The organism is Ruminococcus sp. RTP21204st1_B2_RTP21204_210225 (assembly GCF_040914135.1).
In the GTDB taxonomy this organism is placed as follows: domain Bacteria; phylum Bacillota; class Clostridia; order Oscillospirales; family Ruminococcaceae; genus Hominimerdicola; species Hominimerdicola aceti.
In genome coordinates, this window is sequence record NZ_JBCPGA010000004.1 from 1 (window position 1) to 115,343 (window position 115,343).

Sequence of the window (115,343 nt, forward strand, 5' to 3'; positions counted from 1 at the left end):
TCTTTGACATAAAATAACCCCCTTTAGAGTTACACCATTTTATTATTTCATGTGTCTACTCTAAGGGGATTATATCATTAAACATATCGTCCATTTTTTATGTGATATTCTATTTTTAACACTCCATATCATGGATAAGTCCGCAGTTTCGCATGGAGATAGTTCCGTTATTGCCTGTTATATAATGGTCAAGAACTGTCACACCTAAACATCTCATATATCTCATGACCTCACGGGTGAGAGTAACGTCCTCCTGAGAGGGGGTGTTGGGTGAGTCAGGGTGATTGTGGGCAAGGATAACAATATCAGTGCCGCTGTTGAGAACGGCTTTTGTAAGCTCACGAAAATCAACAGGGGTAAATCTCGCACCGCCTGCGGATATGTCTGTTACACTCTTTATGTGAAAGCCAGAGTCGATACAAATTACCTTGAACTTCTCCTGCTTTTCGTTTCTGAAACAGTTGTTTACAAAACTCAGCGCCGCAGATATGTTTCTAATGTCTATCCTGCTGTCTGTGACAGTGGAGCAGTAGTTTATAAGCTCTCTGAAAAATAAAAGTGAGTTTGCAGAGCTTTCGCCCATGTCCTTTACCGAAGAAAGCTCCTCCACAGAAGCGTTAAGAACGCTGTTTAAGCTTCCGAACTTTTTTATAAGCTCGTGCGCAATATCATTGGTGTTCTTTCTCGGCACAATGTAAAATAAAAGCATTTCAAGTATCTCATGCTCGGAAAAGCCCTTGAAATTTCCCGATTCTTTGAAACGCTTCCTCATTCTCTCTCTGTGACCACCATGGTCTGCTTGACTGCTCATTTTATCACCTCTTATACAAGTATAAAATATCCGCACTTTTTTGTCAATAAAAAACCATTGTGACTTTATTCTTTACAGATAATTTCAGCAAGAGGGTAAGCTAATAATATTTAGAAAATTTTATTAATAAATCACAAATAGCGTAAAATGCTAAAAAAACCTTCAGAAATATCAAAAGTGTCTGTGCGAAATGACGTTGAAAAAGGTTGTTTTTTTATGATATAATGAAATGGTAACTATTATATTATGGAGATGTTTTTATGACAGACCTGACGGTGGGAAAACCGTGGACAGTGCTGTGGAAATTTTCCCTGCCTATGTTCGTGAGCGTGATATTTCAGCAGATGTATTCCATTTTTGACAGTATCATAGCAGGAAAATTCGCAGGCGAGGACGCTCTTGCGGCAGTTGGTGCGTCTTATCCTATAACAATGATATTTATGGCGTTTGCAGTGGGAAGCAATGTTGGCTGTTGTGTGGTGATATCTCAATTCTTTGGTGGAAAAGAGTTCTCAAAGGTAAAAACTGCGTCAACTACTACTATAATTTCATGTACGATACTTGCGACAGTTCTGACAGTTTTTGGACTTGCGTTCTCTACTCCTCTTATGAGAATGATAAACACGCCTGATAACATTTTCCGTGACGGTGAGCTTTATCTGAAGATCTATATCGCAGGTCTTATCTTCCTGTTTCTTTATAACGTGGGTACAGGTATTTATAACGCAATGGGCGACTCGAAAACACCATTGTATCTCCTTATCGGCTCATCAGTTGGAAACGTTGTTCTCGACTATGTGTTCGTGAAGTTCTTTAAATGGGGTGTGGCAGGCGTTGCATGGGCTACTTTTATCGCTCAGGGAGTGGCTTGCGTGTTCTCACTGCTTATTTTGGTGAAGAAAACCGCAGAAATTAAAACAGAGGATAAACCACTGCTGTTTTCAGGAAAAATACTTAAAAAGATAACCCTTTATTCTATACCTAGTATTTTACAGCAGAGTTTTATCTCAGTGGGAAATATCTTTGTGCAGTATCTTGTAAACAGCTTCGGCTCGTCTTGTATCGCAGGATATTCTTCTGCAATAAAGCTAAATACCTTTGCTATAACAAGCTTTACAACGCTTTCAAACGGGCTTTCAAGCTTTGTTGCACAGAATTACGGTGCAGGCAGGAACGATAGGATAAAAAGCGGATATAAAGCAGGACTTGTTATCTCAGCTATCGTGGCAGTGCCTTTTATACTCTGCTTTTTCTGTATGCCAAAAACCATGATAAATCTGTTTCTTGACGACGGCGGAACAAAAGCCGTTGAGATAGGCACAACATTTTTGAGAATAATATCGCCTTTCTATGTGTTTGTGGGCATAAAAATAATGTCAGACGGAGCATTGAGAGGTAAGGGTGCAATGCAGTATTTTATGATATCAACTTTTACGGACTTGATACTCAGAGTAGTGCTTGCGTTCGTGTTGGCAAGACCATATGGGTCAACGGGAATATGGCTGTCATGGCCGATAGGTTGGCTTGTGTCAACAGTGCTGTCAGTGGTGTTTGCGAGAGTGAAAGTGATGAAAAACGAATTGAATGAGGAATGAGGAGTGAGGAATTGGCAAAGCCAACCTAACAAATCACAAGTAATAAGTAAAATAAAGAGTCGAGCGCAGTGATTCTGCGGCATAACAAACCATGGCGTAAACCTTGGCTAAAACAACGTAACTTCGATTAGCAAAGACTAAATTAAAAAAAAGTTCTCAATAATGATGTTGACAAGTTTAATTAAATGTTGTATGATTATAAGAATAATAAATTAAGAATTCAAAATGTTTGCGGGAGGTTAATTTATGCTGGATACTAATGTAAACAATAAGTTTGGTAAAGAGGGTCTTACCTTTGATGACGTTCTCCTTATCCCAGGCGAGTCGGATTGTACACCTGATATGGTGGATATCCATACACACCTTACTAAGGATATAGTCCTCAATACACCTATAATGACATCTGCTATGGATACAGTCACAGAGTCAAAAATGGCTATCGCTATCGCAAGAGAGGGCGGTATCGGTATTATCCATAAGAATATGACTATTGCTCAGCAGGCAGAAGAGGTGGATAAGGTAAAGCGTTCTGAAAACGGCGTTATCGTTAATCCTTTCTCTCTTACAGCCGATAAAACTGTTGCTGAAGCTGATAAGCTCATGGGCAAGTATAAGATCTCCGGCGTGCCTATAGTCGATGAGGAAGGCAAGCTCGAGGGTATCCTCACTAACAGAGATCTTAGATTTATCACTGATTTTGAAAATATCAAGATCGGTGACGTTATGACTAAGGAAAACCTCGTTACTGCTCCTGTTGATACGGATCTTGAAGGCGCTCAGAAGATACTTATGAAGCATAAGATCGAGAAGCTTCCTCTTGTTGATGCAAACGGCGTTCTTAAGGGTCTTATCACTATCAAGGATATTGAAAAGGCTGTTCAGTATCCAAATTCCGCAAGAGATAAAAAGGGCAGACTTCTTTGCGGTGCTACTATCGGCATGACTAACGATATTCTTGAAAGAGTTGCCGCTCTCGTTGAAGCTCAGGTAGACGTCCTCGTTCTTGACTCTGCTCACGGCCATTCTATGAACGTTATAAATTGTCTTAAAAAAGTTAAGGCCGCTTTCCCTGATACACCGGTTATTGCAGGTAATATCGCTACTGCTGAAGCCGCCAGAGCGCTCTGCGAAGCAGGTGCTGACGCTATAAAGGTCGGTATCGGCCCTGGTTCTATCTGTACTACCCGTGTAGTCGCTGGTATAGGTGTTCCTCAGGTCACTGCAGTTTATGACGCTGCTTGCGCTGCTGCTGAGTATGGCATTCCTGTTATTGCTGACGGCGGTATCAAGTATTCAGGCGATATCGTTAAGGCTCTTGCTGCCGGTGCAAACGTTGTAATGCTTGGTTCACTCCTCGCAGGCTGTGACGAAGCTCCAGGCGAAACTGAGATCTATCAGGGCAGACAGTTCAAGGTATACAGAGGCATGGGTTCTCTTGCCGCTATGAATAAAGGCTCAAAGGACAGATATTTCCAGACAAACTCAAAGAAGCTCGTTCCAGAGGGCGTTGAGGGTCGTGTGGCTTATAAGGGTCCAGTTTCAGATACTATCTTCCAGCTCGTTGGCGGTATCCGTTCAGGTATGGGCTATTGCGGTTGTCATACTATTGCAGAGCTTGGCGAAAAGGCTAAGTTCATCAGGATAACAGGCGCAGGTCTTAAGGAGTCACACCCACACGATATTTATATCACAAAGGAAGCTCCAAACTATTCCGCAGGTATCTAATAGAATTTATATACAAAAAAAGAGCAGAGATCTCGTTTCTCTGCTCTTTTTGTATTATTTTGTATGGGAAAACAGCGTTCGCCCACAGTTTCAAGTTTTTTTCTGAAAAAACTACTCCATAAATTCTCCCAAAAGACCACTTGCAATTGCTACAGTTTCAGGACATGGACGCTTCTGATAGTATTCTTTTGTGCGCTTTGCAGGGTCAGGGTCACTAGGTCCGCTCAGACCGAGAAGCTCACGGCAGATGATAGTGTCAGAGCCAAGCTCTTCCTTGAAACGCTTTGCAAAAAGCTGAACACGCTCATAATCCTTGCCCTTTGCAGCCCTGTCACTGCCTATGGTGTTGCCAAATTTCAATCCAAGCACCATGACTGCACCTGTAAATGCTCCGCAGACCTCTCTCATTCTGCCTATTCCGCCGCCAAAGCCCGAAGCTATCTTGTATGCAGTTTCGCTGTCAAGGCCGATATCCTCAGCCCATGCGCCTACTACCGCCTGTGAACAGTTGTAGCCCTCCATGAAAAGAGCTTTTGCTGCCGCTGCTTTTTCCTTATTCATTTAAAAAGAACTCCTTTTTTGTCATATATTGATCTTCATTATAGCACAGCTTTAAGTTTTTTTCAAGACGTATTATTGGTTAGTATAGTCTACGTCAAATTGCATAAAATTTTGCCATAAAATTTTGCAATATTTTTATATTGTTAGACAAAACTAACCTATTGACAAATGTACACTAATGTGGTATACTTTAATCACAGCAAGGGAAAAGCTGCAAAGAATAACGCAGATAAGCGAAAACGCTGGTCTGTGGAAAAGTAAAAAATGATATTAAAATAAGGAGGACAAAGATTATGTCAAAGTTTGTATGTTCAGTATGCGGTTACGTTTATGAGGGCGAGGCTGCTCCAAAGGAGTGTCCTATCTGCCACGCACCAGCAGAAAAGTTCAATAAAGTAGAAGAAACAGCTATCACATGGGCTGACGAGCATAAGGTAGGCGTTGCAGAGGGTCTTGATGAGGAAGTTGTTGCAGGTCTTAGAGAGAACTTCAACGGCGAGTGCTCTGAGGTAGGTATGTATCTTGCAATGGCAAGAGTTGCTTACAGAGAAGGCTATCCTGAGGTAGGTATGTACTATGAGAAGGCAGCTTACGAAGAGGCTGAGCACGCTGCTAAGTTCGCAGAGCTTCTGGGCGAGGTAGTAACACCTTCTACAAAGAAAAATCTCGAGATGAGATATATGGCTGAGAATGGTGCTTGTGAGGGCAAGATGAAGCTTGCTAAGAGAGCAAAGGAACTTGGCTATGACGCTATCCATGACACAGTTCATGAAATGGCTAAGGACGAAGCAAGACATGGATGCGGCTTCAAGGGTCTGCTTGACAGATATTTCGCTAACAAGTAATTTATCTTAAAATAGTATAAATTAAAGATTACGACGAATTTTTCCCGAAAAAGGCGGAGGTATTTGAAAAAATACTTCTGTCTTTTTGTTTTATAAAGCCGTTATAAAAGCTCAAATCTATTGCAAATGACGTAAAACTGTGGTATAATATTTTAGTATGATAAAATAATGCTTTAGGAGATGATAGTGTGATAGAAACACTGGCGGCGGAAACTGCGACCTTGCAGAACGTTTATGCCCCCTTGCCTTTCAAGGTGCATATGATATTCTGCGTTATCGCTACGCTTTTATATATAACTCAGTTCATAAGGAAAGGCTCTTATCATTATCTTACATTAATGATAGCTATCGACCTTACTATAGTTACTCAGTTTACCACAAAAAGCTTTGTTATCGGTATGCTTTTCGGTGCAGAGGTAGCGCTTCTTGCGGCAACAGCTTTTATTTCCCATAGGTTTGCTAAAAAGCAGAAAGCTTTGGAGAATGCCGGGGAAAAGTCGGAAACTGCTCAAAAGGAAGATGAAGAATGAAAATAGTTATACTTGACTCTGAAACAGTTTCAAGAAACGATGTGTCACTGGAGGGTATAACAGTCCTTGGTGAAAGCATTGTTTATGGTTTTACACCAAATGAACAGGTCGCAGAAAAGATAGGCGACGCTGACGCTGTTATATGTAACAAGTGCCTCATAACAGAGGCGGTATTCTCAAAGTGCAAAAACCTGAAATACGTCGGTCTTTTTGCAACGGGATATAATAATGTTGACCTCTCCGCCGCAGACAGGCATGACGCGGTGGTCTGCAATGTGCCTGCATATTCTACAAACGCAGTTGCTCAGCATACTTTTGCACTTATCCTCAACTATTTCAGCAAGATAAGAGAATATGCCGAGAAAGTTGATGAGGGCGGCTGGGTGAATTATAAGCTGTTTTCATATTTTGGTATCCCTACCTATGAGCTTGCAGGAAAAACCATTGGTATAGTAGGCTATGGCGACATAGGAAAGAAAGTTGCTGAGATAGCAAGAGCGTTCGGCATGAAGGTCATCACCTTTACACGCTCACCACAGAAAATAACTGACGGCACGCCTGCGGTAAGCCTTGAAGAACTTCTAAAGAACTCTGATATAGTGACGCTCCATTGTCCTCTTACAAAGGATAATGAGAAAATGATAAATGCCGAAAGCCTTGGCATGATGAAAAAGTCAGCATTTTTCGTCAACACTGCAAGAGGCGGTCTTGTGGACGAAAAGGCTCTTGCTGAGGCTCTTGAAAATGGCGATATCGCAGGGGCAGGAATTGATGTTCTCACAAACGAGCCAATGGATGAAGACTGCCCTCTCAGAAACGCAAAGAACTGCACTGTTACCCCACATATAGCGTGGGCGCCAAAGCAGACGAGAGAAAGGCTTCTTGAAACTGTTGCGCAGAACTTGAAAATGTGGATAGAGGGTACGCCACAGAATGTTGTCAACGGAAAATAACAATAAGGACATGATGAAAATGATAGATATGACAAAAAAGAAAAGAGTTGTGGTAAAGGTAGGAACTTCTACTCTTACTCACAGCACAGGGCTTTTGAACATACGCCGTGTGGAACAGCTCGTTAAAACTCTTGCCGATCTGCAAAATGCAGGACATGAGATAATCCTTGTATCAAGCGGTGCGGTGGGCCTTGGCAGAGCAAAGCTTGGCATAAAGGAAAGACCCAAGGACACTCCCACAAGACAGGCTTGTGCGGCGGTGGGTCAGTGTGAGCTTATGTATCTTTACGATAATCTTTTCTCTGAATACAGCCTTAATGTGGCTCAGCTTCTGCTTACAAAGTATATTCTTCTTGAGGACAGACGCATAAATGTGCAGAACGCCCTTAACCGCATTATAGAGCTTGGTTCTATCCCTATTGTGAACGAGAACGATACGGTGTCTATTGATGAGCTGGAGCTTGAAATGGGCGAGAACGATTCTCTTGCGGCAAATGTTGCGGTGCTTGCTAATGCAGATCTGCTTATAATAATGTCTGATATCGAGGGACTTTTTGACAAAGACCCTCATAAGTATGATGACGCTGAGCTTATTCCTGTTGTGCCTGAGATAACGGAGGAGATAAAGGCTATTGCAGGGGGTGCAGGTTCTTCACTTGGCACAGGCGGAATGGCGACAAAGATAAAAGCCGCTGAGATATGCAAAAATGGCGGAATAGATCTTATAATAATGAATGGCAGAGATCCAAGACATTTGTATAAGGTATTTGAAAATAAACCTATAGGAACACTTTTTACAGCTAACGGGGAGGTATAGTAAAAATGAGTTACATCGATATTTTGGGACAGAAAGCAAAAGCTTGCAAAAAGGATATCGCCTTCGCTTCAACAACACAGAAAAATGATGCACTTCTTGAGATCGCACATATCCTGAGAGTTTGCAAGGACGATATTATCGAAGCAAACAAGGTTGACCTTGAAAACGGCAGAATGAGAAAAATGTCTGAGGCTATGCTTGACAGACTTGCACTCAATGACAGCCGTATAGAGGGCATGGCAAAGGCTTGCGAAGAGCTTGCACAGCTTGACGACCCTGTGGGCGAGGTAGTTTCAGGCTCAACAAGACCTAACGGCATGAAGATCGAGAAAGTAAGAGTGCCAATGGGCGTTATAGGCATTATTTTTGAAGCCAGACCTAACGTTACTGTAGACGGCGCTATACTTTGCCTTAAAAGTGGAAACGCTGTTATACTCAGGGGCGGAAAGGAAGCAATAAACTCAAACAAAATGCTTGCCGACCTAATGAGAAAGGCTGTCGAAAGGGCAGGCTTCAGTCCTGATATCATTCAGCTTGTGGAGGATACTGACAGAGGCATCGCTCTTGATATGATGAAAGCTAATGATTATATTGATGTCCTTATCCCAAGGGGAGGCGCACAGCTTATAAAGGCTGTTGTACAGTCTGCCACTGTGCCTGTTATCGAGACCGGCACAGGAAACTGTCACGTTTATGTTGACGCAAGTGCGGATATAAAAATGGCTGTGAACATTGTTGATAACGGCAAGACCTCACGTCCGTCTGTATGCAACGCAGTTGAAAGCTGTCTTGTTCACAGGGATATCGCAGAGGATTTTCTCCCGAAGCTTAAAGAAAGACTTGACAAGCACCACGTTGAGATAAGAGGCTGTGAGCTTACAAGGCAGATACTTGGTCCTGAAAACGTTACTCCTGCTGATGATGACGATTATGCAACAGAGTTTCTTGACTATATAATCTCTATCAAGGTCGTTGACGACATGGCGGAAGCCCTTGAACATATCGACAGATTTTCTACAGGACATTCTGAGTGTATCGTAACAGAAAGCCTTTTTGCCGCACAGGAATTTCAAAAGCGTGTTGACTCAGCGGCAGTATATGTAAACTGCTCAACAAGATTTACAGACGGCGGAATGTTCGGTCTTGGTGCTGAGATAGGCATTTCCACTCAGAAGCTTCATGCAAGAGGTCCTATGGGTCTTAGAGAAATGACCACCACAAAGTATCTTATCTCAGGCAACGGACAGATAAGAGAATAGATATTAGTGAGGAATGAGGAGTGGGGAATGAAGGTATCGCCTGCGGCGATGATTTCTCTGTAGGGGCGACCTTTGGTCGCCTGTCTGCTCTGATACTTTGATATATTATAAAAAAAGAGGTAATTATAATGATAAAAGCTATGAATATTTCTTATGAGATAGGCGATAAGCTTTATCTCAACATCACAAACAAGTGCCCATGCAACTGCACATTCTGTATTCGTCACAACGGTGATGGTGCTTATGGCTCTGACCCACTGTGGCTGGAACATCAGCCTACTGCCGAAGAGGTAATAGACAACATCAAAAAGCGTGACCTTGACAGCTACAAGGAAATTATTTTCTGCGGTTATGGCGAGCCTACCTGTGAGCTTGAAATACTCAAAGAAACTGCAAAGTATATAAAATCTGTTACAAAGACACCTATAAGGATCAACACAAATGGTCTTAGCGACCTTATCAACAAGCGTGAAACTCCTGCTGAGTTCAAGGGACTTGTTGATATAATCTCAATAAGTCTTAACGCTTCTGACGCAAAGGCTTATGACGAGATAACAAGACCCTCATTCAAGGGCGTGAACTGCTTTGAAGAAATGCTCTCTTTTGCAAAGAGAGTGAAAGAGTTCGTGCCGGAGGTAATGCTCACTGTGGTTGATATAATCGGCGAAGAGGAGATAAAAAAATCTCAGGCAGTTGCTGACAGCGTGGGTATACATCTCAGAGTCAGAGAATATGTTGATTAATATTTTGTAAACAATATATTAAGTTTTATATTTGCTCAATATTCCGTTTTCAGCAAACATCTAAGTGATGTCGGAACAATAACCGAGTGCTGAAAACGGATATTTTTGTTCGATAATAAAAAGAAAGCTTGGTAGAAAAAATGGAAAAGGAAAAGATAAGACGTCTTGTTTTGCAGGCAGGACAGGGTGACAGAGCAGCTTTCGGCGAGCTTTACGAAGAAACGGGCAGGTCGGTATATTTTAACTGCCTGAAGCTTCTTGGAAATGCTCAGCAGGCGGAGGATATAACTCAGGACACTTTCATGAAAGCTCTTGTAAAGCTTGACAGCCTTAAAGAGCCTGAGAATTTCTCAGCGTGGGTAAACCGCATTGCCATAAACAACTGCAAAATGTATTTCAGGAAAAATCCCCGCACTGCGGAGGAGGAGTCGGAAAAGATAATCGACGATACGCCCGACAGCGAGCTTATCCCTGACGATTATGCCGACAGCGAAGAAAAACGCAGGATAATAATGAACATTATCGACACCGCTCTCACTGACGAACAGCGTCAGACAATAATACTTTACTATTTTGATATGATGAGCGTGGCTGAGATAGCAGAGATAATGGAATGTTCTGTTGGCACTGTCACTTCCCGTCTTAGCGCTGCAAGAAAGAAGATAAGGGAGGCGGTGCTTATTTACGAAAAGAAAAACAATGACAGGCTTCATGCTGTTATGCCTATACCTGTTCTGTCAAAGATATTTATGCAGGAATGTCAGCATTTGAAGCTGCCTGAATTATCCGTTTTCAGCAACACGGCAGCCGCCGAGGATATTGTTCCCGATAAAAATACTACAATAAGTAAATCGGGAGGAAAAGGTATGTTTTCAACAGTAAAAGCAAAAGTAATAGCAGGAGTAGTCGCATTGGCAGTAGTTGGCGGAGGTATCACAGGGGTGGTGCTTGCAAACAGAGATAAGACATCAGATGCTGATAAGCCAAACACAGCCGTTCAGACAGACGCACAGGGGGAAGTGAACGAGCAGGAGATAGAGGACAATCTAAACGAACTTGATGAAAATGCTGATAATGAAGATGATGCAAGCGGTACAAATTCAAACAGTGAGCTTGAAATGGCGGTTTACACTGTTTCTGACGAGATAAAAAATGCTGATCTTTCGTCAGGTCTTGTTCAGCTCAACGGTGACATCATGCAGGTGGGCGGATATATAAAGACATCTGATTTCTATGCAAAATATGCTGACGAATACAGTTTTGTATACTGCGACGGAGGTCACTATGAGGATAAAAAGGGCGAAATGCTCAATTATCGTGTAGGTGCAGACAACTATTTCGGCGGTGAATGGTGGGATAGCTATTACATGACCCTTATCCCAAAGGTCGAGCCGCAGGGGGATGAGATAACGGTATATGTTGCAAATCTCACAAACCCTGACGGACAGGTATCTCTTGCAGACAGCTATGTGGTATGGGCAGAGGAAACGCCTATGTCAAACGATATTTACACTCCTGCTTGGATACCGACCGGTATGCCAACAAGGCTTTGCTATGATGTCACAAGCACAAAGAAGCTCGATGAGATATATGACAACATAGATGATTATTCAGCACAATCAGTACAGGATATGCTTGCTTCTCAGGGCATCTCAAAGGGTGAGAACAGCATTTCAGGCAACTATCTTTCCTATGTTTACTCACAGGGCGATATGTCAATGAGCGGAACATACTGTGTGAACAGCGACACTGACCCTGACGTTTTCGTTGCATATGTTGCAGGTGAGAAAAATGCCGCAGGGCTTACACCTCTCTACAGATATCATTTTGCCTTCGATACAAATTCAAAAAAGCTTTATGAAAGCAGAATGTATCTTGCAGGTATGTTCTGAAAAACCTATCCCTCACATTTGTGGGGGATATTTTTTGCTCGTTGACAGGCATTTTGTTATGTGATATAATTATTTCGGCAATATTATAATAATAAGTATTAATTATATGTAAACTATATATGAAAATTTTGAATTTGCTCAACAAATCGTCTGCGTTTTGCATCTAACTAATGTCGGGACTGATAAAACAGCGGACGAGAAAACGGCAATTCGGAAAGAAAGAGCAGGTCAAAAACATGGAAAAAGATGATATCAAAAAGCTTGTATTGCAGGCGGCACAGGGAAACAAGGCGGCGTTCGGTGCGCTTTATGAAGAAACGGGCAGAACAGTGTATTTTAGCTGCCTGAAGCTTCTTGGCGACCCACAGCTTGCAGAGGATATCACTCAGGAAACTTATATTACAGCCCTTCAAAAGCTTGGCACTCTTGCACAGCCTGAGAATTTTCCAGCATGGGTAAACAGGATAGGGATAAATCTCTGCAAAATGCACTTTAGAAACAATTCCGCCCCTGAGGACAACTCAGAGGAGATAATAGAGGAGATCCCTGACGAGGGGCTTATCCCGGAGGAATATGTGAGCAATGACGCTAAAAGAAAGATAATAATGGATATTATCGACACTGTTCTCACAGAAGAGCAAAGGCGTTCGGTGATACTGTATTATTTCGATATGCTCACAGTGCCTGAGATAGCAGAGGTAATGAACTGCACCACAGGTACAGTAACTTCTCGCCTTAGTGCCGCAAGAAAAAAGATAAAGGAGGCGGTGCTTATATACGAGGAAAACAACAACGACAGACTTCATGCTGTCGTGCCTGTATTTATTCTTTCAAAGCTTCTTAATAAAGAGGCTTCAAACACCGTTCTTCCGAAACTTACCGTTTTCACAGGCTCAGCCTCAGCCGCTAATGCAGTTCCCGATAGCGTAACATCAACAAAAACTATATCGGGAGGAAAAGGAATGTTTTCAACAGTAAAAGCAAAGGTAATAGCAGGTGTGGTCGCAGTGGCAGTTGTGGGTGGAGGTATCACAGCGGCGGTAATGCTCAGTTCAAATAATAGTGATGACGATGATAATAATGATATTGTTGTTGCTTCTTCACAAAATGACAGCACAGCTTCAAAGGGCGATGAAGACGTGTCTGATACCGCTAACGATAACAAAGACAACAATCTATATTGGATAGACGGATTTAATGGCGGTACGCCGTCAGATACTTTGCCGCAGGATATTTTCGGCAGCAAAATATCAGTGCCTGTTGACCTTAGTGCCATAGACGGCGGCAATGCCAATATGAAAATGTACGGCGACGATATTGGCAGATCTAGTGATATTATGAGCGTTGATAAAATGATAGGTGAAAACAGTGACGTTGAGATAACCTTCGTTTCATCAGATGAGAGCCAAACAAACTACGACCTTACCAGTGCAAACCCATTTGACCGTGACGCAAGTGTGGCTGACATTCTCAAGGAAAACAGCTGGAGCATTACCATACCTTTAGAAGAGGCTGTGGATACCTCCGACTGGGAGTATGAAAGCTACGGCAACTACAGCAATAAAGAAGATCTTGATAAAATAATCGACAAAATGGGCTGCCCTACAAGCATTTATATGAACAGCGAATATGACGGCATGGACGATTATAAATGCTATACAATGTATTGGGAGAACGTTGACTATACAATTTCACTCGGCGTGGTGGAAACATATAGTAATTACGAAGAGTATGACGTAGTGCTTGATTACTTCTCGGTTTCCGATTTCACATACTACAGCAAAAACTATCCGCAGGAAGAAATACACGAAAAAGACGGAGAGGCTGTTTTCACATCTGAGTATACAGGCATAACAACACCGGGCGAGAGCACTGTAAACACTGATGAGAACAGAGTAAAGGTATATGATGACCTCAAGACCCTCGACCTTACTTCAGACGCTGCTCTGCCTAAGGATATAAGCGTTAGCTATAAGGGCATAGACCACGTTTTCACAGGCAATGAGCTTATTGATGATGTAAGAGCAGAAATGGCGGATACACCTGACGATGAATACGATTCTGCTCTTTGCTACGGAAAAACAAGCTCGACTGTGGATAATATCATCATCTTCGACTTCTGGCTCAACAGCGATCATACCCTCCATAAGATAAGAATGAGTTTCACCACCGAAAGCGACTGCTCAATATTCGGTATAACAAAAAATTCAACTCCTGAGGAGATGGCTGCGATTCTCGGCACACCTGAGGTCAGCGACAGAAACGGCAAAGATCAGTTTCTTGATTGGAAGAGCGATTCCATGAGCGTGAACGCATATTACTATGACGGCGTTTTGCAGTCTATACAGGCTTACTTTGAAAACTAGGCGGCTTTTATTTGACAACATAAGCGGTATGTGCTATAATATTTTATATTAATGCTTTACTATGATAAAATATAGAGAGGATAATGTAAAATGAGCGAAAAGCTTTGGAGAAAAAACCTTATAAATATAGAGCCATACGTTGCAGGGGAACAGCCTAAAAACGATAAGATAATAAAGCTCAATGCAAATGAAAACCCTTATCCGCCGTCACCAAAGGTAAAGGCAATATTGGAGGGGAAAACTATTGCAGAGCTTAGAAAATACCCTAGTGCTGATGCTTCTGCACTGAGAACGGCGCTTGCGGAGCGTGTGGGACTGAATAGCGAAAATGTTTTCTGCGGAAACGGTTCAGACGATGTGCTTGCCACAGCTTTCAGAGCATTTTTCAACTCTGATAAGCCTATACTTTATCCTGATATAACTTATTCGTTCTATCCTGTGTGGTGTGAGCTTCTGAAGATACCATACAAGACTAAGAGCGTTGACGATGATTTTGTAATAAATATCGAGGATTTCAAAGAGCCTAACGGTGGCGTTGTTATACCAAACCCTAATGCTCCGACAAGCCTTGGTGTGGGTGAGAAATTTATAAGAGAACTTCTTGAAAACAATCAGGACAGCATTGTTATAATCGACGAGGCATATGTGGATTTCGGCAGATATTCCTGCGTGGAGCTTGTGAAAGAGTACGATAATCTCGTTGTAACACAGACTTTCTCAAAGTCACGTTCCCTTGCAGGCATGAGAGTGGGCATGGCTTTTGCAAGTGCTGAGCTTATCAGCTATATGCGGGCTGTAAAGGACTCATACAATTCCTATCCTCTCGACCAGATAGCCATAGAAACTGCCGTTGCAAGCCTTTCTGACGAGGATTATTTCAAGGCGACAGTTGAAAAGGTCAAGGCAACAAGGGATAGAACAGCGGAAAAAATGCGTGAAATGGGCTTCAACGTCCTTGACAGCGAAACGAATTTTCTCTTTGCACAGCATGAAAAGCTCTCTGCAAAGGAGATCTTCACATACCTCCGTGAAAATGGTATCTTCGTGAGATATTTCAACAAGCCGAGAATAGATAACTTCCTGAGAATTACTATCGGCACAGACGAGGAAATGGATCTTATGCTTGAAAAGCTTTCGGAGATATGCAAATAATATAGTTATCACAAAAGCTTATGGATATATCTATTCAGTGTAGGGGCAAACAGTGTTCGCACCTTAGTTTCTGATTTTTTTGAAAGACTTTTGTTCGGGCGGCTCTGACCGCCCTTTTTTGTGCCTTATCCCTTAAAATCAGAGCATAAAGGTATTGAAAATCAGAAAATGTTGTGATATAATTATCATAAGTAATTATTGCCTGAAGAAAGGATATGTATATATGTTGATAAATTCACTGGCGGCGCTTGCGCTTGGCTTTGCGCTGGATATGCTCCTTGGCGACCCTGAAGTAGTGGTCTATCCTCAGTATTTTATAAAAAAGCTTGTGGCAAAACTTGATAAGTCTTTCAGAAACAGCTATAAAAACACCCCCGAAGCACAGCGTATGGCAGGTCTTATGATGACTGTGATAGTGCTTCTTATAGTTGCCGCTGTGGCATTGCTTCTTCTATTCGTGGGCTATAAGCTAAATGCCGCACTTGGCATCTTCCTCGAGGGCATAATGTGCTGGTCAGCGCTTTCTGTAAAGTCCCTTAAAACTGCAGCAGGGGGCGTAATGCGTGCGGCAAGGGCAGGCAATCTTTCTTCGGCACAGCGTAAAGTAAAAAAAGTCACATTCCGTGACACCGACGATATGAACATTGACGCTGTTATAAAAAGTACGGTGGAGTCGGTTGCAGAGAACACCACAGATTGGGCGGTCGCACCTATTTTCTGGTCTGCGATATTCGGTGGTCTGGGCGGAATACTCTACAGAACAGTGAATATTATCGACAACACAGTGGGCTATAAAACAGACACATACATAAACTTCGGCAAATTTCCTGCAAAGCTGGACGACGTTCTCAGCTTTATACCTGCAAGAATAGCCGCTCTGCTTATGAAAATGAACGTTTCTTATCTTCACCTTGACAGCAAGAACGCTTCTCAGGTATACAAAAAAGACAGAAGAAAATCCCCTAGTCCTAATTCAGCGCAAACTCAGTCGGTGTGTGCAGGTGCATTGGGTATCCAGCTTGGCAGTGATGAGTATTACGGCGGACAGCTTGTAAGAAAGCCTGTTATAGGCAGAAATCTAAAGCCATGCGAGCCTAATGATATATTCTGGGCAAATCAGCTTTTGCTTGGAACATCGTTCTATGCTATGCTTTTTACAGCAGTTATAAGAACGGCACTGTTCTTTGTGATATGATATAAAATAACAATAGCCGAGAGGTAAACGCCCCTCGGCTTTGTTTTTATAGTGTAGAGGCGACCTTGGGTCGCCCGCTTATCGTTAGTTTCTGTGCAAAAAAAAGACCTCCCACCAAGAGAGGTCTTTTGTGTTATCAGTGGTTTCTGTACCAATCACGAATGAACTTGCCGCTTGCTGTGAGCTGTGAAGTGCCGCTCTTTATAGCTTTGAGGTTCGTACCGCTATTGAATGCGGAAGCCGTTTCGCTCTTTCCGCAGGCTGACCAGTTTATGTAGCCTACATTCAGTGAATCGAGAAGCTTGAGCCATTTTGTGCTTTCTGTTGAGTTATATCCGCCGTTTCCGCTTGCGTCGCAAGTTCCGAACTCAGATACAAGAACAGGAAGTCCCTTGTTGTAGCAGTTCTGAAGTCTGTTTCTCAGCCAATCTCTGTGAGTATCAGCATAGAAGTGAAGAGCGTAAACGCAGTTTTTGTCAGAAAGCTTGTTGCCAAGCACCTGATCTATGTCCTGACTCCATGTGCCTGTGCCGCAGATTATGATAGCGTCACTGTCGTATTTTCTGATAGCGCTTACAACGCTCTGACAATAACTCTTTATTCCGCCTGTCCATGTGATTCCGCCGTTAGGCTCGTTGCAGATCTCGTAAATAACGTTATTGTAGTCCTTGTAGGTCTTAGCCATTTCTGTGAAGAACTTGATAGCGTCATTTTTGTGGTTGTTAGGGTTTTGGTCATTGAGAACGTGCCAGTCGATTATAGCATACATTCCAAGAGACTTTGCGTTCTCAACGCCTGTCTTGACTTTCTGCTTTGCCTGCGCCTGATACTTGCCGTTCTCGGTGCAGTAGCCGCCCCATTCATAAGTATACATTGCGATTCTTATGGTGTTGACCTTCCAGTCATCTCTGAGAACTTTAAGTGAGTCCTTTGTAAGGATATCGGAAAAATCCTCCCACATGATGCCGTGAGTTGACATACCCTTTATCTTGAATACCTTGCCGTTCTTGTCAACAATGTTCGCACCCTTTACAGAAAGCTGACCATGCTGTGAAACAGGTGTCACAACAGCAGGAGCTTTAGATGTAGTAGCGGATACCTCTGCGGAATATTTTCCGTAGTGGTTGGCTTTCTTGTCGTCTGTCTTGCAGGCTCTTATCTTGAACTTGTATGTGGTCTTCTGGCTGAGATTTTTTACAGTGTAGCTTGTGTCTGTGGTCTTTGCGATCTCTTTCCACTGACCATTTTTAAGCTGAAATATTCTGTAATTTGTGCATCCTATCTTTGTCCATGAAAGCTTTACGCTGTTATAGGAAACGCTTGATACTTTAAGACCCTTTGCAGGCTGTGGGTTCGTGGCGGTGTTCCAGTTGTCGGAATATGCGCCGTATACCTTTTTTCCTTTCACGGTCTTGTAGGCTCTTACCTTGAAGTTTTCACGGGTAGCATTTGGCAGATTTTTTACAGTGTATGTGAGGGTCGAGCCACTTTTTACGTCTGCGATCTGCGGATATTTACCGTTTTTTCTCATACAAACTGAGTATCCCGAAGCTCCGCTGACTTTTTTCCAGCTAAGCTTTATCTCGCTGTTGCTAAGTGTTTTTGAAGTAAGCCCTGTGACTTTTCCGACGCTTGCCGCCTCAACAGTTATCGCCGTCTGCGAAAGAAGCGGTGTTTCGTCCACAGCAGGCAATGCCGCCGCAGCCGACATGAGTGTTACCGAAGTCAGCAGCACAGCGGCGGCTTTTTTCAGACTGGTTAATTTTCCCATAATTTTTCCTCCAATAATGAATATTGTAACTTTTCATTCATATTTATTATAAGTTTAACATATTTTCATTCATTTGTAAACAGCAAAAGCCTATTTTAAAACTTAAATACTTCACAAATTTTAAATTCGTTCATTGGTGAAAATGTAATAAATCCTCCCTATTTACTATAGAAGTACGAAAAATGAATAAATTACAAATGATTAAAAAACGGTAACAAGAGCTTTTTTGGACAGTTGAAAACTACAGTTGAAAACTTTTGAAAATGTTGAAAACTATGTTGAAAATGTTTAAAACTCATGCTATAACAGCAATTTGGTGTTGAAAATTATAAAGTTTTCAACAATCGTCCGTTTTTTTACCCTTGTCTGTAACCAAAATGTAATCAAATCATTACATTGTGATATCCAAAAAAACGTACTTGAAAGAGTTGAAAATGTACAGAATATTATTTGATTTGTAATCATTATGTAACGTGGTTTACTTTATCTCGCAAAGTAAGTGAATTTTATATTCTAACGCATAAATAATAAAAATCATTCCTGTTTTGGTGAAAACCGCTATTGACATCGTGCCATAGACAGTGTATACTATTAGTAAATCATATTTACATAACAGTACATGACAAATGTCAATTGACAGTTGGAACGTGGTGTGCTATACTTGATTTATTCACAAAAAATACAATGATACAGATAAAGAAAGGAATGGGGAAACGATGGAAACCGTTTTACAGGTCAAAGGGCTTTCAAAGCAGTACAAAAAAGGCATTTACGCCTCCCATAACGTCACTTTTGACGTTGGAAAGGGCGAGATATTTGCGCTGATAGGTCCAAACGGTGCAGGAAAGACCACGACCATAAGAATGATATCAACACTTTTGCAGGCAACAGAGGGCGACGCTATCGTGGCAGGTCATAGTATTCTCACTGAACCTGATATGGTAAGAAAAAGCATTACATACCTCCCTGACGAGGCTGGTGCGTATAAGACCATGACAGGCAGAGAATATCTGGAGTTCATGGCTTCTATCTATGCCGACAACGGAGAACAGGCTTACGAATTTGTTAAGCGTGGCTGTGAGATATGCGAGCTTGGTGACAGGCTTAATGATAAAATATCAAATTATTCCCGTGGTATGGCAAGAAAGCTTCTCCTTGCAAGGGCGATAATGCCGCTCCCTGCACTGGCTATCCTTGACGAGCCGACTTCGGGACTTGATATCATAAACGCCCTTGAAATAAGAAGAATGATAAGAAAGCTTGCTTCTGAGGGCATGAGCTTTCTGCTTTCTTCTCACAATATGCTTGAAATAGAGTATGTTTCAGACAGAGTGGGTATAATTGCAAAGGGCGAGTTGCTGGAAGTCGGCAAGCCTGCGGAGCTTATTGAAAAATATGGCGCTCAGAACCTTGAAGAAGTCTTTGAAAGGGTGGTGCTTGACCGTGAAGTTTTATAGTCTTTTCCGCAAGGAATTAAAGGAAATGCTCAGCCTGCAAACTATTATAACAATGATAGTCACAGTAGTGGTGCTTGTTATGGCAGGTCAGGCAATGTCAGGGGCAATAAGCGACAGTGCCGAAAAGGCCTCCGACCTTACTATCTGCGACCTTGACAAAACAGAGTTCACAGAAAACGTTTTAAACTCTCTGAAAGCTACTGCAAAGGCTGGTGACGGTAAGATAACAGTTGTAGATATAAAGTCTGATGACTATGCCGCAGAGCTTAAAAGGCTCGATCAGGACAGCGTTGTGATAATACCAAAAGGCTTTACAGAGCAGGTAAAACAGCATAAAAAGGCAGACGTTGGATATGTTCAGAGAATGACCTCTCTTGCAACCATGTCAAATATAAACACAGGCTCAGACACTGCCCTTGCAGTTATACAGCAGGCAGTAAAATCAACTATCTATCAGGATAAGCTTTCAAGCGGCGCAATGACAGAGGACGAAATGAATCAGCTTGAAGACCCTGTACTGCTTTCTGAAACAACGGTTGTTGGCGACAAGGCAGATAAAGTGAGCAGTTCTGTAGTGATGTCCCTTTGTTCCGCACAAAGCATGGTAGTGCCTATAATAATGTTCGTTCTTATAATGTTCTCGGCTCAGATGATACTTAGCGCGATCTCTACCGAGAAAATAGACAAGACCCTTGAAACGCTTCTTTCCGCACCTGTTTCAAGACTTTCAGTCCTTGCGTCAAAAATGCTTGCCGCAGGTGTTGTTGCGGCTTTGCAGGCTGTGGTCTATATGTTCGGCATGAGCAAAATGACAGGCGGTCTTACTGAGGGCATGGGAGATACCTCAGCATATGAATCTGCAATGGAAAACCTTGGTCTTACTATGAGCATTGGACAGTATGCTCTTGTGGGAATACAGATGTTTGTGTCTATCCTTATCTCATTGTCACTCTCAATGGTATTAGGAGCACTTGCAAAAGACGCAAAATCTGCCCAGACAATTCTTTTGCCTATAACCTTCTCCGCAATGATACCATATCTTCTTGCAATGGTAGTTGATATCAGAACGCTTTCACCTGTTATAAAGTATATCGTCTATGCTATACCGTTCACCCATACCTTTATGGCAAGCGAGAACGTAATGTTTGGCAACTACAGCCTTTATGCAGGGGGACTTATCTATCAGATAGTACTTCTTGTAGTGTGCATGACTGTCGCACTGAAAATCTTCATGAGCGACAAGATATTCACAATGTCAATAGGCGGAAAGCAGAGAACAAGAAAGTCATTTGCTTTTAATAAGAAATAATATCACATAAAAGCTTATAATTACGCCACTTATATGTAGGGGAGCGACTCAATTTCTGTTTAACAGAAATACGACATTCCACCATATAGGTTTTATCGCAAAACAAAAAAACCGCTGCGGATCTTTCTCCGTGGCGGTTTTGCTTTGTGCTATTTAATTTTCTGAAGTTTTAAGCCCAGTGTTCTCGTCAACAATGCCGTTATCCTGCGTGATATTGAAAATGCACCATTTTCCGCTGCATTTTCCAACGTAGATGTAAAGCTTTGCGTCCTCACTGCCCTTTGAGCCTTTGAAAGTCACGTTCGTTACTATCTCATAAGCCTCTGAAACATTCGGTGCAGAGCCGTAAAAGCTTTTGTATTCGCTCAGGTCATATTCAGATTCTTTAAGCTTTGTTTCTCTGCCGAAAGATACGTCGATAGTGTAATCAGAACCATAGCTTTCAATGAAATCACCGTAAAGGACTTCTTTCATAACCTGCTCTTTGCCATATCCGCCTTCGGTTCGCTGCTGTTCGTATTCGTTCTTCATCTCTTTCGGAAAGCACTCCACGAATGAGTCGAAATCGCTTGTCTGTATGGACTTGAAGTATTTTTCTATTACCTCTGTCTTTGTGGAGCTGAAAATAACTCCGCTTTTGTATAGCACAGCCACGATAACGCCTATAACAACTACCGCCACAATGGCAAGGGTCTTTTTGCCTGCGTTGGGATCATAGTGACGCTTTATCTCAGTGTCCTCTTTTTTCTCCTTTTCCCACTCGGCGTAAAGCTCTTTTTCCTCCTCGGTCCTGAAACGTTCAGGCTTTGTGGGCTTTTTGTATTTGTCGGCGGCGTGGGTCTTTAAGTTTGGGTCGCCATAGCCGCACTTGTCGCAGTGATCTCCCTCATAATAGTTTCCACATGATTTGCAAAGTTTTGACATTTTTGTACCTCGTGTCTGTGTTTGTAGATGTATGGTATGAGCATAAAAGCATATTGGGCGAACACTGTCCGCTCTACAGTTTTACTTCTGCTTGTAGTCTTTGAGGAAATCTCTCATTTCATTCATGGAGTATTCAAGATCCTCAAGCTTAGGAAGATAAACTATCCTGAAATGGTCAGGCTGTTCCCAGTGGAAGCCGCCGCCATGAACAAGAAGTATCTTCTTCTCACGGAGAAAATCAAGCACGAACTGCTCGTCATTTGTGATGTTGAAACGCTTTGCGTCTATCTTAGGGAAAATATAGAATGCCGCCTTAGGCTTTACAGCCGACAGACCGTCAATGCTGTTAAGTGCGTTGTAGATATACTCTCTCTGATCGTAGATACGTCCCCCCGGCAGGAGCAGATCGTCAGTTTTTGTGTAATCACCAAGAGCATATTTGATTATATACTGGCTCGGTACATTTGAACAAAGCCTCATGCTTGAAAGCATATTAAGACCCTCTATGTAGCCTTTTACTCTGCTCTTATCACCGCTAAGGGTCATCCAGCCTACACGGAAGCCTGCGATACGATGTGACTTTGAAAGTCCGTTAAGAGTGATGCAGAAAACGTCAGGGCAAAGTGAAGCGATAGAAGTATGCTCAACGCCGTCCATAAGAAGTCTGTCATATATCTCGTCTGAGAATATGATAAGCTCATGACGTCTTGCCATGTCTGCTATCTTTTCAAGTATCTCTTTTGGATATACCGCACCTGTCGGGTTGTTAGGGTTGATGATAACGATAGCCTTTGTCTTGTCTGTTATCTTCTTTTCCATGTCCTCAAGGTCAGGATACCATTCGGAGCTTTCATCACAAATATAGTGAACGGCAGTACCGCCTGCAAGAGTAACGGAAGCTGTCCACAGCGGATAGTCAGGGGCAGGAACAAGCACCTCGTCACCGTTGTTGAGAAGACCCTGCATTACCATTGTGATAAGCTCGGAAACACCGTTTCCGGTGTAGATATCGTTAAGACTTTCAACAGGTATGCCCTTAAAGTGTGCATAATCATAAATAGCCTGTCTTGCTTCTGTTATACCTTTTGAATCGGAATAGCCCTGAGCGTTTCTCAGATTGTCTGTCATTGCCTGTATTATCTCGTCAGGGGCATTGAATGCGAACGGAGCAGGGTTTCCGATATTGAGCTTGAATATCTTCTCTCCCTTTGCTATCATTTCATTTGCTTCGTCCATAACAGGACCTCTTATATCATAACACACGTTATCAAGCTTGCTTGATTTTGAAAAAGTTCTCATTTTATAAAGCTTCCTTTCGCTTTTTGGTTTTCTTTTTATCTTTACTCTTTGTAAGCTCAAAGCTTCTGAGGGTAAGATCTTCTATCTCCTCTGTTGGCACGTCGCTGTCGAGATACAATGTTATCCAGTGGACCTTGTTCATGTGATAAGCTTCCGTCACGCCCTTGTAGATATCCCTGTAAAACAGCACTTCTTCGGGTTTTAGCTTTAAGTTTACTATCCACCTGTCATTGTGGAGCATCAAAAGCCCGAACCACTTTTTCGTGTCCCAGTGGCGCAGTGCAGTGGACTGAAAGTCCTCGTTGAAAGGCTGGTCATATGTCGCACCTGCAATAGAGCCGCAAAAGTCAATATATTCTTCTTTTGTCATAAAATCACCGACCTTTGCAAAATAAAGAAGTGTACTCGTTTAAGGCAAAATCGTCAGGTGGTCTTTGTGCGGTGTTGCCTTAATAGTATACCTTATTATAATAACACTGCTTTGACCCTCTGTCAAGAAGAAAGTCAAGAAAAAAGCTGTCCCGATCTCTCGGAACAGCCTTTTCCCTGAAGTAAAAGAATATGAAAAATATGAAGAAAGCTTTGTTATTTAGAAACCATAGCCGTAATTATAGCCGCCAAGACCATTGCCATAGTTTCCATAGTAATCGTTGTAGTCGTCGTTGTTATTGTTATTATTATTGTTATTGTTGTTCTGGTCATTGTCATTTGACTCAGAAGTGTCCTCTGTGGACTCGCCGAGAACAACGTCAACATTTATCATTTTCTTGTTTCTGTATATAGTAAGCTGAACAGTGTCGCCGACTTTGCACTTGTTCTTTATCTCATTCAGCTCGCTGATGTTTGATATAACAGTTCCGTTTATGCCTATAACGATATCATTTTCCTGAATACCAGCCTTTTCAGAGCCGCTTCCCTTAGTAACGCTCTTTACAAGGAATCCCTGTGGGATACCATAGTATGATGAATATGCGCTTGTGATGTCTGTGCCTGAAATTCCAAGGCTAGGTCTGCCTGTAACGTAACCGTTCTTCATAAGGTCCTCAACAATAGGGAGCGCCTCGTCGATAGGGATAGCAAACCCAAGTCCCTCGCCCACAGATGATGATACCTTTGCAGAGGTGATGCCTATTACCTGACCATATGCGTTGATGAGTGGTCCACCTGAGTTACCGCTGTTGATAGAAGCGTCTGTCTGGATAAGATTCATTGTCCTGTCCTCAACAGTGAGCGTTCTGTCTGTTGCGGAGATTATACCTGCTGTTACAGAGTTTGCAAGTGAGAAGCCAAGTGGGTTGCCTATTACGATAGAAGCTTCACCTACCTGAAGATCTGCAGATGTGCCGAACTCAGCGGCTGTAAGTCCCTTTGCGTCTATCTTCAAAACTGCGATATCAGTCTGAGTGTCTTTGCCTACAAGGGTAGCTGTGTATGTGAGGTTGTCCTCATCGTCATCAGAGCTGCTGTCAGAGCTTGATTTGCTGTCATCTGATTTGCTTGAAGTATCGTTGTAGCTGTCAGGAAGCACAACTGAAATAGACTGAGCACCGTCAACAACGTGTGCGTTGGTTACGATGTAGCCGTCCTCGCTCATTACGATACCTGAACCTGTTGCAGTGCCGTTTGAAAGGATACAGGAGATGCCTACAACAGAAGGTGAGACCTTCTTTACTATCTCAGGGATAGTCAGTGCGTCGGACGGAGTTGAGAGCTGCTGGATAGTTGGCAGATTTGAACGGTCAACAGTGTTTTTTGCACTGTTTGATGAGCTGTCGTCCTTTGAAACAACGGTGCCGTTGTTTGAAGAGCCTACAGCGTTCTTTCCTGTAACAAGATTGTAGCCTACAATGGAAGTAGTTCCGATAGCTGCAACGCAAAGCACTGCAATAATGCCTGAAAGCACCTTCTTGCCCTTTGACTTTTTCTTATTAGGATTGTATGTGAACTCATTCACGCTGCCTGCCTGAGCCTGATATTGATTATATCCGTTTTGCTGTGTATAGCTATTCTCAAAATTGCTATTATTGTTATCATTGAAGTTGTTGTTTTTGTATTCATTCATGATGAAAACCTCCTGGTATGTCAGCGGCGTGAGCCGTGGTAGTCAATTTTAACCGCCCCTTGTGGGGCTTTCTTGTTTCGTTATCTAATATTATACTTGTTTATGTGAAAACTGTATGATAAATAGGACAATGTTTAATGTTTTTTACGGGAATATTGCGTCATATTGCAGGCTTATTTCTTTCACATTTGGCTTTTTTATAGGTTCAAATTGCACAAATGCCTTTTTGTATAGTTTTTTTTGCCTCCTTTTACATAATGTTAAGAACAGTTTTGCTTTTGCATATTTTAAATAAATATATCAAATGTTTTTTGTGCATATCAGTAGAAATTTTTCGGATTTTATTCTTCAAAATGTAAAATTATTATTAATTGAAAGCTAAAATCTTGACGGCTACAGAGTTTTCAACCTTTTTTGACAAGATTTATTGCGAAATGCACAAAAAATGATTTTATAGTTTGTTTAAGGTGACTAAATCCTCCGCAAGCCTCGTTTTTATGTTATCTTAAACGTTTAACATCCTTGACAAAATACAGAGAAATTGATATAATTAAGATTAGCTGAATGAACCCATTTTGGCATTTTACATAAAATTGTGGGCTGATTTGCATAATTTATTGCCCGAAATTTGAACATATTGTACAAGAAATACAATATGTTGTGGTCGTTGTGTGCTTCTGACACGATATGTGAATAATGCACAAATATTTTAACCTTTGTTTGAGTATATTACATAGGTCAAAATGACCAATGCAGTGGATGAGATTAGGGCGAAGATTCTGTTTGATGTGATAAAGGAGCCATGCGGCATGGACACTATACTTTCAACTGAAGATCTGTGCCGTGACTTTAAGATCGGCGACGGAAGCGTTGTGAATGCGCTGAAAAATATCAACATTGAAATAGAAAAGGGCAAGCTGACGATCCTTAGAGGACGTTCAGGAAGCGGTAAGACTACTCTTATCAATATTCTTGGAGCGCTTGACAAGCCAACAAAGGGCAAGGTCATGTTTGGCGGACGGGATATTACAAGGCTTTCTGAAAGAGCCAGAGATGATATACGACGGTATAAAATGGCGTTCGTGTTCCAATCTGTGGCACTCATGTCGGGAATGACCGCTTATGAAAACGTTGACTTTGGTCTAAGACTTGCGAAATATCCATATGAAGAAAGGGATAAGCGCACAAGGGAATGTCTGCGAAGCGTGGGACTTGAAAAGCGAATGTTCCACCGACCGGGGGAAATGTCCGGTGGTGAACAGCAGCGAGTTGCTATAGCAAGAGCTATCGCACATAAGCCTGACATAATTTTTGCGGACGAGCCTACTGCCGAGCTTGATACGGCAACTGCGCTCCACGTTGTAAAGCTTTTCAAAGAGCTGGTGGCGAGAGATGAGATGACTATCATAATGACCACTCACGACCCCAGCATGATAGATATAGCTGATAAGGTTTATACATTAGAGGACGGTGAGATAGTTGAGTGATGAACTTGATACTATTGTAGCTGCCGACAATGATAAATATATGATACGGTGTGAAAATCTGGTGAAGATCTACAAAACTTCTGATGTTGAGGTGGTGGCGCTCCAAGGACTTGACCTGGATGTCGAGCGTGGAGAACTTATGGCAATCGTCGGAAACTCAGGAAGTGGTAAATCGACGCTGCTCAATATGCTTGGAGGACTTGATAAGCCTTCGGCGGGAAACCTTTATGTGGACGGTAAGGACCTTCTGAAGTTTACTGATAAGGATTATATGGAGTATAAAAGGAACACCGTAGGCTTTGTGTGGCAGAATAATGCAAGAAATCTTGTGCCGTATCTTACGGCTGTGCAGAATGTTGAGCTCCCTATGCTGCTCAACGGCGAGCATAAAAGACGGCAGAAAGCACTGGAGCTGCTTGACAGAGTGGGACTGCTGAAAAGGAAAAACAGCAGGCTCGACCAGATGTCGGGAGGCGAACAGCAAAGAGTTGCAATAGCTATTGCATTAGCAAACGATCCGAGATTACTGTTGGCTGATGAACCTACAGGCTCGGTGGATACAAAGACTTCCAATATGATACTTGATATATTCAAGGAGCTTAATAAAGATGAGAAGATCACTATAGTGATCGTTACCCATGACCTTAAGCTTGCCGATCATATCGACAGAGTGGTGGCTATCAGAGATGGAAGAACAAGCTCTGAGATCGTAAGAAAGCGTTCTTATGTGGAGGAGCTTAATGAAATGGGAGATATCGTGCTGGTTGAGAACAGCGAGGAAACGGCTCATGAAGAGCTTATCGTCCTCGACAGATCTGGTCGGCTGCAGCTCCCGAAGGACTTTATGGACGCTCTTGAGATAAAAGGCGGCGATAAGGTCAAGGTCGAACTTGATGAGAACGGCGAAAAGCTTGTGCTGTTCAGATCGGGGGGGACGTAAGCTTTATTTTCTTTATTTCCCGTGGGGGATCACATAATGAAGAGGTTCTATACTATTTATATTAGAATGTAATTAAGTAGGCTTGATTCTCGCAAAACCAAAAGCAATTTATTTAGAAAGGTGGATTCATAGTGAAAGACACAATGTTTAGGCGTGTTATTGCTTCCGCATTGGCACTTGCTCTGTGTGCAAGCGCATCGGTTCCAGCATTTGCAGACAGTGAAGCGGCGGACGACAGCACTCTAGGCACGCAGGCAACTGCTGATGATTCTGCAACAGGCGACGGAAGCTCCGCTGCCACGACGGGTACCGATTCGATCCGTCAGACTTCTTATACTAACTATGTAAAGAAGTATACCGACGCTGCAAGACCTGATAAGACAGTCGAGGTCTTGGGAAAGGATTACGATCCTGCTTCAGTAACAGACGCTCAGATCACTGTAACTACAGTAGATGGAGAGAATGATGTTATGCAGTGGGCAAATCAGGAGGGTTCAGTTTCTTGGACGGTGAACATTCCTGAAACAGGCGTCTACAATATCAAGATGATATATGAGGCACTTGAAAGCAACACAAACGACGTTGAGTTTTCGTTGCTTATCGACGGCGAAAGCCCATATGCAACAGCGTCAAGAATCACGCTGAGCAAGAGATGGATCAACGAATTTGAGATCAAACAGGATTCAAGACAGAACGATATCCGTCCTGGACAGATATCGACTCCATGCTGGCAGGAAACTCCTCTGGAGGACATCGACGGACTGTTTAACGAGCCGCTGGAGTTCTATATGGAGGCAGGCGAACATACGATAACATTTGAATCTGAAAAGGCTGAGTTTGCTGTCAAGAGCTTTACTTTCTATCAGTATGAAGCACCTGCTGCTTACACAGCACCATCAGACAGCGATCTGACACAGGCTCAGGGACAGAAGATCACTCTTGAGGGTGAAACTGCTGCCTACAAGTCATCAAGAACTCTTTATCCTACAGCAGATAAGAGCTCTTATCTCACATCGAGCGCAAACGGCTCAAGCCCTACTAAAACAAGATATAATACTATCGGTTCAGGAAGCTGGACGCAGTCAACTCAGACAGTAACATGGGAGTTCAATGTTGACAAGGCTGGCTACTATAAAATAGGTATAAGAGGCAGACAGGATCAGATGAGAGGTATGTACTCCAACAGACGTCTTTATGTCAATGGCGAAGTACCTTGCCTTGAAGCTAATCAGATAAAGTTCTACTACGATACAGACTGGAGCATCACAACGCCAAAGTCTGAAAATGGCGACGATCTTTATTTCTACCTCCAGGCAGGCACAAACACTATTTCTCTGGAAGCAGTTCCTGGTGAGATCGGTGAGATCATGGGCAATCTGGATGAGCTTGTTTATAACATAAACAGCTACTATAGACAGATCAGACAGATCACAGGTCCTGATCCTGATGAATACAACAACTATATGATCGACACAGCCATCCCTTCTATCGTTCCTGATTTCAAGGAATATGCTAAGACATTGAGAGATAAGAAGGCTGAGATCGAGAAGCTTTCAGGTTCAGGCGGAACTGAGGCTGAAACTCTTGAGAAAATGGCTATCGTTCTTGATAAGTGTATAAAGAAGCCTGACCTTATCCCTGAGATGATGTCACAGATCAAGGATAACATCACATCGGTTTCTTCTTTCGTAAACCAGTATCGTGAGCAGCCTCTTGAGGTCGATATGATCGAAGTAGCTACTTCCGATCAGGATTTCACTTCATGTGACAAGTCATTCTTTGGCTCACTTGGCTTCGGCTTCAAGGGCTTTATCGGTTCATTCTTTGAGGACTACAACGCACTGTCCGATGAGGACGAAAGCGCTATGGAGTGCTGGGTAATGCTCGGTCGTGATAACGCTGAGGCTCTCCAGCAGCTCATTTCAAGTGAATACAATCCAACAGCTAAAACAAAGATCAATCTTAAGCTCGTTCAGGGTGGTATCGTTGAGGCTACATTTGCAGGCAAGGGTCCTGACCTCGCTCTCTTCATGGGCGGCGACTTCCCTATCCAGCTTGCAGCCCGTGGCGTTCTTACAGATCTCACCACATTCAGCGACTTTGACGAGGTAAAGACACGTTTTGCAGACGACGCTACTGTTCTTTATCAGTACAACGGCGGTACATACGGTCTTCCATGTGACCAGACCTTCCCAATGCTGTTCTATCGTTCTGATATCCTCAGCGAGTACGGTATCGACCCAGCAACAGATCTTAACACCTGGGACGGACTTCTTAACTGTCTGCCAACACTTCAGAGAAACTACCTTGAAGTTGGTCTTATCCTCCCTGTAATGACAAGCACAGGCGGAACAACTCAGGTATCTGCTATCACAGAGCCTGGTAACACATTCGCTATGCTCCTTCTCCAGCAGGGTCTTAACTACTACAACGAAGAGCAGACAAAGACAACATTCGATACTCAGGAGGCTGTAAACGCTTTCGATACTTGGACAAAGTTCTATACAACATACAGCTTCCAGCAGACATATGACGCATTCACACGTTTCAGAACAGGTGATATGCCGGTAGTTATCCAGAACTACACATTCTATAACCAGCTTTCTGTAGCCGCTCCTGAGATCAAGGGCTGCTGGGGATTCCAGCCAGTTCCTGGTACTGTTCAGGAAGACGGAACTATCAACCACGCAGCAAACTCCAATGGTTCAGGTGCTATTATCTTCACAAAGGCAGCAGATCAGGAGGGCGCTTGGGACTTCATCAAGTGGTTCACCTCAACTGACGCTCAGGTCAAGTACGGTAACAACATCGAGTCTATCCTTGGTACAATGGGTAGATATGCAACAGCTAACGAAGAAGCTCTTCAGCAGTTGTCTTGGACAACTTCAGAAGTAAATCTTCTTCTTGACCAGCTTAATTCACAGGTAGAGATCCCGATCATTCCTGCATCTTACGGTGTAACAAGAAACGTTATGAACGCATTCAGAGCTGTAGTTAATGACTACGACAACGCTCGTGATACACTGTTCTGGTACAATAAGGATATCAATGACGAGATCACTCGTAAGCTTGAAGATCTTGGTCTGTACGACAATTAATGAAAGGGGAGTAACTAATGGCCAAAACCAATCCTGAAGCGCCTATGATAAAACAGGGCAAGTGGAAGTACACATGGCACATGATGAAAACCAACAAGGCTTGCTATGCAATGCTCCTGCCTTTCATGTCTTTGTTCATTATCTTCACGGTAGTGCCTGTCGTAATGTCGCTGCCAATGGGCTTTACAAACTTTAACATGATCGAAACTCCTAAGTTCGTAGGACTTTCAAACTTCTATACGCTGTTCCTTAACGACGACGTATTCCTTATCGCAGTAAGAAACACTCTTATCTTTGCGATATTCACAGGACCGTTCTCTTATATCCTCAGCTTTATCATTGCTTGGCTGATAAACGAGATGAACGCATTCCTCAAAACCTTCTTCACATTCGTGTTCTATGCACCTTCTATGACAACTTCCGTATATGTTACCTGGCAGCTTATCCTGTCAGGTGACTCCTACGGTTACCTGAACGCTGTGCTTATCGATCTGGGTATCCTGAACGAACCTGCACAGTGGCTCACAGATACAAACTATATCCTTACAGTTGTTATCATCGTTCAGCTTTGGATGTCAATGGGTGCAGGCTTCCTTGCTATCCGTGCAGGCTTCCAGAACATTGATAAGTCAATGTACGAAGCAGGTGCTATCGAGGGTATCAAGAACAGATGGCAGGAGCTTTTCTACATCACTATCCCTTCAATGGGACCACAGCTTCTGTTCGCTGCCGTTATCCAGATCTCAGCATCATTCACAGTCGGTGTTGTTGGTCAGAACCTCGTAGGTCTGCCTTCAACAGACTATGCAGCTCACACGATCATGAACCACGCAACAGACTATGGTAACATTCGTTACGAAATGGGTTATGCGTCAGCAATATGTTTCGTATTGTTCGCTGCAATGCTCCTTGCCAATAAGGGTATCAACTGGCTCTTAGGCAAGTATCTTGACTAAAGGAGGGGAGTATATAAAATGGCTAGAAAAAGAAAAAAGCAGCAGTCTATTGAAAAGCTGAAGGTCAAAGAGAAAAAGGCGAGAGTCAATGGTTCTCTTGGCGGAGATATAGTTATTTTCGTATTCCTCTGTCTCCTTGGTGCATTCATGGTGTTCCCGCTGTATTACTCAGTTATCCAGTCTATGAAGCCTGTTGAGGAGCTGTTCGTGTTCCCTCCAAAGCTTTATGTACTGAATCCGACTACCAACAACTTCTCAGATATGTTCAAGGTAGCCGCAAGCTCATGGCAGGTACCGCTGTCAAGATATATCTTCAACAGCTTCTTTATTACAATAGTAATTTGTATCTGCAACCTTTTCGTTTGCTGCTGCGCAGCATTCGTTCTTGCAAAGTGTAAATTCCCAGGAAACAAGGTCATTAACCAGATCATCGTTATTGCCCTCCTGTTCTCCTCAAATGCAACATGGATCATGCAGTTCCTCGTAATGGCTAAGCTCCATATGATCGATACATACTGGGCATTGATCCTCCCAAGCATTTCAACATCAATGGGTCTTTACCTCATGCGTCAGAGCATGACAACCATCCACGACTCCATGGTGGAAGCGGCTAAGGTGGACGGCGCAGGTCTGTTCAGGATCTGTTGGCAGATCGTCGTTCCAAACTCAAAGCCAGCTTTGATGACACTTATCATCTTCGCTTTCCAGGGAGCATGGAACATTCAGGGCGGAGCACTTATCTACTCCGAGCAGCTCAAAACACTACCTACAGTTGTACAGCAGATCACAGCAGCAGGTCTTGCTCGTCAGGGCGTTACATTTGCCGCAGCAGTTGTACTTCTGATACCACCACTGATCGTATTCCTTGTAGCTCAGGGCAACGTCATGGAAACAATGGCTAACTCAGGTATGAAGGATTAATTTGAACTTAGATTATAGAAAAGGAAAAAAGGTGATAAGTAGTGTCGAGAAATAAAATCTCTCTAAAACGAATGATCTCTGCGGCACTTGCAGCAGGTCTGGCGCTGACCATGACCGTGACTGCTTTCGCAGATGAGCCTTATACAGCCTATAACTACGACTATTGGGACGATGCGATCCCATCGCAGAGTGCCTACCGTGTAGAAAAGACTGTAACAGGTGCAGATATGGGTCTTGACAGGCTTTCAGATCCGAGCGACCCGCTTTATATAAGCGATGACGCTCCTGCAAAGCTCTCAGATGCAAAAGACCTCTTTTACGATCAGGACAACGATACTTTCTGGGTGTGCGATTCAGGCAACAACAGAATACTCCGTCTTGATACTGATCTTAAGGTAACAGGCTGTTATACCGGATTCACAGGCTCTACAGAAATATCTGTAGGCGAGGACGGAAAATCGACCTTCCTTAATCCTAACGGCATATATGTCAAAAAGAGCATCTTTGATGATAAGCTTTATGTTTACATCGCAGATACAGACAATTCAAGGGCTGTTAAGTGTACTGTTGAGTCAGGCACAGAAATGACTCTGGTGCAGGAATACACAAAGCCTGACACAAAGCTTTATGATTCCGAAACATTCAACCCTTCAAAGATACTTGCAGATAAGGCAGAGAATATCTACGTTGTTTGTAAGTCAGTAAACACAGGTTCTGTTCAGTTCAATAAGGACGGTGAGTTCCAGGGCTTCTACGGTGCTAACCGTGTTGAGGTAACAGCTGCCGTTATCGCTCAGAAGCTGTGGAGAAAGATCGCTTCAAACGAGCAGATCTCAGCAATGACAAGAAACGTTCCGGTCGAGTATGCAAACTTCGATATCGACGCAGACGGATTTATCTACACTGTTACTGAGGCTGCAAATACTACGACCGACGCTGTTAAGAAGCTTAACCCAGCTGGTTATAACATCTGGGATAACGCAGTCGGTGATGAGTATTCATTTGGTGACGTTGCTTCAGAGTATGATTCAACAACAAATAAAACTTATAAGTGCAGACTTACAGATATCTGCGTTTCTGACAACGGAACAATAAATGTTCTTGACTATGAAAACGGCAGAGTGTTCCAGTATGATAAGCTCTGTAATCTTCTTTGCATCTTTGGTACAAAGAACTCCACTTCTGATCAGGCAGGAAGCTTCCTTGGACCAAACGCTATCGAGGCAAGAGGCAACGAGGTCTATATCCTTGACGGAACAAAGAACGATATCACAGTTTATACTGAAACAACTTTCGGTAATGTCGTTCACAGAGCAGTTCTCCTCTATGACGAGGGTAGATACTCAGACGCAAGAGCTGACTGGGAAGAAGTTATAAAGAGAGACGGCGGCTATGCAATGGCTTATGTCGGACTTGGTAAGGCTTGCCTTAACGACGGCGAGTATATGAAGGCTCTTGATTACTTCAAAACAGCTTACGATCAGGACGATTACGATAAGGCATTCAAATATGCAAGAGAAGAATGGCTCAGAGATAACTTCACAGTTATAATGATAGTTATTATCGTTTTGATCGTCCTGCTCATCGTAAAAGCAGTTCTCAAGAAAAAGGGCATAAAGCTCATCAAGCGCAAAAAGAAGGAGGGAAACTGATATGTATGAATTTACTCCGGTAGGTTGGCTCAAGCATTGTGTTTTCCACCCTGTTGAAGGTTTTGAGGACCTGAGATGGAAGAAACAAGGCTCAATGAAAATATCGATGCTCATAGTTCTCTTCCTCTTTATTGCAATGGTCGTTGACAGACAGCTCACAGGCTTCCAGTTCAATGACAGCTACGTTAAAGTATTCAACGTTGTTCCGCTTATCGTTCAGTCTGTAGTTTACTTCTTCACTTGGGTACTCGGCAACTGGGCAATATGCACACTTCTCGACGGTGAAGGTACGCTTAAAAAGATCTGCATCTATTCTGCATATTCTCTTGTTCCTTACATCGTTTGCACATTTATCGCAGTGATCTTCTCAAACGTTCTGGTACAGGACGAGTCGATCTGGATCACAGCAATCCAGTATCTTGGCATCGGCTGGTCTGTTATCCTTATGGTGCAGGCAATGAGAGCCGTTCACCAGTATTCATTCGGAAAAACACTTGCTTCAATTATTGGTACGATCATCGCAATGCTTCTTATATTGTTCCTTGCGATACTTCTCCTTTCATTGTTCCAGCAGGTATATGTATTCGGTTACTCAGTTTATACTGAGATCATGTACAGGATCAGAGGCTAAAACAGAAACGGTGGTGTAAATAATAAATGCATAACAAAAGTTACAAGAAAGCAGTTGTCTTTGCTATCTGCCTTACAATGCTGATGCCTCTGGGGTCAATGGTGGTTTCTTCCACTGACGAGAGTTCAAGCCAGGCTGATTCAAGCGCCGCAGTAAAGGATACTGACAGCAGTGTCGATTCAGCGGCTGATGATACAAGCTCAGCTGACGCTTCCGACGCAGCAGCTACTGCCGATGAAAGCAGCGATAAAGCTGCTGAAGACTCAGCAGCCGATGAGAAAACAACTACTACAGCAAGCAAGGACGACGAGGTTCAGCCTATAACTGACGAAGAAGCTCTTGCAATGTGCGAAAAGATAACAGAGAACGACAAGATAGCTCTTTATCTTGACGAAGAAAACGAAAGACTTTGTCTTTATGTAAAGGCTTCAGGTAAGTATTGGTGGACTTCGCCTATAAATGTTCAGGCTGACCAGACAATTATCGACACGGTTAAGGGCACAGCAATGAAAAATGCCCAGAGAAAGCAGATCGCTGCAAGTGCCGCTATCAGAGTCGGTGACCTTAGACAGGAAAAGAGAACAGAGTCCCCTGCTCCGGTTTACTCCAACAAGGCAAAGGTAAAATGGCAGAAAAATTCAGACGGCGTTGTTGCTACATATAACTACGTTTCTGATGGTGTGAAGCTCAAGATACACTATGTTCTTGAGGACGATAACCTCTATGTTTACTGCGATTCAGATGAGATCGAGGAGAAAAACACTTCTCAGGTAGACGGAAAGGTGCTTACAAAGATCGAGTTCTGCCCTAACTTCGGCGCTGCTGATTCAACTGCGACAGGCTATATGATAGTTCCTGACGGAAGCGGTGCTGTAATAAACTACAACAACGGCAAGACCGAGTACGCTGACTATAATCAGCAGGTATTCGGCAGAGATTATACAGCCGTTCCAATAACAGCTCCAAGAACCACTCAGCAGGCTTATATGCCGGTCCTTGCAACGGTAAGCGGTTCATCCGGACTTGTTTGCGTTGCTTCTGACGGTGAGTCAAACGTTTATGCTCACGCTCAGGTATGCGGACAGGAAAAGCAGGCTTACAACACTTGTTACTTCGAGTTTGAAACAAGAAGCTCAGACTCATTCTTCATGAGCGGTGATAACTCAAACAAGATCACAGTGTTCGAGAAGAACGGAATAAAGACCGAGAGATTTGGAGTTCGTTATTATCCTGTTGATTCAGACAACGGCGAGGATCTTAACTACGCCGACTGCGCTGAGGTCTACAGAAACTACCTTATCAATAATAGGGGTCTTACAGCTAAGACTCAGGCAAATAAGAGCGATCTTTACGTTGACCTTTATGGCGGCGTTATGAAGGATACTTCTATTCTCGGTATCCCATTCAATCTTAAAACAGAGATCACTGGCTTCGATCAGGCTTCCGATATACTTGATATCCTCAAGGACGGCGGAGTTGACAACATAACTGTCAACTATAACGACTGGACAAATGACTCTATCAAGAACAAGATATCCACAGAGGTATCTCCGTCCGGCAAGCTTGGTGGTTCAAGCGCATTTGATAAGCTTATCTCAAAGGACGATAATATGAAGATCGTTCCTTCAATGAACAACTTCAAGATGGACAGTGGTTCATGGGGATATATGACTCTTACAAGCACAGCTATCAGAGTTTCAAATGCTTATTCAAGACAGTCATCATACAGCCCGGCCTTCGGTGTTGCAGAAAAGGGAGTTTCACCTGCTCTGCTCACACCAAACAAGTACTCGAATGTGTTCACAGAAATGCTCGAGAGCTATACTGATGAAAAGCTCACTTCTATCGGCTTCGGTGATTATTCAACAAAGCTTGTTTCTGACTATTCAAAGAAGGATCCTTCAAGCAGAAGCAAGACCATGAATACTATCGTTGACGGCTATAAGAGTGCGAGCGAGAAGATCAGTACAGTATTCGCAGACGGTGCGAACTCTTACGTTCTCCCATATGTAACAAACGTTTCAAACGTTCCTGTTTACTCCAGTGGATTCAACGTAACAGATTTCGATATCCCGTTCTATCAGATGGTCATTCACGGATATGTTGACTACGCTTCAACACCTATCAATAAGAGCTCAAATTCAGATGAAACATTCCTGCTTTCACTGGCTTCAGGCTCGCAGATACACTATGATATGACATACGCTGACGCTGATACGCTTCAGGATACAGAATATGACGACCTGTATTATTCAAACTATGCAGGCTGGACGGATCTTGCGGCTAATCAGTACAAAAAGGTAAGCAGCATACTTTCAGGCGTTTCAGATTATACGATCACAAAGTATGAGCTGAGCGATGACAAGAACGTTCTTACCACAACTTATTCAAAGGACGGAGCTTCAGACGTTGTTATCAGTGTTGATAAGAAGAACGCAACAGCTACCGTAGGCACAGAGGTCTATGACCTTGCAGATTGTATAGAAGGAGGTTTGACAGAATAATGAGCGAAGAGATCAAAAACACTCCTGAAGAGATCGAGGCTGTTAAGGCTGAGGATCTTGAAGATACAGTCGAAAAGGAAAATGACGCTGAGGCTGTTACAGAAGATATTTCAACAGAGGAGATAATCGCAGAAGAGCCTGCCGCTGAGGCAGTCGCTCCTGCACCTGTGATGAAGGAAAAGAAGCACAGACTTTCTTATGAAAAAAGAAAAGGACTTTACGGCTACGGATTTATAGCGATCTGGGCGCTGGGTACTATCTACTTCTTTATCCTGCCTCTTATAGAATCTCTCATTTACTCATTCAACAAAACTGAGGTAACTCAGGGCGGAATGAAAATGTCCTTTATCGGTTGGAAAAACTATGTAAACGCTTTCCGTAAGGATCAGGATTATTCCAAGGCTCTGGTAGCAATGATCGAGAATACGGTTTTGAGAACTCCTCTTATCCTCATATTCTCTATCTTTATCGCAGTTATCCTTAATCAGAAATTCAAGGGAAGAACATTCGCAAGATCAGTATTCTTCCTCCCTGTTATCATCGCTACAGGTCCTGTTATCGACATCATCAACGGTAACATGAGCACAGGCGGATACGCAGGCGGATCTGAGCAGTTCAGCTCAATGTTCGAGGCTGACCTCGTTGACCAGCTGCTGAATTTCCTCGGTATCTACAACATCAGTGATAAGCTCACTGAGATAATAAACTCGCTGACCACCGACATCCTGAACCTTGTATGGAACTCAGGTATCCAGATACTTCTGGTGCTTTCAGCACTTCAGGGTATCCCGCTCTCAGCTAAGGAAGCAGCCCAGATCGAGGGTGCAACTTCATGGGAGTTCTTCTGGAAAGTCACAATTCCTTATATCAGCCCAATGATACTTTCAAGCGTGGTTTATACAATCGTTGACTCATTCGTCGATCCACAGAACGAAGTTATGACGATCGTTCTTAACAAGGCAAGCAACTGGGAGCATGGCTACTCAGCGGCAATGGCTTGGGCATACTTCCTTATCGTAGCAGTATTCCTTGCACTTGTCGTAGCACTTGTTAATAAGTTCGTTTACTATGAAGTAGAATAAGGGGGGATTTAAGTGGCAACTAAAAAAGAAGAAAAAGAGTTCGAAAAAGAACGAAAGGCTGCTATTAAAGCCCGTTATAAGAAGATGAAAGAGGAGGGTCTTGAGAAATATCTCACCCCTGAGCAGATCAGCTATAACAGAAGAAGAAGAGCGATCGGAATGGTTTGGCCGTTCTTCAGGTTCCTTATCCTGTTTGGTCTGTGCTTCGTAATCCTCTATCCACTGATATTCATGCTTTCAACTGCGTTCAGACCAAATGAGCAGATGAACGACCCATCAGTAGTTTGGATCCCTAAGAGCTTCACACTTGATAACATCAAGGACGTTTGGGGAGTAATGAAGTTTGAAGATACTGTTGTAAACACAGTTATCCTTAACCTCGTGGCCTCTGTCCTTCAGGTTATCACCTGCTCTATCACAGGCTACGGCTTCGCTAGATTTAAGTTCAAAGGTAAGGGAATCCTGTTCGGTATCGTTGTTCTTATGATCATCGTACCTCCACAGATCACAACTATCCCACTTTACCTCCAGTATGCTTACTTCAAGCCAGAGTGGCTCGCTAAGGTATTCACACTTGGCAAATCAACATCGCTTATCAACAGCGGTTGGACAATGTATCTTCCTGCATTGTTTGCAAACGGACTCCGTGCAGGTCTGTTTATCTTTATCTTCCGTCAGTTCTTCAGAGGACTTCCTAAGGAGCTTGAAGATGCTGCATACCTCGACGGCTGCAGCCCACTGAAAACATTCCTTGTTATCATGTGTCCTAACGCAAAGTCATCGTTCCTGACAGTATTCCTGTTCTCTATCGTTTGGTATTGGAACGACTACTATGTATCATCATCATTCTTCACACAGAACGACACTGTTGCTCTTATGCTGAAGAACCTGAATACAAACCTGACTCAGCAGCTCTTCGACGGTCAGGCGGTATCTGTAAGACAGATAATCGTATGGCTTGAAGCAGGTTGTCTGCTTTCTATCACACCTATCCTTATTATGTATGTATTTCTCCAGAGATACTTTATCGAGGGTGTTGAAAGATCAGGTCTTGCAAACTAATTTGCAAATAAGCTTATCAAGAGTCCTGCACTTCGGTGCGGGACTTTTTTTGCGTGAAGCCCTTTTTATGTTCATATATTTAAAACTTATTAAATTTGTACATATATAAAGCAACGCAATTGTGCATATTGCTTTGAAATGTCAGGTTAATTTAGTACAATCGTGTATAGAAAAAACATTTTTTTTTTGATATAATTACTTTGGGTATTATTGCCCATGGTAAGTTGTTTATAAAAATATTCAGTTAGGAGTCTGAACATGAATATAAAAGTTGATTTAAAAAAGCTTTTTGCTGCCGCAGTATCAGCGATAATGTGCCTCTCCGCAGGGGGTTGCTATCTGCTTCCTGACGAGGAGGAAGTCCTCGATGCACCGACCGTGAAGGCAAGCGATGTTACATATTCCACAGTGACGGCAAAGAAAAAGGACCTTGAAAAGAAGATAGTCGCAACGGGCACTGTCACAGCGGAAAATCAGTATACTCTTTCTTATGAAAAGCAGAGCGGCACAGTGTCAAAATTTTATGTAAAAGCAGGCGATAAGGTCAAAAAGGGTGATGTTATCTGTGACCTTGATACATATGACCTTGACTATCAGATAGAAGAAAAACAGCTTTATCTCGAAAAAGCAAAGCTTAAAGTTGATATAATTTATGAGGGCGGCGGCTCTCAGGCAGAGATAGACTCTGCTTATGTTGACGTTCAGCTCCTTGAAAAAGAACTTGAAAAGCTTCAGGCTCAGAAGGAGGATTCAAGCCTGAAATCACCTATAGACGGCGTTGTTTCGTCACTCTCTGACGTAAGAGCAGGCGACAACGTAAATCCGGGTCAGACTATCGCAACTGTTATAGACACTTCGGCTCTTTATATCGCAATACAGCCTGACGACCTCACCCAGTATGATATCGACACAGAAGTGCAGATAAGGATAGGCGAGGATTATTATGACGGTGTTGTTTTTATGACTCCTAAAAAGCTTGCGGATTATCAGGAAGAGCAGAAAGAGGATCATAACAATGTTGACGATACAGGTATAGATTATCAGGCGGACACTATCTATGTTCGTTTCAAAGATACCGCCCCTGCGGAAACAGTGGGTCAGCTTGCAGATACGATACTTGTCCTTGACAGCGTAAAGGACGCTATCGTTATCTCAAATAATCTGATAAAAAAGGTTGACGGCACAAAGGTAGTTTATGTGCTGAAAAACGGTGAAAAAACTGCCGTTGAAGTGGAAACAGGACTTTCTACAGGCTCTCAGACCGAGATAAGATCGGGTCTTAAAGAGGGCGACGAAATTGTTATCAGATAGGTTTGAAAGGATAAGCTTATGTTCACCTTATTGTTCCGTAAAATGCGAAACACCAAATGGATGGTGCTTTGCCTGCTGATAGGCTTTGTTATGGCGTCTGCCATGATGAGCACTATCCCTATTTATATGAACGCTTCTCTGCAAAGAATGCTTGTAAAGGATCTTGAGTCGTTCCAGACAGAATATGAGATCTATCCAGGTGCGTATAATACCAGCTATGGATTGAAAATGGATATCTCAGGCAGTGAGCAGCAGAAAGCTGTTGAGAATTATAATAACAAAGTGGAGGCTAAGTTCAAGGAGCTTGGTCTGCCTGAAAAGCTTGATAAGAAGTATATAAGTGACGAGTATCTCTATGTGCGTTCACTTGCCGTTTCAGATGGCAATTCGCAGGCAAGGTTCACTCTCGGCGGTATGACGGATATCTCCGACCATATCAGCATAAAGCAGGGCAGAATGTTCACTGCAGGCAAGCGTTCAGACGGCGTTTACGAGTGCGTTGCCACAGAAAAAGCCATGAAAAGCACAGAGCTTGCTATAAACACAGTATATGAGATAGCCGACGTGTTTGATGATAACAATTCAATAAAAATAGAAATCGTGGGCGTTTTTGACGTTAAGGACGAAAATGACGCATATTGGGCAGAGGGTCTTGATTCTCAGTATACAGCCGTTGTCTTTACAGATTATGACACAATGCTCGGGGATTGCGTTGATACTGGCGTTGTGAATATCACAAAGGCTGTCCATAACTATGCGGTGGATTATGCTTCCATGAATATGACTGACCTTGCAAGCACAAACGAAATGATAGCAAAGCAAAAGACCTATTTTGGTGAAAATTCCATAGGCTTTTCGATGCCTGCCTCAGATATCCTCAAGGACTATGAGAGCCGTTCATCACAGCTCCAGCTTGTTTTGTGGCTTTTGCAGATACCTGTCATACTTATGATAATATTCTATCTCTTTATGGTGTCGCAGCTCAACGTTGAGCAGGAGCGTAATGAGATAGCGGTGTTCAAAAGCCGTGGAGCAAGCCGCTTGCAGATAATGGGCATTTATGCTCTGGAATCTCTCGTACTGGGCGTTCTGACCGTTATAATAGGACCATTCGCAGGTCTTGGACTTTGCAAGGTACTTGGTGCGTCAAACGGATTCTTGGAGTTTGTCAACAGGCGTTCGCTCCCTGTTCATATGACAATAGAAGCTGTCGTCTATGCGGCAATAGCCGTGGCAGTGTTCTTTGTCACAACTATGATACCGATCGTTCCTGCCACAAAAACAACTATTGTTGAGCATAAGCAGTCAAAAGCCAAAAAGAAAAAGCACGCTCTGTGGGAAAAGGTCTGCCTTGATTTTATCCTTGTGGGCGGTTCAGTTGGCTGGCTTTATTATTACAACAAAACTCAGGAAAAGCTTGTTGCAGAGGGTGTAACAGATACCACCGCAACAGTAAACCCTATAATGTTCGTGGCTTCCACTGCCTTTATACTTGGCCTTGGTCTGTTTCTTATAAGGATCTATCCTTATATAATAAGGCTTCTCGCAAGAATAGGCAGAAGAGTGTGGTCGCCTGCACAGTATGTTTCACTGACTAATATCGGTCGCTCCTCAACGGGCAGGGAAAGATTTTTGATGCTGTTCCTTGTTCTTACTGTATCATTGGGCGTGTTCTTTGCAAATACCGCAAGAGCCTTGAACAGAAATGCCGAGGAAAGCGTTGCCTATGGGGTTGGCTGCGACGCTGTTCTTACAGAGCAGTGGTATAGCAGTAAAATAGAATCTGCACAGCAGACCACTCCTCAAAGCGCATCTCAGGCAGCTCAAACAGGCACAAAGCAGACTTCCGAAGAAAGCGACGAAGAAGATACAGAAACTACCATACAGTATGTAGAGCCTGTTTTTGAGCGATTTGAAAAGCTCGCAGGAGTGGAAAATGTCACAAAGGTTTTAAGAAAAGACGACGTGACCATATCTTCAAACAAAATGAACGTTCCAAGACAGCAGACAAAGTCTGACGATGAGGAAAAGACCCGTGACGATTTCCTTGACCAAAGCGTTGACACAAGCTCAGGCAAAAGCTCAACAAGCAATGTCCAGCTTATGACCATAGTGCCAAGCGATTTCTCAAAGGTCTGCAAATTTGAGGACAGACTTCTGCCGGTTCAGTTAAATAACTACCTGAACGCCCTCGCAGAGTACACCCCGGGAGTTATCCTCTCTTCAAGCTTCAAGAGCTATGGTCTGGAGCTTGGTGATACTGTAGAGTGTAAGTGGGGCGGAAACGAGCCCTTTGAAGTGACCGTCCTTGCCTTTGTTGACTACTGGCCGGGACTAAGCCCTTATAAAGAGGCGAAAAACGGCGGTTATATGGACTTTGCCGTTATGAACTACGATTATGTGAACGTTCAGACAAGCATGGAGCCTTATGAGGTATGGTTCAAGCTCAAAGACGGAGCTTCTGTTCAGGAGTTTTATGACTCAATAGACAAAGCAGGCATTAAACCCCTCACCCTTGAATCTGCAAGCCAGAAGACCATAGAAAAGAAAAACGACCCTATGCTCCAGGGCATGAACGGCGCTCTCACTCTCGGCTTTATCATCATCATGGTGATGTGCATAATAGGTTTCCTTATCTATTGGATACTCTCCATAAAGAGCAGGACTTTGCAGTTTGGTATCCTAAGAGCAATGGGAATGAAGTTCAGAGAGATAATAATGATGATAGTCTATGAACAGCTTTTGGTGTCAGGCGTTGCAATATTCGCCGCTATCTTTATCGGTGGCGTAACAAGCGACCTTTTCGTACCGCTGTTCCAGAGCATCTTCGACGCAAGTCAGTCAGTGCCGCCGTTTGCAGTGATACCTGAACGCAGCGACTATCTGAAGCTTTATGCAGTTATAGGAGTAATGCTGCTCACAGCCTTTGTGGTGCTTGGCAGACTTATAAAGAAGATAAAGATAAGTCAGGCGTTGAAGCTTGGTGAGGATTGATAGGAGGAAATTTTATGACAGCTTATGAAAAGCTTACAAAATGTTATGAGTGCGTAAAAAGTAAAATAGACTTTGAGCCAAAGGTAGCCCTTGTGCTTGGCTCAGGTCTTGGCGATTATGCAAATTCCATAGACGTGAAATACACCCTCAGCTATAAGGATATAGAGGGCTTCCCGACCTCTACCGTAGAGGGTCATAAGGGTCAGTTCGTTTTCGGATATGTTGGCAAAGTGCCTGTTGTTATAATGCAGGGCAGAGTGCATTATTATGAGGGCTATGCAATGGAGGACGTTGTGCTGCCTGCAAGACTTATGAGAATGTTGGGCGCAAAGGTGCTTTTCCTTACAAACGCATCAGGCGGAGTGAACGCAGGCTTCAAGGCAGGCGACTTCATGCTTATAACAGACCATATCTCAAGCTTTGTTCCTAATCCTCTTATCGGCAAGAACATCGACGAGCTTGGAACAAGATTTCCTGATATGAGCGAGATATATAACAAAAAGCTCAGGGATATAATCTCAGGTGCAGCAGAAGATCTTGACATAACCCTCCGCCATGGCGTTTATCTCCAGCTCACCGGACCGTCTTTCGAGTCCCCTGCGGAAATAAGAATGGCAAGAACTATCGGTGCTGACGCAGTGGGAATGTCAACAGCCTGCGAGGCTATCGCCGCAAATCATGCAGGCATGAAAGTCTGCGGAATATCCTGCGTTGCAAACCTTGCAGCAGGCATGACGGATAATCCTCTCACTCATGCTGAAGTTCAGGAATGTGCAGACAAGGCTGCTCCCCTTTTCAAAAAGCTTATCACTGAAAGCATCATAAGAATAGGTAAACAGCTTTAAGGTTTTGTAACAGCTTTTTCAAAATAATATGTAACAAATGTGCGAAAAGGGCTGATGATGTGTACTTTTTTGCTAAACTTTGTGAAAAACTATTGACAAATCAAACACTATAGTTTAATATATTATTATGAAGTAAGTATCTTCAAAAAATATATCAAGAATATGGAGAGATAATCATATGGCAAAATTTTGTGGACAGTGCGGAGCTCAGCTTAATGACAATGCGACTTTCTGCACTCAGTGCGGTGCAACAGTAGCACCTCAGCAGCCTGCACAGCAGACCGCTTCACCAATGGCAAATCTTCAGCAGGCAGCCAAGAATATCGACATGAACGCTATAAAGGACGCTGTTTCTGTTGAAAACATCAAAAATCTGAAAAACAAGCCTAATAAGCTCACTATCGCAGTTCTGGCAGTTCTGCTCGTGCTTGTTATTCTGGTAGTTGTTATCCTTTGCATGATATTCGGCGGCGGAAGCTGGAAAACTCCTATCAATAACGTTATGGACGTTCTCAATGACGGTGACGGTAAGGCTTTTGAAGAGCTTATGCCTCCTTATTATAAGGATATGGCAGACGCACTGGACGGTATCGTTGACATAAGCGATGAGGATTATGACGAAGAGGCTGAAAATCAGAGAGACAGACTTACAAAGAAATACGGCGATGACGCTGAGATAAGCTATGAGGTAGTTAAAAAGACTGAGGTAGACTCAGACGATATCGACAGCTACAACGATATGTCAGATCTTGCCTCTGTGCTTAGTGCTAAAAAGGCTAAAAAGTATGAGCTTAAAAAGGCTTATAAGGTAAAGATCAAGTATACTATCGAAGGCGAAGACGCTGATAAGACCGACAAGACAACTGTTATTGTTGGCAAGATGGACGGCACATGGGTACTTCTCGACGAGGGCGACCTTCCAATAAGCACAGGTTTCTAAGATATATAAACGATCAGTAACGGGCGGAGAATTTTCCGCCCGTTTTTGAAAATGCGGTGTTTGCACAATGAAAAAAATATCAGTTCTGTGTATGCTTTTGTGTGTGGCAATGCTCTTTTGCTCCTGCGGAAAGGAAGAAAGAGCTGTCCTGGGATATGAACAGCCCGTGGCGACACTTGTCACAGCGGCGCAGTATAGCGATACGCAGTCATATCTTTCCTGCTTTACCCCAGAAGCGGAGGCGGAGTATAAAAACAGCGACAGCTATAACGAAGCCCTTGCGGAAACGCTTCTCACAAGGGGCGAGGAAAAAACGGAGCTTTCTTATAAGCTCAGCAATAAAAAAGAGCTTGACAGCGACGGCTTGAAAAACCTTGAAAAAAGCTATAAGGAAAGCTATCACAAAAATGTGACTATCAAAAAAGCTGTTACAATGACAGCAAAGCTCACAGAGACTACTGACAGCGGCGAGCTGTCTGCCAGCCGTGAGATAACAGTGGTCAAAATAGAAAACAACTGGTATATTTTCGGAAAAGTTATCGAAAAATTTGATCTCAGCCAAAAGGGCTGAGGGGATCAATAATAATATGAAAAGAGGGTATTAATATGGAAAATTGTCCAAAATGCGGTCTGCCTGTTGCCGACGGTGCAAAGTTCTGCGCTGCCTGCGGAACAAGAATGCCGCAGAAGCTTATAAAGAGCAAGGTCTGCTCAGTGTGTGGAAATACACTTAATGCGGGGGCTAAGTTCTGCAACGTCTGCGGAACAGCTGTGCCGCAGAACGAAACGCCTGCCGACGAGCCTGTAGTGGACGAGAGAAATCCTGAAATGGAGTCTATCGAAGTGCCTGAGCTGCATTTTGACGATACTCCTGTGCAAAATCAGACTATTCCGCCAACAACTCCTGATATGCCGACTATGGACAGCGTTTATCTGCCAGGGCAAGAGCCTGCAAAGCCTGTTCAGCCTGCACAGCCGACAGCCGAGGAAGTTGCAATGGCTTCAAGAACTGTGGAAATACCTCAGACGCCAACAGTTGCGGAAACACCGAACGTTGCCCCACAGCCTCAGCAGCCTGAGAGAGTTCTTACACCAGAGGGCTATCAGCAGCCTGCTCAGCCTGTGAACAATGCAATGCCACATATGAATCAGGGTGGACAGCCTATCCAGCCAAATCAGATGAATCAAATGAACGGCGTTACACCTGGAAAGGGTGCAGGCGCACTTGTGCCGATAATACTTATCATTCTTATACTTGCTGTTATCTGCGTTGACGTTTTCTGGCTTTTCAGAGATCAGATATTCGGCAAAAAGGACGAAAGCTCAAATGGCTGTGCAGTGGTAACTCTCACGGACGAAACTGACTATCCTGCAAACGAAGCATTTTTCTTTGAAGAATAGAATATAATGTAAAAAGGGACGTTTCAAAGCGTCCCTTTTTTGTGTCAACACAGTGTTTGCGTAAAAGATAAAGGCGACCCAAGGCCGCCCCTACATTTAATCTTTCATGCTCTCTATAATCTCGTTAGCCTTTTTGTAGATCACAGCAGGTTCTTCGCCTATCCTGAACTCGCCGTCCTCGTAAAGCACCTTTCCTGCGCACATCGTGAGCTTTACGTTCTGCTTTGAGCCGCTGTAAACAAGGTTTTTGCCTATGTTGTTGAGAGGCTGCATATTAGGCTGAAAAAGGTCGATAACGATAAGGTCAGCCTGCTTGCCCTCTGCAATAATGTCGCAGTCAGAAAGCCCCATTGCCCTTGCAGAGCCTACAGTTGCCGCTTTCAGCACCGAGTCAGCAGGGCAGGCAGAAGCATCATCGCAAGCTATCTTCTGCAATCCTGTCATAAGGAACATTTCTCTGAACATATCAAGACAGTTGTTGCTTGCAGGACCGTCAGTACCTATAGCAATGTTTATGCCCATATCCTGCATTTTTACGATAGGCGCAATGCCGCTCGCAAGCTTTACGTTAGAGCCTGCACAGTGAACAGCCCATACGCCCTTGTTTTTGAATATCTCAAGATCCTTGTCGCTCATGTGAACGCAGTGGAAACCTGCACCGCCAAAGTCGAAAATTCCAAAGCTGTCAAAAAGCTCAGTTGGCGTCATGCCGTATTTCTCTATGCACTCTCTGACTTCTTTTGCAGTTTCCGAGTTGTGCATTGCAACAGGCGCTTTGTATTTTGCCGCAAGCTTGCCAACGCCCTCCATAAGCTCCTTTTCGCAGGTGTATTCTGCATGGAAGCCAAGCATAAAGCTTATAAGAGGGTCTTTGCCGTTGTATTTCAGATAGTTGTTTTCAAGCCTTTCAAGATTAGATTTGTCACCGCTCACCGCACCGCAAAGCACAGAGCGGAAGCCGCTTTCTATACAGGCTTTTACATAATCGTCAAGCTCAAAGTACATATCAAATGTCGCCGTACAGCCTGTTGTGAGATATTCAAGTATAGCAAGCTTCGTGAGCCAGTAAACTTTCTCTCCGTCAAGCTTTGCTTCCATTGGAAAGATCTGCTTAAAAAGCCAGTCCTGCAAAGGCATATCGTCAGCATATGAACGCAGAAAAGTCATTGCCGAGTGAGTGTGCGCATTTTTGAATGACGGCATAAGGAGATTTCCCTTGAGGTCATATTCACGTTCAAAAACCTTTCCGTCAAGCTCCTCAGCCTTAGGCTTGCCAACGAAAACTATCTTTGAACCTTCCGTCCAGACCTCTATATCCTGCGTTTCTATGCCGTTGGCAAGGGTCATTACCCTGCCGCCGAAAAATCTTATCATGGCTCTTTATCCTCCCTTACTCTATTTCAAGAACAGCCGTCTGCTCTCCATGGCGTGAGATAACTCTCGGCACTCTTGCAGATATTCCGCAAACTATCTCGTAGCCTATCGTTCCTGTCATTTTGCCGATATCGTCGGCGGTTATCTTTTCATTTCCCTGTGCGCCTATGAGAACAGCCTCGTCCCCTGCCTTTACGTCCTCTACCTCAGTTACATCACACATGAACTGATCCATACAAATCCTGCCTGTGATAGGGCATTTCTTTCCGTTGATAAGCACATATCCCTTGTTTGAAAGCGCCCTTGGATAGCCGTCTGCATAGCCTGCCGTAACAGTTGCGAGCTTTATTTTGCCATTTGCAGTGTAAGTCCTGCCGTAGCTTACGTCAGTGCCATTGTCTATGTATTTTACCTGCGCAACAGCCGCCTTAAATTCCATAGCAGGCTTTGGCTCAAAAGGCAGAGCCTTTGCAGGGTCAGGATAAAGTCCGTAAAGTATTATTCCAAGCCTTGCAAGAGAGCTTCTCTCATTATAATAGTATACTCCGCCGGCTGAGTTGAGAAAATGCACTTTTTCAAGGTGAAGCCCCTCTGCTTCGCACTTGTCAGCAACGGCAAGTATCTTCTCCGTCTGTGCCTTTGTGTATTTCTCGTCCTGCTCTCTCAGGCTGTCGGCCACCGCATAGTGGGTGAAAATGCCCTCCAGCACAATGTTTTCAAGCTTTGATATCTCTTTAAGCTCACCGTATATCTTGTCGGTTTCCCCATGAAGACCTATCCTCGTCATGCCCGTGTCGATAGCGGCATGTATGCGTACCTTGCCGTCAGCGTTTTCTGAAAGTGCTTTAGCATATGAAAGTTCTGTGCAAGCCTGAATGATGTCAAGCCTTGTGAGCCACTTAGCATTTTCAGGAGGTGTGTAGCCCAAAATGAGTATCTCGCCTTTTATGCCCATATCCCTGAGCCTGTGGGCTTCGTGTATGTTCGATACCGCAAACCAGCGAATGTCCATTTCGTTTTCAAGAAACGGAACTACCCCGTTGTCAAAATGTCCGTAGCAGCTCGCCTTTACAACGCACATTATCTCTGTTTTTTCCCCTATGAGCCTGCGGTATTCTTTCAGATTGTATTCAATGCTGTCAAGATCTACCTCAGCCCATGCTCTCTTCAAAAAATCCATTTTATTTTTCTTCCCTTTCGGTTTTATAATTGTGCCTTTGCACAAAATATTTGTCATTTTCTATTGAAAAAGATAAATCAATGTGTTATAATGTTCTTATCATGGGCATTGTGTCGCCAAATCTTTCAGGAGGCTTTGATGTGAGTAATATCGTCCCCGCAGAAGAATTTTTCTGCAATCGAGATACCTCTTGCTGCTTTACAGGTCATAGGGACAGGGATCTGCCTTTCGGCGGCGATGTCCATAAGCAGGGTATGAAAAATCTCCTGAGTATGCTCGTCCTTATGATAAAGGAAGCATATAGCGAAGGCTGCCGTACTTTTATATCAGGTATGTCAAAAGGTATCGACCTGCGCTGTGCTGAGATAGTCCACAGCCTTTCGGCTCAGCCCGAATATAAGGATATGAAGCTCGTGTGCGTTCTGCCCTATGCAGGCCAGCGTACAGAGATGAAAACACCCTTGGACAGCTATACATATTCGCTTATTCTGAACTCTTGCAGTGCGGTCGTGATAACAAGCCCCAAGTATGAAAACGGCTGTTATAAAAAGCGAAACAGCTTTATGGTGGAACATTCCTCTCGTCTGATCGGGGTCATAAAAGAGAAAGCCAAAGGCTCAGGCACTTTGCAGACCATAAACATGGCAAAGCGTGCAGGCCTTACGATGAACATCATATGCCTTGACGATAATCCTGTTTTTTATATCGACTCAGACTCAGACAGCCGTCCTATTTAGTTTACACCTAAATTGCAAATTGTTCAATAGTTTTCGAGAATTTTTCCGAAAAAGTTTATATATGAAAATATGGCGGACAGTATGCCTGCCTGTATATATTTGAAAGTAAGGAGATCAATAACATGGCTCAGACGAAAGCTCACAAGAAAAAAAGAAGATCTCAGGCTCCTATCGCTCTGGTCTACTTCATAACGATGATAATATTCCTCTTTGTTATCGGCATGCTTGCACTGTATGCCCTCAGAGAGTTTGGTGTTATCGGCAATGATGACAGCGACAGCGACGCAGGCATAAAAAGCCCGGTTTATAATACCCTTTTTGCAAGAGTGAACAGCAAGGGCGTTCTTGCAGACGCAACAGTCATAAGAGTTGCACCGGACGCAAAGAAGATAATCATAATGCCTGTTTCAGCGTTCACAGTGAGCGGAAGCCAGACAATGCGTGAGATACACGAAGAGGGCGGCATGGTGAAGCTTGAAGCAGCCGTTGCGGACACTTTCGGTATCACTATAGACAATTACGTTTCTCTCACAAATGACGCATTCGAGAATGCGGCGGATATTGTGGGCGGAATTACATATACTCCTGATGAGGAACTTTACTATCTCTCTCAGGATAATGACGAGAACGATATCGCTATCCCAAGCGGCGATCTGACTAACCTCAGCGGTCATCAGATAAGACTTATCTGTCAGTATCCTGTTTTCAAAGAGGGCAGGAACGGTAATATGAAGTTTCTTGGAACTGCGGTGACAATGCTTATAAACAACGCTTTCCAGCAGACGAATATCACTAAGGATAATCTTGATAACTTCTATAATATATTCACCGCAAACAGCGATACCGATTGGACAAGTGCACAGTATAAGGAAGAAAAGTCATATCTCAAGGATATGCTGGATCAGAACCTTACTCCTGCAGAAGCTCTTGTGCCAGAGGGCGAGTGGACGGACGATTCTCACTTTAAGGTGTCTGATAAGTTCAAGGAGAGCGTTCAGACAATGCTCAAAGATACTGCACCGTCAGCAGCGGAGAAGTAAAAACGTAAAGGCTGAAATTTTAACAGGGGGCGATATAACGTGAAACTTCTGGTCATAATCCTTAATAAAACAGACGTGCTTGACTATTTGCTGGAGGGACTTTCAGCAGCAGGCATAAAGGGTGCGACTATAATCGAGTCGTCAGGTATGGCAATGACCCTTTCAAGACTTGACAGCAGCTTTCTCAGCGCCTCTATCCGAGGACTTTTCAGCGGTGAAGAGGATAACAGAACTATCCTGTCGGTAATAAAAAATAATCAGCTCGATACCGCACGAAAGATAGTTTATAATACTGTGGGCGATCTATCTCAGCCCAATACGGGAATAATGTTCACCGTTCCGCTGGATTTCGTCGAGGGAACAGTGAAGAAACCCGTGGATAAAGAAAAAGCAAAACCTAAGGATATCCCTGAGGAGAATGAAAAGAACGTCAGTTGACGAAATGTTTACAGACTATTAACATAATATTTAATTCTTTTCATTAAAAACTTTTGAATGTCCTTGCAAAAAACTGTTTTGTGTGGTATAATAATCACAATAGGCTTTTAATGAAAGACTGGAACTTGACTTCCGGTCTTTTGGTTTTGTATGGGGCTTTTTTTCATGGCAAAGCCTGATGGCTTTGCTTTGGGAAGCATTAACGGAGGTGCTGTATGGAAGTAAAGAAAACTACGGTAGAAAAAGTAAGAGAGCTTGCACAGCCTATCGCAGACGAGCTTGGCTTTTTCCTTTGGGACGTAAGGTTTGAAAAGGAGGGAGCAACGTGGTACCTCAGGGTGCTTATCGACAAGGACGGCGGCATAGATATGGACGATTGCGAGGCTTTCACAAGACCGATGAACAAGGTGCTTGACGAGGCAGACCCTATAGCTCAGAGCTATGTGCTGGAGTGCGGAAGTCCCGGACTTGGCAGAGAGCTTAGAAGGCCCGAGCATTTTGAGGTCTGCATAGGCGACGTTATAAGAGTAAGGCTCATAAGACCTGACGAAAACGGTGAAAAAGAGTTCGTTGTGGGTCTTGTGGGATATGACAAGGATAAGATACTTTGTCAGAAGCTGGACGAGGATATGAACGGCGTGGAGAATGTAGAGTTTAAGCTTGCAGATTGTGCTTATGTAAAGCTCAATGATGACGCAGACCTGTTCTGAATGAAGAAATTTAATAAATATGGGCAAAGCCCGAATCAAGTGTGAAAGGATTGATCAGAAAATGAATAAGGAAATGACCAGCAAATTTTTTGAAGCTCTGACAGATTTGGAAAAGGAAAATAATATTGGCAGCGATATACTTATTGAGAAAATAAAATCAGGTATTGAAAAGGCTATCAAGAAGGATTATCCTTACTGCGAGAATATCAGAGTGGATATCGACCCTGTTACAGGAAAGCTCGATATAAGGATACTCAAGGAAGTTATGGACGTTATGTATGTTGACGACCCTGACAACGAGATCTTCCTTGACGAAGCAAAGGTCTATGACCCTAACATCAAGGTGGGCGATATGGTGGAGATACCTCTCGACCCTGCAAAGTTCGGCAGAGTTGCCGCTCAGAATGCAAAGCAGTCTATCAAGCACGATATCAAGGATTTTGAAAGAGCAAGACTTATCGAGCAGTATCACGATAAGGAGCATGAGTGCGTTTCTGCCACAGTCCAGAAGGTCGAGCCTGCTACTCAGAACGCTATACTTACTATCGACAAGAACGAAGTTTATCTTGTAAGAAACGAGCAGATACCAGGCGAAACACTCAAGGCAGGAGATATCATCAAGGTATATGTTGTGGGTATCGCAAATCCTGACAGAAAGCCTTCTATCAAGATATCAAGAACTCACAGAGAGCTTGTTAAAAGACTTTTTGAGCTTGAAGTTCCTGAGATAGCAGACGGTACTGTTGAAGTAAAGGCTATTTCAAGAGTTGCAGGCGCAAGAAGCAAGATAGCAGTTTATTCAAAGGACCCTAACGTTGACGCCGTAGGCGCTTGTATCGGTCCTAGAAAGTCAAGAATAACTTCTGTTGTGAACGAGCTTAAGGGCGAGAAGATAGACGTTATCAATTGGTGCGAAGACCCTGCACAGTTTATCGCAAAGGCTCTTGCTCCGGCTGAGGTAATAAACGTTGTTCTCAGCGAAGAGGAGGGCGTAAGAGAGTGCCGTGTTACTGTTCCTGACAACCAGCTCTCGCTTGCTATCGGTAATAAGGGTCAGAACGCAAAGCTTGCCGCTGGTCTGACAGGCTATAAAATAGATATCGTATCCGAAAGCTCTGCAAAGGCTGAGGCTGCTGATGATGAAAACTAAGAAGATACCAATGAGAATGTGTCTTGGGTGCGGTGAAATGAAACCCAAGAGAGAGCTTATCAGAGTGGTGAAGTCAAAAGAGGGGGATATCTCCCTTGACCTCACAGGCAAAAAATCAGGCAGAGGCGCTTATATATGCAAAAGCGTCGAATGCTTTGAAAAAGCAAGAAAAGCAAGAAAGTTTGAAAGAAGCTTTTCTTGCATGATAAGCGAGGATATATATAACAGCATGGAGGGCGAGCTTAGGGAAAATGAATAATAAAATAGGGCTTGTTACAATGTGCAGAAAAGCAGGAAAGCTTGTAATGGGTATGGATATGGTGAAGGACGCCTGCAATACAGGCAAAGCCTGCGCAGTGTTTGCGGCAACGGATTTTTCACCTAAATCTCTTAAAGAGATAAAGTTCAACTGCTACAAAAACGGGATAAAGCTTTACAGCCTTGGCATGACAATGGACGATATCCATTTTGGCCTTGGCAAAAGAACAGGCGTTATCGCTATTTGCGAGGGAGGCTTCGCAAAGGCTTGCGCCAAAGGGCTTGAGGAGATCCCTATAGACGAAAATGAGTTTTATAGCATTTAGCATTTATTGAGGAGGTATTTTACAGCCTATGAGTATGAAAACAACTAAATATAAGCTTAGCGATATGGCTAAGGATCTGAAAGTTACAAATAACGACCTTATCGAGTGTCTTGGCAAACTCGGCGGAGAGCCAAAGAAAACACAGTCAGTGCTTACCCCTGAGGAGATCTCTTATGTTCTGGAGTATTATACACAGAACAATCAGGTGGACAGCTTCGATGCTTTCTATGCAAATAACGTAAAGCCTGTCAAGGAAGAAAAGAAGGCAGATAAGAAGCCTGTAAAGGCTGAGAAAAAGGAGAAAAAGGCTGAAAAGAAGCCTGAGCCTAAGCCTGCTCCAAAGGCGGAAGCAAAGCCTGAGCCTAAGGCAGAGCCAAAGGTGGAAAAGAAGCCAGAGGTCAAGGTCGAAACAAAACAGCCTGCACCTGAACAGAAGAAAAAGCAGCCAGCTCCACAGAAGCCAGCAAAGAAGAAAGAGCATGGCGTTCGTCAGCAGCTTGGCGGTTTTTCTGATAAGAAAGAAGCTTCAGGTGGATATACTATCTCTGAGGATAACGATTCGTTCGGCACACAGAGAACTATCGACACAAGAGGAAGCTATATAGAGCTTGATAAGTATAACGAGAAGTATGATAACCTTGCAAACTCAAAGCAGAACAAGAGCAAGGATAACTTCACAAAGAAGCAGAAGCTCACTCAGAAATCTCAGCAGAGAAAGAAACAGCAGTTCTCACATAAGAAGGAAACTGAGAGCGAAAAGCTCCGCAGACTGGAGCTTGAAAGAGCTAGAAAGCAGCAGCTCAAGGTCATGATACCTGACGAGATCGTTGTTTCAGAGCTTGCAAGCAGACTTAAAGTAACAGCTACCGAGGTCATCAAAAAGCTTATGGGTCTTGGCGTAATGGCTTCTATCAATGAGGTGGTCGACTTTGATATCGCTGCACTTGTTGCAGAAGAGCTTGGGGCAAAGGTTGAAAAGGAAGTACACGTTACAATAGAAGAAAGACTTATCGAAACTGACGAAGATCCAGAGGAGAGCCTGCAGGAAAGATGCCCTGTCGTTGTCGTTATGGGTCACGTTGACCATGGTAAGACATCTATCCTCGACAGAATAAGAAACGCTCACGTTACTGACACTGAGGCAGGCGGTATCACACAGCATATCGGTGCATATCAGGTGGAGTATCAAGGCAAGAAGATAACGTTCCTGGATACTCCGGGTCATGAAGCTTTCACAGCCATGAGAGCAAGAGGTGCGAACGTTACAGATATCGCTATCCTCGTTGTTGCCGCTGATGACGGTATCATGCCGCAGACTATCGAGTCTATCAACCACGCAAAGGCAGCGGGCGTTTCAATAATCGTTGCTATCAATAAAATGGATAAAGAAGGTGCAGACCCTGACAGAGTTAAGCAGCAGCTTACTGAGCAGTCCCTCGTTGTCGAGGAATGGGGCGGCGATGTTATCGCAGTTCCTGTTTCCGCAAAGACCGGTATGGGTATCGATGAGCTTCTTGAAAACATTCTCCTCGTTGCAGAGGTCAAGGAGCTTAAAGCTAACCCTGACAGACTTGCAAGAGGTACTGTTGTCGAGGCCAGACTTGATAAGGGTAAAGGCCCTGTTGCTACACTCCTCGTTCAGAACGGTACTTTGAAGTCAGGCGACGTTATAATCGCAGGCACTTCTGTCGGACGTATAAGAACGATGACAAACGATAAGGGCAGAAGCATTAAGGAAGCCGGCCCGTCAACACCTGTTGAGATAACAGGTCTGGGCGAAGTTCCAAGTGCAGGCGACGTTTTCAACGCAGTTGCAGACGAAAAGCTTGCAAGAGAGCTTGTTGAGCAGAGAAAGCAAGAAGCTAAGGAAGAACTGTTCCAGCAGCATCAGAAGGTAACTCTCGACAACCTGTTCAGCCAGATAGCTGAGGGAGAAATGAAAGAGCTTCCTATCATCGTCAAGGCTGACGTTCAAGGCTCAGTTGAAGCCGTTAAGCAGTCACTTGAAAAGCTTTCAAATGACGAGGTCAGAGTTAAGGTCATCCACGGCGGCGTAGGCGCTGTATCTGAAAGCGACGTTATGCTCGCAAACGCTTCAAACGCTATCATCGTTGGATTTAACGTTCGTCCTAACCCAGTTGCAAAGCAGAATGCAGAGCAGAGCGGCGTTGATATCAGACTTTACAGAATAATCTATGATGCAATAGAAGAAATAACAGACGCTATGAAGGGTATGCTCGCTCCTAAGTACAGAGAGGTGGAAACAGCTCGTATCGAGGTAAGACAGGTCTACAAGATATCCAATGTTGGTACTGTAGCCGGTTCTTATGTTCTTGACGGTAAGGTGGGCAGAAATAACGAGATAAGAGTCGTAAGAGACGGTATCGTTATCGCTGAGGATAAGATGTCAAGCCTTAAGAGATTTAAGGACGATGCCAAGGAAGTTGCCGCAGGCTTTGAGTGCGGTATCACTCTTGAAAAGTTCACCGATATCAAGGAGGGTGACATTTTCGAGGCGTTCTATATGGAAGAATACAGAGATTGATAATGATGCTTACGGGACGGACAGCCGCCCCGTAAGAGCATATTTAAGCAGGAGATAAAGATATTATGGCAGGTTACAGAGCAGGACGTATGTCCGAAGATATAAGAAGAATAATATCGGGCAAAATGAGAGACCTTAAAGACCCAAGGATACACGGAGGAGATATGCTCACTATCGTCCGCTGCGACGTGGCAGGCGACGGCTCATTCTGTAAAGTGTATGTTTCAAGCTTTGAGGGCTATGAAAAGGCAAAGGAAGCCGTTAAGGGCTTTGAGTCGGCAACAGGATTTCTCAAAAGAGAGATATCAAACGTGCTGAAGCTGAAAAAATGCCCTGAGCTTAAATTTATCGCAGATAATTCTATCGAGCATTCAGCAAAGATAAACAAGCTTCTTAAAGAAGTTCTGCCCGAAGAAGAAAAAGAAGAGAAAGACGGCGAAGAACAATAGAGGAGAAAGGATATTATGACATTTCAGGATATTCTTAAAATATTTGAAGAAAATGACAATTTTCTTATTTTAACTCATAAAAGTCCCGACGGCGATACGCTTGGTTCAGGCTTTGCCCTGTGCGCTTTTCTGAGAGATATGGGGAAAAAGGCTGACGTTGTAAATTCCGACAGCTTTCCCGAAAGATATGATCTTATCTATGAGAGCTATTACCCTCAGGAATTTGATGTGAAGTACGTTATCGCAGTGGATATCGCAGACACAAATCTTCTTGGCAGCAACCTTTCAAAGTATGCCGAGGAGGGTGCGATCGACCTTTGCATCGACCACCACATCTCAAACAAGTATTTTGCAAAGCAGTCATATGTAGAAGCAGACGCTTCTGCCGCAGCACTTATAATGTATAAGATATTCAAAGCTTCAGGCAGAAAGATATCACGTCAGATAGCGAGATGCCTTTATACAGGCATTGCAACGGATACAGGCTGCTTCAAGTATGAAAACACAACTCCGCAGGCTCATATCGCCTGTGCAGAGCTTATGTCATATGGCATAGATTTTGCTTATATCAACAGAAAAATGTTTGATGTAAAAAGCAAGGGCAGACTTATGGTGGAGCAGTCCGTTACAGCGAATATGGAGTATTACTGCGGTGGCAAATGCTCTATGATAGTGCTTACAAAAGAGCTAATGGAGAAAAGCGGCGTTGACGCTGCCGAGTTCGAGGGACTTGCTTCTATACCATTGTCCGTTGAGGGCGTGAAAATAGGCATAACAGTTAAGCAAAGACACGAGAACGTCTTTAAAATATCAGTAAGAAGCGACGATGAGATAGACGCTTCTGCATTCTGCCGTGAGTTTGGCGGCGGAGGACACATAAGAGCCGCAGGCTGTGAGATAACAGGAAGCCTTGAAGAAGTAAAGGCTAAGCTTCTCAAGCAAGCGGAAAAGGTCTTGGGCTGATGAGCTTGGATAACAGAAAGGATAATATCTGCGGCATTTTGCCTGTAAAAAAGCCCGAGGGCTGGACTTCTTTTGACGTTATCGCAAAGCTCAGAGGCGTTCTAAGGATAAAAAGATTGGGTCATTCAGGGACCCTTGACCCTATGGCAACAGGCGTTCTGCCTGTTTTCGTGGGCAGAGCCACAAAAGCCTGCGATATTATTCCCGACAGACGAAAGGTCTATACCGCAGGCTTTCAGCTTGGGGTAAGCACCGATACCTTAGACAGCACAGGAAAGACGTTAAAAACAAGCGACAAGGCAGTTACCAGAGCCGACCTTGAATGTGCAAAAAGCAGTTTTGTAGGCGATATTATGCAGGTGCCGCCTATGTATTCTGCAATAAAAGTGAACGGCAAAAAGCTCTATGAGCTTGCAAGAGCAGGCAAAGAAATAGAGCGTGAGCCGAGAGCTGTCCATATCGACAGCATTGATATAATAGAATATGACGAAGCTTCACGCAGGGGCGTAATGAAAGTTGATTGCGAAAAAGGTACTTATATACGCTCCGTTATCAGCGACATAGGTGAAAAGCTTGGCTGCGGCGGAATGATGACTTCTCTTGAGCGTTCCTATTCAGGTGGCGTCGATATAAAGGATTGCTATACCATAGAGGAGATAGCCGAAATTTGTGAGCAGGATAAGCTGCCACAAATGCTTATCCCACTTGACAGAGCCTTTGAAAGCTACGAAAAAACTACCCTTGGACAGTGGGAAACAAAGCTTTATAGAAACGGAGTAAAGCTCAGACCTGAGCAGACAGGGATAAAAGATCTGTCAGAGGACAAGCTCTACCGTGTCTACGGCAGTGATAACAGCTTCCTCGGTATCGGCGCTTTTCATGAGGGCAGCTTCAGAAGCTTCAAAAATTTCTGATAATTTGTTTTATTCGGAGGGATATTTTGACGGATATAACAAACAGCGGGTTTATCCCCAAAAAAAGGACAGTTTGCGCTCTTGGACTTTTTGACGGAGTCCACAGAGGACATCAGCTCATAATAACAACGGCTGTGAAAAAGGCTCAGAGCCTTGACGGACATTCGGCAGTTTTCTGTTTCAAGACCGACACAGTGACCTCAAAAGGTCATGACGGCAGGATAGAAATGCTTATGAGCGACGAGGAAAAGCATAAAAAAATGGCAGAGCTTGGGGTCGAAGTGCTTTTCTCACCTGATTTTGCAGAGTTCAAAGGAATGTCACCGGAGGATTTTGTGAAAAAGGTGCTGAAAGAAAGGCTCAATTGCAGCGGTGCAGTGTGCGGAAACGATTTTACATTCGGCAAAGGCGCACAGGGCAAGGCTGTTGACCTTAAAAGGCTCGGTGAAAAATATGATATAGATGTGGAAATAGTAAGTCCACTGCTCATGGGCGGCGAGGTCATAAGTTCCACTGAGATAAGACGATGCGTCCGTGAGGGCGAGATAGCCAAAGCAAATGAAATGCTGGGTTATCATTTTGGATTCTGCCTTGAAGTGGAACACGGCTTTCAACGTGGCAGAACATGGGATTTCCCCACAATAAATCAGCAGATACCAAAGGGCAGGGTAATGCCGAAATTCGGCGTTTATTGCTCCGCTGTTGAAATAGACGGAAATAAGTATGCAGGCGTGACAAATATAGGCGTAAAGCCTACCGTCCATGTTGAAACAGCTCCCCTTGCAGAAACCTTCATCATGGATTATCATGGGGATCTTTACGGCAGAAAGCTAAAACTTGAACTGCATGAATTTCTCCGCCCCGAAAAAATGTTTGACAGCTTTGACAGCCTCCGTGAGGAGATAGCAAAAAACAAAGAGCAGGCGGTCAGATACTTTGAGGAAAATAAAATATGACAAGTGAAGATTTGCCAAGACGAAAGAAAATACGTCTTGAGGGTTATGATTATTCTGCGAACGGCTTGTATTTTGTGACGATATGTGTTACTGAAAAATACCAAGTCCTGTGGGAGAATGTAGGGGCGAACAGTGTTCGCCCGCTGACTGCAAATGAAATTCTGCACCCAAAACTTTCTGTTACAGGAAAACTTGTAAAGAGAAAACTCACAGAGATATCTGGGCACTATCCCGATGTTTTTGTAGAGATGTCTTGTATCATGCCTGACCATGTGCATATTATAATCAAAATTGAAAAACAGCCGAAAAACGGGCGAACACTGTTCGCCCCTACAAGTGAAACACCGACACTTTCAAGGGTCATAAAACATTTCAAGGAGGCTGTCACAAAAGAACTAGGTTATTCCATATGGCAAAAATCTTTTTATGATACGATAATCAAAAACAGAAAGCAACACGCAGAAATAAGGCAGTATATTGCAAATAATCCTGCGAAATATGTAAAAAATGCATTTGATGAGCAGGATATGAAATAAGACTCTAATTTTGAAAGGAAGATATAAATGAACAAGGTAAGAACAAGATTTGCACCTTCACCAACAGGTTATATGCACATAGGTAACCTGAGAACAGCACTCTTTACCTATCTTATTGCAAAGCAGAACGGAGGAGACTTTATTCTCCGTATCGAGGATACAGACCAGGAGCGTTATGTTGACGGTGCTGTTGAGGTCATCTATAAGACACTTAAAGACGTTGGTCTTAATTGGGACGAAGGCCCTGATATCGGCGGACCTGTAGGCCCTTATATCCAGTCACAGAGAATGGGTATGTTCAAGAAATATGCCGAGGAGCTTGTTGAAAAGGGTGAAGCTTATTATTGCTTCTGCGACAAGGAAAGACTTGAGGAAGTAAGAGCCATTCAGGAAGCAAGCGGTATCGCTCCAATGTATGACAGACATTGCCGTAACCTCTCACCTGAAGAGATAAAGGAAAAGCTTGACGCAGGTGTTCCTTATGTTATCAGACAGAAAATACCTACAGAGGGCGAAGTTACTTTCCATGACGAGCTTTACGGCGATATCACTGTTGACTGCTCTACCCTCGACGACCAGATACTTATAAAGACAGACGGTATGCCTACCTATAACTTTGCAAACGTCGTTGACGACCACCTTATGGGTATCACCCACGTTGTAAGAGGTAACGAGTACCTTGCTTCTGCACCTAAGTATAACCTGCTCTATAAGGCTTTCGGCTGGGAGATACCAACCTATATCCATGTTGAGCATATCATGAAAGATAAACAGCATAAGCTCTCAAAGAGAGACGGTGACGCTTCCTATGAGGATCTTATGAAAAAGGGCTATCTTAAAGAAGCCGTTATAAACTATATCGCTCTGCTTGGCTGGGCGCCAAAGGGCGAGAACGAGATATTCTCACTTGAAGAGCTTGTTAAGGAATTCGATATCCACGGACTTTCTAAGTCCCCTGCTATCTTTGACCCTGCTAAGCTTAAAGCTATCAACGGCAAGTATATAAAGGCTATGACTCCTGAGAAGTTCGCTGAGTATGCTATACCTTATATCAAGCAGTCCGTTCATAGAGAGGACGTTGACCTTAACGAGATCGCAAAGCTCTTGCAGGCAAGAACAGAGCTTTTCACAGAGATACCTGAAATGGTAGACTTTATCGACGCTCTCCCTGAGTATGATATAGCTCTCTATACACATAAGAAGATGAAAACGAACCCTGAAAATTCTCTTGAATCTCTCAAAGAAGTTCTCCCTGTTCTCGAGGGCGTTGAGGATTGGACAGAGGAAAATATCCATGATGCACTCTTTGACCTTATCGGCAAGCTTGGCGTAAAGAACGGCATCGTTCTGTGGCCTCTTAGAGTTGCAGTTTCAGGTAAGGCGTTCACTCCGGGCGGCGGTGTTGAGATATCATATCTCATCGGCAAGGAGGATACTCTTGCAAGAATAAGAAAGGGCATTGAGAAGCTGTCATAATAAAAACTACGAAAATGTTGAATATGTGTAGGGGCGAAATAATTTCCAAACAAGTGGGATGTCGGATCTCTGCAAAGCAGAAATTGCACCGCTCCCCTACAAATTACATAGATACATCGCTTTTAAACAGATAAATAATTCAACAGCGGAGCATTTTGAGTATTTGCTACTTTAAATTTACTTAAAATGCTCTGTATTTCGTACAGCTATCACTCCCCTGTCACATAAGTATTATAAAATTGTAAAGACTTATGAATGCTTTTCCTAAGAGGAGGAAATAAAATGATAGAGGTTATAAACCTTACCAAGAGATACGGCGACAAAAAAGCTGTCGATAATATCTCTTTTAAAGCTGAGGACGGCGAAGTTCTCGGCTTCCTCGGTCCTAACGGAGCGGGAAAATCCACCACCATGAATATCCTTACAGGCTACATATCCTGTACAGACGGCAAAGCCCTTATAGACGGCGTAGATATCCTTGAAGACCCTATCAAGGCTAAAAAGCAGATAGGCTATCTCCCTGAGCTTCCGCCCCTTTATATGGATATGACCGTAAAAGAATATCTCTATTTTGTCTATGACCTTAAAAAGTGTAAGCTTCCAAAGGTGTCACATCTTAAAGATATATGCGGACTTGTAAAGATAGACCATGTTTATAACAGAATAATCAAGAACCTGTCAAAAGGTTATAGACAGAGAGTAGGTCTTGCTCAGGCTCTTATCGGCAATCCAAAGGTTCTTATCCTGGACGAGCCTACAGTAGGTCTTGACCCTAAGCAGATAATCGAGATAAGAACTCTTATAAGAAAGCTCGGCAAAAATCATACCGTTATCCTTTCTTCCCATATCCTCTCTGAGGTGCAGGCTGTCTGCGATAAGATAATAGTTATCAACGAGGGCAAGGTTGTCGCAAACGATACAGAGGAACACCTCTCACAGAAGCTCTCAGGCGAGCATAAGCTCACTGCAAAGATACAGGGCGATAAGGATAAGATCGTCAGAGCAATGCAGGGCATAAAGGGCGTTGAAAAAGTCATCTGCGACGCAAGCCATAAAGACGGCGTGAACGATATAAGAATAGAGGCAAAAGAGGGCGTGGATATCAGACGTGACGTCTTTGAAACAGTTGTTAAAAACGGCTGGTATATGCTTGAACTTAAGACCTCTGAGCTTTCACTTGAAGATATATTCCTCAAGCTCACAATGGGCGAGGCTTTGCCTGCCCTTGAAAATACTTCCGATAAGGAGGGAAATGACTAATGGGCGCAATATTCAGACGAGAGGTAAGAAGCTATTTTACCTCACCTATCGGTTATATTTTCCTTGCGGCATTCTATGCCTATTCAGGCGTAATGTTTGCAAACTACAGCCTTGAAAGCGGCTATACAAGACTTGATTCCGTTTTCAGTGCGCTTCTTATAATCATAATAGTGCTTATACCTGTCCTCACCATGAGGACCATATCCGAGGAAAAGCGAACAAAAACAGACCAGTGTCTGCTCACCGCCCCCGTGGGTCTTGGCAGCATAGTTGTTGGTAAATTCCTTGCCGCTTTCCTTATCTATATCATAGCTATCGCTATCACAGGCGTTTTTGCAGTTGTCGTATCCGCTTTCGGTACGCCTGACTGGAACGTCGTTGTGGGCAATATCGTCGCTCTGGCACTTGTTGGCGGCGCTTATATCGCTATCGGTATCTTCTGCTCATCTTTCACAGAAAACCAGATAGTTGCCGCAGTAATAAGCTTTATCGCACTTATCTTCGTGTCGTTCCTGTCAACTATAGGCAATCTTCTGCCTTTTGAATGGCTCACAACAGTGTGCGAAAAGGTGTCATTCGGCGAGAGATATTATTCATTCACCTATGGACTTTTTGATTTTTCTAACGTTGTGTTCTTTCTGAGTGCAATAGTGGCATTTCTTTTCCTCACGGTGAGAGTGCTTGAAAAACGCCGCTGGGGCTAAAGGAGGGCTGTTTAAATGGAAGAGAATAATAACGAAAAGATCTCTGTATCAGGAGCAGACCTGCTTAAAGACGTTGTAGCAGACGAAAAGGCAGCAAAGACCGCTCCAAAGGATACAGAAAAGGATAAAAAAGATAAAGACAAAAAGAAAGATAAAAAAGAGAAAAAGACAAAGGACGGCAAAAAGTTCAATGCCAAAAAGCTCAAGCATGGAACAATGGCAACAGTGTTCACCTGCGTTTTTGTCGCTCTGCTTGTACTAGTGAATGTTGTCACAACAATGCTTTTTGACAGATATCCTATCACTATCGACCTGACTACAAATAAGATATATTCAGTTTCAAACGATACAGAGGATTATGTAAAGAAAGTGAACGTAGACGTTCAGGTAACTATCTTCGCAGACGAGAATACTTATACAAATTACAGCTCTTATAATAAGCAGGCTGTTGAGCTTTTGAAAAACTATTGTAAGCTCAATCACCATATCACATATCGTTTCGTTGATATCGACTCACACCCTGAGATAGTTAAGGAGTATACCGATACTATCAGCCAGTTCGATATGATATTTGAAACAAAAACAAAGGTTGACGGCAAAGAGATAAGCCGAACAAGAAAGCTCGGTATGCTCGATCTCCTTACATTCACAGACGAGTTCGAGCAGAAGCTGTCACAATCAGGCTACAGCATAGATACCCTTGCCCAGCAGGCAGGCGGCGACCTTTCATTCCTGTCCTATTACGGCAGCTATGTTGAGTCGTCAAACGCAGAGCAGGCTTTCACTTCTGCACTTATGACAGTAACAGACCCTAACCCTGTCTATGTTACTATCCTCACAGGCAGAAGCGAGCTTACACAGCTCACATATTTCCAGACGCTTCTTACAGCTAACGGCTATAACGTGAACACAGTGGATATAACCTCCGAGGATATCCCTGCCGATACAGACGTTGTGGTTATCCCTGCTCCTAAGACTGACTATCTGGAGGAGGATATCAAAAAGGTCAGCGACTTCCTTAATAATGACGGAAATCTTGGCAAACAGCTCCTCTATATCGCTTCTTATGGTCAGGAGGACACCCCGAATCTTGATGAGTTCCTGTCAGAGTATGGACTTTCTGTCGGAAAGGGCGTTATCTGCGAAAGCGACTCAGGCAAGTATTATAACTCACCTTGCGTAACAGTTGCGTCAGATGTGTCCGATAACTTCACTCAGGACGTTTCTACAGAGAACCCGGCTATCCTTTCAGCACTCTGCCGTCCTGTAAACACACTCTTTGACGAGCAGGATATGGTGTCTACAGACGCCTACCTCAAGTCCTCAGATTCTGCCTATACCGCAAATGTTGATATATCACAGACCACAGGTCAGGTGAATATAGGCGATGCTCTGGTAAAGGGTCAGCAGAATTATATGGCTGTCGGCTCAAAGGCAAAATTTACAGACGATAACAAAACTCTCTATAGCAATGTTATCGCAGTAGGTTCAGAGGGTATGCTGTCTGATACCTACTTGCAGTATTCACAGTATCAGAACAGCGAGTATTTCATAAGCGTTATAAACGGCCTTACCGGAAAGACCGCAGGTATCACTATCACACCAAAAACTATCACAGGCAATGTTTTCGATATCACTCAGCAGCAGAAAACAGTTCTTAAATGGACATTCTGCCTTGGCGTACCTGTTGTAGTTCTTATAGTGGGTATCGTTATCTGGGCAAGAAGAAAGAATAAGTAAAACACAGAGGTAATCACAAATGAATGGTAAATTGCAGGGTATCATTATCTGCGGAGTCACAGCCGCTTGTCTGGTGGGAGTAATGGCGTTTCTCAACTCCACCTCAGGCAAATCAGACGCAGACTCCAGCTCATCGTCAACAGCGGCAGTTTCAAGTCAGGACGAGAGCGTTGTTATCCTTACAAAGTCAAGCGACGATATAACAAGCGTAAAGGTTTCAAACGAACATGGCGAGTATTCCGTTAATAAGTTCGAGTCAGGTAAATCCACATGGAGCATACCTGAGCTTGGCACTCTCAATGCAAATGCCACCGCAGAAGCTTCCATGATATCGAATCTTGACGGCTTCAAGGCGAAAAAGCTCGTTGAAGAAAACGTTGAGGATATGTCAAAATACGGTCTTGATAAGCCCACAGCAGATCTCACAGTTGAATACAGCGACGGCACTGCCACTACCCTTCATGTAGGCTCTGTTTCACCAAGCAACGAAAGATACAGCTATGTGAGCCTTGACGATGAAAAGACCGTCTATATGGTAATGGGAACAAAGCTTTCATACTATACAGATCCAGTGACCGCATATGCGAACCTTACTTTGCTCACAAAGCCGGCTGACGACGATTGGCCTGACTATGGCAAGGAAACAGTTACAAGAAAAGATCTGGACTATGAAATGGCGTTTGAAAATAACCCGAACGAGATAGAGGGACTTTCAGGTCAGGTAATGACAGAGCCTATCTTCTCATACCTGAACATCACAAATTCTTCAGCAACTACCCATGGTATGTGGGGACTTACAGCACAGAGCTGTGAGGTCATCGCACCTGATGAAACTGCAATGAAGGAGCATGGACTTTCCGACCCGTTCGCAACAGTAAGACTCTCGGGAGACGGCTATGACTATACCCTTAAAATAGGCGACCCTGTCTATGCAACAGCAGGCGACAGCAGTGAAACAACAGATACAGTGTCTGCATATTATTGCTACTTTGAGGGCGTAAAGGGCGTTGACGCTATATACCTCGTTTCAGCCGATAACCTCCCATGGGCAACGATCAAAGCAGAGGACGTTATCACAAGCCTTATGACTTCAAACTACCTTGTTGACCTTAAGAACGTTGAGGTAGTCTATAATGGTAAAAAGACCGTTTATGAGGTGGAAAGCTCAGGCGCAAGCACGGATACAGATTCTGACGGCAAAACTACTGCACAGGTAACAAAGGTCACAACAGACGGCAAGGAGCTTGATGTTGACAACTTTAAGACCTTCTATCAGTATCTTATGGGTTGCCCGACAAATGAGATTTACTTCACAGACCCTGAGGGCGAAAGCTATCTGACTATAACATTCGACCGCAAGGACGGCAAAAAGGACGTTATGGAGATTTATAAGGATTCTTCAAGACGTTCTGTAGTCAAGCTAAATGGTGAAACCTCATTCAGAATACAGTCAACTTGGGTAGATACGTTCGTTGCAAATATGGACAGACTTCTTAAAGGCGAGGCTGTGGACGATAACTATTAAAACGCATACCCCATGCTAAGCATATGATCTGACGGGCGAACAGCGTTCGCCCCTACGGTCATGTTTCGACAGCTTTCGCAAAGAATATGTGATACAATATGTATCCCACATAAAGCAAGGCTGAAAACCTGCGCAAAAAAGTTGTCAAAAGCTCTTTTAATTATGTGAAAAGTATGGTATAATAAAATAGTAAACAAAAAGAGAAATATATTATGAGAAAGGCGGAGAGATAAATGGCAGAAGAAAAGAAAGCTTTTTTCACCTATAAGGGCGTTCCACTGGTGAGAAAAGGGAATAATATCTATTTTGGAAATATGTATGACGAGTTCGTAGTCATGATAGAAATACTTTCTACAGAAAAGGTCGGCGGTATCGACGTTGCAAATAAGGTAAGAATAAGAAAATTTGCAACAGACAGCACACTGCCTCCGAATAAGCAGATAGTTAAGGTAGCAGAGAAATCAAGCCTCTATGAAGCACTTGATTTTGCCTGCGCATGGCTCAAGGTATCATAAAAACATAATAGAAACGACCGGCGTGTATCACGAAGATACACGCCGGTTTTGTATGTGTTATTCAACGTTCGGTCTTGTTATAAGGGGCATTATTTCATCTATCATTTCCTTTGGCAAATTGTAATCCTGAAATTCGCCTGTATCATCTTTTATGCTAAAATTGCATATTTTACTTTCAGAGTGCATACCGCCTGAGGTGTCCCACGAATACTGTGAAACATCGATAACACAAATGCTCTCATACGCATCACTTGATTCATCCTTTTCGAGAGAGATTCCATAAGAGTCTGCGCCACCGTATTCTAAGCCGTCAATGTAAGGATAATCCTTGCATACCGATTTAGCATTCTCTATCCATGCAGTTATCTTGTGGATAGTGTTCTTGTCTGTTATCTCATATGGCTCTTCTCCATACCAGTGATGAATATAATATGCCGAAATTTCAGCATTTTCATCAACCTTTGATGATGAAGTTGTGGTAGTTGTCATTGTTGTAGAAGCTGTTGTCACAACTGTACTGCTGTCATTGACCTTGCTTTTGTTATCATTGTCTGTTGTCTGTGAGCATGAGCAAAGAAGCAGTGAGAGCGCTAAAACCAAATAAACTGTCTTTTTCATGTTTTGTCACCTACCCTTAAATGTAAACACAGTCGTCCTGATATGTGTAATGGATTCGTATATCATTTTTTCCATACCCATCGTTAACAATAAAATATTTATCAACTAATTTATTATTATTATCGAAGCATTGAACAATGCCATATGTTAGTACCCAATGATTTCTCCCCTTTGCTCCACCATAATTCGGATGCTTTATAATAAGTAATATGGTTGGAGAATTTGACGTGAGTATCCTGTAAAAACAAAATCCCCATGAATCACCGCCATAGTAAGCGTCAGGCGATGAAGTAAAACTACATATTTTATCTTTTTTTGCGTTGCTAAGTCCATTTATTATTCCATTCCGGTCTGTTTCTCTCGGAATATAATTGTTAAGGGTGTTGAAAAGACTTTTGGGATTATTAGAATAAGAATTGCTCAAACAATTGTTGTCTTTGTAGTCATCAATATAGCATAAGTTGATAACAGCTGCTAACGCCCCACATTGATTAGATGTGTTGTAGTTCAGTTTTCTAGGTGTTCCAGATACTTTTGAAACCGTTGTGTGCAATCCTGAATTAGCCCTGGAAGCACTTGAACTTATAAAATTAGTTGATGAAAGTTTTATGCTCTCATTAGTAAAACTCTCAGTAACTTCGTTGAATTGCTCGTCTGTTAAAATCTCACCTGTTCGCAAATTTTTGTAATCAGTGCTTGTTTTAGTCAAGTATTCAAGTGGACCAGCATAATATAAATCGCCTTGTAAGTCGCTATATGGAGATGATGATGTAGGACTATACTCTATTGTATTTCCTGACAAATCATATATCACATATCCCGACTCCATTTCAGCGCAGAAAGCAATGGTTCCTTCATCTGCTCCATGTAAGTTGTGAATTTTAACCACTTGTCCCATGTTTTCAGCGCTGGTTAAATCTGAAACAGAAGTTGGTAATGTAAGAACCTCCTGGTTATCAAGAGCAAACGTTGCGATTGAACTTTGTGAGAAAATCACAACACAAGCAGAAACCATAGCTAAAACTCTTCCTTTAATGTTCATAATGGTAAACCTCCTATAATTTATTATATACACAATATACCATATTTAAGCACTGCCGTCAATATCCAATATATACAAATAAATATCAGTTATTAGTGCGTTTTGGACAATGACAAAAAGCATGACGATTTTCAATCGTTTAAGTTTCAAAAGTCTACAATCCCGAAAAAGTTTTTTGAAAATACGCCCATTTTTTTGGCTTTACCCCCTTGTAAAGCTATCGGAAGTATGCTAAAATAATATAAGCGTTATGAATAATGACGGGATCTATGAGGGAAACGTTTACGCCATTTTGGTGAAACGTTTACAACTTTAAAATATTGAAAAGGAGCGTATAAAAAATATGCAGTATGGTTATTTTGACCTTGAACACAAGGAATACGTCATCACAAGACCTGACACACCTGCACCTTGGGCTAACTATCTCGGCTCACCTGAGTACGGTGCTATCGTATCCAACAACGGCGGCGGATACAGCTTTGTAAAGAGCGGTGCTAACGGAAGAATAATCCGTTATCGTTTCAACTCAAATATCGGTCTTCCTGGCAGATATATCTACATCAGAGATAACGACGCCAAGGATTATTGGTCATGCACATGGCAGCCTGTAGGCAAGCCTCTTGATCAGTATAAGACAGAGTGCCACCATGGTACAGCTTATACAACTATCAAGTCTGACTATGCAGATATCCACTCTGAGCTTACATATTATGTTCCTCTGAACAAAACATATGAGGTATGGAGAACTAAGATCACAAATAACTCTGACAGATACAGAAACCTTTCAACATTCGGCTTTGTAGAGTTCACAAATGAGAACAACTACGAGCAGGATCAGGTAAACCTCCAGTATACACTGTTCATCACAAGAACAAGCTTTGAGGGCAATAAGATCGTTCAGCACATCAATGAGAACAGCGGTAAGGACGAGAACGGCTCTAACTGGAGAGAAAGATTTTTCGGCGTAGTTGGCGCTCCTGTTTCCGCTTATAACGGTAATCTGGACAGCTTTATCGGCTCTTACAGAACATACGGCAACCCTGTTGCAGTTGAAAGAGGCTTCTGCGATAACAAGCTCAACTATAACTCAAACGCTTGCGGCGCTCTTCAGTCTGACATTATCCTTGCTCCTGGCGAAACAAAGGAGATAATCTATGTTGTTGGTCAGAAGAATCCAAAGGTAGCAGACGAGATACTCGCTGCATATAACGAGCCTGGCAAGGTAGACGCTGAGGTAAAGGAGCTTATCGCTTACTGGCATGGTCAGCTCAATAACTTCCAGATCGAAACTCCTTCTGACGAGTTCAATAACATGGTAAACGTATGGAACGCTTATCAGTGCTTCATCACATTTATCTGGTCAAGAGCTGCATCATTCATCTATTGCGGTCTGAGAAACGGCTACGGCTATAGAGATACAGTTCAGGATATTCAGGGTATTATCCATATCAATCCTGAGCTTGCTGCTGAAAAGATCAGATTTATGATCTCTGCACAGGTAGATAACGGCGGCGGACTTCCACTTGTTAAGTTCGACCACAAGGCAGGCCACGAAACTTGCCCGGACGAGAACGATGAGAACTCTATCTACGCTAAGGAAACAGGCCACCCATGCTATAGAGCAGACGACGCTCTCTGGCTCTTCCCAACAGTTAATAAGTATATCGGCGAGAGCGGAAACAAGGCGTTCCTCGATGAAGTTATCGTATATGCAAACGGCGGCGAGGATACAGTTTACGAGCATCTTAAGAGAGCTATCAACTTCTCAATGGAAAGACTTGGCGCTCATACAATGCCAGCAGGTCTTTATGCTGACTGGAACGACTGCCTCAGACTTGGCAAGAAGGGTGAGTCAACATTCGTTGCATTCCAGCTCTACTATGCAATGAGCATCATCAAGGGCTATGCTCTTGACAGAGGCGATAATGAGTACGCTGCTTATATCGACAAGGTACAGCCTGAACTCGGCAAGAGCCTTGAAGCTTGCTGGGACGAGGATAGATTCATCAGAGGCTACAGAGAGAACGGCGAGATCGTTGGCGCTAAGAAGGATCCAGAGGCTTCAATGTGGCTCAACCCACAGTCTTGGTCAGTTATCTCAGGCTTCGCATCTGATAAGCAGGCTGAAACAGCAATGGAAAAGGTACACGAGATACTCAATACTCCATTTGGCGTAAAGATCATGGAGCCACCTTATGTAGATCATTACTTTGACGGTGCTCTCATGCACATCTTTAACCCTGATACAAAGGAGAATGGTGGTATCTTCTCACAGACACAGGGCTGGGCTATCCTTGCAGAGTCACTTCTCGGTCATGGTGACAGAGCATTCGAGTACTTCCTCGAGTCCTCACCTGCTAACATGAACGATAAGGCAGAAGTAAGAATACTTGAGCCATACGTTCACGGTCAGTTTACAGAGTCAACACGTTCACCATATGCAGGACGTTCACACGTTCATTGGCTGACAGGTACAGGCTCAACAGTAATGGTAGGCTGCGTAGAGGGTATCTGCGGTATGAGACCAAACGCAGAGGGACTTGTAATAAGCCCATCTATCCCACACACATGGGACGGCTTCAAGATCGAAAAGAACTTCCGTGGCAAGCACCTTTCTATCGACATTCAGAACCCAGACCACGTTCAGAGCGGCGTAAAGTCTATGACAGTCAACGGCGAAGCAGTTGAAGGCAACTTCGTGTGCGAGTGCAAGATGACAGAGCAGACAAACATCGTTGTTGTTCTTGGATAATTGCTTTAATGCTTAAAACAATATAAAACCTTCGGCAGCAGACGCTATCATGTGCCTGCTGCCGATTTTTAATAACATTTAGATTTATTTAGTAAATTGTACAAAACATAAACAAGTAATATGTTAAAATTGTCAATTGTAGTAATTATCCAATTCGAGTATAATTATTACAGGAGGCGATATTATGAAAAAAATTATATCAACAGTATTAGCTTTTGCTATCATGGGAACAATGTCAACTGATGTGTTAGCTTACTCAAATGAAAGCTACTATTCTGTGCCTAGTATGATTCAATACACCATTGAGAATGATAACATGGGCGATATTGTGAACAGACACCAGCTACTTAATCAGGAAAATGAACAAGTGGCAACTTGTTTAGACTGTGAGAATGGATATATCATCTATGATGTAAATGATTGCATTATAGAGTATAGTCCAACAGCAGAGTCACCATATGCAAATTATGACGATATTGTCTATTATGGCGGTCCGTTAGAATATGTGACAGAAGAAAATGGTGAGTTCTTTGATATCACTACTGGTAATAATGTCAGTGATTTTGATTTTGAGCCAATAGAATCGTCCGAATATTCTATTCAGACATTCAGTTCAACCTCAAATATTAGAGATGTTTCATGGACAGTAAAGGGAAAAACGAGACTTTTAAATTACAATGGAGGCGATTTAAACGCTTGTGGTTCTTTAGCTACGACTATTCTGTTATTCTATTATTATGATTATGTGTCTCATGATTATTTGAAATCTGCATATGCTAACGATCCCCAAAAAGCCTTTGAAACTTTAAGAAAAATAATTGAACCCCAAAAAATTGGAACTAATTATGAAGAATTAACTTCTGGCATAGAAAAAGCGTATAAACAAGTTACGTCATTAACATCGCTTGAAACAGTTACACGACGTTCGGGTGATTATTGGGGAATGACATATTACAATGTGAATGCGTTAAATACTCCAGTAATTGCGGGTCTGGCAAATCACCCTATTTATAAAGGCCATTGGGTTGTAGCATATGGGACAAAACTACGATATAATGGTAATAAGATTATCTATAAATGGTATATAGTAAATGATGGCTGGGGTAATGATAATGTAGTGATTAACAGCAACTATTGTGATGGCATAGTATATCTTACAAAATGTAAATAAACTGTTATGGAGGCGATATTATGAACAAAACGAAATATAAAATATTATTTATTTTCACTTTGTCAGGAATAGCTGTAATGACAGCCTGCGGAAATACCACAGAAAGCAGTGCCGCCCCAACGCCTGCAAACAGCTCTGTTGTGCTCGGTGAAAGCACTGAACAAAGTGAAGCTTCGGTGGACAATGATAGTATCACAGAACTTGATTTCAGCAATATAAATGGCTTTGGCGTGTCTGCCGAGTATGGCGACCCATATGCAAAGGGGAAAAACTGGGATATAACAGATGAAACGGCTATAACAGAATTTCGCCAGCTCCTCAACGAAAGTTTAAGCTATGCGGTCGATGAAAATACAGCAAAAAATGGAATGCTTTCAAAGGGTACTGCTCAGTGGAAAGTATCAGACGGTAAAGAATATAGCATAATTGTCAGACAAACGACGGCAGATGCGTATAACGTAAAGATAAATAAGTGTTACTACAACGTGCCTGAAGATCTGATAAATAAGCTTTCGGATATTATCACAGAACAAAAAGAAAACTAATATGCAAAAAAACTCCAGACAGTCGGAAAACCTGTCGGGAGAAGTCTTATTAAGGGGATCAATAAGTTATCGCTGTGTTTGTTTCTTTCAGCATATTTATTATATCATATCTATTTTCGTTTTTGTTAAGCTGGCTGCTTAGTTTTCACTAAATATTTTGTGTCCTATTTAATTCATATAACATAAATGAAAACAAAAATCGGCGGATACGAACTCTCGTATCCGCCAAAATATTATTATAGATCCTTATGAAATAAGCCAGTTAAGTATCTGGAAGTTAGGCTTTGTGTCATCAACGACAGTTACCTCAACAGTGTGAGTAGCCACCTCGTCAGATGAGTATATCTGCTGTGCCTTAGCATAGTTGCCCCAGCCGCTTGTGAAGTCAGCGTTGATAGTCGCAACGTCCTCGCCATCGACCTTTACCGCAGCCACGCCGGACTTGCCGTCAACTGTCATGTAGTATATCATACCAATGTTCTTTGCAGTTATCTCAAACTTGATAGTGCCGCCTGTTGTCGTTCCCCAACCGTCTGTGAACTTCTGGAATGTTGTAACATCTGTGAATGTTCCCTCATCAGTTGTCTTTACAATGTCCTCTGTCTGACGGCTTCCGATAGTAGCGTCAGCGAATACATCGCCCGTCGGTGCAGCAGTGCTTGTGTCAAATGCCTTCGCTTCCTTGTCAACGCTGTCAATATTGTCCTTTATGTTGCCAACGAATTTTGTGAGCAGTGAAGCCATTATAATGTGTCCGTCATCATTAGGGTGAACGTTGTCAGGTGAAATGTCAGCCCATGTGAAGTTGCCAGCCTCTATCTCAGGCATAACAGCGTCATGATAAGAAATCATAGGAATGTTGTAAGCCTGTGCTACCTTGAGATGTGCAGCCTGTGGAGATGTGCCCCCCTCAGTTGAAGGCTCAAGTATCATAACTGCAGGATTGTTGTCCTGCTCAAGACACATTCTTACAAGGCTGTCCATGCAGGACTCATAAAATTCATCATCAGCGTCATTGATAAACTCGATAACGATAATGTCAGGCTTAGCCTCCAAAGCGTCACGCTGTGCCCTGTGAACACCTATGTATGAGTCAGTTGCACCGATACCGGCATTAGTAACATCAACATAGAAGCTTATGTTTTCCTCCCACCAGCTCTTGAACTGGTTTACATACTGATTAGTTGAGGAGTTAGCACCCGAACCTGCCGTGATAGAGTCGCCGATGAAACAGATCTTTGTTGTCTCCTTAGGATTTTGCAGAGCGTAGTCGAGCTTAGCCGCAAGACGGGAAGTGTCGCCCTCGTTGATAACGCTTCTGGCGATCATGTTCTCAGTAGCACCATTTTTAACATCTATCTTTTCCGTAGATGCAGGGTATTCAGCAAGAAGCTTGTCTGAAACACTTTCGGTATCAGCCGCACTTGAATCGGAAGCCTGAGAGTTTGCCGCAGCGGAGTTTGAGTCAGCAGCAGAAGAGCTGTTTGAATCACCGCAGCTTGTGAGAGCAGCGCTTGTCATGCAAAGAGCAAGAGCCGCCGCAAGGAATTTCTTCATAGTAATAAGGTCCTTTCATATCTTGATTTTGCCAAATGGCTGTATATATTAACAAATATATTATACAACAAAAAGCAAATTAATGCAATAGGTATAAAACGATTACATTTGAATAAATCAGGGGCGAGGCTAAGTGAGGAGCGGAGTTAAATGAGGAGTGAGGAGTGAGGAATGACAGTGCCACACAAAGTAGAGTACCCAACACCGAGCGAAGCGAGCAAAAGGTCCAGGGACACGTCCCTGGTCAGGGTCAAGGGGTGAAACCCATTGTGTGTACAGGGCAAAGCCCTGTCGGAGTTTGAGGCAGAGCCTCATTCGGCGTAAGCCGACAAGGTGCAGATTGTAGTATCAAAAGCAGATAGAAATAGGATATCAGATGAAAGTGATATCGGAGAATTAAATCTGCACCGTCTTTCTAGCCCTAAGCGCAATGTAGATACGCAAAGAGCGAAGCGATTTTGCGGCGGCAGGAACTTGCCCGAATTAGATGTAGGGGCGAACAGCGTTCGCCCGTGTTCTGAAATTATGCAATTTCAGCATTGTAGGGGCTGGCGCCCTCGACAGCCCGCTCGAAGGAGTGAGGTTTGTATTTTTTTCACAAGCCATGCAGGGGGACAAAGGCTGTCGAGGGGTCGGGACGTCGAGGGCGCCGTCCCCTACAAATGCGTTGTGTGGTTATTCGGGGTTGTTGTGAAAAAACACAAATGGTGACGTGCGAGAAATAATGGGACGTCGTATTTCTGCAAAGCAGAAATTGCGCCGCTCCCCTACATGGTTTGTGCTAACACCCCCAGAAACCATTTGACAATCCCCTACCCCCATGCTATAATAAATTCAGGAGGTGACATAACATGGAAATGTTTGATCTGAGAGCCGACTATAAAACACTGCCTGACGAAACTCTTCGCAGGCATTTCCGCAGGCTTATAAAAAGGCAGCGGCGATTTGCAGCTTTTACCTTTGCGTTGATTATTCCTGCGGCTATAATATACGGAATGATAGGATGGGCGAATTATTTTGCGGCGGAAAGTGCGATGTTCGCATTTTTTGATGCAAGCTCAAATGCCTTTTTTAACTATGCGGCGTTTGCCGCCTGCGGTGCTTTGCTCATGGCGGATACAACTAAATTGATAGTCGCCTCCCCTGTCGTGATGATATTATATATGGGTCTGAAATTCGCCCTTTTTGACAGCGTGTCAGGCGATACTTTCGTTATGCTCGCCTACCTTATAGTAGCCGCTGTCATCACCGCAAAAACTGTGTCTGACCTTAATTTCATGCGTAAACTCCCCAACTTTCCCTTTGACGGCAGAAAAGAGCGTATAGACTTCGAGGGGCTTACCCGTGATAAAATGACCGAAAACCTGCAAAAATTGCTGGATAACCAAAAGGGCGATAAGGTCATAACTAACGACTATGAGGATATCTTTACAAGCGATAAACCACAGGATATCGCCAGCCCTCCCGAAAATACCGACGAGTATCTCCAACAGCATAAAATGTCTTATCAGCGTGTAAGGTCATGGAACGATGTGAGCAGACTGGATTAACAGCCTGCTCCTTTTCTTTAATTATTTAATCAAGTGTGCGAAACTATGTCTTAATTTCTTAAAAATTGTCCGATTTTCTCTTGATTTATTCATTAAATCATGTTATAATAACACTGTGTTTGAATTTATAGGAAAGGAGCTGTGCTGTATGATCGGTAACATCAAAATAATTGCGGTCTGTATGTGTAAAGTCTATGATGAGCGTAATTATAGAATCATACGGGCTCTTAATAATTTTGCTGTTGAAAACGATTACAGGCTGTTTGTATATCACACCTGCTCAGACCTTTATTGGAAGACTCTGTCTGAAAAAGGCGAGCAGTCTGTGTTTGACCTTATTGATTATAATATAACAGATGCCGTCGTGACCTTTGAAGAAGGTGTGTATGCTGAGAATGTAATGACAAAAAACAGAATGGACGCCGCCAAATATGGTAAGCCTGTCATATCAGTTGGCGTAGAGCATGACGATTGTATAAGCATCAAATTCGGCTATGCAAAAGGCTTTGAACAAGTGGTTCGCCATGTGATAGAACAGCATGGTGTAAGAGATATAGGCTTTATCGCAGGCAGAAAAGACGAAGAAAATTCAGAAGAGCGTATAGCAGTTTTCAGAAAGCTACTCGAGGAGTATGATATCCCATTCAGAAATGATGTCTTTTATTACGGTGACTATTGGTCTGTTCCTGCTTTGAAAGCAGTGGACGATATGATAGAAAAAAATAAAGTCCCAAGAGCGATCATCTGTGCAAATGATATGATGGCTATAGCCGCAGGGGCTGAGTTTCAAAGAAGGGGCTATAAGATCCCGGAGGATATTATCATAACAGGCTTTGACGGCTCAGAAGAAGCTAATTTTTGCACTCCTATGCTTACAACAAGCGGCTGTAGCTATGATGATACCGCTAAAACCATCATTGATGTTATAAGTAAAGCTTTGGCTGGTGAAAAGCCCGAAAAGATATATACAGTAGACTATGATCTGTCCGTTGAAAATTCCTGCGGATGTAAACCATCAGTCGAGCAGATAAATACAGGGGAGTATATCAGAATACTCAGAGACAGAATGAACCGCTATCAGGACGAGGAGCGTGTCCTCTATGAGCTTGCAGTGAATATCATGAATTGTGAAACTCCTAAGACTCTTGCCGCACTGCTGAAGGAGTATAATTTTGGCGATGTGGCTATTGTGGTGAACGGCGATTTCTTTGACGAACGTAAAGCCCCTGGTGTAATAAGCGATAGAGAACCGCTTTTTAGCGATAAAATGATACTTTTGCGGAGCCGTGCCGTGGAAGATAGGAATATCCCACAGCCTTTTGACCGCACCAACATCATTCCCGATATAGAGAATATAATGGACTATAAAGTCCCCCTCATATTTTCAGCACTTGCCCATATCGGCGTACCACTTGGCTATGCCTGCTTCTATTTTCCGGCGCAGCTCAGCGAGTATTTTAAAATACCACTCTATGTAAATTCCCTAAATACCGCCTTGGGCAGCTTCCGAAGCGTCACCTATCAGAAGTATATGACAAAGCATATCGAAGAAATGTACCGTCACGATATGCTAACAGGGCTTTATAACCGTACTGGCTTTTATAACGCCCTTGAAACTCTCCCACGAAGAAACGACCAGCTTGCATTGGTAGTCTCAGTGGACGTTGACGGACTGAAATATATAAACGATAATTTCGGTCACGAGGCAGGCGACTATGCAATAAGAGCCGCCGCAAACGCTATCGACAGCGTGAGCATAGAAAATAAAGTCTGCGGAAGATTTGGCGGAGATGAGCTTGCCCTTTTTGCTATAGTTGATACAGACCTTGCCGAGCAGGTCAAGGAAGAGATAAAGGATAAAATGGCAGAGCTGAACAGACGAAGCGGTAGATCCTATGTTCTCTCAGTAAGCGTGGGCGCAGCCGTTGCTCCGGTAGAAAATTTCTGGTTCGACGATGTTATGCACATCGCCGATAAATATATGTATGAAGATAAAAGACTTAAACCTCATAACAGAATATGACCTGTAATGGGTCTGAAAAAAACTTGTATGGGCGACCTTTGGTCGCCCTCTTTTTGTCATTGACCGATCGGCAAAAATTTTCATACACCCTCAGCGGACGGATAAAACCGTCCGTTTTTTTGTTTTTGCACAAGTTTACTTGACGAAATGAAGAAAAAGTTGTATAATATTAATTAATGCTTTATGAACTTTGTGTTTAAGCACCATGTACAAAAACAGCGTCTTATATTTGTGCGAAAGATAGAATTTTGTAAAAAATAGCGACATTTTGCCTTTTTAAAACGTACTTATATATAGTAGGCTCACTTTTTGCAGTGTTGCCCACAAGAAACTTTTCAGAACGGAACATAAAAAATGAAGATAAAACAGCTTTTTTCGGGTGATACCGATAATACATTCATACAGTTTTTCAGATACGTCTTTGTGGGCGGCTTTGCCTTTGTGGTGGATTACGGCATTATGACCGCGCTTGTGGAGCTTTGCCGCTTCGACCCCGTCATTGCCGCGACTATCTCTTTCGTGGCAGGACTTTTGGTGAATTATGTTCTGAGCACATTTTGGATATTCAAAAATTCAAAGATAAAAAACCGCCTTGCAGAGTTTGCGGCATTTGCCGCCGTGGGCGTTGTGGGACTTGGCATAAATGCCGCAATAATATGGTTTTTCAAGGATATCCTTGCTTCAAAGCTCATATTCGGCACGCTTCTCCCGCAGGATAAATATTATCTTGTGGGCAAACTCGTTTCCACAGTGATAGTTTTCATATGGAACTTTGCAGGCAGAAAATTTATTATATTTGATAAAAATAAAGACTAAACAGGAGAGGATAACACATGGAAAAGGTAATTATTATAGGCGCAGGCCCAGCCGGTCTGACTGCGGCAATAGAGCTTCTTAAAAACGGCGGTGACTATGACGTGACCATACTTGAAAGCTCGCAGGCAATGGGCGGAATATCACAGACAGTGAGATATAACGGCAACCGCATGGATATAGGCGGACACAGATTTTTCTCCAAAAATCAGCAGGTCATGGATTGGTGGGCAGACCTTATGCCTTTGCAGGGCAAGCCTGCCTATGACGATAAAAAGCTAGGCCACGAAAAGCCACTTGCCGAAAACGGCCCCGACCCTGAAACTGAGGATAATGTAATGCTCGTCCGTGACAGAGTGTCGAGAATTTATTACAACAAGCACTTCTTCGACTACCCTATCTCAATGAAGCCCGAAACCATAAAGAACATGGGCTTTGTCACCACCATGAAAGCAGGCTTTAGCTACCTGTGGGCGTGCGTGTTCAAAAAGCCTGAAACAAACCTTGAGAACTTCTATATAAACCGTTTCGGAAAAGTCCTCTATTCTATGTTCTTTGAGGGCTATACCGAAAAGCTCTGGGGCAGACACCCAAGCGAGATATCCGCAGATTGGGGCTCACAGCGTGTAAAAGGCCTCTCTATCACAGCCCTTTTGAAAGATATGTTCAAAAAGGTGTTCGGCACAAAGAATAAGGACGAGGTGGAAACCTCCCTTATCGAACAGTTCTGGTATCCAAAATACGGCCCAGGTCAGCTTTGGGAGACCGCCGCTGAGAAAGTAAAAGAGCTTGGGGGAAAAATACTCACAGGCTGTCAGGTAAAGAAAATAATGTGCGAGGGCAGGAAAGTCACCTCCGTTGTCTGCGATACCGCTGAGGGCGAAAAGACCTTCACTGGTGATATCTTTATCTCCTCAATGCCTGTCAAAGACCTTATCCTCGGCATGGACGGCACAAAGCCTTGCGATACCGTCATAAAGATAGCCAAGGGTCTGCCATACCGTGACTTTGTTACCGTTGGTCTGCTGGTCAATAAGCTCAACCTTAAAAATGAAACAAATAAAACAACTCTCGGCAATATCGTTCCTGATTGCTGGATATACGTTCAGGATAAGGGCGTAAAGCTTGGCAGAATACAGATATTCAACAACTGGTCGCCTTATATGGTGGAAAAGCCTGAGGATACAGTTTGGATAGGCCTTGAGTATTTCTGTGCCGAGGGGGACGATTTCTGGAATATGTCCGATGAGGATTGCGTGAAGTTCGCCACTGCCGAGCTTGTTAAAATGGGCGTTATCTCCGAAAACGAAGTCCTCGATTCCCATAGAGAAAAGGTCAAGAAAGCATATCCTGCTTATTTTGATACATATAAGCATTTCGATACCATGATAAAGTTCCTCGATACTTTCCCTAACCTATATTGCGTGGGCAGAAATGGTCAGCATAGATATAATAATATGGACCATTCAATGCTCACCGCCATGGAAACAGCCGAGGCTATAAAGACAGGCAAAAAGAGCAGAAAAGATATCTGGAACGTGAATACAGAAAAAGAATATCACGAAGAAAAATCTGGAAACTAATATGAACAAAAAGAAAGGTGGACTTCTTCTGTCCCTGCGGAAAGACATGAACAGAAGAGCCATAAGCGACAGACGGCTTGAGGCGATCTTCCGCACCCTCAGCCGTCACCCTTATATAGTTGCAGCGTTCATATGCCTTGCACTCACAGGCTTTGGAAGCTATAGCTATAAGTTTTTAAACGGCGTCATTGTGTGTGGCGTTTTCATGATAATAGAGTTTTTCTACCTCAGACGGTTTTTGAAACAGCTCGATGACAGCGGAAAGCATACCGCAGGCTCAGTTTTGACCTTTGCAGGCAAGACCCTTTTGACCCTTGCGGCAGTGAATTATTTCGTACATACCCAGTATAAAGCGGCTTTTATCTGCTTTGCAGGACTTTGCGTCGTGCTTGTTATGTATGTCGCGTTGCTCAATAACGATAAAAAGTTCCACGACCGTGTCACCTGCCTTGCTTTGGCAGGAGCAGGCTTTGTCCTGCGCTATTCCTATGTTTTCATGTCTGATATCTATACAAGACAAAATGACGTGTGGTATTTCGGCGGCGAGGGCGGTCACGCAGGCTATATAGAGTATATCTATAATAACAACGCCCTGCCGAATTTCGACCCTACCACCCTTTGGCAGTATTATCACCCGCCTCTGCATCATATCATCTGTGCAGTATGGCTGAAATTCTGCGCCTCCATAGGCATAGAGTATTACATGGCGTGCGAGGCTATACAAGCCTTGACCCTCTTCTATGTCTGTGCCGTAACAATAACAGTCTATAAGATATTAAGGCTCTTTGACCTTAAAGGCAAAGCCCTGACCATACCGTTTGGAATGTGCTGTATGTATCCATACTTTGTCCTTATGTCAGGTGGAATAAATAACGACCCTCTTATGCTGTGCTTTACAGTGGGAGCAATATATTGCGTGCTGAAATGGTATAGAGAGCAGACTGCAAAGAATATCGTCAAAGCCGCCCTCTGTATCGGACTTGGCATGATGACAAAAATATCCGTAGGGCTTATCGCCCCTGCCGTAGCCATACTTTTCTTTATGGCGCTTGTGCAAAATCGTAAGAATATGGCAAACCGCCTGGGTCAAATGTGCCTTTTCGGTGTAATATGCTGTCCTCTTGGACTTTGGTGGAGCGTGAGAAACTACCTGCGTTTCGGCGTAAAACCAAACTATGTCCCAAGCCTTTCAAATGCCGACGTCCAGTATATAGGCGACCTTACAGCCAAACACCGCCTTACAGACTTCAGCTTCTCACAGATCAAAATAGTCTTTGAGCAGTGGGGCGGAGAAAGCTATAAAGAGTATAACCCTACCATAGCAATGCTTAAAAACTCCATTTTTGGCGAGGGCATAAACGAAACTTTCTTCCCCGAAAACGCAAGGCTCGTGCCATATGCACTTTTCTGGATAGCCTTGGTTCTTGCGGTCATAGCGTTCATCGCAATGCTCATAGTGCTTTTTGTAAAGACCGATAACGCAAGATTTACCGAAAAACTCATGCTCACAGTGGTTTATGCCACTATCTTAGGCAACTATTATAACTTCTGCATTAAATATCCTTTTATCTGCACAATGAATTTCAGATACATAATCCCATGTATGCTCATAGGACTTATAAATATCGGACTTTTCACAGACCTTTGCAACCGCTCTGAAAAAGCCCCATGCAAAGCCATAGTCAGCACCCTGAGCTATCTTTCTTCTGCATTTATCGTCCTGTCCTACATAACATACTTCTTTGTGGCAAGCACCAACGGATAAAACCCCGACCCCATGCAGGGGCGAACAACGTTCGTTCGCCTAGCTTCCCCACAAACTGAAAAATATCGCAAAAAAATACCGACCGCTCAACCCGAGCCGTCGGTATTTTCATTATGCCAATATAGCCTTATTTCTTAGTAGTCACATTCTTAACAGCCGACCAAGCCCCGTAATACTTTGTGCCGCCTACAGTTGTGTAAGATCTTACACGAACATAGTATTTTTTGTTGGCAGAAAGCTTTGAAACAGTGGTCTTGTCTGTCTTGTTGTTTGTTATAGTCACTTTCTTTGCACTTGTGAACTTTGAGTTTGTAGCATACTGAATTTCATATCCGGTAGCAGAGCCTTTCTGCGCCCAATCCACAAAGAAAGCCTTTGACTTAGCCGTAAGCTTCTGTATCTCCTGCTTTGCAGGATTTATCTTGAACGTCTTTGTGATAACTCCGCCATACTTGCCCTTGCCTGTTATCTTTACAGTAGCCTTGCCAACTTTTTTGTTGTTTGAGTATGAAACTGTGTAGTCAGTGCCGTTTTTTAGAACAGTGTTTCCGACCTTTACAGTTACGTTCTGTGTAATAGCCTTTCCTGTGAACGCCTTTGTGGAAATGCCCGAAACAGTAGCCTTTGTGATGTCGTTGTTAGCTGTCTTTATGCTCTTTATATCAGACCATGCGCCGTAGTATACCTTGCCGTTTACGTTTGTGTAAGAACGAACACGAACATAATATGTCTTGTTCCCTGCCAGACCGCTTACTGTCAGCGTGTCAGGCTTGCTTGCTGTCAAATGCTTTGAAACTGCACCGCTCATGTTTGCGTTTACAGAATACTCAACGTCATATCCCGTTGCAGAGCCTTTCTGCGCCCAATCAATATAGAAGCCCTTGTATTTTGTTTCAAGCTTCTGTATCTGCTGTTTTGCAGGAACAATGTCGAACTTAGCACTCAGAGAGCCTGAATAGTTGCCCTTGCCGTATACATAAACGTTTGACGTGCCAACGTTCTTGTTGTTTGAGTATGAAACTGTGTAGTCAGTGCCGCTTGTAAGCGTCCTGCCTGCTACCTTTACTGTAACTGACGGAGTAATATTGCTTCCCGTGAATGAAACGCTTGAAGCCACTGAAACTGTTCCGCCTGCCATTGCACGCTTTGTGATAGTGAAGTTCTTTGATGTGTAACCTGTGTAGTCGCCCATGCCTGTCGCAATAACAGTTGTAACGCCAACGTTCAGATTGTTTCTGTATGAGATAGTGTAATCCTTGCCTTCCTGAAGCACCTTGCCGCCAAACGTAACTGTAGCCGTAGGCTTTTTGTATGTGCCGTCATAAACATAGCTTGTTTCTGAAAGCGTAAGAAGTCCGTTGTTAAGGCTCTTCTTTGAAACAACTATCTTAACGTCCTTTGAAACGCTGTCATAACCATTTGCAGAAGCCGTAACAGTAACATATCCTGTGCCTGTCTTGAAAGCGGTCACGTTTCCGTTCTTGTCAACAGTGCATATTGACGGAGTCGTGCTTTTGTATGTGAGAACAGCACCGCTTGTTGATGAGCTTGCGCCAATGTTCTTGCTCTGTCCCGCAACTATGGTGACGCTTGAAGAGCAGTTAAGATCTGCTTTTTTGCCGTAAGGCTTCATAAGAGCCTCGATAACGTCCTTTGCAGGGCTTGTAACAGTGTTGTTTTTTCTGTTTATGTAGCCGTGATATTCACTGTTGAGAACAATGCTGTTTCCGTTGTATACTGCAAAAGCATTGTTGTCCCACAGTACGCATGGAATGTTGTTCTTCTTTGCAAGCGCAGTGTAATCTGTTGCCCACTTTACACGCTCAGCAGTGTTGTTCTTGTCCGTTGAGCCAAACTCGCCGATAACAACAGGTATACCCTTGTCACGGAAATTGCTTTTCAGCGTGCTGAAAAGGTCCTGAAGCTCGTTCTTTATAGAAGATGTATATGTAGAGGTCGAGCCTGAACCAACATTCATTGCAAAGTTGTAAGGGCTGTAAGCGTGAACTGATACAGCGATGCGGTTTTTGTTGCCTGAGATATCTGTAGGAAGCTTGAAGCCTGAAACAGTTGCCCCGTCTATGGAAGCGTCGTAACCAGGACACATGATAAGTCTGCCCCTGTTGTTTGAGCCTGTGTCTCTTATGGTGTCAACAGCCTTCTGATTTAGCTTGTTAATGCAGTCTATGGCGTCCTTTACCTCTGACGGAATGTTCCACTTGTTGAACCACCACTCATAGCCTGTGCCAATAAGCCGAGGCTCGTTAAGGGTTTCAAATATAAGATGATAGTCGTAATCCTTGAAATATTCTGCCGCCTGTGACCATACGCTCGTGACAAATTTCTCAGAGCTTGAATATGCAGAAGACCTTGGATAATATCCTGCTCCCGAAGCGCTTGCAGAAGACTTTGTGTCATGATGAATGTTGAGAATTACATACATATCGTTTTTGTAGCAGTAGTCAACAACTTCCTTTACTCTTGCAAGCCATGCTGAGTCGATAGTGTAGTTGTCACCCGATACGTGCTTGCCCCAAGAAACAGGCACTCTCACTGTGTTGAAGCCTAAAGACTTTACCTTGTCTATAAGAGCCTGAGTTGTTTTAGGATTGCTCCACGATGTTTCCGTGTCAAGACCCGAACCGCCTGTTGCGTCAAGAGAGTTGCCCAAATTCCAGCCCAGACCCATATCCTCAAGTATGGCTTCCGTGTCAGCGTTTTTGAGAGTATCTCCCGACAATGCCTGCACATTTATATCCCCAAGGTCAAGACCAATAAATATGGTCATTGCCATTAAAAGAGATAAAATAAAGCTCAGGTATCTTTTTGATACTGATTTCATTCTTTCCCGTCCTTTCATATATAAAATATTAACCTCATCAGTGTCTTTCATTATACCACATCTCTGTTCAAATTAGAATACGCTTATTAAACAAATAACATACATTCTTTTTGTGTATAAATCTCAAATGTTCATATTTTTAATCACTATATAAAAAGTGTCGATTTACTAGGGTTAATATAATTATACAATGTTAAAATTTTAGAGGATATTATCTGCAAAAAAATCAGATCTTGCTATTGAAAATGAAGCAGTATTGTGCTATAATCAAATGTGTTAAAAACTTTAGTCCAAAGAAAGGAAAGGTATATTTTATGAAAGTTAAACAGTGGCTTGCATCATCACTTGCAGTGCTGATGCTTGTTTCGACCGTGGGCTGCGGAGATAATTCCTCAAGCTCAAAGGCTGAAAGCAAATCAAACAACAGCTCTGCCGTTGTTTCGGAAACTGCAATGCCTGAAAAGGATTATGCAACAACGACCGACGGCTCAGCGAAAGTCAAGATCGACGGAACAAAATTCATGGTGGGCGACAAGGAGCTTTGGTTCAATGGAGTGAACGCTCCATGGGATAAGTGGAACGACTTTGGCGGAGGCTTTAATTTTGAGTTCTGGCAGGATCATTTCCAGAAGCTTCACAATTCAGGCGTAAATGCCGCAAGGATCTGGATAATCTGCAACGGCGACGTTGGTATGGCTATTTCAGCAGACGGTACATTTGACGGTGCAACAACAGCTCATTGGGAGGATCTTGACAATCTGTTCTATCTTGCAGAGCAGTATCAGATCTATATAATGGCAACAGTTCAGTCCTTTGATAACTTCAAGGATCAGAACCAGAATTATCAGGCTTGGAGAACGCTCATTCAGGACAGCGACAAGACAGATATGTTTGTAGATAACTATATAGTTCCTCTCGTTCAAAGATATGGCAAGAGCGACTATTTCTGGTCTGTGGACCTTTGTAACGAGCCTGACTGGATAGTTGAAAATGAAGAGTGCGGCAAGCTTGATTGGCTCTATCTGGAGCAGTATTATGCAAAGGCAGCCGCAGCTATCCATGCAAATTCAGACGTTCTCGTAACCGTGGGCATGGGTATGATAAAGTATAACTCCGACAGCCAGCAGGGCAACAAAATATCCGACAGCGAGCTGCAAAGCACCCTCAGCGGAGATAAGTATGATAAGAGCCTTGCATATGTTGACTTCTATTCAACTCATTGGTACACCTGGATGCAGGGAATGTGGGGATATCCTTTCAGCGAATCTCCAACAGACTTTGGCCTTGACGGTACAAAGCCTTGCGTTATAGGCGAATGCCCAGCCGTTGCAAGCGACAGCGATTTCGACATCACCTCAGCTTATGAGGACGCTTACAACAATGGCTGGAACGGCGTGTTTGCATGGAAAACAAGCGGTCAGGACGACGGCTGCGGACTGTGGCTGGATATACAGCCTGCTATAGAGAAAATGGCAGGTATCTGCGAGGATAAGATATTCCCTAACGGCAAAAAAGCTGTATAAACAAACTTTGATAAAATAATCACAAAAAGAGCCGACTTTTGCGGCTCTTTTTTGTTGCTCTTTTTTGTGAACAAATTGTGCTGTCTGTTGACTATAGTGCGGCATAATGCTATAATAAGATACGGAAAATCAATGACGATTTGCAGAGAGTAAAATGCTGTAGATCGTTATTTTTACGCATTAACGTCATATAATGGCGGCGTGGAAAGGAAGTAAAATCATGGAAGAATACAGCTACATATTGTTTATTGCACTTATACTGCTTTCGACCAAAATTCTCGGACTTGTAACAAAGAAAATGAAACTGCCGCAGGTAGTCGGTGCGTTGTTGGCGGGCGTAATACTCGGACCTGCCGTTCTTAATGTTGTAAAAGAAACTGAGTTCATCTCAGAACTGTCAGAAATTGGCGTTATCGTGCTGATGTTCACCGCAGGACTTACAACAGACGTTAAGGAGCTTAAAAGGACTGGTAAAGCGTCATTCATAATCGCTCTTCTTGGCGTTATCGTACCACTGTTCGGCGGACTTGGACTTGCCGCTGCAATGGGCGTAGGCAAGGGCGATAAGCTCGCCTGCTCACCATTCCTGCAGCACCTCTTCATAGGCGTTGTGCTTACTGCAACATCAGTTTCTATCACAGTAGAAACTCTGAAAGAGCTTGGCAAGCTCTCTACAAGAGCAGGTAATGCTATTCTCGGTGCGGCTATCATAGACGATATCCTTGGTATCATCGCATTGACCCTTATCACAAGCCTTGCAGATACAAGCGTTCACGTTGCAACAGTTCTTATTAAGATAGTAGCGTTCTTTGCAGTGGCTATCGGCTGTACAGTCGTTTACCATGTCGTGTTCACAAAGTGGAGAAAAAGAGATAAAAAAGACCTTAGACGTCACGTTATCATTTCCTTCGTTTTCTGCCTGCTCATGGCGTATGTAGCAGAGCTTTTCGGCGTAGCAGATATCACAGGCGCATTTGTTGCAGGTCTTGCAATTTCAAGCGAAAAGGACGTAAAGTATATCTCAAACAGATTTGAAACACTTTCGTATATGTTCCTTTCACCAGTGTTCTTTGCAAGCATCGGTCTTACAATGAACGGTATCAACATGGGCGGCAAAATGGTGCTGTTTACAGTTTTGCTCCTTGCTGTGGCAATAGTCACAAAGATAATAGGCTGCGGACTAGGCGCAAAGGTTTGTAAGTATACAAATCAGGAAAGCTTGCAGATAGCAATGGGTATGATCTCACGAGGCGAGGTCGCACTTATAGTAGCGGCTAAAGGACAGAAGCTTGGACTTATGGGCGACGAGGTTTTCGCACCTATCATCATCATGGTGGTTGCAACAACGATAATCACACCGGTATTCCTGAAGTTTGTGTTTAAGGATAATCATGAAGAACACGTTGAGGACGAGCTTATGAAGTCTGTGGAGGGCTTCTCACAGTATGAACAGGAGTTGCAGGAACTCTCAAGAAAAGAGAAATAATGATAATCAAAGAGGGCGGTTCGCTGAGAGCCGCTCTTTTTTTGTACAAAAAATCCGCTACCACGAATGATAGCGGATATGGGTGCAGGGGCACGCCCCTGCTTAAAGATTGAACATGATCTGATTGAGTACGCTCTCCAGATATTCCTGTCTGCCGCTTGAAAGTGAGTCAGTAACTTCGCCCTTCTCAACTGCATACTTCTCAAGGCTCTCCATGTCAGCCTTACCTGCAATGATGTCTGCACCAATGCCTGTTGTCCAGCTTGCATATCTGTCATCAACGAACTTGTCAAGTCTGCCGTCCTCAATGATCTTTGCAGCAGCCTTAAGACCAAGTGCAAATGTGTCCATACCTGCAATGTAGCTCAGGAAAATGTCTTCCATTGTGTATGAGCCTCTTCTTGCCTTAGCGTCAAAGTTCAGACCGCCGTTTGTGAAGCCGCCTGCCTTGAGAACTTCGTACATACAAAGTGTAGCGTCATAAGCGTTTGTAGGGAACTGGTCTGTATCCCAACCGAGCAGTGGGTCGCCCTGGTTAGCGTCGATAGAACCGAATACACCGTTATCTCTTGCAACTCTCAGCTCATGCTGGAATGTGTGCTGGGCAAGTGTAGCGTGGTTAGCCTCGATGTTCATTTTGAAGTCCTTGTCAAGACCATATTTTCTCAGGAATCCAAGAACTGTAGCTGTATCGAAATCATACTGATGCTTTGTAGGCTCCTTTGGCTTTGGCTCGATGTAGAAATCACCAGTGTAGCCCTTTGAACGAGCGTAATCAACTGTCATCTTCATAAGTCTTGCCATGTTGTCAAGCTCCAGACCCATGTTTGTGTTCAGAAGAGTCTCATATCCTTCTCTTCCGCCCCAGAAAACGTAGCCCTTACCGCCAAGCTTGATAGTAGCGTCAACAGCGTTCTTGATCTGAGCAGCCGCATAAGCGAAAACATCAGCAGAAGGTGATGTGCCTGCACCATGCATATATCTTGGGTGATCGAAGCACTTAGCAGTACCCCAAAGAAGCTTCTTAGTAGGGTCAGCAGCCATTTTTTCAGCTATGTAGTCAACTACCTCAGCAAGCTTTGCGTTAGTGGTGCCGAGATCACCGTACTCAGGAGAAAGGTCACGGTCATGGAAGCAGAAATAGTCGATAGAAAGCTTGTCCATTATCTCGAAAGCAACATCGACCTTCTTCTTAGCTCTTGCCTCAGGAGCAGCCTCGCCCCAAGTCTTGTCAGTAGTGCCGCAGCCGAACATATCAGTGCCGTCGCCGCCCATTGTGTGCCACCATGAAAGAGCGAACTTGAGCTGTTCTCTCATAGTCTTGCCCATTACAACCTCATCTGGGTTATAATACTTAAAAGAGAGGGGATTAGTTGAGTTTACGCCCTCATACTTGATCTTTGGAATATCCTTAAAATACTCTGCCATAATTTTGACCTCCGAATATATTATTGTTTGATCTTAACGATTAAACGATTACAATACAATAATACACCAAATCGCACCCGTTTGTCAACTGTTTTTTATCAAAATTGCATATATTGATATATATTAAAATTGTGGGATAACTGCATAGACACACTATTTTTTCTCGTATTTTCATCAATATTTCTGTAATAATTTTCTGTAATAACTGCACAAATTTTGACAACTAAACTTGTGCAAACAAATGATTTATCTTTTAATTTGGCAACATTTCTGCAATTGTTGCATTTTTTATGCAACAAATTACCCCTTTTTCGGGATAAGTATAAGGGTATTATCCCAAATCGAATATCCTGCAAGGTAGCAGTGTATGAGGAAACATTTTGTCAACGTGAGTTAGGTGAACACGATGAGAGGTTCTGATCGCACAGAAAAGCACTTCCTGCACCTTGTTTGAAGCTTGAAAATTGAATATAAAATACGGATAAACCCACGGCAATAAATCTGTAGGGGCGAACACCGTTCGCCCGTCGAAGGAACAAGCCCACAATTACAACACGGTTTGGCAACCGAAAAACTTGCCCACCGCACTTGTATGGGAGCGACGCAATTTCTGTTTCACAGAAATGGGCGTCCCGTTCGGAGAGGTAACGCCGTGGTTTTGGTATCTTCGATGTTGAATTATTCGGGGTGACATTGTTGTGATAATCTCCGTTAATTCAATTGGTGAGGAATATCGGGACGCCGAGGGCGTCGTCCCCTACAATTATGGATACTGTTGATACGCATACCTCCATTGAATACATTTATCCCCACCCGAAAATCTGATTTCAGACCTGCAATACCCCTTAATAAATTGTACAATATGCTTCTGAAACCAATTTTTATCCTGATAGATATTGTGCAATCCTACAAAAATCACATAAATGACCTTAAATGACTTGAATTTTGCGAAAAAGGTGCTAAAATATAATTAGCACTCAGAAAGACTGAGTGCTAACAATCAAACGGTGAGAGTGCTGAAAAGACTAAAAATACAGTAGCTCACAATATTTTACAAAGCTTATAATTGGTATTATAAAAGGAGGAACTTATCATGGCGATCAAACCATTGCAGGACAGAGTTGTAGTTAAGATGACAGAGGCTGAGGAAACCACAAAGAGCGGTATCATTCTCACAGGCTCAGCTAAGGAAAAGCCTGAGGTCGCAGAGGTAATAGCTGTGGGCCCTGGTAAAAAGGACGTTACTATGGGCGTTAATAAGGGCGACAAGGTGCTTATCTCTAAGTACAGCGGTACTAATGTTAAGCTGGACGGTGAAGAGTTCATTATCGTTAAAATGGACGACATTCTCGCAGTTGTTGACTAATTTCACTGCATTTTAAATAGTATATAAACGGAGGTAATTTACAATGGCTAAGGATATAATTTTTGGCGAAGACGCAAGAAAAGCTTTGCAGAGCGGTATCGACAAGCTCGCAAACACTGTTAAGATAACACTGGGACCTAAGGGCAGAAATGTAGTTCTTGATAAGAAGTATGGTGCTCCTCTTATCACAAACGACGGTGTTACTATAGCTAAGGAGATCGAGCTTGACGACCCATTCGAGAACATGGGTGCACAGCTTGTAAAGGAAGTCGCTACTAAGACTAACGACGCTGCCGGTGACGGTACAACAACAGCTACATTGCTTGCTCAGGCTCTTGTTAGAGAGGGTATGAAGAATATCGCAGCAGGTGCTAATCCAATGGTACTTAAGAAAGGTATGGATCAGGCTGTAGATACTGCTGTTGAAACTATCGTCGCTAACTCAAAGAAGATAGAAGGCTCTGATGAGATAGCTAGAGTAGGTGCTGTTTCTGCCGCTGATGAGAATATCGGTAAGCTTATCGCTGAGGCTATGGAAAAGGTAACTGCTGACGGCGTTATCACTCTTGAGGAGTCAAAGACTGCTGAAACTTACAGCGAAGTCGTTGAAGGTATGCAGTTCGACAGAGGATATATCGCACCTTACATGGTAACAGATACAGATAAAATGGAGGCTGTCCTTGATGACGCTTACATTCTTATCACAGACAAGAAGATCTCTAACATTCAGGAAATTCTTCCACTTCTCGAGCAGATCGTAAAGGCTGGCAAGAAGCTCCTTATCATTGCCGAGGACGTTGAGGGCGAGGCTCTTTCAACTCTTATCGTAAACAAGCTGAGAGGTACTTTCACTTGCGTAGCTGTAAAGGCTCCTGGCTTTGGCGACAGAAGAAAGGAAATGCTTCAGGATATCGCTATCCTCACAGGCGGTCAGGTAATTTCATCTGAACTTGGTCTTGAACTCAGCGAAACAACTATGGAGCAGCTGGGCAGAGCAAGACAGGTAGTCGTTCAGAAAGAGAACACTATCATTGTTGATGGTGCTGGCAACAGCGACGATATCAAGGCAAGAGTTGGTCAGATCAAGTCACAGATCGAGAACACAACTTCTGATTTCGACAGAGAAAAGCTTCAGGAAAGACTTGCTAAGCTTTCAGGCGGCGTAGCTGTTATCAAGGTCGGTGCTGCAACTGAGGTAGAAATGAAAGAGAAGAAGCTGAGGATCGAGGACGCTCTGGCAGCTACAAAGGCAGCTGTTGAAGAGGGTATCGTAGCAGGCGGCGGAACAGCTCTTATCAACGCTATGCCAGCAGTTAAGAAGCTCGTTGACAAGCTCAGCGGTGACGAAAAGACAGGCGCTCAGATCGTTTATAAGGCTCTTGAAGAACCAGTTAGACAGATCGCAGTGAACGCAGGTCTTGAGGGCAGCGTTATCATAGACAAGATAATCCGTTCAAGAAAGGTCGGCTACGGCTTCAACGCTTATACTTCTGAGTATGTTGACATGATACCTGCAGGTATCGTTGACCCTACTAAGGTTACACGTTCAGCTCTCCAGAACGCAGCTTCTGTTGCTTCAATGGTACTCACAACTGAGAGCCTTGTTGCAGACAAGAAGGACCCACAGGCTGACGCTGCTATGGCAGCCGCAGCAGCAGGTGCAGGCGGAATGGGCGGTATGTACTAATAAGCTCCCATGACTAATATCTGATATAATTTACAGCCTCCGTAGTTATCCTGCGGAGGCTGTTTGTATGGAATGGGTAATATTTTATGACATGGTTTACAAAAATCAAATAATATCCTCGGCGTTTTTGTAAGTAAAATCCAAAAGTATTGATTAATTAAATTAAATATATACATATTGTTGCAGACGTCCGCTTAAAATTGGAGCAAATTATGATATTTAATAAAAAGTTAAATAAATATTCACACAATGGGTTTGTGAATTTGTTATAATACTTATATCAATTTGAATAATTATTGTCTTTTGTTCAAATTTTCAGAAGTGCGAAAATTTGAAATAATGGGCATGAAAAGAAGTAAATAAACGAAAGGAAGATGAAATATGTCGCTTGGACGAGTATTGGTAGTAGACGATGATAAGAACATCTGCGAGCTGCTCAGGCTTTACCTTGAAAAGGAGGGCTATGGAGTAATACTTGCACATGACGGTGAGGAAGCAGTGGTAAAATTCAACGCTCTTAAGCCTGACATCATACTGCTTGACATTATGCTGCCTGGTATAGACGGCTGGCAGGTATGCCGTGAGATAAGAAAGAAGTCCAACGTGCCTATCATCATGATAACCGCAAAGGTAGAAACATTTGATAAGGTGCTTGGTCTGGAGCTTGGAGCTGACGACTATATCGTAAAGCCTTTCGATACAAAGGAAGTTATCGCAAGAATAAAGGCTGTTTACAGAAGAGTAGGTCAGTCATCAGGCGAAGCTGAGATAAAGGAAGTCAAGTATGACAAGCTTTCAGTTAATATGACAAGATATGAGCTGAGAGTAAACGGTCAGGTGCTTGATACACCGCCGAAGGAGCTTGAGCTTCTGTTCCACCTTGCTTCAAATCCGAACAGAGTTTATACAAGAGATCAGCTCCTTGATGAGGTATGGGGCTTTGAATATTACGGCGATTCGAGAACTATCGACGTTCACGTTAAGCGTCTGCGTGAGAAGCTTGAGGGCGTTTCTGACAAGTGGGCACTTAAAACTGTATGGGGCGTAGGATACAAGTTTGAAGTCGCTGAAACACCGCATGAGTAATCGTAAAAGCATATTCTTTAAATACTTTGTAATTTGTTCAGCAGTAATACTTATAAGCTTTGTGTGCTTAGGAACGGTATTACTGCTGGTTTCTTCAAGGTATTTTATTGACGAAAAAAAGAGCCTGTTGGAGAAAAACACCAAGGCTCTTGCTTTATATACGCAGGAAGAAATGCTGGCTCAGCCTGCCGACTGGAAAAAGTCGGTGACAGATGAGATGATGCAGTATTCAATGGCGTGCAACGCTGATTTTATCTTGTGCGACTCTACGGGAGCAGTGCTTGTGAACTCCAGTAAGGATCCTGTGTGCAGCCCTCATAATATATCTGTCCATGAGCTTGAAGCTTTTTCTGACAATTGCGAGTATGTTTATTCGGATCTCGGAGGAGCTTTCGATGCTATATATCATGTGATAGGTAAGTCGTTCAAAGCGAATGGACCTGAATATTATGTGCTTGCATTCAGTTCAAAGGCGGCTCAGGACGACTATACCTACAACATAATGGAAATATTTATAGTTTCCGCTATAATAGTTCTGGTCATAGTAATGTTTCTGGTATATTTCATGACGCTGAAGCTTACAGAGCCTATAAAAGAGATAGCGGAGGTATCAAAGAAGATAGGAGCAGGAGATTTTTCTGTCACCCTGCCTGATTATTCTACCTCGGAGCTTGAACAGCTCAGCAACGCTTTCAACGATATGGCTGCCAGCCTGAAAAGCTATGACACCATGCGAAATAGCTTCCTTGCGAACGTTTCTCATGAGCTTAGAACGCCTATGACGTCTATAGGCGGTTTTGTGGACGGTCTGCTTGACGGCACCATACCAAAGGAGCAGGAGAGATATTATCTTAAGATAATTTCCTCTGAGGTACACAGACTTGCAAGGCTCGTAAGAAGTATGCTCAATCTTGCAAAGATAGAGGCAGGCGAGCTTAAACCTAATTTGCAGTATTTCTCTGTGCTTGAGCCGATAGTCGATACCCTTGTGACTTTCGAGCCAAGGCTTGAGGAGAAACAGATAGAGGTAAGAGGTCTTGACGTTGACAGAGTGACCCTTTATGCCGATAACGACCTTGTTCATCAGGTCATGTATAACTTGATAGAGAACGCCATAAAGTTTGTTGACAAGGGCGGTTATATAGAGTTTCACTTTGAGCCTGAGGGCAATATGACAAGCATTTCTATCAGAAACAGCGGTGAGGGTCTGTCTGAGGACGAGCTTCCGCTGGTGTTTGACAGATTTTATAAGACCGATAAGTCAAGAGGACTTGACAAGACAGGCGTTGGATTGGGACTTAATATCGTGCGTTCTATCATAAAGCTCCACGGGGGCAAGATAATGGTACGAAGCGTTAAGAACGAGTATACGGAATTTGTGTTCACGCTGCCTAACAAGGCGGAGGGTGACTAGGAGGCTCATATGGAGCAGTTTGAAGAGCAGCCTTGTCTGCATGATGAAAATGAAGATACAGCCCAAGAAACCGGGCATTACAAGCTGCCTGAGGGAGCGGTAGCCGCTCACAAGGTGGACGAAGATTTTTGGTCGGCTGTTGATTCGGCAAAAAAAAGAAGCCGCTACAGAGAGCGTATGCGCCATGCAGTTGCAAGGCTGTGCTTTATGGTGCTTTTTGTAGGCATCGGAATAGCCATATCAATAACCTCCATAAGGGGAAGCGGCTGGGTGAGAAATCTTGTTACAGGGGACGAGAAGATAAGCTTTACGCTTCCTGTGGCTGACAAGCCGAAGCTTGACGATGAATTTTATCAGGCTGACGGAAGATACACTGCCGAGGGTATCGCAAAGGGGTTTTCTCCTGCTGTGGTATCTATAGAGGTTTACAAAAATTCGGGTGGATATGTTGCGGCAGGTCAGGGCAGCGGTGTTATAATGTCTGCTGACGGATATATCGTCACAAACGCTCATGTTGTAAATGCGGCGGAGTCGGGCATAAAAGTTGTTCTAAGCGACAATTCGGAGTATGAAGCCAAGGTGGTGGGGCAGGACTCTGCCACGGATATAGCAGTGATAAAGATACAGGCACAAGGCTTGCAGGCGGCTGAGTTCGGTGATTCAACTCAGGTGAATGCAGGGGAAGAGGTAGTCGCTATCGGCTCACCGGCTGGCTATTACGGCACTGTGACAAAGGGTATCGTGTCAGGTGTGAACCGCAGGATAAGACTTGAAAACTCGTCAACAATAATGAACTGCATACAGATAGACGCAGCCATAAACCCCGGTAACTCAGGTGGAGCGCTGTTCAATATGTGGGGGCAGGTCATAGGGATAACCTCATCGAAGCTTGCTTCAAGCGACTATGAGGGCATAGGCTTTGCGGTATCTATAGACGAGGCGAAGCCTGTTATCGAGGAACTTATGGAAAAGGGCTATGTGGCAGGCAGAGTAAAGATAGGTGTGACTTATTATGCTGTCAGCGACACCACTGCTGAGATATACGGTATAAAGCCGGGCATTTGTATTGTGTCCATAAACCCTGATTGTGACGTTGCCAACACAGACCTTGTGGAGGGCGATATCATCACGGAAATAGACGGAAAGTCCACCGCAGGAGAGGTGGATATAGCGTCGCTGTTTTCAGGAAAGCAGGCAGGAGATGAAGTCGTCTGCAAGGTATATCGCAAGACGGACAGCGGTGATGAGAAAGAGTTTGAGATAAAATTCAAGCTTATGGCGGATAACGGCGGTCTGGTGGCAGACAGTCAGGCGGAATAGATAACAAAAGTGGATAAAAAAAGAAAAAAGCTGTGGTAAGAAAGGGTACCACGGCTTTTTTCTTAGGGGATTAATAAAATATGTGATGATATTATAGAATTACTATAATACTATCATTATATATTCCCATTAGTTTCATGTCAACATAAAAGTGTGACAGCTATTTTAAAAAATCTGTCACACTTTTTGTCACTGGAAAGATGTATAAAAATACAAAAGAGCAGACCATATTGCGGTCTGCTCTTAGTTTTCATGAAAAATTATTCAGAAAGACCCTCGATAGAGAATGTAATCTCAAGGCTGTCCTCAAATGCAAGATTGTCCTTGTCGATAGGAGAATCCTTAGCTGTATCGCCGTAATCGTTGTAGATCTCGATTCTGTAGCAGTTGTTGTTGTCCTCGATGTTGCCATACTTGATCTTAGCTTTATCGAATGCAACTTCCTGACCGTCAGCCTTGATAGACTTAAGCTCTACCTTGAGATCGTCAGCGTTGTACTTACCTGGAGTTTCCTTATCAGTCTTAGGATCGCCTGTGCCCTTGAGTTTTTCGCCGTTAAGAAGACCGATGATATCAACGCACATTACTACGCAACCCTGAGCGCCAACAGCATAGTCGCCGTCAAGAGCGATCTGTGGGTTGATGCCCTCGTCCGGATCGTCATAAGAGATAGAAGCGTTTGTGATAGAAACTGTGTACTCACCGTCGCCTGTTATGTCAGCGTCAACGCCGAATGCTTTAGTAGCTTCAGGTTCGCCCTGACCTTCCCAGTTGCCCCAGAGCCACTCTCCGTCACCGAACATAAGGAATGCATCATAGCCCTCGAATGTCTTTACAGGTGTGTAATCAGAGTCACCGCCTGTTGTCTTTGAGTCAGCTGTGCTGTCTGCTGCTACAGCAGAGTCGCCTGCTCCGCCGCCTGTTGCAGCAGAATCCTCTGTAGCAGCTGTTGTAGTTGTTGCAGCTGTAGTTGTAGTAGCAGCTGTAGTTGTTGTTGCGGCAGGTGTGCTTGATGAATCAGCTGAATCGCCGCATGATGCGAATACTACTGTTGTCAGAGAAAGAGCTGTGACAGCAGCAAGAATTTTTTTAGCTTTCATTATAATAACCTCCTGAAAAATAATGGCAGTTACACTACCCCTAAGATAGAATATCTCTAATGAATATGATACAAAATTTTCGCATTTTTTTCAAGATACTATTTTAACAAATTTCCCTATGATAAATCGTTTACATTATACAAAACTTGTTGAAACTATATAAAAATATTAACCTTACAGCAACATATTGAACAAATCATGCGAAAATCGTGCACTTAAAATATGAATAACCTGAGCTTTATGTGGCACAATACTGGCAGTCAGAAACAAAAAGGAGCGAGAACAAAATGGATATAAATTTGAGCAAGGCACAATACAGCGAGATGTACAAGGAGGCGTCAAAGGGGACAAAGTGGTGGGTGACCATACCGAAGGCGTTTTTATTTGGCGGACTTATATGCGTTATTGGGCAATCGCTTATGGATATGTATTTATATTTAGGTTTATCCAAGGATAACGCCTCAATGTCGGTATCAATAACTTTGATATTTTTATCGGCCCTTCTCACAGGTCTTGGCTGGTATGACCGCATAGCGAAGCACGCAGGTGCTGGTACGCTTGTACCCATAACAGGTTTTGCAAACTCTGTGGCGGCGCCTGCTCTTGAGTTCAAGACGGAGGGATATATTCTTGGGCTTGGGGCGAAAATTTTCATTATCAGCGGACCTGTTATTCTTTACGGCACTTTGGCTAGTGTGCTTTACGGGCTTATTTATTATTTGTTTTTGAGGTAACAAGCAGCGAGGTCTGTTTGTCGAAAAAAATGATGTTGGTGGGCTACCGAAAAATAATATCAGCAGGCGACCTCAGGTCGCCTCTACATAGAAACACTGCACTGGATATGTTTTATGCAGAATAAAAGGGCAGCGAATTTGCTGCCCTTTTTATCATACAAGTGTATCTTTATATTTCTTGCCCTCTACCACCAATATTGGATAGCCGTCAAGATACGGTTTCACGGCTTCCTGATTTTCGTCTGCATACTCAAATATCTGATCTGCCAGCTCGTTAGCCGTTTTCGTCAGCTCCTTTATGGACTTTTCATTCATAGTAGGACAGACCGGCGACAATGTTATTACTTTAGTTTCATTCAGTGCCATTACTCTCAGCGGCCATATCCTGCAGTCGAACGGTTTGTCGTCGCCTAATATACAGCCCTTCTCGTTATCCAGCATTGGGCAATAATACAGGTCTGCATTCTGTTCCTTATCCATTTTGAACAAGAAATGGTTTTCCTTCTTTATAAATTCCTGCTTAGGGGTATATTCCTGCAATATCTTGCTTGCAAGCGTTTGTGAGATATATGGTGTTTCCCATATATCATAGCTGTCAAAGCAGCAGCATATCCTGCACTTTGCACATTCCTCTTTTGACAATATTTTTGAAAGCATTTTTTCTGTCATGCCTGCCGTTTGCAGGCATTTCCCCCTTTCACGTCTATGGTATGTTAGCCACACTTTTGTGAATTGTATGTTTTTACTAATTATAACACGTTTCTTTGATAAAATCAATAGTGGCTTACTTTTTTTCTACATAGGGAGCTATCTGTTTTATGTGAGTTAACAAACTATTTACATTTGCTCTGCCGTATTGGGGATATTCTCTTTACGGAAGGTCTTATTAGCGGCAAAGCCTATGCCGAGCATCACTGCCATGCCTGCCCACACAAGGGGTTCGCTTATCATGATGCCGAAATATCCCATGCGTGGGGCGAGTATCATTGCCACTGCAAACTTGCCCAAAAGCTCTATTATGCTTGAAGCTATAGGTGTTATCTTATCTCCTACGCCCTGAAGTGCGTTTCTGAAAACTATTACTATGCCGAGGATAAAGTAAAATGCTGTGTTTATTTTCATGTATTTTTCCACTGTACCCACTATCTCAGGGTCGCTGATACCTGTGATAAGGTGTGCGAAAAATGGTGTGAAAAGCCATGTTGCGGCTATTACGATAACAGACCAGCCCCATGTTATGAGGGTCGCTTTTTTCACGCCCTCTTTTACTCTGTCTATCCTGCCTGCACCGTAGTTCTGGCTTGAAAAGGTTGCTGAAGCTGCACCGAAAACTGATATAGGGAGCATAAAGATCTCAGATATTTTTCTTGCGGTGGTGTGGGCGACTATTATGTCAGTGCCGAAGATATTTATTGCGCCCTGCATTATAACAGTGCCGATACCAACGAGAGATATCATAAGTCCCATTGAAACTCCTGTTGCATACATATCTCCTGCGAGCTTGAAGTTAAAGCGGAAGTCGCTTTTTGATGGGATAAGAAATTTGTGTTTTTTAATGATGTATATTATACAAAGCACAACTGAGATACCCTGTGCGATAAGGGTGGCATAGGCTGCACCCTCAACGCCCATTTTAAAGCCCAGGATAAAGAGAAGGTCAAGCCCGATATTAGCGATAGTTGATATTATAAGGAAGATAAGTGGCGAAACAGTGTCGCCGACTGCACGGAGGACACCTGCGCAGATGTTATAGAACATTGATATTATCATTCCTGCAAGGATTATGACTATATAGGTTTTTGCCTGCTTAAAGATGTTGTCAGGCGTGTTCAACGCTCTCAGCAGTGGGTCGATAAAGGCAAGGCTGAGGGCGGTGAGGGCTATTGCCGTTGCGATACCGAGGGTAAGGGCGTGGGCGACGGACTTTTTCAGGCGGTCAAACTCTTTTGCACCGAAAAAGCGTGCTGTCACAAGGGCAAAGCCGTTTGTAAGACCGTTCAGAAAGCCTATTATAACGGTGTTCACTGATGAAGTTGCGCCAAGGGCGGCTATGGCGTTTTTGCCTAAGGTCTGACCCACAATACGGGTGTCGGCAAGATTATAAAAAAGCTGAAAAATGTTGCCAAGCAGAAGGGGCAGGGAAAACATCAATATCAGCTTTGTGATATTTCCTTTCGTTAGGTCTTTCATAATTCTTTCTCCTATTTATGTCTTATATTTATTCCTAAAACCATATTATTTTAGCACAAATAGAATTTCAATTGGTTATATTACTGTGAACATTTATTGTACATACTATACAATTTGCGGTGGTTTTATTTGTGTGCAATAACGAAAACGTTTTAGCAAAAAAACGCCCGACAGAAATTTATCCGTCGGGTGCTAAAGGGGAAATTTGGTGTAATGCTATTTAACTATGTCTACACTGTCAGTGGGTTTTGAGAGATCGGCATAGCTGTATGAGCGTATCTGTCTGTCGGAGAAGATATAAATATATCCGTCCTGAACAAATGCACTGCGGTAACAGTCTCTTTGGTCATTGTCGTTGACCAGAGCCGTGATCTCGTCTTCACTAGCATGATCGAAATAATCGTCAAAATAATCCGTATATTCGTCAAGCTTTATAGTTCCATACTCGCTGAAAGTTTTTGTTTCTATGTCATATTTCATTACCAGCATTTTTTCTATAGTTTTATTATAATAGGTATAGTCCAGATCGTAGCCGTTAGTGGTCTTTCCAACTGAGGTAACGTCATATAATGGTATGGCTATATATCCGTTTTCGTTGTCTGTTATTATGGAGTTTGAAGAAATAGTGCTGGCGGATCTTTGGGTCATATCCTTTCCGTCAACTGTTGTTCCCATTTCTTTCTCGTGATATTTGTATTCCTGTATAGTCTTGAAGAAGTTGAATTTCTTTACTACCTCTGTGTCATAGACCTGCACCTGATCCACTGTGCCGTTAGCATTCGCTATGCCCTTGCCGCTTGAGCCGTATAAAAGGGTTTCTTGCTTTTCTGTTTTGCTCTTGTCGAGTATTTTTACGCTGAAAGAGCCGAATGACGTGCTGTCGGTGCGCACGGCGATATCATCGTTATAGTTCGTACCATAATGGAAGAAGTTGTTTGCCGTTGACACTGCTATCATTTTATCATCAGGGGGCACCTGAGTTATCTTGTTAGGGTCTGAGAAATCATATACTTCATCAAGCTGGATATTGTTCGCTGCCTGATAAGTGTCATCATTGTTGTAAGCGGAGGAATAATCTCTGTAAACATACAGCATAGAATGATAGAACGTGTTATATCTTGCACTCTCGAAATCAGTGTCCTCGTATGTGAGGGCCTTTTTCACAGGGCCGCCAAGGTCATTGTCAAAAAGCCACAGGGTGCAGATATTAATGCCGCTATAATAGATATTGTGTGTGCTGATATCGTAAATGTTTGCAGAGTCGTTTGAGAACAGCGACAATCTGCCGTTATACTCGTCGCCTGATATGGCGTGGCTTATATGCTCGGCGTCTGCGCCTGTGACGGTCTGGGTTTTGTTAAGCTCCATGTCGCCGCCGCCGTAGTTTATTCTTGTAATAAGCGCTCTTGTTGGCACTGTGCTGTATCCGTCTGTTTTTTCAAAGCCATATGCTCTTAAAATGTAAATGTTGTCTGTTCCCATTAAGATGCTGCTTTCACCGCAGGCGATAAGCTTTGAAGCCATGTATGAGCCTTGATTTTTTCCGTCAAAGGACGAAAGCAGGATCATGGACGGTGTATTATCTCTGGCTGTGATATACATTTCACTTTCTTCAAAAAGCTGTTTTTCACCATTGATGTATCGCACTGGTGCGATATCCTCGGGCTTTTGGTCATCTAAGAGCAGTGAAGCCGCTCGGGTGTAGCGTGACACGATGAAAAATTTTCCGTCAACTTTTCTTATGCTCTCCAGCACGCCGGGCTGTTCAAACTCGCTTATGAGCTTGATATTCTCAGGGTCGCTCACGTCAAACATGCACATTCCGCAGTATTCGATATCGAGGTTTTTCTTTCCTGCCTTCACGGGTAAGATAAAGTCGAAGAAAGTGTAAAGCTCGTTATTATCCAAATACATTGCAACAACGCTTGGAGCAAACTTACAGCCGTACTGTTCGTATTCGGCAATGTCAACAAGACCTTTTTTAAGGAAGGTTTCCGCAAAGATATCCTGTTCTGACTTTGTGATATTTCCGTTTTGGGTAATATAAACGTCGATACCGCCATTGTCAGTAATGAAATGGGCATTTCCGTAGGTTATGTTTGTTTCTAGCTCATCTATGCTTGTTGTGGGGGTGATATCCACGCCTGAGCGAGTGAGCTGTATATCAGCGGGGTTAGGGGTGAGCTGGTGATCTCTAAGTGCCTGCTTATACAAAGCCACATAGTCATCGTCTTCAACAGTCAAAGTGTCGATATTTTTGAATATATAGCTATTGTCAACTATAAAGTCCTCTATGTTTTTGCTGTTGCTATTTATATAGTTGTAAAGACCCTTATAGGTCGTTCCACGGAGGCCGTCAAGACCTGAGGCGTCAGCGGACTGTGAAGAAGCGGAATTGGGGTATTTTTTGACGAACTGGGTATTGCTGAACCTAAGCACAGCAAATCCGCCTACCACAAGGACGAAAGCCGCCACCACAGCCAGACATCTCAGGGCGTTGCTTCTGCCGCTGTTTATTTTTATCTCTGCACTATTTGGAGTATTTTCGATAACGGGTCTGAAGCCTGCCACGTCCAGCATATCTTTTATTTCCTGGGGCATGAGCTTATCAGGAATTTTGTTTGCCTGTTCCATTTGTCTGATAAGCTTTCTGCGTTTTCTTAAATTTCTCATCATGTCACCTCCTTTCCAAACAGCTTACTGCGTATTTTTGCTTTACCTCTGGATATATGGGAACGGACTGTCGTATCTTTAATACCTGTTATCTCCATTATCTCCCTGCCTTTGTAGCCTGCTATACAGTGAAGTGATATACAGAGTCTTTCCGCTTCACTGAGATCAGCAAACTCTTCTAAGATCTCGCACCGCTCGAATCCGTTTTCGTCCTTGATTATTGCGTCGCTTTCATTAATATAATCGAGGTTAGAGCGTCTTTGGGCGTATTCCTTTTGTTTTTGTTTGATCTTGGCGACCAGAATTTTGAACATCCAGCTATCGAAAGCTTCGCTTTTCCGCAGCGAGGAGATGCTCATATAGCCGTCCAGCACAGCGTCCTGCACTGCATCGGCGGCGTCCTCGGCATTTTGCAGGTTAGCGAGGGCGTAATAATAAAGCTCCTTATATATCTCTCCATAGAGCTTAGAAAAGGCGTCCGTATCGCCGTTCACCGCAAGTTCTGCGAGCTTTTTTCTTCCCTTTTTGTCCAATCTGATCCCCCCTGTCGTCCGTCATAATATAAGTGTATATTTTTCACTGAAATGTTGCAGTGAAAAATATTTTTTTGAATAAAAAAATCGGGGACGAGGTGGTCGTCCCTGATGATATTTGTTTATCAAACTGTGTAGGTGCTGGCGCCGCAAAATCGCTTAGCTCGGTGTTGAGGGGGTAACTTTGGTCTGCTATGCTAATTCCTCATTCCTCATTTTTTCACACCGCATACCCATTCCTGTTCAACAATTTTATGACCTTATCATAATTAAGTCCCTTTACAGTATGATAGTCTGTACTCTCCGAATTGGTATAAACTCTCACGGCACAAGTATGGCTTATCTTCTGAAACGGATTTTGCATGACCGTTACCATTGACACTCTGTCAAGTGCGGCTATTGATTTATGAAAGCTATACCATTTACAATATGACAATGTACAATACCCGTTTTCAAAGCCTATTGATGTTGTGAACGCTGCCGCCGCCTTGACTATCACGAGCCACAGCAATGGTATGGTAGTTAGTATAACAAGTATGGTTATTTCTCTTTTCCAGTTAGGAAAAAAGTAAAGCGCTCCTCTTCCTGATACGATGGGTATAAACGTGCATATGAGCGGTATCGTTATAAATCTGCCAAGGTCGGCTTTTCCTGTGGAGATGTCGCTTTTCACAGGCGGTATTTTCGGCATGAGCATCTTCAGGGAGCGGTCAACCTGTCCGTTTGTCGTTATCGGTATAAGTGCTGATATTTCAAGCCGTCTTTTTCCGTATCCTGTACAGTGGGCAGACACAGAGGTTATTTTGCATATCTTCATAAGCAATGATTGTCTTAGGTCGATATAGTTTACTCTATCTCTATAGAGGACGTGTCTGCGTCTTGTGCCTATCCCGCTTCTGATTATGAAAAGGTCGGCACAGCGTGTGCAGGAAAAATTCCAGTGGCGCATAAGATTTGACAGAAATGATATGAGCCAGCCTCCTGCCAGAACACCGCCTGCGATAAGGATATATTCAGGCACTTCTGCAAGCACCGGAACTTTTGCTATCTCCGTATTCACTCTGCGGAGTATTTGTTCCTCCGCCTCTCGTCCTACTATCCTATATGCTTCGTAAAGTACCGACAGAACGATTATCATGCCTGACAGAGTTGATGAAAAGATAAGAGAGAATATAACGAGCAGGCTTTTCTTTGAGTTGTAGACATATTTAGGTTTGTTTTTGCATTTGGCAGTGGCAAAATGATAAAGCTCAAAGGCTCGTTTTTTTGTAAGGGTGAGCATTATATCTGCATTTTGCAGTGATTTTGCATCGGTGTCTATGTATACGGCACAGGAATGTATAAGCCTGGAAATATATCCTTGTGACAGTGACAATGAGCTTATCTCGGCAAAATAGACCTTTGTTCGTGTTATGCCGAAATAGCCTGTGTGGGCTATGATGCAATCTTCTTCAAGCTCATAGTAGACAAATATCCAGCGCAGGAAAGCGTAGCCGAAGATAAATGTGATAGTGAGGATATCAACCCAATGTGCCTGAAACCAGCTTTGAAAGTTGAATTTTGCGGCTATGAGATACTTGGCAAGAGGGATAGCAAGAAGCCACATATATTTAGTTGTATAAGATAATATCATTATAGGGTGCTGGCGGTGGGCGAAAAAATTCTTCAGCCAGCTTCTTTTTTCCTTGATAGTTTCTCTGCGGCTCATTTAAACCTTTCCTGTCTATGGTATCTAGTCTTCTTTGCGTTCTCTGTTTCGTATGGAGCTGTTTACTATGGCAGATATTTCCATGGCGTCACGGCGGCTCATAAAAGGTATAAGAAGTCTTGCGCCCAAGGCGTTTAAGACAACGAAGTTAAGTCCTGTTATACTGCCCAGTGGGGTTATGATAGTTGTGACGGATTTTATTGCCGAGGTGGGCATAAAATGCCGCATGGTAAAGAAAAGCCCTGTAAAGGCGGTGACTTCTTTTGAGCTGACGGTGAAATAAGATCTGATGAAGTAAAAGGGAAGCACCAGCAGGCAAAAAAGTGCGGCGATTATCCACAGTGGCATAAGGATATAATTCACGGAAAATGGGATAAGTTTTTCTATGAGATTGACCGCATAGCGGATAAGAAACAATATTACCGCAAGGATAGCCCAGAAGATAAAAAGCGGTATTTTTGAGGGCTTATATCTGTGCATTTGAGGACGTTCACCTCGCTGTTTGTTTTTTTGCGTATTTGTATGTATGGTTATCTCAGTTTTCAAGAATTAATCTCCCTTTTATATCATATCATTTATAAGGCAATTATTTGCACGAAAAAAGTGTTTTCGGGGGAAAGCTATGGAACTTACGGCTATAATAAACAAGATAAATTCGTTTTTGTGGGGCGTTCCGCTTTTGATACTTTTGCTTGGGGGCGGAATATATCTGAGCATAAAGCTTGGATTTCCACAGATACACATTTTAAAAATAATGAAGAAAACGGTTTTTACGCTGTTTAAAAAAGAAAGCTCCGAAAGCGATTCTCTCTCGCAGTTTCAGACATTTTCCACGGCGCTTGCGGCAACTGTAGGAACAGGCTCGGTGGTGGGCGTGGGGGAATGTATCAGGATAGGGGGTGCAGGCTCGGTATTCTGGATGTGGGTGTCTGCATTTTTCGGAATGGGGCTTGCTTACTGCGAAAACTATCTGGGAGTGAGATGCTCTGACGGAAAGCTTTGCGGTGCGGCGTCTTATCTCGAAAAGATAGGCAGAACGAAGCTCACGGCTGTTTTGTTTGCAGTTTTTACGGTGGGTGCGTCCCTTGGAATGGGCAACATGGTGCAGACGGGTTCGGCGGCTGCGGCTGCCCGAGAGGGGTTTGGGATACCCTCATATATATTTGCACTTGTGGTGCTTATTTTCGTATTTTTAGTAGCTGTGGGAAAAAACTCAGCAGCTTGTCTTTGCGAAAAGCTTGTGCCGATAATGGCGGTGTTTTTCATAGGCGGCAGTTTGGGAGTGATAATATTTCACCCATTAAAAGCCGCAGGAGCGATAACGCTCATAATAAAAAACGCTTTTTGTCCGAGTGCCTGTTTGACAGGCTCGGTGGCAGGGACGATAATATTTTCCATGGTGGAGGGGTTAAAGCGTGGAGCGTTTTCAAACGAAGCAGGCTTAGGTTCGACGGTGGCAGTACACAGCTCGTGCGAGATAAAGTCGCCTGAATTGCAGGGAACATGGGCAATGGCTGAGGTTTTTATAGATACCTTTGTCATATGCACTTTGACGGCTGTGGTGATAATAATAAGCGGCACTGACCTCACGGGGGAGGATATGGCAGTGAGGGCTTACAATGCTGCTCTTGGTGAAGCTGGGAAGTATTTCATGTCAGGTTCGCTGATACTTTTTGCATTAGCGACAGTGGCAGGGTGGTTTTTTATAGGGGAGAGGGCTTGGAGATACCTTTTCCCTCGAAGTGATATGATCTATAGGATCATGGCTATAGCTTGTGGGTGCATTGGAACGATGTGGAGCATGGAGCTTGTGTGGGGAGTGTCGGATATTTTCAATGGACTTATGGCAGTACCGAATGTTATCGGGGTATTGGTGTTGTGGAGAAAAGAGGTAGAAATGAGGAATGAGGAGTGAGGAATTGGCAAAGCTGACCAGAGTTGTGCACAAGCACAAAGTAAAAGTTAGCACCGAGCGAAGCGAGAGGTAAAACGCAGGCACAAGCCCGGCGTTAGAGGGCTTGCAGGGTCAAGGGACAGAGTCCCTTGCGGAGTTTGAGGCAGAGCCTCATTCGGCGTAAGCCGACTAGGTGCAGATTTAATGAGAAAAAAAGCACATGAAAGTCCGATATTAAACAAAGGTGATATCGGAGCAAAAATCTGCACCGTTTTCCCTATCCCTTAGCAAATGTAAATCCGCAAAGAGCGAAGCGATTTTGCGGCGGAAGAACTTGCCCGAATAAGATGTAGGAGCTTGCTTGATGAATAATAAGATGTGCGTGCTGTGGAAAATGCGGGTGAACACTGTTCGCCCCCACATTATGCCCTTATATCTCTCCGCTTGCGTGTCTTGTCACATGACAGCCTACGTTCACTGACACCGGCAGGCCTGCGATATGGGTCGGTGCTTCTTCTATATTTACTGCAAGGCAGGTCTGTGTGCCGCCAAAGCCTTGCGGCCCTATGCCAAGGAGGTTTATCTTCTCCAGCATTTTCGCTTCAAGCTTTGCATAACGTTCCTTTGGGTTTCTCTTTGATACGCTTCTGCACAGAGCTTTCTTTGCAAGGTATGCGCACTTCTCAAAGTCGCCGCCTATGCCTACTCCTATGACTATTGGCGGACATGGGTTAGAACCTGCTTTTGCACACACTGACACTACCCAATCCACTATCTCGTCCTCGGTAACTGACGGGGTCATCATTTTAAGCTGTGACATATTTTCGCTGCCAAAGCCCTTTGGTGCCACCATTATTTCTACCTTTTCGCCCTCTGCTATTTTAAGATGCACAACAGGCGGTGTATTATCCCCTGTGTTTACTCTTTCCAATGGGTCGGAAACTATGGAACAGCGCAGTCTGCCCTCTGTATAGCCTCTTGCTACGCCTTTATTTATGGCTTCATTCAGCGAACCGCCTACAAAATGCACGTCCTGTCCTATGGTCATGAAGATAACTGCCATGCCTGTGTCCTGACAGATAGGGATAGTTTCTTCTCTTGCTACTCTCATATTGTCAAGGATATCAGCAAAGACGTTCTTTCCCACCGGGGACTGCTCTTTCCTGGCGTTGCACTCTATACAGCTTTCCATATCCTCAGGAAGATACAGATTGGCTTTTATGCACAGCTCTCTTACAAGTTCTTCTACTTCTGAAACGTTTATCTCTCTCATTTTTATTTATCCTTTCGCTCTGTATTTGCTACCTTTTCACGGTCGCTGAGCTTTATTACTTTTTCGCTGTCAAGGACATAGCATGGCTTGCCCTCCAGAAGAAATTCTCCTTTTAGAAAATCTGCGCAGGCTTCTTCGTTGACGTTTGGGGCTTTACACAGCTTATCCTCGGGGATATCCGTGAAGCCTGTTACGCTGTCGCACAAAAGCCCTACGGAAACTTCTTCGCCCATTGTGATTATTATGCAATCTCTGTCGGAGATCTCTTTTGGCTCATAGTGGAAACGTCTGCGCAGGTCTATGACAGGCACTACCTCGCCCTCGTTCACCACTGTTCCCGGCACATAGTCGGGAAAATCAGGCACGGGAGTTGGGGTCTGCGCCGCTATGATTATTTTTATATCCTCAAAGGGCAGTGAAAAGCTTCGCCCTGCTGAGGTGAAAATGAGATATCTGCTGTTTTCCACAGCTATCCCTCCTTGTTATATTTTATCATAAGCCGTTGTCGATGCGATAATGTATCTCCTGTGCTATCTTGTCAAGGGGACACTGCTTTGACACTGAGCCATTTTCATATGCGGCTTTAGGCATACCATAGACTATGGAGCTTTCTGCGTCCTGTCCGATATTATATGCTCCCATTTTCTTCATGTTGAGCATACCCTTTGCACCGTCACAGCCCATGCCGGTGAGGATAACGCCTATAGCGTTACGCTTTGCGCTGTATGCCACAGAATCAAAAAGCACGTCAACTGACGGACAGTGACCTGAAACCTTTACGCCTGCTTCAGAGGTGACAAAATAGCCTTTTTTATCCCTGAACAATCTAAGGTGCTGACCGCCCTGCGCTATTACCACCATGCCTTGGCTGAGATACAGACCGCTTTTGGCTTCCACAACGTTGTGACCGGTTTCAGTGCATAGCTGTTCGGCATATATCCTTGTATAGCCTGCAGGCATATGCAGGACTGCCACTATAGGGGGCAGGTCGTGGCGGAGGTCTTTAAGGATAGCTTTCAGGGCTTCCGTTGAGCCTGTTGAACCGCCTATGGCTATTATTCTGGAGGTATTTATGGCAGGTATATGCACAACAGAATTAGCTCTTGCTTTTTCAAGGCGCTGTATGCTTTCGGCAAAGCGTTTCTGAAAACGCTCGTTATCAGACGGAGTGCCGTCAGGTTTATATACGACGTCTATAGCACCTGCCTGCATCATGGGATATTTATTGTTATGCTGAATGGTAAGATAGATTATAGGCACAGAATATCGTGGGGCAAGGCTTATGATGTAGTCGTCCATATTGTCTTGGCAATCGCCGTCGAGAAGAACATAGTCGGGAGAAAGGGCGGTGACGCTTTTTCTGCCGTTGCTAAGGCAGGCTGAGGCGAGCTTTGAGCTTTGGAAGCCTGCGTTTGTAAGGGCCTTTCTGCAAAGCTGTGCAAAGGTTTTGTTTTCAGTTATCACAAGAAAGAGAGGCGTCATTTTTTATCCCCTCCCAGCTTGCGGTATATTGCAGGGGCAACTTTTACAAAAGGCATATACTTCGGCACTGATTCTGCGTGACCGATATAGAAATAGCCGCCAACCTCCATTGCGTCATAGAATTTTCTGCATATCTCGGCTTTTGTATCGTCGTCAAAATATATCATGACGTTACGGCAGACGATAAGGTCGAATTTCTTTTTGAAAGTGAAATCATCCATAAGATTGTGGTAGCGAAACTCAACATTCTGCCTTATTGTATCGCTGACCTGCCAGAGATCCTTTGTGTTTGAATATGGGTGAAAATATTTTTTACGCCAATCTTCTGGGATATTCTTTATGGACATACTGGTATAAATGCCGTTTTTGGCAGAACGCAGTGCGTTAAGGGAGATATCCGTGGCAAGTATTTTCAAGTCCCAGAAACGGCGGTCAAAGCCGAAATAATCGTCCATACACATGGCAAGATTATATGGCTCGTTGCCGAATGAGCAGCCTGCACTCCATATACGCATATCATGATCGAGGACGTTTTTTTCGGCATAGGGGAGAAATTTCTCCATGAAGTGTTGGAAATGGTCCGTTTCACGCATGAAATATGTATGGTTGGTAGTAAGGCGGTTTATAAGGTTGGCAGTTTCTCTGCCTGTTTCATCGCTGTAGACGGCGCTGAGATATTCTGAAAAGCTGTTGAAGCCGCAGTCCAATACATAGTTGCTCAGCCTGCTTTCAACGATAGACTTTTTCCTTGCAAGGTCAAGACCGTATTTTTCTTTTATGAATGCAGTAAGCTCGTCAAAGTCTGACTGAGAGATCTCAAGACGTGACAGCATTCCTCTTCCTCCTTGTTATTATGTTTTACCTGTTTGTTCTGACCAGAATATCAGGGTCAAGCAGGGATATGTTTTTGTTGTTTGCGTTTATAAAGCATTTTACAAGGCTGTTTTTTACGGGCGACACGGCGGTCTGCTGGGGGAGGATATCCTCAACGTCCAAGACCTTATCGCATATTATGCCAGCCTGATTTGAGCCGACTTCTATCACTATGGTACTGCTTCTGTTGTCATACTCCCCTTCGGGCAGTCCAAGACGCAGGCGGAGATCTATCACGGGAACGGCTTTTCCTCGGAGATTTATAACGCCTTTTATGAACTTTGGTGTTTTCGGGAGCCTTGTGACGGGGAGAAGCCCTATTATATCGGTGACATCTTTTACCTCAAAGGCGTAATATTTTTCATCAGAAACAAAGGAGAGTATTTTTCCGCCCTTCTGACAAAATTCGTTTATATCCTGTTCTGACATCTTTATTCACCCTTTCGGAAGTCATAATTGCCGAGAAATTCTTTCATATCCAGTATTATGGTTATACTGCCGTCACCGAGGACCGAACAGCCTGCCATGCCTGATTCCTTGAGGGGATAGGCGTCAAGGAGAGGTGAGAACGGTTTTACTACCACCTGCTGGTCAACTGTTATCCTGTCTGCCATGAGGACGGCTTCCTTGCCGCCGTCTTTACAACAGAGCATTATGCCCTTTGTTACGTCCTTTTCGGCATTTGGTATATCAAAATGGTCGCTCATTCTGATAAGAGGCAGACATTTTTCACGGAGCATTATAAACTCGTTGCCCTCGGGGTCGGTGATAAAGCTTTCGGTTTTGCAGGAGAAAGCTTCGGAAACTGCGGAAACAGGCAGAGAGAAATTCTCGCCCCCTACGTCAACGCTTAAAACGTCAAGGATAGACAGAGAGAGTGGTATCCTGATAGTAAAGACAGAGCCTTCGCCAAACTTGGAGTCAACATAGAGCTTTCCGCCGACTTTCTCAAGGTTTTTCTTTACAACGTCCATTCCCACGCCTCTGCCTGAATATTCGGTTATTTTATCATTGGTGGAAAAGCCTGCCGCCACAACAAAATTGAATATCTCTTTGTCGGTATATTCATTCTCAGGCTTTGTGAGCATCCCGTTTTTCTTGGCTTTCGCCATAAGCTTTGCGGTATCCATTCCTGCACCGTTGTCACGGCAGGAGATAACCACTTCGTTGGAGTCATAGCCTGCGCTTAGAGTAACTGTGGCAGGCTCGGTCTTGCCTGCTTTTGCACGGACTTCGGGGTCTTCTATGCCGTGGTCAACTGCATTTCTTACAATGTGCATAAGGGGGTCATTGAGGATATCTACGATAGATTTATCCACTTCCGTTTCCTGCCCTTCAAACACAAGAGTAACGTTCTTTTTGAGCTTTTGGTTCATATCCCTGACAACACGGTTCATCTTCTGAAATGCTGTGGAAACAGGCACCATTCGTATGGACATTACAACGTCCTGAAGCTCGTCGGTAAGCTTTTTCAGCTCACGGGAGGATTTATTGAAGCGGTCAAGGTTTATCTCGGCTTTTTTCAGGTCGGGAGAGGAGATAACAGAACCTTCGGTTATAACGATCTCAGCCACAAGGTCAAGAAGTCTGTTGAGCTTATCGAGCTTGACGGATATCATGGACTGCTCATGCTTTTCGGCATGCTTTTTGGGGACTGCATTTGCAGGCTGAGCAGGCTTTGGGGCTGACTTTTCCGGAGCAGACTTTTGGGCAGGCTGAGGTTTTTTGGCTGCGTTAGCAGGTTGCTCAGGCTTTTTCACCTGCTCGGCTTTGTCAACGTTCACGGCGTTTTTCATAAGGTCAAGAACGCCATTCGGGTCATCGGTGATAAGCTTTATGTAAAGTCCCTTTTTGGATATCTCGTCCCCTGCATTGTCGGCGTCAAGATCCTCAGGGAAAGTTTTTATTACCTCGCACATTTTACCTAAAGCACGCAAAAGCACCAATGCACGCATATCAGGCATTGCACAGCTTTCGGAATATGTGACCTTATAGGTGAGAACGCCCTCTTTTTCATCATCAGGGAAAAGCCCCTCATAGGTGTTGGTATCGGCTGAGGAAGTATCGGAACTGTCTGTGGCAGGCTGACCTTTCATGGTGGCTGCAAAGGCGTGTATCTTATTTTCAAGCTCTGAAAAATCGGTGAGCGGTGCGTCGTCATAGAGTGAATCAAGCTCAGATTTAAGATTATCAGAGGCTGAGAAAAGAAGCTCATAGAGAGCAGGCTTGTCATATTTCACAGTAGGGTCTTCACGGATAATGTAGAAGAGATCCTCAACTGAGTGGGCAAGGGTAGACATATTGTGCATACTCATCATGGCGGCAGAGCCTTTAATAGTGTGCATGGTACGGAATATCTCGTTGATATCGTCGGAGGAGATAGAGTCTTCCTGCTCGGTGCGCATAAGGATCTCGTCCAACTTTTCCAGAAGGTCGCCTGTTTCAAAGACGAACATATCCGCCATATTTTCCATACCGCTTTCAAATTTCGGCAAAAAAGTCACTCCCTTTCGGTGCTGTTGAAGCATACGGATATAATCAATAATATTATAGCAAATTTTTTGATATTTTTCAAGCATTTTTGTGCATTTTAAGTAAAAGAAACGATCAAGTGAGGAGGGGAGGGTAAGTGAGGAGTGAGGAGTGAGGAATTGGCAAAGCTGCCCCCAAGCACCGAGCGAAGCGATAGATAAAGCGCACGCTCAAGCTCGGCACTGGAGGGCTTGTGGGGTCTAGGGGCAAAGCCCCTAGCGGAGTATGAGGCAGAGCCTCATTCGGCGATAGCCGACTAGGTGCAGATTGTAGTATTAAAAGCATATAGAAATAAGATATCAGACAAAAGAAATATCGGAGTAACACAATCTGCACCGCTATTCTATCCCAAAGCAAAACGTATATCCGCAAAGAGCGGAGCGATTTTGCGGCGGCAGAAACTTGCCCGAATACCTGTAGGGGAGCAGCGCAATTTCTGCTTTGCAGAAACACGACGTCCCGTTTCGAGGAGTTGCGGGGGGTTGAATTTGTACAAACCATGTAGGCGAATAAAGGCGGGCGAACGCTGTTCGCCCCTACCGCCATTTGTGGGTTTATCACAGGATCGAGCAGGCAAACAGGTGCGGGCTGTCGAGGGCGCCAGCCCCTACATGGTTTGTAAAGTGCGGCTAACACAAGTACAAATAAAAAATGCGAAACGAAAACCGTTCCGCATTGGTATCATATCAAATTATTTTTCCACCGCATATCACCATGTCAGGTGATACCATTACATCAAGGGGGTCGCCGCTGAATAGGGTGAGGTCTGCGTCAAGCCCTGCCTTTACAGAGCCTACCCGGTCGGATATGCCTGCTATCTCTGCCGCTGTGCAGGTGATAGCTTCAATGCCCTTTTCATAGTCAAGACCGTTTTTTACTGCAATAGCCGCTGAC

94 protein-coding genes (1 of these 94 running past the window's edge) are annotated in these 115,343 nt (G+C 43.5%); 66 read left to right on the forward strand and 28 right to left on the reverse strand.

The window, feature by feature from the left end; all coding sequences use genetic code 11:
- Positions 1–115 precede the first annotated feature (115 nt).
- On the reverse strand, positions 116–811 hold the full coding sequence (locus AB5123_RS02435) for a RadC family protein (RefSeq protein ID WP_022287199.1): 696 nt from the start codon (positions 809–811) through the stop codon (positions 116–118).
- Between the two features lie 260 nt (positions 812–1,071).
- On the opposite strand from AB5123_RS02435, the gene AB5123_RS02440 reads away from it, so the two are divergent.
- Together AB5123_RS02440 and guaB are read left to right on the forward strand one after the other, a co-directional pair.
- Entirely contained in the window at positions 1,072–2,406 is a 1,335-nt protein-coding gene (locus AB5123_RS02440; protein WP_368364492.1) for an MATE family efflux transporter, read from the forward strand.
- A 246-nt stretch (positions 2,407–2,652) separates the two neighbouring features.
- Positions 2,653–4,131 carry an IMP dehydrogenase gene (gene guaB, locus AB5123_RS02445; RefSeq protein WP_181982695.1) on the forward strand — a complete coding sequence of 493 codons (1,479 nt, stop codon included), beginning with the start codon at positions 2,653–2,655 and terminating at the stop codon, positions 4,129–4,131.
- 111 nt (positions 4,132–4,242) lie between these two features.
- Here the strand turns inward: guaB and AB5123_RS02450 are convergent, their stop codons facing one another.
- The gene (locus AB5123_RS02450; protein ID WP_022287214.1) at positions 4,243–4,692 is read right to left on the reverse strand and encodes a C-GCAxxG-C-C family protein; all 450 of its coding nucleotides are present in this window, start codon (positions 4,690–4,692) and stop codon (positions 4,243–4,245) included.
- Between the two features lie 293 nt (positions 4,693–4,985).
- Here AB5123_RS02450 and AB5123_RS02455 point away from each other — a divergent pair, with 293 nt between their 5' ends.
- The 10 genes from AB5123_RS02455 (at position 4,986) to cbiB (ending at position 16,444) form a co-directional block, all read left to right on the forward strand.
- Positions 4,986–5,537 carry an NADH peroxidase gene (locus tag AB5123_RS02455; RefSeq protein WP_022287215.1) on the forward strand — a complete coding sequence of 184 codons (552 nt, stop codon included), beginning with the start codon at positions 4,986–4,988 and terminating at the stop codon, positions 5,535–5,537.
- 188 nt (positions 5,538–5,725) lie between these two features.
- Entirely contained in the window at positions 5,726–6,067 is a 342-nt protein-coding gene (locus tag AB5123_RS02460) for a hypothetical protein (RefSeq protein ID WP_117923300.1), read from the forward strand.
- The gene (locus tag AB5123_RS02465) at positions 6,064–7,020 is read left to right on the forward strand and encodes a D-2-hydroxyacid dehydrogenase (protein ID WP_337812082.1); all 957 of its coding nucleotides are present in this window, start codon (positions 6,064–6,066) and stop codon (positions 7,018–7,020) included. Before AB5123_RS02460 ends, AB5123_RS02465 begins: the two co-directional genes overlap by 4 nt.
- Positions 7,021–7,039: 19 nt before the next feature.
- Positions 7,040–7,837, forward strand: coding sequence for a glutamate 5-kinase (gene proB, locus AB5123_RS02470; RefSeq protein WP_022287218.1), 798 nt, complete (start codon positions 7,040–7,042; stop codon positions 7,835–7,837).
- Between the two features lie 5 nt (positions 7,838–7,842).
- Positions 7,843–9,096, forward strand: coding sequence for a glutamate-5-semialdehyde dehydrogenase (locus AB5123_RS02475; protein ID WP_022287219.1), 1,254 nt, complete (start codon positions 7,843–7,845; stop codon positions 9,094–9,096).
- Positions 9,097–9,224: 128 nt separating this feature from the next.
- The gene (locus tag AB5123_RS02480; protein WP_022287220.1) at positions 9,225–9,839 is read left to right on the forward strand and encodes a TIGR04100 family radical SAM protein; all 615 of its coding nucleotides are present in this window, start codon (positions 9,225–9,227) and stop codon (positions 9,837–9,839) included.
- A 140-nt stretch (positions 9,840–9,979) separates the two neighbouring features.
- Entirely contained in the window at positions 9,980–11,731 is a 1,752-nt protein-coding gene (locus tag AB5123_RS02485) for an RNA polymerase sigma factor (RefSeq protein ID WP_347503313.1), read from the forward strand.
- Between the two features lie 236 nt (positions 11,732–11,967).
- A complete protein-coding gene (locus AB5123_RS02490) occupies positions 11,968–14,097 on the forward strand; it encodes an RNA polymerase sigma factor (RefSeq protein ID WP_368364493.1) in 2,130 nt (709 codons plus the stop codon).
- 90 nt (positions 14,098–14,187) lie between these two features.
- On the forward strand, positions 14,188–15,249 hold the full coding sequence (gene hisC / locus AB5123_RS02495) for a histidinol-phosphate transaminase (protein ID WP_287216346.1): 1,062 nt from the start codon (positions 14,188–14,190) through the stop codon (positions 15,247–15,249).
- Between the two features lie 223 nt (positions 15,250–15,472).
- Positions 15,473–16,444: an adenosylcobinamide-phosphate synthase CbiB gene (cbiB, locus tag AB5123_RS02500; RefSeq protein ID WP_022287224.1), complete on the forward strand. Its 972-nt coding sequence runs from the start codon at positions 15,473–15,475 to the stop codon at positions 16,442–16,444.
- Between the two features lie 136 nt (positions 16,445–16,580).
- Here the strand turns inward: cbiB and AB5123_RS02505 are convergent, their stop codons facing one another.
- Positions 16,581–18,215 carry a cellulase family glycosylhydrolase gene (locus tag AB5123_RS02505; protein ID WP_368364494.1) on the reverse strand — a complete coding sequence of 545 codons (1,635 nt, stop codon included), beginning with the start codon at positions 18,213–18,215 and terminating at the stop codon, positions 16,581–16,583.
- Between the two features lie 716 nt (positions 18,216–18,931).
- Between AB5123_RS02505 and AB5123_RS02510 the strand changes: the two genes are divergently transcribed.
- Positions 18,932–19,672 (forward strand): ABC transporter ATP-binding protein, encoded by a 741-nt coding sequence (locus tag AB5123_RS02510; protein ID WP_022287226.1) that lies wholly within the window; start codon positions 18,932–18,934, stop codon positions 19,670–19,672.
- Complete coding sequence (locus AB5123_RS02515; protein WP_265290334.1) at positions 19,659–20,981, forward strand: ABC transporter permease; 1,323 nt, start codon at positions 19,659–19,661, stop codon at positions 20,979–20,981. Before AB5123_RS02510 ends, AB5123_RS02515 begins: the two co-directional genes overlap by 14 nt.
- Before the next feature lie 153 nt (positions 20,982–21,134).
- Here AB5123_RS02515 and AB5123_RS02520 read toward each other — a convergent pair whose 3' ends face one another.
- From AB5123_RS02520 to AB5123_RS02535, 4 genes are all read right to left on the reverse strand, one after another.
- On the reverse strand, positions 21,135–21,905 hold the full coding sequence (locus tag AB5123_RS02520) for a hypothetical protein (RefSeq protein WP_330018868.1): 771 nt from the start codon (positions 21,903–21,905) through the stop codon (positions 21,135–21,137).
- A gap of 81 nt (positions 21,906–21,986) precedes the next feature.
- Positions 21,987–23,204 (reverse strand): pyridoxal phosphate-dependent aminotransferase, encoded by a 1,218-nt coding sequence (locus AB5123_RS02525; protein WP_022287229.1) that lies wholly within the window; start codon positions 23,202–23,204, stop codon positions 21,987–21,989.
- Position 23,205: 1 nt separating this feature from the next.
- On the reverse strand, positions 23,206–23,574 hold the full coding sequence (locus tag AB5123_RS02530) for an MmcQ/YjbR family DNA-binding protein (RefSeq protein WP_337777377.1): 369 nt from the start codon (positions 23,572–23,574) through the stop codon (positions 23,206–23,208).
- A gap of 219 nt (positions 23,575–23,793) precedes the next feature.
- Complete coding sequence (locus tag AB5123_RS02535) at positions 23,794–25,266, reverse strand: trypsin-like peptidase domain-containing protein (protein ID WP_337812073.1); 1,473 nt, start codon at positions 25,264–25,266, stop codon at positions 23,794–23,796.
- A gap of 809 nt (positions 25,267–26,075) precedes the next feature.
- On the opposite strand from AB5123_RS02535, the gene AB5123_RS02540 reads away from it, so the two are divergent.
- The 16 genes from AB5123_RS02540 to AB5123_RS02615 all read left to right on the forward strand — a co-directional run bounded on the left by AB5123_RS02540 (position 26,076) and on the right by AB5123_RS02615 (position 47,090).
- A complete protein-coding gene (locus AB5123_RS02540; protein ID WP_117896617.1) occupies positions 26,076–26,753 on the forward strand; it encodes an ABC transporter ATP-binding protein in 678 nt (225 codons plus the stop codon).
- Complete coding sequence (locus AB5123_RS02545; RefSeq protein WP_022287233.1) at positions 26,746–27,693, forward strand: ATP-binding cassette domain-containing protein; 948 nt, start codon at positions 26,746–26,748, stop codon at positions 27,691–27,693. The genes AB5123_RS02540 and AB5123_RS02545 overlap by 8 nt, the downstream gene beginning before the upstream one ends.
- Positions 27,694–27,824: 131 nt before the next feature.
- Positions 27,825–30,791, forward strand: a complete 2,967-nt coding sequence (locus AB5123_RS02550) for an extracellular solute-binding protein (RefSeq protein ID WP_368364495.1) — start codon at positions 27,825–27,827, stop codon at positions 30,789–30,791.
- A 17-nt stretch (positions 30,792–30,808) separates the two neighbouring features.
- The gene (locus tag AB5123_RS02555) at positions 30,809–31,747 is read left to right on the forward strand and encodes a carbohydrate ABC transporter permease (protein WP_022287235.1); all 939 of its coding nucleotides are present in this window, start codon (positions 30,809–30,811) and stop codon (positions 31,745–31,747) included.
- 18 nt (positions 31,748–31,765) lie between these two features.
- Complete coding sequence (locus AB5123_RS02560; RefSeq protein ID WP_022287236.1) at positions 31,766–32,668, forward strand: carbohydrate ABC transporter permease; 903 nt, start codon at positions 31,766–31,768, stop codon at positions 32,666–32,668.
- A gap of 41 nt (positions 32,669–32,709) precedes the next feature.
- The gene (locus AB5123_RS02565) at positions 32,710–34,320 is read left to right on the forward strand and encodes a tetratricopeptide repeat protein (RefSeq protein WP_368364496.1); all 1,611 of its coding nucleotides are present in this window, start codon (positions 32,710–32,712) and stop codon (positions 34,318–34,320) included.
- A gap of 1 nt (position 34,321) precedes the next feature.
- Positions 34,322–34,951: a Yip1 family protein gene (locus AB5123_RS02570; RefSeq protein ID WP_022287238.1), complete on the forward strand. Its 630-nt coding sequence runs from the start codon at positions 34,322–34,324 to the stop codon at positions 34,949–34,951.
- Positions 34,952–34,977: 26 nt separating this feature from the next.
- A complete protein-coding gene (locus AB5123_RS02575) occupies positions 34,978–37,455 on the forward strand; it encodes a DUF5696 domain-containing protein (RefSeq protein WP_368364497.1) in 2,478 nt (825 codons plus the stop codon).
- Positions 37,455–38,537, forward strand: a complete 1,083-nt coding sequence (locus AB5123_RS02580; RefSeq protein ID WP_267300786.1) for a carbohydrate ABC transporter permease — start codon at positions 37,455–37,457, stop codon at positions 38,535–38,537. The genes AB5123_RS02575 and AB5123_RS02580 overlap by 1 nt, the downstream gene beginning before the upstream one ends.
- Before the next feature lie 12 nt (positions 38,538–38,549).
- Positions 38,550–39,599 carry a carbohydrate ABC transporter permease gene (locus tag AB5123_RS02585; protein WP_117856911.1) on the forward strand — a complete coding sequence of 350 codons (1,050 nt, stop codon included), beginning with the start codon at positions 38,550–38,552 and terminating at the stop codon, positions 39,597–39,599.
- Between the two features lie 258 nt (positions 39,600–39,857).
- Positions 39,858–40,910, forward strand: coding sequence for an efflux RND transporter periplasmic adaptor subunit (locus tag AB5123_RS02590; protein WP_302832791.1), 1,053 nt, complete (start codon positions 39,858–39,860; stop codon positions 40,908–40,910).
- A gap of 18 nt (positions 40,911–40,928) precedes the next feature.
- Entirely contained in the window at positions 40,929–43,904 is a 2,976-nt protein-coding gene (locus AB5123_RS02595; RefSeq protein ID WP_278339739.1) for an ABC transporter permease, read from the forward strand.
- Between the two features lie 14 nt (positions 43,905–43,918).
- Positions 43,919–44,749, forward strand: a complete 831-nt coding sequence (locus AB5123_RS02600; RefSeq protein WP_287214798.1) for a purine-nucleoside phosphorylase — start codon at positions 43,919–43,921, stop codon at positions 44,747–44,749.
- Between the two features lie 178 nt (positions 44,750–44,927).
- Positions 44,928–45,689 (forward strand): zinc ribbon domain-containing protein, encoded by a 762-nt coding sequence (locus tag AB5123_RS02605; RefSeq protein ID WP_302838944.1) that lies wholly within the window; start codon positions 44,928–44,930, stop codon positions 45,687–45,689.
- Positions 45,690–45,756: 67 nt separating this feature from the next.
- A complete protein-coding gene (locus AB5123_RS02610; protein ID WP_117957340.1) occupies positions 45,757–46,260 on the forward strand; it encodes a hypothetical protein in 504 nt (167 codons plus the stop codon).
- Positions 46,261–46,295: 35 nt separating this feature from the next.
- Complete coding sequence (locus AB5123_RS02615; protein ID WP_337812071.1) at positions 46,296–47,090, forward strand: zinc-ribbon domain-containing protein; 795 nt, start codon at positions 46,296–46,298, stop codon at positions 47,088–47,090.
- A 96-nt stretch (positions 47,091–47,186) separates the two neighbouring features.
- Here AB5123_RS02615 and AB5123_RS02620 read toward each other — a convergent pair whose 3' ends face one another.
- Positions 47,187–48,464 (reverse strand): amidohydrolase, encoded by a 1,278-nt coding sequence (locus AB5123_RS02620; RefSeq protein WP_337812070.1) that lies wholly within the window; start codon positions 48,462–48,464, stop codon positions 47,187–47,189.
- 16 nt (positions 48,465–48,480) lie between these two features.
- Positions 48,481–49,644, reverse strand: a complete 1,164-nt coding sequence (gene alr, locus AB5123_RS02625) for an alanine racemase (RefSeq protein ID WP_337812069.1) — start codon at positions 49,642–49,644, stop codon at positions 48,481–48,483.
- 80 nt (positions 49,645–49,724) lie between these two features.
- Here alr and AB5123_RS02630 point away from each other — a divergent pair, with 80 nt between their 5' ends.
- From AB5123_RS02630 to AB5123_RS02720, 19 genes are all read left to right on the forward strand, one after another.
- On the forward strand, positions 49,725–50,381 hold the full coding sequence (locus tag AB5123_RS02630) for an SLOG family protein (RefSeq protein ID WP_287238513.1): 657 nt from the start codon (positions 49,725–49,727) through the stop codon (positions 50,379–50,381).
- A 122-nt stretch (positions 50,382–50,503) separates the two neighbouring features.
- Positions 50,504–51,421: an LCP family protein gene (locus tag AB5123_RS02635; RefSeq protein ID WP_022287251.1), complete on the forward strand. Its 918-nt coding sequence runs from the start codon at positions 50,504–50,506 to the stop codon at positions 51,419–51,421.
- Between the two features lie 39 nt (positions 51,422–51,460).
- Positions 51,461–51,859: a hypothetical protein gene (locus AB5123_RS02640; RefSeq protein ID WP_022287252.1), complete on the forward strand. Its 399-nt coding sequence runs from the start codon at positions 51,461–51,463 to the stop codon at positions 51,857–51,859.
- Positions 51,860–52,074: 215 nt separating this feature from the next.
- Positions 52,075–52,569 carry a ribosome maturation factor RimP gene (rimP, locus tag AB5123_RS02645; RefSeq protein WP_022287253.1) on the forward strand — a complete coding sequence of 165 codons (495 nt, stop codon included), beginning with the start codon at positions 52,075–52,077 and terminating at the stop codon, positions 52,567–52,569.
- Between the two features lie 61 nt (positions 52,570–52,630).
- Complete coding sequence (gene nusA, locus AB5123_RS02650; protein ID WP_022287254.1) at positions 52,631–53,719, forward strand: transcription termination factor NusA; 1,089 nt, start codon at positions 52,631–52,633, stop codon at positions 53,717–53,719.
- Positions 53,709–53,978 (forward strand): RNase P modulator RnpM, encoded by a 270-nt coding sequence (locus tag AB5123_RS02655; protein ID WP_038672821.1) that lies wholly within the window; start codon positions 53,709–53,711, stop codon positions 53,976–53,978. The genes nusA and AB5123_RS02655 overlap by 11 nt, the downstream gene beginning before the upstream one ends.
- Entirely contained in the window at positions 53,971–54,303 is a 333-nt protein-coding gene (locus AB5123_RS02660) for a 50S ribosomal protein L7 (protein WP_038670206.1), read from the forward strand. Before AB5123_RS02655 ends, AB5123_RS02660 begins: the two co-directional genes overlap by 8 nt.
- 28 nt (positions 54,304–54,331) lie before the next feature.
- Positions 54,332–56,848 (forward strand): translation initiation factor IF-2, encoded by a 2,517-nt coding sequence (gene infB / locus AB5123_RS02665; RefSeq protein ID WP_368364499.1) that lies wholly within the window; start codon positions 54,332–54,334, stop codon positions 56,846–56,848.
- Between the two features lie 65 nt (positions 56,849–56,913).
- A complete protein-coding gene (gene rbfA, locus AB5123_RS02670; RefSeq protein WP_117856888.1) occupies positions 56,914–57,297 on the forward strand; it encodes a 30S ribosome-binding factor RbfA in 384 nt (127 codons plus the stop codon).
- A gap of 15 nt (positions 57,298–57,312) precedes the next feature.
- Positions 57,313–58,260, forward strand: a complete 948-nt coding sequence (locus AB5123_RS02675; protein ID WP_337399115.1) for a bifunctional oligoribonuclease/PAP phosphatase NrnA — start codon at positions 57,313–57,315, stop codon at positions 58,258–58,260.
- Positions 58,261–58,265: 5 nt separating this feature from the next.
- The gene (gene truB, locus AB5123_RS02680) at positions 58,266–59,174 is read left to right on the forward strand and encodes a tRNA pseudouridine(55) synthase TruB (RefSeq protein ID WP_337812067.1); all 909 of its coding nucleotides are present in this window, start codon (positions 58,266–58,268) and stop codon (positions 59,172–59,174) included.
- A 26-nt stretch (positions 59,175–59,200) separates the two neighbouring features.
- Positions 59,201–60,130, forward strand: coding sequence for a riboflavin biosynthesis protein RibF (gene ribF, locus AB5123_RS02685; protein ID WP_195246955.1), 930 nt, complete (start codon positions 59,201–59,203; stop codon positions 60,128–60,130).
- On the forward strand, positions 60,127–60,666 hold the full coding sequence (locus tag AB5123_RS02690; protein ID WP_278634825.1) for a transposase: 540 nt from the start codon (positions 60,127–60,129) through the stop codon (positions 60,664–60,666). Before ribF ends, AB5123_RS02690 begins: the two co-directional genes overlap by 4 nt.
- A gap of 27 nt (positions 60,667–60,693) precedes the next feature.
- Positions 60,694–62,142 (forward strand): glutamate--tRNA ligase, encoded by a 1,449-nt coding sequence (gene gltX / locus AB5123_RS02695; RefSeq protein ID WP_022287263.1) that lies wholly within the window; start codon positions 60,694–60,696, stop codon positions 62,140–62,142.
- Between the two features lie 282 nt (positions 62,143–62,424).
- A complete protein-coding gene (locus tag AB5123_RS02700) occupies positions 62,425–63,402 on the forward strand; it encodes an ABC transporter ATP-binding protein (protein ID WP_022287264.1) in 978 nt (325 codons plus the stop codon).
- Complete coding sequence (locus tag AB5123_RS02705; RefSeq protein ID WP_022287265.1) at positions 63,402–64,106, forward strand: ABC transporter permease; 705 nt, start codon at positions 63,402–63,404, stop codon at positions 64,104–64,106. Before AB5123_RS02700 ends, AB5123_RS02705 begins: the two co-directional genes overlap by 1 nt.
- A gap of 15 nt (positions 64,107–64,121) precedes the next feature.
- Positions 64,122–65,846, forward strand: coding sequence for a GldG family protein (locus AB5123_RS02710; RefSeq protein ID WP_278649769.1), 1,725 nt, complete (start codon positions 64,122–64,124; stop codon positions 65,844–65,846).
- A 19-nt stretch (positions 65,847–65,865) separates the two neighbouring features.
- A complete protein-coding gene (locus AB5123_RS02715; RefSeq protein ID WP_368364500.1) occupies positions 65,866–67,371 on the forward strand; it encodes a DUF4340 domain-containing protein in 1,506 nt (501 codons plus the stop codon).
- A gap of 233 nt (positions 67,372–67,604) precedes the next feature.
- Entirely contained in the window at positions 67,605–67,886 is a 282-nt protein-coding gene (locus tag AB5123_RS02720) for a hypothetical protein (RefSeq protein WP_022287268.1), read from the forward strand.
- Positions 67,887–67,943: 57 nt separating this feature from the next.
- On the opposite strand, the gene AB5123_RS02725 is transcribed toward AB5123_RS02720, so the two are convergent.
- Together AB5123_RS02725 and AB5123_RS02730 are read right to left on the reverse strand one after the other, a co-directional pair.
- Positions 67,944–68,504, reverse strand: a complete 561-nt coding sequence (locus tag AB5123_RS02725) for a hypothetical protein (RefSeq protein ID WP_368364501.1) — start codon at positions 68,502–68,504, stop codon at positions 67,944–67,946.
- Between the two features lie 16 nt (positions 68,505–68,520).
- Positions 68,521–69,546, reverse strand: coding sequence for a hypothetical protein (locus AB5123_RS02730; RefSeq protein ID WP_368364502.1), 1,026 nt, complete (start codon positions 69,544–69,546; stop codon positions 68,521–68,523).
- Between the two features lie 343 nt (positions 69,547–69,889).
- Between AB5123_RS02730 and AB5123_RS02735 the strand changes: the two genes are divergently transcribed.
- The 3 genes from AB5123_RS02735 to AB5123_RS02745 all read left to right on the forward strand — a co-directional run bounded on the left by AB5123_RS02735 (position 69,890) and on the right by AB5123_RS02745 (position 74,014).
- Positions 69,890–72,298, forward strand: a complete 2,409-nt coding sequence (locus AB5123_RS02735; protein WP_038670230.1) for a glycosyl hydrolase family 65 protein — start codon at positions 69,890–69,892, stop codon at positions 72,296–72,298.
- Between the two features lie 184 nt (positions 72,299–72,482).
- Positions 72,483–73,469: a hypothetical protein gene (locus AB5123_RS02740; protein ID WP_117863600.1), complete on the forward strand. Its 987-nt coding sequence runs from the start codon at positions 72,483–72,485 to the stop codon at positions 73,467–73,469.
- Between the two features lie 20 nt (positions 73,470–73,489).
- A complete protein-coding gene (locus AB5123_RS02745; RefSeq protein ID WP_022287202.1) occupies positions 73,490–74,014 on the forward strand; it encodes a hypothetical protein in 525 nt (174 codons plus the stop codon).
- A 246-nt stretch (positions 74,015–74,260) separates the two neighbouring features.
- Here the strand turns inward: AB5123_RS02745 and AB5123_RS02750 are convergent, their stop codons facing one another.
- Positions 74,261–75,571 (reverse strand): SGNH/GDSL hydrolase family protein, encoded by a 1,311-nt coding sequence (locus tag AB5123_RS02750; RefSeq protein WP_337399101.1) that lies wholly within the window; start codon positions 75,569–75,571, stop codon positions 74,261–74,263.
- Between the two features lie 851 nt (positions 75,572–76,422).
- Here AB5123_RS02750 and AB5123_RS02755 point away from each other — a divergent pair.
- The 5 genes from AB5123_RS02755 to AB5123_RS02775 all read left to right on the forward strand — a co-directional run bounded on the left by AB5123_RS02755 (position 76,423) and on the right by AB5123_RS02775 (position 83,305).
- Positions 76,423–77,121 carry a hypothetical protein gene (locus AB5123_RS02755; RefSeq protein ID WP_117863603.1) on the forward strand — a complete coding sequence of 233 codons (699 nt, stop codon included), beginning with the start codon at positions 76,423–76,425 and terminating at the stop codon, positions 77,119–77,121.
- A 148-nt stretch (positions 77,122–77,269) separates the two neighbouring features.
- Positions 77,270–79,144 carry a diguanylate cyclase gene (locus AB5123_RS02760; RefSeq protein ID WP_368364503.1) on the forward strand — a complete coding sequence of 625 codons (1,875 nt, stop codon included), beginning with the start codon at positions 77,270–77,272 and terminating at the stop codon, positions 79,142–79,144.
- Between the two features lie 354 nt (positions 79,145–79,498).
- A complete protein-coding gene (locus AB5123_RS02765; RefSeq protein ID WP_117856860.1) occupies positions 79,499–79,960 on the forward strand; it encodes a GtrA family protein in 462 nt (153 codons plus the stop codon).
- A gap of 17 nt (positions 79,961–79,977) precedes the next feature.
- The gene (locus AB5123_RS02770; RefSeq protein ID WP_368364504.1) at positions 79,978–81,540 is read left to right on the forward strand and encodes an NAD(P)/FAD-dependent oxidoreductase; all 1,563 of its coding nucleotides are present in this window, start codon (positions 79,978–79,980) and stop codon (positions 81,538–81,540) included.
- Between the two features lies 1 nt (position 81,541).
- The gene (locus AB5123_RS02775) at positions 81,542–83,305 is read left to right on the forward strand and encodes a glycosyltransferase family 39 protein (protein ID WP_337812060.1); all 1,764 of its coding nucleotides are present in this window, start codon (positions 81,542–81,544) and stop codon (positions 83,303–83,305) included.
- Positions 83,306–83,432: 127 nt separating this feature from the next.
- On the opposite strand, the gene AB5123_RS02780 is transcribed toward AB5123_RS02775, so the two are convergent.
- Positions 83,433–86,147 (reverse strand): cellulase family glycosylhydrolase, encoded by a 2,715-nt coding sequence (locus AB5123_RS02780; protein WP_368364505.1) that lies wholly within the window; start codon positions 86,145–86,147, stop codon positions 83,433–83,435.
- 314 nt (positions 86,148–86,461) lie between these two features.
- On the opposite strand from AB5123_RS02780, the gene AB5123_RS02785 reads away from it, so the two are divergent.
- Entirely contained in the window at positions 86,462–87,670 is a 1,209-nt protein-coding gene (locus tag AB5123_RS02785) for a cellulase (glycosyl hydrolase family 5) (RefSeq protein ID WP_287287247.1), read from the forward strand.
- Positions 87,671–87,890: 220 nt separating this feature from the next.
- Complete coding sequence (locus AB5123_RS02790; RefSeq protein ID WP_278634592.1) at positions 87,891–89,156, forward strand: cation:proton antiporter; 1,266 nt, start codon at positions 87,891–87,893, stop codon at positions 89,154–89,156.
- A gap of 102 nt (positions 89,157–89,258) precedes the next feature.
- Here the strand turns inward: AB5123_RS02790 and xylA are convergent, their stop codons facing one another.
- On the reverse strand, positions 89,259–90,584 hold the full coding sequence (gene xylA / locus AB5123_RS02795) for a xylose isomerase (RefSeq protein ID WP_038670249.1): 1,326 nt from the start codon (positions 90,582–90,584) through the stop codon (positions 89,259–89,261).
- A gap of 1,093 nt (positions 90,585–91,677) precedes the next feature.
- On the opposite strand from xylA, the gene groES reads away from it, so the two are divergent.
- The 5 genes from groES to AB5123_RS02820 all read left to right on the forward strand — a co-directional run bounded on the left by groES (position 91,678) and on the right by AB5123_RS02820 (position 97,457).
- On the forward strand, positions 91,678–91,950 hold the full coding sequence (groES, locus tag AB5123_RS02800) for a co-chaperone GroES (RefSeq protein WP_022288719.1): 273 nt from the start codon (positions 91,678–91,680) through the stop codon (positions 91,948–91,950).
- A gap of 43 nt (positions 91,951–91,993) precedes the next feature.
- Positions 91,994–93,637, forward strand: coding sequence for a chaperonin GroEL (gene groL, locus AB5123_RS02805; RefSeq protein WP_117877148.1), 1,644 nt, complete (start codon positions 91,994–91,996; stop codon positions 93,635–93,637).
- Between the two features lie 381 nt (positions 93,638–94,018).
- On the forward strand, positions 94,019–94,723 hold the full coding sequence (locus AB5123_RS02810) for a response regulator transcription factor (RefSeq protein WP_022288718.1): 705 nt from the start codon (positions 94,019–94,021) through the stop codon (positions 94,721–94,723).
- Entirely contained in the window at positions 94,716–96,137 is a 1,422-nt protein-coding gene (locus AB5123_RS02815) for a HAMP domain-containing sensor histidine kinase (RefSeq protein ID WP_337812058.1), read from the forward strand. Before AB5123_RS02810 ends, AB5123_RS02815 begins: the two co-directional genes overlap by 8 nt.
- A 9-nt stretch (positions 96,138–96,146) precedes the next feature.
- Entirely contained in the window at positions 96,147–97,457 is a 1,311-nt protein-coding gene (locus AB5123_RS02820; RefSeq protein ID WP_368364506.1) for a S1C family serine protease, read from the forward strand.
- 260 nt (positions 97,458–97,717) lie between these two features.
- Here the strand turns inward: AB5123_RS02820 and AB5123_RS02825 are convergent, their stop codons facing one another.
- Positions 97,718–98,557 (reverse strand): hypothetical protein, encoded by an 840-nt coding sequence (locus AB5123_RS02825; RefSeq protein ID WP_347503347.1) that lies wholly within the window; start codon positions 98,555–98,557, stop codon positions 97,718–97,720.
- A 287-nt stretch (positions 98,558–98,844) separates the two neighbouring features.
- Here AB5123_RS02825 and spoVAC point away from each other — a divergent pair, with 287 nt between their 5' ends.
- Complete coding sequence (gene spoVAC / locus AB5123_RS02830; protein ID WP_022288714.1) at positions 98,845–99,291, forward strand: stage V sporulation protein AC; 447 nt, start codon at positions 98,845–98,847, stop codon at positions 99,289–99,291.
- Between the two features lie 153 nt (positions 99,292–99,444).
- Here the strand turns inward: spoVAC and AB5123_RS02835 are convergent, their stop codons facing one another.
- The 6 genes from AB5123_RS02835 to AB5123_RS02860 form a co-directional block, all read right to left on the reverse strand.
- Positions 99,445–99,960: a hypothetical protein gene (locus AB5123_RS02835; protein ID WP_267300745.1), complete on the reverse strand. Its 516-nt coding sequence runs from the start codon at positions 99,958–99,960 to the stop codon at positions 99,445–99,447.
- Positions 99,961–100,128: 168 nt separating this feature from the next.
- Complete coding sequence (locus tag AB5123_RS02840) at positions 100,129–101,481, reverse strand: MATE family efflux transporter (protein ID WP_278339752.1); 1,353 nt, start codon at positions 101,479–101,481, stop codon at positions 100,129–100,131.
- Positions 101,482–101,697: 216 nt separating this feature from the next.
- A complete protein-coding gene (locus AB5123_RS02845) occupies positions 101,698–104,154 on the reverse strand; it encodes a hypothetical protein (protein WP_337812055.1) in 2,457 nt (818 codons plus the stop codon).
- Complete coding sequence (locus tag AB5123_RS02850; protein ID WP_022288710.1) at positions 104,154–104,687, reverse strand: RNA polymerase sigma factor; 534 nt, start codon at positions 104,685–104,687, stop codon at positions 104,154–104,156. The genes AB5123_RS02845 and AB5123_RS02850 overlap by 1 nt, the downstream gene beginning before the upstream one ends.
- Before the next feature lie 220 nt (positions 104,688–104,907).
- A complete protein-coding gene (locus AB5123_RS02855) occupies positions 104,908–106,395 on the reverse strand; it encodes a PH domain-containing protein (RefSeq protein ID WP_195246925.1) in 1,488 nt (495 codons plus the stop codon).
- A 24-nt stretch (positions 106,396–106,419) separates the two neighbouring features.
- Entirely contained in the window at positions 106,420–106,941 is a 522-nt protein-coding gene (locus tag AB5123_RS02860; protein ID WP_252190699.1) for a PH domain-containing protein, read from the reverse strand.
- A gap of 76 nt (positions 106,942–107,017) precedes the next feature.
- Between AB5123_RS02860 and AB5123_RS02865 the strand changes: the two genes are divergently transcribed.
- Positions 107,018–108,310, forward strand: coding sequence for an amino acid carrier protein (locus tag AB5123_RS02865; protein WP_337812054.1), 1,293 nt, complete (start codon positions 107,018–107,020; stop codon positions 108,308–108,310).
- Between the two features lie 409 nt (positions 108,311–108,719).
- Here the strand turns inward: AB5123_RS02865 and AB5123_RS02870 are convergent, their stop codons facing one another.
- The 7 genes from AB5123_RS02870 to AB5123_RS02900 all read right to left on the reverse strand — a co-directional run.
- Complete coding sequence (locus tag AB5123_RS02870) at positions 108,720–109,562, reverse strand: fumarate hydratase (RefSeq protein WP_138336857.1); 843 nt, start codon at positions 109,560–109,562, stop codon at positions 108,720–108,722.
- A gap of 2 nt (positions 109,563–109,564) precedes the next feature.
- Complete coding sequence (locus AB5123_RS02875; RefSeq protein WP_181982547.1) at positions 109,565–110,029, reverse strand: chemotaxis protein CheW; 465 nt, start codon at positions 110,027–110,029, stop codon at positions 109,565–109,567.
- A gap of 25 nt (positions 110,030–110,054) precedes the next feature.
- Complete coding sequence (locus AB5123_RS02880) at positions 110,055–111,044, reverse strand: chemotaxis protein CheB (RefSeq protein WP_368364507.1); 990 nt, start codon at positions 111,042–111,044, stop codon at positions 110,055–110,057.
- A complete protein-coding gene (locus tag AB5123_RS02885; RefSeq protein ID WP_368364508.1) occupies positions 111,041–111,877 on the reverse strand; it encodes a protein-glutamate O-methyltransferase CheR in 837 nt (278 codons plus the stop codon). The genes AB5123_RS02880 and AB5123_RS02885 overlap by 4 nt, the downstream gene beginning before the upstream one ends.
- Before the next feature lie 25 nt (positions 111,878–111,902).
- Complete coding sequence (locus AB5123_RS02890; protein WP_022288702.1) at positions 111,903–112,346, reverse strand: chemotaxis protein CheW; 444 nt, start codon at positions 112,344–112,346, stop codon at positions 111,903–111,905.
- 2 nt (positions 112,347–112,348) lie between these two features.
- The gene (locus tag AB5123_RS02895; RefSeq protein ID WP_368364509.1) at positions 112,349–114,412 is read right to left on the reverse strand and encodes a chemotaxis protein CheA; all 2,064 of its coding nucleotides are present in this window, start codon (positions 114,410–114,412) and stop codon (positions 112,349–112,351) included.
- Between the two features lie 723 nt (positions 114,413–115,135).
- Positions 115,136–115,343: the 3' portion of an amidohydrolase gene (locus tag AB5123_RS02900; RefSeq protein ID WP_368364510.1), read on the reverse strand. Its footprint extends 941 nt past the window's final position; the window shows 208 of its 1,149 coding nt (coding positions 942–1,149); its start codon lies beyond the right edge, outside the window; its stop codon occupies positions 115,136–115,138.

Excerpts from the sequence above, each read along its gene's own strand:
- AB5123_RS02440 (WP_368364492.1), top strand. The coding sequence starts at position 1,072 with ATGACAGACCTGACGGTGGGAAAACCGTGGACAGTGCTGTGGAAATTT.
- AB5123_RS02870 (WP_138336857.1), bottom strand. The coding sequence starts at position 109,562 with ATGAGAGAGATAAACGTTTCAGAAGTAGAAGAACTTGTAAGAGAGCTG.
- guaB (WP_181982695.1), top strand. The coding sequence starts at position 2,653 with ATGCTGGATACTAATGTAAACAATAAGTTTGGTAAAGAGGGTCTTACC.
- AB5123_RS02450 (WP_022287214.1), bottom strand. The coding sequence starts at position 4,692 with ATGAATAAGGAAAAAGCAGCGGCAGCAAAAGCTCTTTTCATGGAGGGC.
- AB5123_RS02505 (WP_368364494.1), bottom strand. The coding sequence starts at position 18,215 with ATGGGAAAATTAACCAGTCTGAAAAAAGCCGCCGCTGTGCTGCTGACT.
- AB5123_RS02540 (WP_117896617.1), top strand. The coding sequence starts at position 26,076 with ATGGACACTATACTTTCAACTGAAGATCTGTGCCGTGACTTTAAGATC.
- rimP (WP_022287253.1), top strand. The coding sequence starts at position 52,075 with ATGGAAGTAAAGAAAACTACGGTAGAAAAAGTAAGAGAGCTTGCACAG.
- alr (WP_337812069.1), bottom strand. The coding sequence starts at position 49,644 with ATGGATTTTTTGAAGAGAGCATGGGCTGAGGTAGATCTTGACAGCATT.
- xylA (WP_038670249.1), bottom strand. The coding sequence starts at position 90,584 with ATGGCAGAGTATTTTAAGGATATTCCAAAGATCAAGTATGAGGGCGTA.
- AB5123_RS02810 (WP_022288718.1), top strand. The coding sequence starts at position 94,019 with ATGTCGCTTGGACGAGTATTGGTAGTAGACGATGATAAGAACATCTGC.
- AB5123_RS02780 (WP_368364505.1), bottom strand. The coding sequence starts at position 86,147 with ATGAAATCAGTATCAAAAAGATACCTGAGCTTTATTTTATCTCTTTTA.
- AB5123_RS02865 (WP_337812054.1), top strand. The coding sequence starts at position 107,018 with ATGGAACTTACGGCTATAATAAACAAGATAAATTCGTTTTTGTGGGGC.
- AB5123_RS02855 (WP_195246925.1), bottom strand. The coding sequence starts at position 106,395 with ATGAGCCGCAGAGAAACTATCAAGGAAAAAAGAAGCTGGCTGAAGAAT.
- AB5123_RS02765 (WP_117856860.1), top strand. The coding sequence starts at position 79,499 with ATGAAGATAAAACAGCTTTTTTCGGGTGATACCGATAATACATTCATA.
- AB5123_RS02615 (WP_337812071.1), top strand. The coding sequence starts at position 46,296 with ATGGAAAATTGTCCAAAATGCGGTCTGCCTGTTGCCGACGGTGCAAAG.
- AB5123_RS02600 (WP_287214798.1), top strand. The coding sequence starts at position 43,919 with ATGACAGCTTATGAAAAGCTTACAAAATGTTATGAGTGCGTAAAAAGT.
- hisC (WP_287216346.1), top strand. The coding sequence starts at position 14,188 with ATGAGCGAAAAGCTTTGGAGAAAAAACCTTATAAATATAGAGCCATAC.
- cbiB (WP_022287224.1), top strand. The coding sequence starts at position 15,473 with ATGTTGATAAATTCACTGGCGGCGCTTGCGCTTGGCTTTGCGCTGGAT.
- AB5123_RS02835 (WP_267300745.1), bottom strand. The coding sequence starts at position 99,960 with ATGACAGAAAAAATGCTTTCAAAAATATTGTCAAAAGAGGAATGTGCA.
- proB (WP_022287218.1), top strand. The coding sequence starts at position 7,040 with ATGATAGATATGACAAAAAAGAAAAGAGTTGTGGTAAAGGTAGGAACT.
- AB5123_RS02720 (WP_022287268.1), top strand. The coding sequence starts at position 67,605 with ATGGCAGAAGAAAAGAAAGCTTTTTTCACCTATAAGGGCGTTCCACTG.
- AB5123_RS02700 (WP_022287264.1), top strand. The coding sequence starts at position 62,425 with ATGATAGAGGTTATAAACCTTACCAAGAGATACGGCGACAAAAAAGCT.
- spoVAC (WP_022288714.1), top strand. The coding sequence starts at position 98,845 with ATGGATATAAATTTGAGCAAGGCACAATACAGCGAGATGTACAAGGAG.
- AB5123_RS02485 (WP_347503313.1), top strand. The coding sequence starts at position 9,980 with ATGGAAAAGGAAAAGATAAGACGTCTTGTTTTGCAGGCAGGACAGGGT.
- AB5123_RS02475 (WP_022287219.1), top strand. The coding sequence starts at position 7,843 with ATGAGTTACATCGATATTTTGGGACAGAAAGCAAAAGCTTGCAAAAAG.
- AB5123_RS02675 (WP_337399115.1), top strand. The coding sequence starts at position 57,313 with ATGACATTTCAGGATATTCTTAAAATATTTGAAGAAAATGACAATTTT.
- AB5123_RS02660 (WP_038670206.1), top strand. The coding sequence starts at position 53,971 with ATGAATAATAAAATAGGGCTTGTTACAATGTGCAGAAAAGCAGGAAAG.
- groL (WP_117877148.1), top strand. The coding sequence starts at position 91,994 with ATGGCTAAGGATATAATTTTTGGCGAAGACGCAAGAAAAGCTTTGCAG.
- AB5123_RS02690 (WP_278634825.1), top strand. The coding sequence starts at position 60,127 with ATGACAAGTGAAGATTTGCCAAGACGAAAGAAAATACGTCTTGAGGGT.
- AB5123_RS02630 (WP_287238513.1), top strand. The coding sequence starts at position 49,725 with ATGTGTTATAATGTTCTTATCATGGGCATTGTGTCGCCAAATCTTTCA.
- AB5123_RS02595 (WP_278339739.1), top strand. The coding sequence starts at position 40,929 with ATGTTCACCTTATTGTTCCGTAAAATGCGAAACACCAAATGGATGGTG.
- AB5123_RS02750 (WP_337399101.1), bottom strand. The coding sequence starts at position 75,571 with ATGAAGAAATTCCTTGCGGCGGCTCTTGCTCTTTGCATGACAAGCGCT.
- AB5123_RS02535 (WP_337812073.1), bottom strand. The coding sequence starts at position 25,266 with ATGAATGAATACAAAAACAACAACTTCAATGATAACAATAATAGCAAT.
- AB5123_RS02880 (WP_368364507.1), bottom strand. The coding sequence starts at position 111,044 with ATGACGCCTCTCTTTCTTGTGATAACTGAAAACAAAACCTTTGCACAG.
- AB5123_RS02725 (WP_368364501.1), bottom strand. The coding sequence starts at position 68,504 with ATGAAAAAGACAGTTTATTTGGTTTTAGCGCTCTCACTGCTTCTTTGC.
- infB (WP_368364499.1), top strand. The coding sequence starts at position 54,332 with ATGAGTATGAAAACAACTAAATATAAGCTTAGCGATATGGCTAAGGAT.
- AB5123_RS02885 (WP_368364508.1), bottom strand. The coding sequence starts at position 111,877 with ATGCTGTCACGTCTTGAGATCTCTCAGTCAGACTTTGACGAGCTTACT.
- AB5123_RS02790 (WP_278634592.1), top strand. The coding sequence starts at position 87,891 with ATGGAAGAATACAGCTACATATTGTTTATTGCACTTATACTGCTTTCG.
- AB5123_RS02845 (WP_337812055.1), bottom strand. The coding sequence starts at position 104,154 with ATGAGAAATTTAAGAAAACGCAGAAAGCTTATCAGACAAATGGAACAG.
- AB5123_RS02490 (WP_368364493.1), top strand. The coding sequence starts at position 11,968 with ATGGAAAAAGATGATATCAAAAAGCTTGTATTGCAGGCGGCACAGGGA.
- AB5123_RS02555 (WP_022287235.1), top strand. The coding sequence starts at position 30,809 with ATGGCCAAAACCAATCCTGAAGCGCCTATGATAAAACAGGGCAAGTGG.
- AB5123_RS02510 (WP_022287226.1), top strand. The coding sequence starts at position 18,932 with ATGGAAACCGTTTTACAGGTCAAAGGGCTTTCAAAGCAGTACAAAAAA.
- AB5123_RS02740 (WP_117863600.1), top strand. The coding sequence starts at position 72,483 with ATGAAAAAAATTATATCAACAGTATTAGCTTTTGCTATCATGGGAACA.
- AB5123_RS02785 (WP_287287247.1), top strand. The coding sequence starts at position 86,462 with ATGAAAGTTAAACAGTGGCTTGCATCATCACTTGCAGTGCTGATGCTT.
- AB5123_RS02480 (WP_022287220.1), top strand. The coding sequence starts at position 9,225 with ATGATAAAAGCTATGAATATTTCTTATGAGATAGGCGATAAGCTTTAT.
- AB5123_RS02465 (WP_337812082.1), top strand. The coding sequence starts at position 6,064 with ATGAAAATAGTTATACTTGACTCTGAAACAGTTTCAAGAAACGATGTG.
- AB5123_RS02775 (WP_337812060.1), top strand. The coding sequence starts at position 81,542 with ATGAACAAAAAGAAAGGTGGACTTCTTCTGTCCCTGCGGAAAGACATG.
- AB5123_RS02735 (WP_038670230.1), top strand. The coding sequence starts at position 69,890 with ATGCAGTATGGTTATTTTGACCTTGAACACAAGGAATACGTCATCACA.
- AB5123_RS02825 (WP_347503347.1), bottom strand. The coding sequence starts at position 98,557 with ATGAAAGCTAAAAAAATTCTTGCTGCTGTCACAGCTCTTTCTCTGACA.
- nusA (WP_022287254.1), top strand. The coding sequence starts at position 52,631 with ATGAATAAGGAAATGACCAGCAAATTTTTTGAAGCTCTGACAGATTTG.
- AB5123_RS02840 (WP_278339752.1), bottom strand. The coding sequence starts at position 101,481 with ATGAAAGACCTAACGAAAGGAAATATCACAAAGCTGATATTGATGTTT.
- AB5123_RS02620 (WP_337812070.1), bottom strand. The coding sequence starts at position 48,464 with ATGATAAGATTTTTCGGCGGCAGGGTAATGACCCTTGCCAACGGCATA.
- AB5123_RS02435 (WP_022287199.1), bottom strand. The coding sequence starts at position 811 with ATGAGCAGTCAAGCAGACCATGGTGGTCACAGAGAGAGAATGAGGAAG.
- AB5123_RS02530 (WP_337777377.1), bottom strand. The coding sequence starts at position 23,574 with ATGACAAAAGAAGAATATATTGACTTTTGCGGCTCTATTGCAGGTGCG.
- AB5123_RS02820 (WP_368364506.1), top strand. The coding sequence starts at position 96,147 with ATGGAGCAGTTTGAAGAGCAGCCTTGTCTGCATGATGAAAATGAAGAT.
- AB5123_RS02635 (WP_022287251.1), top strand. The coding sequence starts at position 50,504 with ATGGCTCAGACGAAAGCTCACAAGAAAAAAAGAAGATCTCAGGCTCCT.
- AB5123_RS02580 (WP_267300786.1), top strand. The coding sequence starts at position 37,455 with ATGAGCGAAGAGATCAAAAACACTCCTGAAGAGATCGAGGCTGTTAAG.
- AB5123_RS02560 (WP_022287236.1), top strand. The coding sequence starts at position 31,766 with ATGGCTAGAAAAAGAAAAAAGCAGCAGTCTATTGAAAAGCTGAAGGTC.
- AB5123_RS02655 (WP_038672821.1), top strand. The coding sequence starts at position 53,709 with ATGAAAACTAAGAAGATACCAATGAGAATGTGTCTTGGGTGCGGTGAA.
- AB5123_RS02745 (WP_022287202.1), top strand. The coding sequence starts at position 73,490 with ATGAACAAAACGAAATATAAAATATTATTTATTTTCACTTTGTCAGGA.
- AB5123_RS02575 (WP_368364497.1), top strand. The coding sequence starts at position 34,978 with ATGCATAACAAAAGTTACAAGAAAGCAGTTGTCTTTGCTATCTGCCTT.
- AB5123_RS02770 (WP_368364504.1), top strand. The coding sequence starts at position 79,978 with ATGGAAAAGGTAATTATTATAGGCGCAGGCCCAGCCGGTCTGACTGCG.
- gltX (WP_022287263.1), top strand. The coding sequence starts at position 60,694 with ATGAACAAGGTAAGAACAAGATTTGCACCTTCACCAACAGGTTATATG.
- AB5123_RS02455 (WP_022287215.1), top strand. The coding sequence starts at position 4,986 with ATGTCAAAGTTTGTATGTTCAGTATGCGGTTACGTTTATGAGGGCGAG.
- AB5123_RS02570 (WP_022287238.1), top strand. The coding sequence starts at position 34,322 with ATGTATGAATTTACTCCGGTAGGTTGGCTCAAGCATTGTGTTTTCCAC.
- AB5123_RS02520 (WP_330018868.1), bottom strand. The coding sequence starts at position 21,905 with ATGTCAAAACTTTGCAAATCATGTGGAAACTATTATGAGGGAGATCAC.
- AB5123_RS02710 (WP_278649769.1), top strand. The coding sequence starts at position 64,122 with ATGGAAGAGAATAATAACGAAAAGATCTCTGTATCAGGAGCAGACCTG.
- AB5123_RS02760 (WP_368364503.1), top strand. The coding sequence starts at position 77,270 with ATGATCGGTAACATCAAAATAATTGCGGTCTGTATGTGTAAAGTCTAT.
- rbfA (WP_117856888.1), top strand. The coding sequence starts at position 56,914 with ATGGCAGGTTACAGAGCAGGACGTATGTCCGAAGATATAAGAAGAATA.
- AB5123_RS02890 (WP_022288702.1), bottom strand. The coding sequence starts at position 112,346 with ATGTCAGAACAGGATATAAACGAATTTTGTCAGAAGGGCGGAAAAATA.
- AB5123_RS02525 (WP_022287229.1), bottom strand. The coding sequence starts at position 23,204 with ATGAGAACTTTTTCAAAATCAAGCAAGCTTGATAACGTGTGTTATGAT.
- AB5123_RS02605 (WP_302838944.1), top strand. The coding sequence starts at position 44,928 with ATGGCAAAATTTTGTGGACAGTGCGGAGCTCAGCTTAATGACAATGCG.
- AB5123_RS02755 (WP_117863603.1), top strand. The coding sequence starts at position 76,423 with ATGGAAATGTTTGATCTGAGAGCCGACTATAAAACACTGCCTGACGAA.
- AB5123_RS02705 (WP_022287265.1), top strand. The coding sequence starts at position 63,402 with ATGGGCGCAATATTCAGACGAGAGGTAAGAAGCTATTTTACCTCACCT.
- AB5123_RS02815 (WP_337812058.1), top strand. The coding sequence starts at position 94,716 with ATGAGTAATCGTAAAAGCATATTCTTTAAATACTTTGTAATTTGTTCA.
- AB5123_RS02730 (WP_368364502.1), bottom strand. The coding sequence starts at position 69,546 with ATGAACATTAAAGGAAGAGTTTTAGCTATGGTTTCTGCTTGTGTTGTG.
- AB5123_RS02715 (WP_368364500.1), top strand. The coding sequence starts at position 65,866 with ATGAATGGTAAATTGCAGGGTATCATTATCTGCGGAGTCACAGCCGCT.
- AB5123_RS02610 (WP_117957340.1), top strand. The coding sequence starts at position 45,757 with ATGAAAAAAATATCAGTTCTGTGTATGCTTTTGTGTGTGGCAATGCTC.
- groES (WP_022288719.1), top strand. The coding sequence starts at position 91,678 with ATGGCGATCAAACCATTGCAGGACAGAGTTGTAGTTAAGATGACAGAG.
- AB5123_RS02590 (WP_302832791.1), top strand. The coding sequence starts at position 39,858 with ATGAATATAAAAGTTGATTTAAAAAAGCTTTTTGCTGCCGCAGTATCA.